Origin of the sequence: Methylobacterium aquaticum, from assembly GCF_016804325.1 — a bacterium.
Classification (GTDB): Bacteria; Pseudomonadota; Alphaproteobacteria; order Rhizobiales; family Beijerinckiaceae; genus Methylobacterium; species Methylobacterium aquaticum_C.
Genome location: NZ_CP043627.1, coordinates 5,518,817 through 5,628,635, shown reverse-complemented (window position 1 = coordinate 5,628,635; position 109,819 = coordinate 5,518,817). Strand labels below are relative to the sequence as shown.

117 protein-coding genes, 1 tRNA gene and 1 pseudogene (2 of these 119 cut by a window edge) are annotated in these 109,819 nt (G+C 69.4%); 60 read left to right on the top strand and 59 right to left on the bottom strand.

The annotated features are described in order from the left end of the window. The 14 genes from F1D61_RS25775 to F1D61_RS25710 form a co-directional block, all read right to left on the bottom strand. Positions 1-639, bottom strand: the start of a protein-coding gene (locus tag F1D61_RS25775) for a DNA cytosine methyltransferase (protein WP_203154997.1). The gene continues 2,379 nt to the left of window position 1, outside the view; 639 of the gene's 3,018 nt are visible here — the first part of the coding sequence; the start codon lies at positions 637-639; its stop codon lies off the left edge, out of view. Beyond that, entirely contained in the window at positions 639-1,175 is a 537-nt protein-coding gene (locus F1D61_RS25770; RefSeq protein ID WP_203154996.1) for a helix-turn-helix domain-containing protein, read from the bottom strand. Before F1D61_RS25770 ends, F1D61_RS25775 begins: the two co-directional genes overlap by 1 nt. Further along, on the bottom strand, positions 1,175-1,405 hold the full coding sequence (locus F1D61_RS25765) for a hypothetical protein (protein WP_203154995.1): 231 nt from the start codon (positions 1,403-1,405) through the stop codon (positions 1,175-1,177). The genes F1D61_RS25770 and F1D61_RS25765 overlap by 1 nt, the downstream gene beginning before the upstream one ends. Next, positions 1,405-1,890 (bottom strand): zinc-finger-containing protein, encoded by a 486-nt coding sequence (locus F1D61_RS25760; RefSeq protein WP_203154994.1) that lies wholly within the window; start codon positions 1,888-1,890, stop codon positions 1,405-1,407. The genes F1D61_RS25765 and F1D61_RS25760 overlap by 1 nt, the downstream gene beginning before the upstream one ends. Then, entirely contained in the window at positions 1,890-3,119 is a 1,230-nt protein-coding gene (locus F1D61_RS25755; protein ID WP_203154993.1) for a hypothetical protein, read from the bottom strand. Before F1D61_RS25755 ends, F1D61_RS25760 begins: the two co-directional genes overlap by 1 nt. A gap of 10 nt (positions 3,120-3,129) precedes the next feature. Next, on the bottom strand, positions 3,130-4,065 hold the full coding sequence (locus tag F1D61_RS25750; protein WP_203154992.1) for a hypothetical protein: 936 nt from the start codon (positions 4,063-4,065) through the stop codon (positions 3,130-3,132). A gap of 173 nt (positions 4,066-4,238) precedes the next feature. Next, positions 4,239-4,430, bottom strand: coding sequence for a hypothetical protein (locus F1D61_RS25745; RefSeq protein ID WP_203154991.1), 192 nt, complete (start codon positions 4,428-4,430; stop codon positions 4,239-4,241). Beyond that, on the bottom strand, positions 4,427-4,816 hold the full coding sequence (locus F1D61_RS25740) for a hypothetical protein (protein WP_203154990.1): 390 nt from the start codon (positions 4,814-4,816) through the stop codon (positions 4,427-4,429). Before F1D61_RS25740 ends, F1D61_RS25745 begins: the two co-directional genes overlap by 4 nt. A 61-nt stretch (positions 4,817-4,877) precedes the next feature. Beyond that, the gene (locus F1D61_RS25735) at positions 4,878-5,288 is read right to left on the bottom strand and encodes a hypothetical protein (protein ID WP_203154989.1); all 411 of its coding nucleotides are present in this window, start codon (positions 5,286-5,288) and stop codon (positions 4,878-4,880) included. Between the two features lie 71 nt (positions 5,289-5,359). After that, positions 5,360-6,238, bottom strand: a complete 879-nt coding sequence (locus tag F1D61_RS25730; protein WP_203154988.1) for a TAXI family TRAP transporter solute-binding subunit — start codon at positions 6,236-6,238, stop codon at positions 5,360-5,362. Positions 6,239-6,293: 55 nt separating this feature from the next. Beyond that, entirely contained in the window at positions 6,294-6,440 is a 147-nt protein-coding gene (locus tag F1D61_RS25725; protein ID WP_203154987.1) for a lipopolysaccharide assembly protein LapA domain-containing protein, read from the bottom strand. Beyond that, complete coding sequence (locus tag F1D61_RS25720; RefSeq protein ID WP_203154986.1) at positions 6,440-6,826, bottom strand: hypothetical protein; 387 nt, start codon at positions 6,824-6,826, stop codon at positions 6,440-6,442. The genes F1D61_RS25725 and F1D61_RS25720 overlap by 1 nt, the downstream gene beginning before the upstream one ends. A 7-nt stretch (positions 6,827-6,833) precedes the next feature. Beyond that, complete coding sequence (locus F1D61_RS25715) at positions 6,834-7,277, bottom strand: hypothetical protein (protein WP_203154985.1); 444 nt, start codon at positions 7,275-7,277, stop codon at positions 6,834-6,836. A 426-nt stretch (positions 7,278-7,703) separates the two neighbouring features. Beyond that, on the bottom strand, positions 7,704-8,285 hold the full coding sequence (locus F1D61_RS25710; RefSeq protein ID WP_203154984.1) for an XRE family transcriptional regulator: 582 nt from the start codon (positions 8,283-8,285) through the stop codon (positions 7,704-7,706). 89 nt (positions 8,286-8,374) lie between these two features. Between F1D61_RS25710 and F1D61_RS25705 the strand changes: the two genes are divergently transcribed. The 11 genes from F1D61_RS25705 (at position 8,375) to F1D61_RS25655 (ending at position 19,715) form a co-directional block, all read left to right on the top strand. Continuing rightward, the gene (locus F1D61_RS25705) at positions 8,375-8,587 is read left to right on the top strand and encodes a helix-turn-helix domain-containing protein (protein WP_203154983.1); all 213 of its coding nucleotides are present in this window, start codon (positions 8,375-8,377) and stop codon (positions 8,585-8,587) included. Positions 8,588-8,608: 21 nt separating this feature from the next. Beyond that, on the top strand, positions 8,609-8,767 hold the full coding sequence (locus F1D61_RS25700; protein ID WP_203154982.1) for a hypothetical protein: 159 nt from the start codon (positions 8,609-8,611) through the stop codon (positions 8,765-8,767). 283 nt (positions 8,768-9,050) lie between these two features. Then, entirely contained in the window at positions 9,051-9,527 is a 477-nt protein-coding gene (locus tag F1D61_RS25695; RefSeq protein ID WP_203154981.1) for a hypothetical protein, read from the top strand. Between the two features lie 26 nt (positions 9,528-9,553). Then, the gene (locus tag F1D61_RS25690) at positions 9,554-10,261 is read left to right on the top strand and encodes a hypothetical protein (RefSeq protein WP_203154980.1); all 708 of its coding nucleotides are present in this window, start codon (positions 9,554-9,556) and stop codon (positions 10,259-10,261) included. Between the two features lie 13 nt (positions 10,262-10,274). Then, complete coding sequence (locus F1D61_RS25685) at positions 10,275-10,940, top strand: phage adaptor protein (RefSeq protein WP_203154979.1); 666 nt, start codon at positions 10,275-10,277, stop codon at positions 10,938-10,940. Positions 10,941-10,943: 3 nt separating this feature from the next. Then, positions 10,944-12,446 carry a hypothetical protein gene (locus tag F1D61_RS25680; protein WP_203154978.1) on the top strand — a complete coding sequence of 501 codons (1,503 nt, stop codon included), beginning with the start codon at positions 10,944-10,946 and terminating at the stop codon, positions 12,444-12,446. Then, a complete protein-coding gene (locus tag F1D61_RS25675; protein ID WP_203154977.1) occupies positions 12,443-12,745 on the top strand; it encodes a hypothetical protein in 303 nt (100 codons plus the stop codon). Before F1D61_RS25680 ends, F1D61_RS25675 begins: the two co-directional genes overlap by 4 nt. Then, the gene (locus F1D61_RS25670; RefSeq protein ID WP_203154976.1) at positions 12,745-13,164 is read left to right on the top strand and encodes a hypothetical protein; all 420 of its coding nucleotides are present in this window, start codon (positions 12,745-12,747) and stop codon (positions 13,162-13,164) included. The genes F1D61_RS25675 and F1D61_RS25670 overlap by 1 nt, the downstream gene beginning before the upstream one ends. Next, the gene (locus F1D61_RS25665) at positions 13,164-14,717 is read left to right on the top strand and encodes a tail fiber domain-containing protein (protein WP_203154975.1); all 1,554 of its coding nucleotides are present in this window, start codon (positions 13,164-13,166) and stop codon (positions 14,715-14,717) included. Before F1D61_RS25670 ends, F1D61_RS25665 begins: the two co-directional genes overlap by 1 nt. A gap of 1 nt (position 14,718) precedes the next feature. Continuing rightward, positions 14,719-17,646, top strand: a complete 2,928-nt coding sequence (locus F1D61_RS25660) for a hypothetical protein (protein WP_203154974.1) — start codon at positions 14,719-14,721, stop codon at positions 17,644-17,646. Beyond that, complete coding sequence (locus F1D61_RS25655; protein ID WP_203154973.1) at positions 17,643-19,715, top strand: hypothetical protein; 2,073 nt, start codon at positions 17,643-17,645, stop codon at positions 19,713-19,715. Before F1D61_RS25660 ends, F1D61_RS25655 begins: the two co-directional genes overlap by 4 nt. A gap of 127 nt (positions 19,716-19,842) precedes the next feature. On the opposite strand, the gene F1D61_RS25650 is transcribed toward F1D61_RS25655, so the two are convergent. From F1D61_RS25650 to F1D61_RS25640, 3 genes are all read right to left on the bottom strand, one after another. Further along, a complete protein-coding gene (locus F1D61_RS25650) occupies positions 19,843-20,196 on the bottom strand; it encodes a Rap1a/Tai family immunity protein (protein WP_203154972.1) in 354 nt (117 codons plus the stop codon). A gap of 265 nt (positions 20,197-20,461) precedes the next feature. Further along, positions 20,462-20,713, bottom strand: a complete 252-nt coding sequence (locus F1D61_RS25645; RefSeq protein ID WP_203154971.1) for a hypothetical protein — start codon at positions 20,711-20,713, stop codon at positions 20,462-20,464. 33 nt (positions 20,714-20,746) lie between these two features. Continuing rightward, a complete protein-coding gene (locus tag F1D61_RS25640) occupies positions 20,747-21,166 on the bottom strand; it encodes an Arc family DNA-binding protein (protein ID WP_203154970.1) in 420 nt (139 codons plus the stop codon). Between the two features lie 118 nt (positions 21,167-21,284). Between F1D61_RS25640 and F1D61_RS25635 the strand changes: the two genes are divergently transcribed. The 12 genes from F1D61_RS25635 to F1D61_RS25580 all read left to right on the top strand — a co-directional run bounded on the left by F1D61_RS25635 (position 21,285) and on the right by F1D61_RS25580 (position 29,601). Next, positions 21,285-21,491 carry a hypothetical protein gene (locus F1D61_RS25635; protein ID WP_203154969.1) on the top strand — a complete coding sequence of 69 codons (207 nt, stop codon included), beginning with the start codon at positions 21,285-21,287 and terminating at the stop codon, positions 21,489-21,491. Next, a complete protein-coding gene (locus F1D61_RS25630) occupies positions 21,478-22,356 on the top strand; it encodes a P63C domain-containing protein (protein WP_203154968.1) in 879 nt (292 codons plus the stop codon). Before F1D61_RS25635 ends, F1D61_RS25630 begins: the two co-directional genes overlap by 14 nt. Continuing rightward, on the top strand, positions 22,356-22,562 hold the full coding sequence (locus F1D61_RS25625) for a hypothetical protein (protein WP_203154967.1): 207 nt from the start codon (positions 22,356-22,358) through the stop codon (positions 22,560-22,562). Before F1D61_RS25630 ends, F1D61_RS25625 begins: the two co-directional genes overlap by 1 nt. Then, positions 22,559-22,708, top strand: a complete 150-nt coding sequence (locus tag F1D61_RS25620; RefSeq protein WP_203154966.1) for a hypothetical protein — start codon at positions 22,559-22,561, stop codon at positions 22,706-22,708. Before F1D61_RS25625 ends, F1D61_RS25620 begins: the two co-directional genes overlap by 4 nt. A 67-nt stretch (positions 22,709-22,775) precedes the next feature. Then, positions 22,776-23,435: a hypothetical protein gene (locus F1D61_RS25615; RefSeq protein WP_203154965.1), complete on the top strand. Its 660-nt coding sequence runs from the start codon at positions 22,776-22,778 to the stop codon at positions 23,433-23,435. A gap of 113 nt (positions 23,436-23,548) precedes the next feature. Then, positions 23,549-24,277 carry a hypothetical protein gene (locus F1D61_RS25610; RefSeq protein ID WP_203154964.1) on the top strand — a complete coding sequence of 243 codons (729 nt, stop codon included), beginning with the start codon at positions 23,549-23,551 and terminating at the stop codon, positions 24,275-24,277. Positions 24,278-24,352: 75 nt separating this feature from the next. Next, entirely contained in the window at positions 24,353-25,609 is a 1,257-nt protein-coding gene (locus tag F1D61_RS25605) for a phage tail protein (protein WP_203154963.1), read from the top strand. A 22-nt stretch (positions 25,610-25,631) separates the two neighbouring features. After that, on the top strand, positions 25,632-26,324 hold the full coding sequence (locus tag F1D61_RS25600; RefSeq protein ID WP_203154962.1) for a hypothetical protein: 693 nt from the start codon (positions 25,632-25,634) through the stop codon (positions 26,322-26,324). Positions 26,325-26,337: 13 nt separating this feature from the next. Then, complete coding sequence (locus F1D61_RS25595; protein ID WP_203154961.1) at positions 26,338-27,840, top strand: hypothetical protein; 1,503 nt, start codon at positions 26,338-26,340, stop codon at positions 27,838-27,840. Between the two features lie 146 nt (positions 27,841-27,986). After that, positions 27,987-28,706, top strand: coding sequence for a hypothetical protein (locus F1D61_RS25590; RefSeq protein ID WP_246775534.1), 720 nt, complete (start codon positions 27,987-27,989; stop codon positions 28,704-28,706). 2 nt (positions 28,707-28,708) lie between these two features. Then, complete coding sequence (locus F1D61_RS25585) at positions 28,709-29,191, top strand: 3TM-type holin (RefSeq protein ID WP_203154960.1); 483 nt, start codon at positions 28,709-28,711, stop codon at positions 29,189-29,191. Positions 29,192-29,247: 56 nt separating this feature from the next. Next, entirely contained in the window at positions 29,248-29,601 is a 354-nt protein-coding gene (locus F1D61_RS25580) for a hypothetical protein (RefSeq protein ID WP_203154959.1), read from the top strand. 22 nt (positions 29,602-29,623) lie between these two features. Here the strand turns inward: F1D61_RS25580 and F1D61_RS34450 are convergent, their stop codons facing one another. The 7 genes from F1D61_RS34450 to F1D61_RS25545 all read right to left on the bottom strand — a co-directional run bounded on the left by F1D61_RS34450 (position 29,624) and on the right by F1D61_RS25545 (position 32,905). Beyond that, entirely contained in the window at positions 29,624-29,986 is a 363-nt protein-coding gene (locus F1D61_RS34450; protein WP_348649389.1) for a hypothetical protein, read from the bottom strand. Beyond that, positions 29,983-30,180 (bottom strand): hypothetical protein, encoded by a 198-nt coding sequence (locus tag F1D61_RS25570; RefSeq protein WP_203154958.1) that lies wholly within the window; start codon positions 30,178-30,180, stop codon positions 29,983-29,985. Before F1D61_RS25570 ends, F1D61_RS34450 begins: the two co-directional genes overlap by 4 nt. Continuing rightward, a complete protein-coding gene (locus tag F1D61_RS25565; RefSeq protein ID WP_203154957.1) occupies positions 30,177-30,542 on the bottom strand; it encodes a hypothetical protein in 366 nt (121 codons plus the stop codon). Before F1D61_RS25565 ends, F1D61_RS25570 begins: the two co-directional genes overlap by 4 nt. A gap of 183 nt (positions 30,543-30,725) precedes the next feature. Then, positions 30,726-30,800: transfer RNA gene (locus F1D61_RS25560), tRNA-Thr, on the bottom strand. A 110-nt stretch (positions 30,801-30,910) separates the two neighbouring features. Then, positions 30,911-31,201, bottom strand: a complete 291-nt coding sequence (locus F1D61_RS25555) for a hypothetical protein (protein ID WP_203154956.1) — start codon at positions 31,199-31,201, stop codon at positions 30,911-30,913. Between the two features lie 143 nt (positions 31,202-31,344). Continuing rightward, complete coding sequence (locus tag F1D61_RS25550; RefSeq protein ID WP_432443323.1) at positions 31,345-31,989, bottom strand: acyl-homoserine-lactone synthase; 645 nt, start codon at positions 31,987-31,989, stop codon at positions 31,345-31,347. Between the two features lie 172 nt (positions 31,990-32,161). Then, positions 32,162-32,905 (bottom strand): LuxR family transcriptional regulator, encoded by a 744-nt coding sequence (locus F1D61_RS25545; protein ID WP_203154952.1) that lies wholly within the window; start codon positions 32,903-32,905, stop codon positions 32,162-32,164. A 111-nt stretch (positions 32,906-33,016) separates the two neighbouring features. On the opposite strand from F1D61_RS25545, the gene F1D61_RS25540 reads away from it, so the two are divergent. Next, positions 33,017-33,412 carry a helix-turn-helix transcriptional regulator gene (locus F1D61_RS25540; RefSeq protein WP_203154950.1) on the top strand — a complete coding sequence of 132 codons (396 nt, stop codon included), beginning with the start codon at positions 33,017-33,019 and terminating at the stop codon, positions 33,410-33,412. 160 nt (positions 33,413-33,572) lie between these two features. On the opposite strand, the gene F1D61_RS25535 is transcribed toward F1D61_RS25540, so the two are convergent. Further along, a complete protein-coding gene (locus F1D61_RS25535) occupies positions 33,573-34,205 on the bottom strand; it encodes an acyl-homoserine-lactone synthase (RefSeq protein WP_203154948.1) in 633 nt (210 codons plus the stop codon). A 179-nt stretch (positions 34,206-34,384) separates the two neighbouring features. Continuing rightward, complete coding sequence (locus F1D61_RS25530) at positions 34,385-35,113, bottom strand: autoinducer binding domain-containing protein (RefSeq protein WP_203154947.1); 729 nt, start codon at positions 35,111-35,113, stop codon at positions 34,385-34,387. Between the two features lie 318 nt (positions 35,114-35,431). Between F1D61_RS25530 and F1D61_RS25525 the strand changes: the two genes are divergently transcribed. The 4 genes from F1D61_RS25525 to trpS all read left to right on the top strand — a co-directional run bounded on the left by F1D61_RS25525 (position 35,432) and on the right by trpS (position 38,546). Next, positions 35,432-35,671, top strand: a complete 240-nt coding sequence (locus tag F1D61_RS25525) for a hypothetical protein (protein WP_203154945.1) — start codon at positions 35,432-35,434, stop codon at positions 35,669-35,671. 200 nt (positions 35,672-35,871) lie between these two features. Then, positions 35,872-36,495 carry a septation protein A gene (locus F1D61_RS25520; RefSeq protein WP_203154943.1) on the top strand — a complete coding sequence of 208 codons (624 nt, stop codon included), beginning with the start codon at positions 35,872-35,874 and terminating at the stop codon, positions 36,493-36,495. Between the two features lie 158 nt (positions 36,496-36,653). Further along, complete coding sequence (locus F1D61_RS25515; protein ID WP_203154942.1) at positions 36,654-37,403, top strand: endonuclease III domain-containing protein; 750 nt, start codon at positions 36,654-36,656, stop codon at positions 37,401-37,403. 102 nt (positions 37,404-37,505) lie between these two features. Then, complete coding sequence (trpS, locus tag F1D61_RS25510) at positions 37,506-38,546, top strand: tryptophan--tRNA ligase (protein ID WP_203154941.1); 1,041 nt, start codon at positions 37,506-37,508, stop codon at positions 38,544-38,546. Positions 38,547-38,800: 254 nt separating this feature from the next. Here the strand turns inward: trpS and F1D61_RS25505 are convergent, their stop codons facing one another. Next, positions 38,801-39,019: a hypothetical protein gene (locus tag F1D61_RS25505; protein WP_203154940.1), complete on the bottom strand. Its 219-nt coding sequence runs from the start codon at positions 39,017-39,019 to the stop codon at positions 38,801-38,803. Between the two features lie 152 nt (positions 39,020-39,171). Between F1D61_RS25505 and F1D61_RS25500 the strand changes: the two genes are divergently transcribed. Continuing rightward, entirely contained in the window at positions 39,172-39,876 is a 705-nt protein-coding gene (locus tag F1D61_RS25500) for a haloacid dehalogenase type II (RefSeq protein WP_203154939.1), read from the top strand. 311 nt (positions 39,877-40,187) lie between these two features. Here the strand turns inward: F1D61_RS25500 and clpB are convergent, their stop codons facing one another. Continuing rightward, positions 40,188-42,827 (bottom strand): ATP-dependent chaperone ClpB, encoded by a 2,640-nt coding sequence (gene clpB, locus F1D61_RS25495; protein ID WP_203154938.1) that lies wholly within the window; start codon positions 42,825-42,827, stop codon positions 40,188-40,190. A 288-nt stretch (positions 42,828-43,115) separates the two neighbouring features. On the opposite strand from clpB, the gene F1D61_RS25490 reads away from it, so the two are divergent. Continuing rightward, positions 43,116-43,892 (top strand): MOSC domain-containing protein, encoded by a 777-nt coding sequence (locus F1D61_RS25490; RefSeq protein ID WP_246775533.1) that lies wholly within the window; start codon positions 43,116-43,118, stop codon positions 43,890-43,892. A gap of 10 nt (positions 43,893-43,902) precedes the next feature. Here the strand turns inward: F1D61_RS25490 and F1D61_RS25485 are convergent, their stop codons facing one another. The 3 genes from F1D61_RS25485 to F1D61_RS25475 all read right to left on the bottom strand — a co-directional run bounded on the left by F1D61_RS25485 (position 43,903) and on the right by F1D61_RS25475 (position 45,985). Further along, a complete protein-coding gene (locus F1D61_RS25485) occupies positions 43,903-44,391 on the bottom strand; it encodes a hypothetical protein (RefSeq protein WP_203154936.1) in 489 nt (162 codons plus the stop codon). 77 nt (positions 44,392-44,468) lie between these two features. Next, a complete protein-coding gene (locus F1D61_RS25480) occupies positions 44,469-45,677 on the bottom strand; it encodes an AAA family ATPase (RefSeq protein WP_203154935.1) in 1,209 nt (402 codons plus the stop codon). Positions 45,678-45,775: 98 nt separating this feature from the next. Continuing rightward, positions 45,776-45,985, bottom strand: coding sequence for a hypothetical protein (locus tag F1D61_RS25475; RefSeq protein WP_203154933.1), 210 nt, complete (start codon positions 45,983-45,985; stop codon positions 45,776-45,778). A gap of 305 nt (positions 45,986-46,290) precedes the next feature. Here F1D61_RS25475 and argB point away from each other — a divergent pair, with 305 nt between their 5' ends. The 5 genes from argB to F1D61_RS25450 all read left to right on the top strand — a co-directional run bounded on the left by argB (position 46,291) and on the right by F1D61_RS25450 (position 49,440). Continuing rightward, positions 46,291-47,229 carry an acetylglutamate kinase gene (gene argB, locus F1D61_RS25470; RefSeq protein WP_203154931.1) on the top strand — a complete coding sequence of 313 codons (939 nt, stop codon included), beginning with the start codon at positions 46,291-46,293 and terminating at the stop codon, positions 47,227-47,229. A 131-nt stretch (positions 47,230-47,360) separates the two neighbouring features. After that, positions 47,361-48,092 carry a pyrimidine 5'-nucleotidase gene (locus F1D61_RS25465; protein WP_203154929.1) on the top strand — a complete coding sequence of 244 codons (732 nt, stop codon included), beginning with the start codon at positions 47,361-47,363 and terminating at the stop codon, positions 48,090-48,092. Continuing rightward, the gene (locus tag F1D61_RS25460) at positions 48,089-48,241 is read left to right on the top strand and encodes a hypothetical protein (protein WP_203154927.1); all 153 of its coding nucleotides are present in this window, start codon (positions 48,089-48,091) and stop codon (positions 48,239-48,241) included. The genes F1D61_RS25465 and F1D61_RS25460 overlap by 4 nt, the downstream gene beginning before the upstream one ends. A gap of 5 nt (positions 48,242-48,246) precedes the next feature. Beyond that, entirely contained in the window at positions 48,247-48,678 is a 432-nt protein-coding gene (locus tag F1D61_RS25455) for a metallopeptidase family protein (RefSeq protein WP_203154925.1), read from the top strand. Between the two features lie 396 nt (positions 48,679-49,074). After that, the gene (locus F1D61_RS25450; protein ID WP_203154923.1) at positions 49,075-49,440 is read left to right on the top strand and encodes a hypothetical protein; all 366 of its coding nucleotides are present in this window, start codon (positions 49,075-49,077) and stop codon (positions 49,438-49,440) included. Here the strand turns inward: F1D61_RS25450 and F1D61_RS25445 are convergent. From F1D61_RS25445 to F1D61_RS25435, 3 genes are all read right to left on the bottom strand, one after another. Continuing rightward, positions 49,364-50,593 (bottom strand): peptide ABC transporter permease, encoded by a 1,230-nt coding sequence (locus F1D61_RS25445; protein ID WP_203154921.1) that lies wholly within the window; start codon positions 50,591-50,593, stop codon positions 49,364-49,366. The two genes, F1D61_RS25450 and F1D61_RS25445, sit on opposite strands and share 77 nt — an antisense overlap. Before the next feature lie 135 nt (positions 50,594-50,728). Next, positions 50,729-50,995 (bottom strand): hypothetical protein, encoded by a 267-nt coding sequence (locus tag F1D61_RS25440; protein WP_203154920.1) that lies wholly within the window; start codon positions 50,993-50,995, stop codon positions 50,729-50,731. 5 nt (positions 50,996-51,000) lie between these two features. Then, on the bottom strand, positions 51,001-52,014 hold the full coding sequence (locus F1D61_RS25435; RefSeq protein WP_203154918.1) for a WD40 repeat domain-containing protein: 1,014 nt from the start codon (positions 52,012-52,014) through the stop codon (positions 51,001-51,003). 287 nt (positions 52,015-52,301) lie between these two features. Between F1D61_RS25435 and F1D61_RS25430 the strand changes: the two genes are divergently transcribed. The 9 genes from F1D61_RS25430 to F1D61_RS25390 all read left to right on the top strand — a co-directional run bounded on the left by F1D61_RS25430 (position 52,302) and on the right by F1D61_RS25390 (position 57,910). After that, a complete protein-coding gene (locus F1D61_RS25430) occupies positions 52,302-52,706 on the top strand; it encodes a response regulator (protein ID WP_203154916.1) in 405 nt (134 codons plus the stop codon). 27 nt (positions 52,707-52,733) lie between these two features. Then, positions 52,734-53,213: a photosystem reaction center subunit H gene (locus tag F1D61_RS25425; protein ID WP_246775532.1), complete on the top strand. Its 480-nt coding sequence runs from the start codon at positions 52,734-52,736 to the stop codon at positions 53,211-53,213. A gap of 335 nt (positions 53,214-53,548) precedes the next feature. Next, the gene (locus F1D61_RS25420) at positions 53,549-54,103 is read left to right on the top strand and encodes a Tat pathway signal protein (protein ID WP_203154915.1); all 555 of its coding nucleotides are present in this window, start codon (positions 53,549-53,551) and stop codon (positions 54,101-54,103) included. 41 nt (positions 54,104-54,144) lie between these two features. Then, positions 54,145-54,837 (top strand): MotA/TolQ/ExbB proton channel family protein, encoded by a 693-nt coding sequence (locus F1D61_RS25415; RefSeq protein ID WP_203154914.1) that lies wholly within the window; start codon positions 54,145-54,147, stop codon positions 54,835-54,837. 192 nt (positions 54,838-55,029) lie between these two features. Continuing rightward, positions 55,030-55,500, top strand: a complete 471-nt coding sequence (gene tolR / locus F1D61_RS25410; protein WP_203154913.1) for a protein TolR — start codon at positions 55,030-55,032, stop codon at positions 55,498-55,500. Positions 55,501-55,531: 31 nt separating this feature from the next. Further along, positions 55,532-56,524, top strand: a complete 993-nt coding sequence (locus tag F1D61_RS25405; RefSeq protein WP_203154912.1) for an energy transducer TonB family protein — start codon at positions 55,532-55,534, stop codon at positions 56,522-56,524. 82 nt (positions 56,525-56,606) lie between these two features. Then, the gene (locus tag F1D61_RS25400) at positions 56,607-57,119 is read left to right on the top strand and encodes a metallophosphoesterase family protein (protein ID WP_203154911.1); all 513 of its coding nucleotides are present in this window, start codon (positions 56,607-56,609) and stop codon (positions 57,117-57,119) included. Positions 57,120-57,315: 196 nt separating this feature from the next. Beyond that, positions 57,316-57,627, top strand: a complete 312-nt coding sequence (locus F1D61_RS25395) for a hypothetical protein (RefSeq protein WP_246775531.1) — start codon at positions 57,316-57,318, stop codon at positions 57,625-57,627. 139 nt (positions 57,628-57,766) lie between these two features. Continuing rightward, positions 57,767-57,910, top strand: coding sequence for a hypothetical protein (locus F1D61_RS25390; RefSeq protein WP_203154909.1), 144 nt, complete (start codon positions 57,767-57,769; stop codon positions 57,908-57,910). 121 nt (positions 57,911-58,031) lie between these two features. On the opposite strand, the gene F1D61_RS25385 is transcribed toward F1D61_RS25390, so the two are convergent. After that, positions 58,032-58,286: a hypothetical protein gene (locus F1D61_RS25385; protein ID WP_203154907.1), complete on the bottom strand. Its 255-nt coding sequence runs from the start codon at positions 58,284-58,286 to the stop codon at positions 58,032-58,034. A 166-nt stretch (positions 58,287-58,452) separates the two neighbouring features. On the opposite strand from F1D61_RS25385, the gene flaF reads away from it, so the two are divergent. Next, positions 58,453-58,818: a flagellar biosynthesis regulator FlaF gene (gene flaF / locus F1D61_RS25380; RefSeq protein ID WP_203154905.1), complete on the top strand. Its 366-nt coding sequence runs from the start codon at positions 58,453-58,455 to the stop codon at positions 58,816-58,818. A gap of 379 nt (positions 58,819-59,197) precedes the next feature. On the opposite strand, the gene F1D61_RS25375 is transcribed toward flaF, so the two are convergent. The 3 genes from F1D61_RS25375 to F1D61_RS25365 form a co-directional block, all read right to left on the bottom strand. Beyond that, the gene (locus F1D61_RS25375) at positions 59,198-59,518 is read right to left on the bottom strand and encodes a hypothetical protein (RefSeq protein ID WP_203154904.1); all 321 of its coding nucleotides are present in this window, start codon (positions 59,516-59,518) and stop codon (positions 59,198-59,200) included. A 232-nt stretch (positions 59,519-59,750) separates the two neighbouring features. Continuing rightward, a complete protein-coding gene (locus F1D61_RS25370) occupies positions 59,751-60,239 on the bottom strand; it encodes a Rap1a/Tai family immunity protein (RefSeq protein WP_246775530.1) in 489 nt (162 codons plus the stop codon). Between the two features lie 140 nt (positions 60,240-60,379). Beyond that, positions 60,380-61,051 (bottom strand): hypothetical protein, encoded by a 672-nt coding sequence (locus F1D61_RS25365; protein WP_203154903.1) that lies wholly within the window; start codon positions 61,049-61,051, stop codon positions 60,380-60,382. A gap of 412 nt (positions 61,052-61,463) precedes the next feature. Between F1D61_RS25365 and F1D61_RS25360 the strand changes: the two genes are divergently transcribed. Beyond that, positions 61,464-62,171, top strand: a complete 708-nt coding sequence (locus tag F1D61_RS25360) for a trypsin-like serine peptidase (RefSeq protein ID WP_246776006.1) — start codon at positions 61,464-61,466, stop codon at positions 62,169-62,171. On the opposite strand, the gene rsmD is transcribed toward F1D61_RS25360, so the two are convergent. After that, on the bottom strand, positions 62,161-62,718 hold the full coding sequence (gene rsmD / locus F1D61_RS25355) for a 16S rRNA (guanine(966)-N(2))-methyltransferase RsmD (RefSeq protein ID WP_203154901.1): 558 nt from the start codon (positions 62,716-62,718) through the stop codon (positions 62,161-62,163). The genes F1D61_RS25360 and rsmD overlap by 11 nt on opposite strands. A 10-nt stretch (positions 62,719-62,728) precedes the next feature. Next, positions 62,729-64,819: a pseudouridine synthase gene (locus F1D61_RS25350; RefSeq protein ID WP_203154900.1), complete on the bottom strand. Its 2,091-nt coding sequence runs from the start codon at positions 64,817-64,819 to the stop codon at positions 62,729-62,731. Positions 64,820-64,863: 44 nt separating this feature from the next. Between F1D61_RS25350 and F1D61_RS25345 the strand changes: the two genes are divergently transcribed. The 3 genes from F1D61_RS25345 to F1D61_RS25335 all read left to right on the top strand — a co-directional run bounded on the left by F1D61_RS25345 (position 64,864) and on the right by F1D61_RS25335 (position 67,788). After that, positions 64,864-65,352, top strand: a complete 489-nt coding sequence (locus tag F1D61_RS25345) for a nucleoside deaminase (protein WP_203154898.1) — start codon at positions 64,864-64,866, stop codon at positions 65,350-65,352. A gap of 101 nt (positions 65,353-65,453) precedes the next feature. Further along, entirely contained in the window at positions 65,454-66,788 is a 1,335-nt protein-coding gene (locus tag F1D61_RS25340; protein WP_203154896.1) for an Nramp family divalent metal transporter, read from the top strand. 151 nt (positions 66,789-66,939) lie between these two features. Further along, on the top strand, positions 66,940-67,788 hold the full coding sequence (locus F1D61_RS25335) for a transglutaminase-like domain-containing protein (RefSeq protein WP_203154894.1): 849 nt from the start codon (positions 66,940-66,942) through the stop codon (positions 67,786-67,788). 138 nt (positions 67,789-67,926) lie between these two features. Here the strand turns inward: F1D61_RS25335 and tgt are convergent, their stop codons facing one another. Then, positions 67,927-69,060: a tRNA guanosine(34) transglycosylase Tgt gene (tgt, locus tag F1D61_RS25330; protein ID WP_203154892.1), complete on the bottom strand. Its 1,134-nt coding sequence runs from the start codon at positions 69,058-69,060 to the stop codon at positions 67,927-67,929. Then, entirely contained in the window at positions 69,057-70,142 is a 1,086-nt protein-coding gene (gene queA / locus F1D61_RS25325) for a tRNA preQ1(34) S-adenosylmethionine ribosyltransferase-isomerase QueA (RefSeq protein ID WP_203154890.1), read from the bottom strand. The genes tgt and queA overlap by 4 nt, the downstream gene beginning before the upstream one ends. A 140-nt stretch (positions 70,143-70,282) precedes the next feature. On the opposite strand from queA, the gene F1D61_RS25320 reads away from it, so the two are divergent. The 3 genes from F1D61_RS25320 (at position 70,283) to F1D61_RS25310 (ending at position 71,882) form a co-directional block, all read left to right on the top strand. After that, on the top strand, positions 70,283-70,489 hold the full coding sequence (locus F1D61_RS25320; RefSeq protein ID WP_203154888.1) for a hypothetical protein: 207 nt from the start codon (positions 70,283-70,285) through the stop codon (positions 70,487-70,489). A gap of 134 nt (positions 70,490-70,623) precedes the next feature. After that, on the top strand, positions 70,624-71,511 hold the full coding sequence (locus tag F1D61_RS25315; protein WP_203154886.1) for a cation diffusion facilitator family transporter: 888 nt from the start codon (positions 70,624-70,626) through the stop codon (positions 71,509-71,511). 74 nt (positions 71,512-71,585) lie between these two features. After that, positions 71,586-71,882, top strand: a complete 297-nt coding sequence (locus F1D61_RS25310; protein WP_203154885.1) for an alkylphosphonate utilization protein — start codon at positions 71,586-71,588, stop codon at positions 71,880-71,882. 213 nt (positions 71,883-72,095) lie between these two features. Here F1D61_RS25310 and F1D61_RS25305 read toward each other — a convergent pair whose 3' ends face one another. From F1D61_RS25305 to F1D61_RS25270, 8 genes are all read right to left on the bottom strand, one after another. Next, complete coding sequence (locus F1D61_RS25305; RefSeq protein WP_203154883.1) at positions 72,096-73,304, bottom strand: pyridoxal phosphate-dependent aminotransferase; 1,209 nt, start codon at positions 73,302-73,304, stop codon at positions 72,096-72,098. A gap of 77 nt (positions 73,305-73,381) precedes the next feature. Next, positions 73,382-74,152 (bottom strand): FkbM family methyltransferase, encoded by a 771-nt coding sequence (locus F1D61_RS25300; RefSeq protein ID WP_203154881.1) that lies wholly within the window; start codon positions 74,150-74,152, stop codon positions 73,382-73,384. A gap of 480 nt (positions 74,153-74,632) precedes the next feature. Then, positions 74,633-76,897: a 1,4-alpha-glucan branching protein GlgB gene (glgB, locus tag F1D61_RS25295; RefSeq protein WP_203159275.1), complete on the bottom strand. Its 2,265-nt coding sequence runs from the start codon at positions 76,895-76,897 to the stop codon at positions 74,633-74,635. A 255-nt stretch (positions 76,898-77,152) separates the two neighbouring features. Continuing rightward, entirely contained in the window at positions 77,153-80,416 is a 3,264-nt protein-coding gene (gene treS, locus F1D61_RS25290) for a maltose alpha-D-glucosyltransferase (protein WP_203154879.1), read from the bottom strand. 140 nt (positions 80,417-80,556) lie between these two features. Then, positions 80,557-83,964 (bottom strand): maltotransferase domain-containing protein, encoded by a 3,408-nt coding sequence (locus tag F1D61_RS25285; protein ID WP_203154877.1) that lies wholly within the window; start codon positions 83,962-83,964, stop codon positions 80,557-80,559. A 78-nt stretch (positions 83,965-84,042) separates the two neighbouring features. After that, complete coding sequence (locus tag F1D61_RS25280) at positions 84,043-88,965, bottom strand: malto-oligosyltrehalose synthase (protein WP_203154875.1); 4,923 nt, start codon at positions 88,963-88,965, stop codon at positions 84,043-84,045. A 1-nt stretch (position 88,966) separates the two neighbouring features. Further along, positions 88,967-90,787 carry a malto-oligosyltrehalose trehalohydrolase gene (treZ, locus tag F1D61_RS25275; protein WP_203154873.1) on the bottom strand — a complete coding sequence of 607 codons (1,821 nt, stop codon included), beginning with the start codon at positions 90,785-90,787 and terminating at the stop codon, positions 88,967-88,969. A 212-nt stretch (positions 90,788-90,999) separates the two neighbouring features. Next, positions 91,000-91,188: a hypothetical protein gene (locus F1D61_RS25270; protein ID WP_203154872.1), complete on the bottom strand. Its 189-nt coding sequence runs from the start codon at positions 91,186-91,188 to the stop codon at positions 91,000-91,002. Between the two features lie 304 nt (positions 91,189-91,492). On the opposite strand from F1D61_RS25270, the pseudogene parE reads away from it, so the two are divergent. Next, positions 91,493-93,591 (top strand): annotated as a pseudogene (gene parE / locus F1D61_RS25265) (DNA topoisomerase IV subunit B). Between the two features lie 186 nt (positions 93,592-93,777). Here parE and F1D61_RS25260 read toward each other — a convergent pair. Further along, complete coding sequence (locus F1D61_RS25260; RefSeq protein ID WP_203154870.1) at positions 93,778-94,641, bottom strand: outer membrane protein; 864 nt, start codon at positions 94,639-94,641, stop codon at positions 93,778-93,780. A 222-nt stretch (positions 94,642-94,863) separates the two neighbouring features. Here F1D61_RS25260 and F1D61_RS25255 point away from each other — a divergent pair, with 222 nt between their 5' ends. The 3 genes from F1D61_RS25255 (at position 94,864) to F1D61_RS25245 (ending at position 98,312) form a co-directional block, all read left to right on the top strand. Continuing rightward, a complete protein-coding gene (locus F1D61_RS25255) occupies positions 94,864-95,115 on the top strand; it encodes a hypothetical protein (RefSeq protein WP_203154869.1) in 252 nt (83 codons plus the stop codon). A gap of 374 nt (positions 95,116-95,489) precedes the next feature. Continuing rightward, a complete protein-coding gene (locus F1D61_RS25250) occupies positions 95,490-97,124 on the top strand; it encodes a DEAD/DEAH box helicase (RefSeq protein ID WP_203154868.1) in 1,635 nt (544 codons plus the stop codon). 123 nt (positions 97,125-97,247) lie between these two features. Beyond that, positions 97,248-98,312 (top strand): GGDEF domain-containing protein, encoded by a 1,065-nt coding sequence (locus F1D61_RS25245; protein WP_203154867.1) that lies wholly within the window; start codon positions 97,248-97,250, stop codon positions 98,310-98,312. Positions 98,313-98,357: 45 nt separating this feature from the next. Here the strand turns inward: F1D61_RS25245 and sufA are convergent, their stop codons facing one another. Continuing rightward, positions 98,358-98,738 (bottom strand): Fe-S cluster assembly scaffold SufA, encoded by a 381-nt coding sequence (gene sufA / locus F1D61_RS25240; RefSeq protein WP_203154866.1) that lies wholly within the window; start codon positions 98,736-98,738, stop codon positions 98,358-98,360. A 135-nt stretch (positions 98,739-98,873) separates the two neighbouring features. Between sufA and F1D61_RS25235 the strand changes: the two genes are divergently transcribed. Next, a complete protein-coding gene (locus F1D61_RS25235; RefSeq protein WP_203154865.1) occupies positions 98,874-99,467 on the top strand; it encodes a Uma2 family endonuclease in 594 nt (197 codons plus the stop codon). Between the two features lie 6 nt (positions 99,468-99,473). Here F1D61_RS25235 and F1D61_RS25230 read toward each other — a convergent pair whose 3' ends face one another. The 6 genes from F1D61_RS25230 to F1D61_RS25205 all read right to left on the bottom strand — a co-directional run bounded on the left by F1D61_RS25230 (position 99,474) and on the right by F1D61_RS25205 (position 106,073). Further along, positions 99,474-99,863 (bottom strand): SUF system Fe-S cluster assembly protein, encoded by a 390-nt coding sequence (locus tag F1D61_RS25230; protein WP_203154864.1) that lies wholly within the window; start codon positions 99,861-99,863, stop codon positions 99,474-99,476. Positions 99,864-99,870: 7 nt separating this feature from the next. Further along, a complete protein-coding gene (locus tag F1D61_RS25225; RefSeq protein WP_203154862.1) occupies positions 99,871-101,115 on the bottom strand; it encodes a cysteine desulfurase in 1,245 nt (414 codons plus the stop codon). Positions 101,116-101,174: 59 nt separating this feature from the next. Then, positions 101,175-102,494 (bottom strand): SufB/SufD family protein, encoded by a 1,320-nt coding sequence (locus F1D61_RS25220; RefSeq protein ID WP_203154860.1) that lies wholly within the window; start codon positions 102,492-102,494, stop codon positions 101,175-101,177. Positions 102,495-102,496: 2 nt separating this feature from the next. Continuing rightward, positions 102,497-103,249, bottom strand: coding sequence for a Fe-S cluster assembly ATPase SufC (gene sufC / locus F1D61_RS25215; protein WP_203154858.1), 753 nt, complete (start codon positions 103,247-103,249; stop codon positions 102,497-102,499). A gap of 109 nt (positions 103,250-103,358) precedes the next feature. After that, the gene (gene sufB / locus F1D61_RS25210) at positions 103,359-104,828 is read right to left on the bottom strand and encodes a Fe-S cluster assembly protein SufB (protein ID WP_203154856.1); all 1,470 of its coding nucleotides are present in this window, start codon (positions 104,826-104,828) and stop codon (positions 103,359-103,361) included. Positions 104,829-104,897: 69 nt separating this feature from the next. Beyond that, positions 104,898-106,073: a cysteine desulfurase family protein gene (locus F1D61_RS25205; RefSeq protein ID WP_203154854.1), complete on the bottom strand. Its 1,176-nt coding sequence runs from the start codon at positions 106,071-106,073 to the stop codon at positions 104,898-104,900. A gap of 245 nt (positions 106,074-106,318) precedes the next feature. Between F1D61_RS25205 and F1D61_RS25200 the strand changes: the two genes are divergently transcribed. Beyond that, the gene (locus F1D61_RS25200; RefSeq protein ID WP_109972196.1) at positions 106,319-106,975 is read left to right on the top strand and encodes an alpha/beta hydrolase; all 657 of its coding nucleotides are present in this window, start codon (positions 106,319-106,321) and stop codon (positions 106,973-106,975) included. Between the two features lie 212 nt (positions 106,976-107,187). Here F1D61_RS25200 and F1D61_RS25195 read toward each other — a convergent pair whose 3' ends face one another. Then, entirely contained in the window at positions 107,188-108,141 is a 954-nt protein-coding gene (locus tag F1D61_RS25195) for a polyphosphate kinase 2 family protein (protein WP_203154852.1), read from the bottom strand. A gap of 94 nt (positions 108,142-108,235) precedes the next feature. Here F1D61_RS25195 and F1D61_RS25190 point away from each other — a divergent pair, with 94 nt between their 5' ends. Then, positions 108,236-108,829, top strand: coding sequence for a histidine phosphatase family protein (locus F1D61_RS25190; RefSeq protein ID WP_203154850.1), 594 nt, complete (start codon positions 108,236-108,238; stop codon positions 108,827-108,829). Positions 108,830-108,980: 151 nt separating this feature from the next. Next, positions 108,981-109,819: the 5' portion of a Pls/PosA family non-ribosomal peptide synthetase gene (locus F1D61_RS25185; RefSeq protein ID WP_203154848.1), read on the top strand. Its footprint extends 3,241 nt past the window's final position; 839 of the gene's 4,080 nt are visible here — the first part of the coding sequence; it begins with the start codon at positions 108,981-108,983; its stop codon lies beyond the right edge, outside the window.

Sequence of the window (109,819 nt, the reverse complement as noted above, 5' to 3'; positions counted from 1 at the left end):
GACGTAGCGACCGGCGAGCCACATCAGCCGCTGGTCAAACGGCATGCCGCGCCGACCGACGACTGGGACGTCTTGCTCGAGCGGGAATGTTGTCGGCGTCGCCCAGTACCAGCCGCGATCCAGGGCGGACGCCGGCAGCCAGTCGGCTGGGTCCAGGGTTCTCTCATAGCCGCGCGGCTCGGTCCGCCACATGTCCTTGCGCTGGCGGGCGTAGATCGGGTGCTCCGGGCTCATGGTGAGGCCCGGGTGCCCGTGCCCCCGAAGGGTGATGAGCGGCCGGAACGCCCGGCTCGTCTCGGTCACCCGGCGCCAGCGTTGCTGGTGGGTGAGAACGCGGTCGCCCACCTCGATCTCCTCGATGGGGCGGTATCCCTGCTCGGTCAGCACCAGCGTGCCGGCCGGGAAGCAGTCCGGCGACATCCAGAACAGGCCGATGCGACGGTCGCCGCAGGTCTTGCGCGGATCGACGTGCCAGACATCCTCGACCAGGTGGTGTGTGTCCGGGTGGTTGATCCGGTGCATCGCGAGCGCGAGCCGGTCGTGGTTGATCGCCACGTCCGGATCCCGGCCGATCGCCGCCCGGATGCCCTCGGACGCGCCGCCGCCGCCCGCGAAGCTGTCGATCACGAGATCACGCATCACGGCTGCTCCGGCAGGCTGTCGATGTTGGCGGGGGTGACGCAGGAGGCCTCCTGCTGGGGCTTGGGCCGCAGCCCCAGGCGGCGCAGCGCGTTCAGGATCGTGGTGTGATCGCGCTGGAAGACGTGGCCGAGTCGGGGGAGCGAGAGATGCGGGAAGGCCTCGTGCACCGCGGCGATCGCGGCCCAGCGGGCGGCGAGCACGGGGGCCGTGCGGTCCGGCCCCATAAGGGTGACGACCGAGACGCAGTGGCGCCGGGCGGTCTCAACGATGAGGTCGACGATTGCCTCGCCGTCGGGATGGTTGACGATGTGTTTGAACTCGGCGGCCTCGCGCAGGCGTGCCAGCCGTTGCATCCGGCGGAACAGTCCATAGTCCGACCGCATGAGGCTCGCCCATGCGACCCTGGAACGGCGGGCGATCTCGCGGGCCTTGGCAAGGCGGCGCGCGTGGGCGGCGCGCTCGGCTCGCGCACGCGCCAGGCTGACCCGGCTGCGCATCTCCTCGAGGGTGCGGGGCTCGGAGGTGGCGGGCATCAGTGCAGACCTTCGGTGCGGATGCCGAGGTCGCTCCTGATCCGGTCACGGTGCGAGCGCATCGCAGCGATAAAGACCTCGACGGATCGGTCCGAGACGTCGGCCAAGAAGCCGCCCGTGAGCGCCGCCAGATTGGTCGCGATCTCGCTTGCCTCCTCCGGGCCGACCCCGTCCGGGAAGCGCTCGTTGATGACCTTGCCGAGAGTGCAGTGCAGGCAGTTGCAAGCCATCACGCGGCCTTCCTTTTCGGCGCGGCGCGGCGCCTCTGCGCCCACTCGCGGATTTCGGGGTAGGCGACGCCGGAGAGCGCCCGCCAAGCGGCGCGGCACTGCTCCAGGTCGAACAGGCCGGTGTGGGTCTCGTCGCGGGTGAGGCCCAAACGGTCGGCGAGGAAGCCGTAGACGCGACCCCGGGCGGCCTGGCGCACGGTGCGCCGGCCCTCCTCGTCGAGCGGGCCATAGGCTCCGCTCCGGTCGGCCGTCTGCCACAGCGGGTCGATCATCCGTTCGTGGAGCAGGCGCCGAGCCTTGCGCAGGTCCGGGCCGGCCGGGGTACCGAGCGGATCGGTGGTGCCAGGGTGGCACCCGACATAGGCGTCGGGGCACACGTCGCAGCGCCAGATCGGCTTGTCGTGCAGGTCGGGCCGGTGCGGGTAGACCTCGGCGCCGGTGGTGAGGCGGGCCGGCTGCCCGCAGCAGATCGGGGCGGCCGACATCAGGCGTCACCGTTCGCAGCAGCCATCCAGCCCGCTTGCCATGCCTCGTGCCGGGCTGGGTCGTTGCGGATCGCCGAGATGACGCAGCGCTTCACGCCATCACGGTGATCGCGCATGCCGCGCTGATAGTCGGGGTTCTCCGGGTCGATGGCGGGACCGCCGTCCTCCGCGCCCTCGCCCGTCGAGTCCTCCACCGGGGCCGTATCGGGCTGCGGAGCCGGACTCGCTGCGGCTGCCTTGCGGGGAGGTCCGGCGGGCTGGCTCGCGGCTTGCGCCGACTGCGACTCCCTCCAAATCCGGGCCTTGGCCGCCTCGCTCGCATCCTCGACGCGGCGCTGCTGCGGGCGGGAAAGCTGCAGGTCGTCGAGAAGCTCGCGCGACTTGTCGACCTGTCCGAGGATCGTGGCGGCGGCGGCATCCCGCTCGAACTGCACGAGGGCGGCCTCGATCTCGTCTTCGTCCGGCCCGGCGGCGCTCGCCGTAGGCGCAGGGCTGGTCGCCGGCGCAGGCGCAGCCTCCACGATGGCGGGCGCGGGAGCCGCAATGCGCCGCGGCGGCCCCTCGGGCGCGGCGATGCGCGCCGGTGCCGCGCGGGTCGCGCGCGCCGTCTCCTGCATGTCGTCCATTTCGTCGGGCGTGTAGACGCCGAGCAGGATGGCGGGCTCATAGAGGCGGACCCACTCGCGCGTGCCGCGATAGGCCAGCATCCGACGATGGCCGGAGGCCGAGCCCCAGGGCGACCCCTTGCGCTCGGTCTTCCAGTCGCCGACGGTGCCAGAAATGGTGCGCGCGTTGCCGAGTTCGTCGTCCGGGCCGCGAACCATGACGCCGAAGGCATCGCCGGTCTTGTCGTTCCAGGCGTAGGAGAGCTGCACGCCGAGCTTCGCGGCGAGCACCGCTGCGACGAGCTTGCCTTCGAACATCAGCCGGCCGCGCACGATGGAACAGCACTGAGCGACGGCAAAGGGGTCCAGGCCCCAGCGCACCGCCTGGTTCGTCACCAGGAAGCAGTTCGCCGTCGCTGTCTCGATCGGTAGGGGCTCCGCCTTGACCACGTCGCCGTAGTCGTTGGTGCCGTACCGCAGGCAATCCGGCACGAGCGGTGAGCGGGCCATGACGCTCGCGATGCGCTGCATCTGCTCGAACCGGCTGGTGTCGAGCACCGGCACGGCATCGATGACGACCGGGCGCTCCCGGCGAGCGTTGTCCATGGGGACGACGGCGTTCATGCTGGACTCCTCAGGCTGCGGTCTGGGTGGCGACGAGGCGGCAGCCGGGGAGAGCGGTGCCGTTACGGGCGACCTTGTCGGCGAGGCGCTGGACGAGGTCGCGGAGGTCCGGGTTGTCCTTCAGCGCTGCGAGCGCGGCGTCGAAGTCGGTGATCTCGGCGCGGTAGGATGTCCGCAGGCTCACCTTCCGGCCGACCGTGCCGGCGCCGGCGGGCTTCGCCGGCCGCAGCGCCTCGCCGGCCTGTGCCGCGGCGGCCCGGGCCTCGGCCTCAAGGCGGCGCTGCTCCTGCTGGAACGGGAGCGTCGCGTCCTTCAGCCGCCGCTTGAGACCCGCAGCCAGATCCTCGAGCGGCTTCCACTTTGCCTGCACCGCCTTGGCGGCATCATCGTGCGGGCGCTTTTCTTCGACGCGCAGGCCACCAGCCCGCTTCTCCAGGTCGGCGAGGCGGGACGCCCAGTTCGCGGCCCGGTCGCACGCGGTCTGATCCTTGATCGGGTCGGCGGCGAGCCAGCGCTCGATCTCCTCGCGCTCACCTTCGACTTCGGCGCGCAGGGCCTCGAACGGGTCGGCCGGGAGGTTCGAGTAGGTGACGGCGCGCTCGGGCGGCAGGTCGGGCCAGGGTGCACCCTCGCGGACCTGCCAATACAGGTCCTCGGCGATCGGCGAGCGCCAGCAGAACGCGATGACGCGCTCGCAGAAGGCCTCCTCCGCCCCGGCATCGACGCCGGGCCCGCGCAGACAGACCGGATCCTTTGTGCCGACCTGGGCCCAGAGCACATCACCGGCCGCCGGCCAGAGCGCAACCGGCAGGAACGAGCCGTCGCGCTGCTGGAGGCGGAACCAGCCGCATGGGGCCTGCCCGCGCTCCAGATCCGGCGCGGTGCCAGCGAGCGCTGCGGCGTGCCAGGCGTAGGGGTCGGCGGCAACTTCGAGGGTGGCGGCCATGTCAGGCGTCCTGCTGCTCGGCGCCCTTGAGGCGGGCGGTGGTGGCAAGGAGTCGGTCGATGGTCGCGGCGAGAGCCGCCTTCTCGTCGGCCGCCTCGGCAAGCACGCGTTCCATTCGGTCGGCGGCTTCGCGGAAGGCCCGCTCGACGGCGGTCTCGGGGTTGCGGCCTCGGTCACGACCGCCCCCGCAGGAAGGCGAAGCCGGCGAGGACCAGCGCACCGGCGGACCCGGCCATCCACATCAGGTGCCCGATAACGACCCACGCCATCGTGGACTCCGCCGACCCGGTCCGGGCGATGCTGCCCATCTCGAGGTGGGCGAGCGCGACGGCGGAGGCGCCGAGGAGGAGCGAGAGGGCGATCACGCGCACCTCCCGGCCCGGCGGGCTCGCTCGGCGGCGAGGCTGGTGACGCCCGACTGGGTGCCGGGAGTCACTTCGGGCCGGGCCGGCGCCGGCTGCCCGATCCTCTCCAGAGCGTCCAGGGCGATCCGGTGGGCAACCGCAAGCTCGACAACATCGGCGTCGGCGATCTCGTGGGCCTCGGCGAGCGTGCGTGCCCGGATCACCATCAGCGTAGCGCTGTGCGCCCGGGCGAGGTCGGCTGCGGCGATCTCCAGGGCGCGGCGCAGCTGGCTCGCTTCGGCCTTGTTGGCGACCGCCTCGCGGATGGCGGCGATAGCGGCCTGGTTGGTCTTGGCCAGGGAGGAGAGGCTGACCATCGGTTCGGGGGTGGTGTCGTGCGCGGCCATGGCGGGCGCTCGCTGGCTGACGATAGGGAGGGGTGGCCCGCCCGGAGGCGGGCTAAGGCGATCAGTCGAGCGTCGCGCGCGGACCGGTGTAGGCCTCCAGCGCCCAACTCTCCTGCCAGAAGGCGATGATCTTCCCGAGCAGTTCGGTCGCCACCCGCACATCGAAGCGAGCGCCGAACGTCGGCATCGCCTGATCTCGCATGTCCTCGACGATGTCGAAATTCTGGATAGGGCTGTTGCGAACTTCGAGAACGACGTGCGGCACGCCGACGTTGTTGTAGTAGTAGCCATTCCGGGGCGTGACGATGTCGCCAACCTTGAAGGGGCACGGCGAGACGTACCGAGCCGCCACCTCCTGCAACGTGAGGCAAAGCACGTCCGGAGGGGTCTTGGTGGGCTCGTCGCGGTCCTCGCGGCGGCTGCCGTTACGCGAGGCAGCAGCCAGGAGGTCGGACAGGTCGAGAGCGGGCATAGGTCACCTTGGTTCGCAGATGGAGAGAGGCGCGGCCGCGTCCCGGACCGCGGGGCGGGGTCGGGTGGCCGCTACTGCGGCTGAACGAGGGTCGCGATCGCCGGCTTGGCCGCCGCGAAGGCTCGCAGGAGGGCGTCGTAGGAGCGCTCGTTCGCGTTCACCCAGGCGAGCCCGGTCACGAACAGGGCGTCGACGCTGATGGTGCCGATGGCCTTCGTGCCGTAGAGCGTGCCGCCGGGCTGGATCCGCGGATACGTGCCGGCTGGGATCTCGCCGTAGGCGTAGACGAGTTGCCCGCGGGCATCCCGGGTGTGCGCCATGTCGCGATCGTCGGTGCCCGCGAGCACGATCCGGTCGCCCTGGGCCTGCGCGTCGGTCTTCACGAAGGAAGCGTTCAGCGCGCCGACCCAGAGCATGCACTGGACCTGGCTGCCGTCGGCGACCGCCGAGAGAGCGCGGACGCCGGCGCGGGTATCGATCTGGACCGGTGCGTACCGCTTCTTGTCGGCGAGCACGAACCCGTCCCAGGTCGTGCGGGCGCCGCTCCCGTCCGGTCCGACCGCGATGGTGTTCGCCTTCGTCAGGTCGACGATGCGACCGATCTTGGCGCTCCGGTTGCAGAGGAGGTGCGCCTGCTCCTGGTAGAGGATGCCGGCCCGCTCGATCGACGACAGCGCCGCCGCGTTGCGGGCCGAGTAGACGAGGAGCGCGTCGCTTTGGACGAAGGCGCCGTCGCACTGGCCGGCGACGACCTTGTCGAGATTGTCGAGAGAGCCCTGCGTCTGGACGACCTCGACCTTGAGGCTCGACGCCTTGCTCTTCAGGACGTGGCCGGCGCGGAAATAGTTGCCGGCCTCGTTGCCGGTGCAGAGCCGGAAGGTGGGCGCGTCGGCCGCCTGCGCCGAGGCGGCGGACATGGCGAGGACGGACGCGACGAGAAGCGCTTTCACGGTCAGGTTCTCCAAGTGGGGAGGTCGAGCCGGCCGGACCCGGGCCGGCAGCGGGTCAGGGCTTCGCGTCGCGCTTGGCGCGGCGGCGGGCGCGTCTCTGGCGCAGGCGGTGCCCGACCCAGAGAGACAGGAGCCAGATCAGGACGACGCCGATCAGCAGCGCCTCGAAGATCGTCGTGGGGGTGATGACGAGGACGGGCATCACGCAGGCTCCCCGGTGGCGCGGATCACAACGCCGCCACCGATCAGGCGCTTGAGAGGGGAGTTGCGGCCGCCCTGCATCGGGCGCTTCGGCCGATCAAACCCGAAGGCGGCGCGCTTCTGCGCCTTGGCTTTCACGATCTTGGCGTGATCGCCGTCGGGGCCGCGGGTCTTCTTCTCGGCGCAGGCGACGTGGACCATCGCCCGGTTGTCGAGGTCGTTCGAGCCGGAGAGGCCGAGGGAGCGCATGTGCTCGTCCACCAGGGCATCACCCGGGCGCATCTCGGTCTCGCAGAGCGGGCAGATGTGGCCCTGGCGCTCCAGGAGCAGCAGCTTCTTCGAGGGCGAGAGCGGCCGGCGGGGCGTGGTGGCGGAGGCGCGGATCATGGCGGCCTTACCAGGCCGCGCCGGTGCGAACGCCGACGCACGCAGGCGTCAGGCGATCGAAAGGGATTTCGCAGCGAGGCGCCTTCTCGGCCGGGCCCGGCATGTGGTGGCGCCGGCATGCGTCCTCCAGCGAGTCCGGCAGCCCGTCAATCTCGTCGTCGCGGTCGATCCGGTCAGAGATCATGCCGATGACAAGGGCGGTCACGTTGGTGACCTGCGGCGCCAGTCGATCAGCGAGGTTGAGTTCGTAGACCTCGACCAGTTCGGCGTAGGGCCGCTCGACGCCGATCAGGAACCGGATCACCTGGGCGAGCGTGGCGGTGTCGCTGGTCTCTTCGATCCAGGACTTCGCCGGATCGGCCGTCTCCCGCATCTCGATCAGGAACGGGCCGCGCGGGGCGGGGCTGGTGCGGCGGTCGTAGGCTGCGGGGATGCGGGAGAAGGTCTGCACGGGGCGGCTCCATCGCGGGAGGCGATGGATTGACTTTGCCAATTGGCAAACAGCCTGTCAAACGATTTTTGCCATATGGCAATAGCCTGCAACGCGGGGTATCAAGGCGGCGCCGAGCGCAACCCGCGTCCAAATAAAAAGCCCCGCGCGAGGCGGGGCGAGGGCGCGCTAGATGTGCAGGCCGGAGGCTACTTCAGTGAACGATAAATCTCCCTTGTCCACGACAGCGTCTCAAGAAGACCGGTCGCAGGCCTCTCCCAGTTTCTGGCCTCCACGTAGATCTGTTCCAAGTTACGTAGGATGTCTTCCCCCATACCTTCGTGTCGGGACTCAAGAGATTTGGCGAAGGCTGCTGCTAGGGCAGCAAGCGCCATCCTGGTCTGAGCTTGAGGATCTAGCTCGTCCGTATCGGCCATAAACCAGCCCCTATGGTAGATCGGTTATTACGCGCCTCACGCGCCCGACTGTAAGCATCTCACTGTCAATGTAGTGAGTTTCATGGTCTGGATTAGTTGAAAAGGGCTGCAACCGGTCGGGATCGACGCGATACCTTTTAAAGGTCGCTTCACCCTGTGCATTGCCAAAGACGTAATACTTGCCGTCGATCAGGTTCTGATCCTGACGGTTGACGACAATCGTAGAACCGGGCGGGGCGACGCGGTTCATGCTGTCGCCGTCGACCTCCAGCGCGAGCCAATCACCGGGCGGCAAGTCGGTCAGGTAGACGTAGCGTAGGATATCTGTCTCGTAGACTGGGTGGCTGGCGCGGAGGCGGCCGGCACTGACCCACGAGACAAGAGGAACAGCCTTCGGCGCACGCTCGCCGATCAGCTCGGCGACGGTGACCCCGAAGCGGCCAGCGATCTTCTGAAGCTCGGACAGGCGCGGCTCCCGATCGCCCTTCTCGAACCGCTGGATCTGCGATGTGGACAGGTCAATGTCAGCGGCGACACTCTCGAGCGTCAGGCCGGCTTGAGTGCGGAGTTTCGTGAGCATCGTCAGGGCCATACGGCAATCTTGACGGGGCTGCAGAACGCTCTCCAGAGCCATTTGGCAAACCTGTTGCTTTCTTTTTTGCCATATGGCAAAAAGCTGGCATGACGCTGGCCGACTATCTCGCCGAGCAGAAGCTCAAGCCGACGCAGTTCGCGCGCGATGCGTCGCTGCCGGCCTCGACCATCACGCGCATCCTCCGGGGTGAGCGCGAGCCAAGCAGCCGGACCATTCGCCGGATCGTCCAGGCGACGGGTGGAAGGGTCACGGCGGCCGAACTGATCGTCGCCTCCCTCCCCGAGGAGAGCGCGGCGTGATCGCCCCGCGGGCTGCCTGACATGCGCGACCTCGCGAACCCCTTCACGGTGCTCGTCGCAGCGACGCTGCTGGGGCTGATGATCGCCGGCGCCGCCTCGAAGCGCGCCAGCGTGCCGAGCATCGTCGAGCCGAACACCCTCAACGGGCCTGTCCGCATGCTCCCGGAGATCGTCCGGTGAGCGCGGCCGCCCTCCCCCATGCCGCCGGCCTGTTCGGCGCATCCAGGTCCCTCCCGGGACACACGCCCACTGGGCGTTTCCTCCTCGGACTTGCCGGCTCCGCTTCGTGCAGAGCCGGTCTTTCCTTCCGACGCGATCGTCACAGCCTGCCAGCCCTCGATCGCGCCCGTGTTGCCGTGCGTCTGTCCGTCCACCTCCTGCATTTCTCTCTTTCCCCTGCGTCACAGGCACTGTGTCACGGAGGATTGATCAAGTGTGGTCAAAGACGAGGCCTCGCGCATCAATGATCACGTATGAGCAAGCCGTCTCGCAAAAACGCGAGACCGTTCTTGAAATCGTCGAGAAGCTGACCGGCGCCGGGGCCGGGAAGATGGATGCCTATGCGCTGATCGCCAGCGAGACCGGCAAGTCATCGACCTGGGTGCGCCGGATCATCGGCCGCAGCCCGAACGTGCGGATCGACATTCACGACGCCCTCAACATCCACGCGCTGCACGACCGCCTGTGCGCGCGCCTCGTGGCCGGCAACGACGCCCTGGCCGCCAGCAACGCCGACCTTCGGAGGCAGATCGATGCCCTGGCCTGTGCTCACGGAGATCATTCGGAAGATCCGGCTTCTCGCCGAGCGCCGTCGCCTGAAGCGGGAGCTTCGACGGGTGCAGGAAGGCCGGCCCTACCGCCAGCACTCGGCCCGGATGCTCCGGCGCCTGATGCGCCCGGACCGTCGGTTCTGGGCCTGACCCCCACCGCGCCGCGCTGACGGCCGAGCAGCAGAGGAGAGAGCACATGGTCGACGGAGCCGAGCAGAAAGAGGCGTTCGGAGCGCGCGACGCCACCGAGGTCGCCCTGGAACAGCGGATCCAGGACAAGGGCTTGAACGCCCCGCGCCTCACGCCCGCGCTGATCGACGCGACGATCACCGCCGACCTGACCCGGCAGGTACGGCTCGCCGTTGAGCGCGCCGTCCGGCACTACCAATCGCAGCGGTTCACGTTCAACGAGCGGGTGCTGACCTTCGTCACCGCCGCCGGCATCGACACGTATGCCGGCGGCGACCTCGGCGAGATCGCGGACCTCTACGCGGTCGACACGCTGGTGATGGTCCAGAACGACCAGCCGTATCCGCTCCACCGGGCGCCCGAGGCCGACATCGAGCGGTGGCAAGTCGCGAACGCGCAGGGCCAGCCCTGCCGCTACTCGTTCTTCGACCGCTCCATCCGCATCGATCCGGTGCCCGACGCCGCCTACACGCTGCGCCTCTCCGGCCACGTCAGGATCGCAGCCCCGGCACAGGACGACGACACGTCGCCATGGGTGGATGAGGCCGGCACGCTGATCTCGGCCTGGGCCAAGCGCCACCTCGCCATGAACGTCCTGCGAGATGCAGCCCTAACCAAGATCCAGGATGCCGCGGTGGCGCAAGCCTTCGCCGAACTCCGCGGGCGGGCCAACCGCGCCGCCTCCTCGGGCGTGATCCGCGCCTATCACCTCTGACCGTGAGGCTCCCGTGGCCAACCTGTCCCGCATCACCGATTACCCGACCCTGCTGGGCGCGCTCGAGGCCTACCTCGCCCGCGACGACCTGCAGGCGTTCGCGCCGCTGTTCGTCCAGCAGGCGGAAGGCCGGTTCAACACCGACCTGCGCCTTCCCGAGATGCAGATGTCGAACGGCGGCGTCGACATGAATGCCGATGGCGTGCCGCTGCCCGCCGACTTCTTGGACTGGATCTCGGTGCGATGGACGCCGCCGCAGCCCTCGACGCAGCGTCAGCTCTACTTGGCCTATCGCGAGCCCGACTCGCCCGAGTTCCGGCACCGTCATCGCCCGAACGGCGTGCCGCAGTTCTATACCGTACTGGCAGGAACCGTGCGCGTCATCCCGGTCATCGCCGGCAGTCTCGAACTGTTCTACTACCAGCGCATCCCGGCGCTGACGGCCGACGCTCCAACCAACTGGCTCATCACCCGCGCGCCGGAGATCTACCTGTACGCCGCCCTCTGGGAGGCGATGCTGTTCCAGAAGGACGAGGAGCGCTCGACGCAGTGGGCGAACCTGGTCAACGACCGGCTCAAGGCCGTGTTCGGCCAGGGCGATACCCTCAAGGTCGGCTTGCGCGCCCAGCGTGCGGCGAACGACGCGGCCGAGATGACGGCCGCCAAGGGCATCGTCTAACCGGTGGCGGCGATCGCTCTCCCGCCCTACGCACCCGACGTCGCATCGAACGATGCGACCGTCTCGGGGGTGGCGCAGAACGTGTTTCCGCGCGCCGACGGCTACGGCCCTGTGCTGGCGCCGGTGCCGACCTCCCTGCCGCTGCCCGAGGATTGCCGCGGCGCGGTGGCGGTGGTCTCGCCCGCCTACGGCACCTGGAGCTACTTCGCCGGCACGCGCACCTCACTCCTGCGCTACAACAACTCGACGAAGGGCTGGGACGCGGTCTCGAACCCCGGCCGGTCCTACTCGGTGCCGGACGGCGACTCCTGGCAGTGGGCGCTCTACGGCTTCCGTCTGATCGCCGTGCATCTCGGCGCGCCGCCGCAATCCCTCGACGTCGATCCGCAGTCCGGCCGGGCCGATCAAAGCCGCCGCTTCTCGGATCTCGGTGGCAACCCGCCCCGGGCCAGGGCTGTCGGCATCGTCGGCGAGTTCCTGGTGCTGGCCGGTCTGTCGATCCAGCCGAACGCCATCTGGTGGTCGGACCTGGGCAATCCCGAGTTCTGGACGCGCGGACTGCGCACCGACGGCCACCAGGCCGATTGGCAGGTCATGCCGGATGGCGGCGCGGTGACCGGGTTCGCCGGCGGCGAGTTCGGCGTGGTGTTCCAGGAGCGGTCGATCCGCCGCCTGACCTTCAACCCGGGCTCGCCCCAGGTCTTCGACGTGAGCCTCGTCGAGGACAACCGTGGCGCCGTCGCGCCCTGGGCCATCTGCAAGGTCGGGCCGCGCACCTTCTTTCTCGACCGCGACGGGTTCTACACCTTCACCGGGGCGGCCTCGCAGCCGATCGGCGCCGAGCGGGTCAACCGCACCTTCCTGTCGGCGGTCGACCCGCTGCGCCTGCCCCAGACCATCGCCGTGCGCGACGTCTACGGCCCGCGGGTGATCTTCGCCTACCGCACGAAGGCGGCCGACCCGGGCCGCCGGGCGCTCCTCGACGCAGCCCTGGTCTACGACTGGCAACTCGACCGATGGTCGGCGCTGTCGCTCGCGGTGACCGCCGGCATGGCGACGGCGACGCCGCCCATCTCCCTCGACACGTTGCCCGGCACCCTGGAGAGCCAGAGCCTGTCGTTCGACGATCCGTCCTACCGCGGCGGCATCCCGGCGCTCGGCTTCGTGACCGCCGACAACTGCCTGTCGCTCCTCACCGGGCCGCCTCTTGAGGCGACCATCGAGACCGCCGATGCGATGCTTGCGCGGCCGATGAGGGCGTTTGCGCGCTCCGCGCGCCTCGATACCGACGCCGACGACTGGCGGGCCGCCGTTGGCTCCCGGGAGAGTCTGGCGCGCTCCGTGCCGGTGTCCTGGCGGCCCGAGACCGCGCCGACGGTGGAGCGCCGGGCGCCGTGTCGCTCCTCCGGCCGCTATCACCGGATCCGGGCTCGCATCCCGGCCGGCACGCCCTGGACCTACGCGTCGGGGTTCGAGGTCGACGCGACAGCGGAGGGGATGCGGTGAACGTGCCGAGCCTCGGCGAGACGAACCTGCGCCTCGTCATCCAGGCAGTCCGCGACCTCGCCACGGGCGGGTCGAATGCGATCGGCGCCGGCTCTATCACCCTAACTCCAGGCGCGACCGAGACCGAGGTGATGGACCGCGCCTGCGCGCCCGGCTCGCTGCCGGTGCCGGTTCCGACCTCTGCCGCCGCAGCTGCGGCCCAGCCCTTCGTGCGCGAGGTCCGCACTGGCTCCTTCGTGCTCGGCCACCTTTCCGCTGCCCCCGGCGCTACCCTCCGCTACGAACTCCGGCGCCCCTGATGCACCTTTCCTCGGTGGCAACGGCCGACCTGCCGCAGGTCTGGCCGATCGTCGAGTCGTGGCTGGAGCAGGCCTGCGCCCGGCCGGGCTCGGACATCACCGTGGTCGATCTGCACGCGCTCTGCGACGCCGGCTCAGCCACCCTGGTCCTGATCGGGCCCGGCCCGGTCGCCGCCGGCGTCGTCCAGGTCGCCGAGCACCACGACGGCCGGCGGTTCGCCGCGATCCTCGCCGTCGGGGGCGCTCAGGCCCGCGCCTGGCGCCACACCCTGGCGGAGATCGAGGACGGTGCCCGGCGGCTCGGCTGCGCCACCGTCGAGTGGATCGGCCGCCGCGGCTGGGCCCGCCTCCTGCCCGATTACGCCGCCACGCCGACCCCGGCGGGCATCCTCTACACCAAGACGCTCGGAGCGGCCTGATGGGCGGCAAGACGGTCAACACCAAGACCGAGTCCTCGACCCAGAACCGGGACCCGTGGGCGCCGGCGATCCCGCAGCTCGCGCAGATCCTGACCGACTCGCAGGCCCACTACATGAACGGCGTGGGCGCCCAGGTTTACCAGGGCGACCGCGTGGCCGGACTCGGCGACACGACGCAGGCCGGCCTCGGCTTCCTCAAGGACAACGCCAGCGCCGGCATCGGCGCCGCGCAGAACGCGAACACCTTCGTGACGGGCTTGGCGGGCGCGGGCGGGCAGACCGCCGGCACCAAGGCCGCGGCCGACGCCTATTCCGGCATCTCCGGGATCGATACCGGCCTGACCGCCGGCCTCGCCTCCCGGATGGCGAGCCCGAACGGTGCCGCGCAGCAGGTCGGCAACCGGCTCGCCGGCGGCAACACCGTCACCACCGGGGCCAGCTTCCAGGGCCTCGTCGACGGGATGGCCGGGCCGAGCCAGACCCAGCGCTCGCTCCAGGATGTCGCCAACGGGAAATACCTCGGCGGCGCGAACCCCTACCTCGACGCAGTGGCGCAGCGCTCGAGCAACGCCGCCGCCTCCAAGGTCGCCGCGCAGATGGCGGCGAGCGGCCGCTACGGCTCCGGCATGATGCAGAACGCGGTGTCGGACGCCGTCTCGGCGAACGAGAACGCGCTGCGCTACCAGGACTACGACCAGGAGCGCGCCCGCCAGGCGCAGGCCGCCAGCGCGATCGACAGCGCGGCCAACGCCCGGACCGGGCTCGCATCGAGCCTCCTCGGCAGCCTCGGCGGGGTTCAGGCGCAGAATGCCGGCCTCGCGGTCCAGGGCGCGCATCTCGGCATGGCGGGTGACGCCGCGGGGCTTGCGGGCGCGACGGCGCTCGCCGGGCAGCAGGCCACGAACGCGAACATCGGCGCGACCCGCGCCTCGGGCCTCGCCGGTCTCGCCTCGGGCGACCGGGCGGCCGCGCTCGCCGGCATCTCGGCGATCCCGGGCATCCAGGAAAGCCTCCTCGCCCCCGGCCGGACGCTGGCGCAGACCGGCGCGGTGCAGGACGCCGCCCGGCAGGACCAGCTCAACGCCGACATGGCGAAGTTCGACGAGACGGCCGGCGCGCCGCTCAAGAACCTCGCCGCCTACGCGAACACGATCCTGCCGATCGCGGGCCTGGGCGGCAGCGTAGTCGGCAACAGCGTCTCGCGGACCGAGACGCCGAACCCGGGCGTGTTCCAGAGCATCTTGGGTGCGGCGACGACCGCCGCGGGCTTGATGGGGCGTACCAGCAGCGGAGCGAGCGGCTTCGCGGCGCTGCCGAGCATCGTGGCCTCCATGACCTCCGACGAGCGCGCCAAGGAGGACATCTCGCCCGTCGGCGAGACCTATGACGGCCAGCAGCTCTACGCCTACCGCTACAAGGGCGACCCGAAGATGCAGATCGGCCTCATGGCGCAGGACGTGGCCCAGGTCACGCCCGAGGCGGTCGTCGAGGGGCCGCACGGCCTCCTGATGGTCGATTACGACAAGGCCACCCGCCGCGCCCGGAGGGCCTGACATGGCCCGCGCTCCGTTCGGCTTCGCGCCCTGGCCGGTGATCCCGGCTTCTCCCGACGACGAAGCCACCCCTGTCGGGCTCGCCCCCGGGCAGATGCCGGTGGACCCCCGACGCGATGGCTCGGTGCAGCCGACGGTCGAGGGCAAAAACCTGTCGCGGGCTGTCGGTGTCGTGGCCGGCAACGCCGCCCAGGGCCTCCTTGATGCTGCGACGGCGCCGAAGAGAGCCCTCGACGGGGACCTGCCCATCTTCGACCCGGCAACCGGGCACGTCAGCGACGAGGCGATGGGCGCTGGCGCGGGCATCGCTGGGCTTGCGATGACAGGGTCTCTGCCGTTCAAGGTGCCGTCAGGCGCCATCCGATCCTTCGGCGGAGCCTCTGCCAAGGAAGCCGATCCCCTCGCGGCCCTGGAAAGCGCACTCGGCGGCTTCTCGCCTTCGGCCTCTGCCAAGCCCGCCGTTCGTCAGGTCGATCCCGGCGCCGCCCGCTGGAACCTCTACCACGGCAGCGAGGCCGGACCAGACTTCGCCCGGTTCGACCCGAATGCGCTCAAGGGCGCGGAGCGCAACAGCGAGGCGGGCGCGCTCTTCCTGACCCCGGACGCGCCCACAGCCAACTTCTATGCCGGGGGTGGCGATGGGGCCGGCGCAGCGGCCGGGCCGCGGGTCTATCGCACCACCGTCGAGCCGGGGAAAACGGCCGTCTACGACATTCCTGACCTAATCGAGCGCGACCCGCGGTTCGGCGACGAGGCGCGAGCGGCCGTGCTCGGCGAGCGTCCCGGGCCGCCGACAGCCCGTGACATCGCCTCGGCCGACGCGCTCCGCAACGGCTGGCGCGACGATTTCCTCGCCAGCCGGGAGCAGTCCCGGGCCATCAATCAGCAGCTCGCCGACATGGGCCTGCCCGCAGAGCCGCTACCTGGCGCCACCTTCGGCCACGGCTACCTCGGCGCCGCCATCGCGCGAGCCAGGGCCGAGGGGTTGGACACCGCTGTTATTCGCGGGCTGGCGGAGCATGGCGGCCACGACCAGGTCGTTGCCCTCACCCCCGGTCGGGTGCGCAGCTACTACGCCCCCGACCAGCTTCTCTATGCCGGCGCACCGGCAGCCGCCGGGCTGGCTGGCGCCGCCGCCCTCTCCCCGGGCGACGCCCAGGCCGCACCCTCATCCTCTGGAGCTTCCCCCATGGCAGCCGGCGCGCGCGCCTTCAGCTTCATGCCCGATTTCGATGCGGCTTTCGGGCGACCGCGCAGCGAGGATGCCGGGTCGATGTCGCTCGCCGATCAGCTCTCGCTCGCCCGCGGCATGCAGGCCCTCGCCGGCCGGACGCCCGCGCAGGCGACGCCCGCCCCTGCCGAGGCGCCGCAGTCCGAGCCCGCGCCGGTCGCCCCCTTCAGCTTTGCTGGCCTGGCGCCCCGGGCATCGGCCCCGGCCGCCACGCAATCCGGGTTCGGCCCGGGCTCGGTCGGCGCTGGCCTGCCGCTCCCACCGCAGGAGCCCGCTTCGACCGCGAGCGTTCCGCGTCCGGTCGCGCCCGCCCGCGCTGCTCCGACGCCCTCCCCGTCCGCCGCCATGACGAACGCGCCCCTCCCGCCCCCGCGGCCGCCCGAGTTCGGCAGCAGCGCGGACCCGGGCCAGCCGCTCGACATCCGGCCGCCGGCGCAGGCCGCGGCGCCCTCTGCCGCCGAACCCTCGACCTGGGACAAGGTCTCAGGCTGGATCGGCAACAACTCGGACATGCTGATCGGCATCGGCACAGGGCTGATGTCGACGCCCGGGATCACCCGCGGGTTTGCGACCGGCGTGCAGAACGGCGTCGCGATGCAGAACGCCTCCGCCGCCCAGGGTCTCGCCCGGGCGAAGCAGGCCGTCGAGATGCAGAAGCTCCAGCAGGGGCAGCGCAGCCTCACGGCGAACGCGCAGTTCGCCAAGAACCACTTCGCCAAGCTCGGCACGCCGATCAGCGACGACTTCGCCATGTCGGTCGGATCGACCCCGGAGGTGTTCAACAAGATCCTGACGGGCCAGTTCGTGGCCCCCGAGGGCTACAACCGGGGCGCCGACGGGGCGCTGGTCCCGGTCCAGGGTGGCGACAAGGACCCGGCGACCATCCAGGCCCGCGCGCAGGCGCAGGCCGCAGGCACCGCCGCCGGCAAGCCGGAGAACGACGACGCTGTGAAGCGGGAGCAGCGCCGCCAGGGCGTCCTCGGTGCCGGCCAGGACCCGAACGACCCTCGCTATCGCGACTATATCCTGTCGGGCTCGCTTCCGAAGGAGAACCAGCAGGCGCTCACCGCTGCCGACAAGCAGGCGATCCGCGAAGGCGAGGACAGCATCCTGTCCCACCAGACCGCGCTCAACTCCCTCAACCGGGCGCTGGGTCTGAGCCCGAAGGCCTACGAGGGCTACACCGCCGGGTCGCGCGCCTGGCTCGGATCGTCCCTGCCGGACGGCATGGTCCCGGACGCCATCGCCGATCGCGAGGGCTCGCTGGCGACTCGCGAGTTCGACAACCTGATGTCGACGCAGATGCTCGATAGCCTCAAGGCGATCTTCGGCGGCAACCCGACCGAGGGCGAGCGGGCCGCCCTGAAGGACATCCAGGGTATCTCCGGGATGCCTCGCGAACTGCGCGAGCAGGTCATCAACAACACCATCGCCAAGGTGCAGAGCCGCCTCGGGTTCGAGCAGGCCCGCGTGAACGACCTTCGCGGCGGGACCTATTACAAGCCCGGGCGAGAGACGCCGCAGGGGATGCAGACCGGCGCGCCGGCGCCCGCCCCGCAGGACGCTCCCCCGTCGGGCGGTTCGCCGCCGGCCGGCGCGGGCCGCATCTACCAGCCCAAGACGCCTGAGGACTACGCCGGCATGCCCTCGGGCTCCCGGTTCATCGATCCCCAGGGCAAGATGAGGGTGAAGCCGTGACGCAGAATTGGTGGGAGGCCGCCCCCCTGGCATCGACGGTCCCGCCTGCGAAGGGCTGGTGGGAGGATGCGCCGCTGGCGACCGCGGACCAGCGGGCGGGCAGGATGGCGCCGACCTCGGCGCCGGACCCGATCCGCACCCAGGTGCGAGGTGAGATCGATGCGCAGCGGGCCGCCGGCCTGGAGCGCCGCGCCGGCACAGCCCGGCAATGGCTCCAGGGCGCATCTCTCGGCACCGCAGACGAGGTTCTGGCCGGGCTCATGACGCCCGTGGAGATGGTGAAGCGCGGCACGCTCGACCCGCGTGAGGGTTACGCCTACGCCAAGGCGCGCGAGGATCTGGAACTCGAGGACGGGCGCCGCGACAATGGCGGCCTCGGCACGGCCATGGAGCTTGCCGGCAACGTGGGTGCGGGCGCGGGTCTCGCGAAGGCCGGGGTCACCGCCATCCCGGCGGCGCAGGCGCGACTCGGCAGTCTCGGCGGCGCGGCGGCGGGCGGGGCAATCGATGGCCTCGCCCTCGGCGCCGTGTCGGGCGCAGCCGAGGGCGACGGCGTCGGTCGGCTGGCTGAGGCTGGCAAGGGGGCGGCCGTCGGCGCGGCCCTCGGTGGCGCCTTGCCGCTCGCGGGCGCTGCGCTGGGCACCGTGGCGGGCCCGATCCTCTCGAACATCACGGCCCGCGTCGATCCAGCCGGATACGCCGAGCGCCAGGTCGGCCGTGCGGCGGCGCGCTCCGGCCAGACCCCGGAACAGATCGCCGACCGGATCGGCCAAGCGGCGGCCGATGGTCAGGGCGAATACCGGCTTCTTGATGCCCTCGGCTACGACGGGGCCCGGCTTGGTGCCGTTGTGTCCAAAAACCCGGGCCAAGGGCGCACCGACCTGCGCGAATTCCTGAACGACCGCCAGGGCGGGCAGGCCCGGCGCATCGGCGAGGCTGTCACGGAAGCATTCGAGGCGCCGCAGACCGCGCGCGGCCAGACCGGGGACCTCTATTCCTGGGCCCGCGACGCCTCGGAGCCGTTCTACGAGAAGGCGCTGTCGCAGGCGCCCGTCTGGTCGGATCGGCTGAATGAATTCCTGAAGGACCCGATCACCAAACAGGGCATCCGCCGGGGCATCGAGATCCAGCGCCTGGAGTCTCTCGCGGCCGGCAAGAAGTTCGACCCCTTCGACATCGTGGAGCGCTTCGACGAACTCGGGGAGCCAGTGCTGCTGCAGGTGCCGAACATGCGCACCGTCAACGTCATCAAGAAGGGCATCGACGACATCCTGGAGCAGTACCGCGACAAGGTGACGGGCCGGCTCGTTCTCGACGAGAAGGGGCGCGCGATCGATCAGGTGCGGCGCGCGTTCCTCAACGAGGTCGACAACCTGAACCCCGACTTCGCGAAAGCCCGCGCGATGTATGCCGGCCCGATGGAGATCAAGGACGCGGTCGCGATGGGGCGCCAGGCGGGTGCCGGGCGGGCGCGGGCGGCCGACAATATCGCGCAATTCGAGGGTATGAGCGAGCCCGCCAAGCAAGGGTTTCGCGTCGGCTACGCGGATCCGGTGCTTGGCCGGGTCGAGCGCGCCGCGGAAGGCGTGAACAAGGCGCGCCAGTTCGGCTCCGATGCGGCGCAGGCGGAACTTCAGGCCTTCACCCGCCCCGACAAGGTCGAGGCGCTGACGCGGCAGCTCGGGCGCGAGAACGAGATGTTCGCCAACCGAGCGGAGGCGCTGGGCAACTCGAAGACCGCCGAAAACTTGGCGGACAACGCCGATGTCGGGGTGGATGCCGGCCTTCTGGCGAAGCTCCTGGCCGGCAACTTCGGCGGCGCGATGCGGGACACCCTCGCCCGCGGCGCTGCCAGCCTCAACGGCAACACCGAGGCGGTACGGCAGAACCTTGCCCGCCTGCTGATGGAGGGGCGGCGCAACGAAGCGCTGACGTTGCTGCTGCGGCTCGGGCAGCAGGAAGCCGGCCGGACGCAGAGAGGCGCACAGATCGGCCGCGGCATCATCTCGGCGGCGGTGCCGGCGGTGGCGCGAGCCCAAGCAGACGATCGATCACGGGATCGACGATAGGGTGGAGGAGCTTTCCACCCTCGGCGTAATAGATGTGCGTGAGCACGAGCGATGCGATGAGGATGGCGAGCCTCATCACGCCACCGTCGGCGAAGAGGGATTCAGGGGTGGGGCCGTCTTCCATCCCTCACTTTTCCAGGCAAGGGAATGCATTTTTCAGCGCTCTGAGCATTGTGTATCCAGCAAAGGCATTACGTAGATCCGGCTGTCTTTCGACCTCTCGACGCAAGATTGAAACGTATTGTTCTTTTGTGATGGCTAAATTTAGCGGCGGGCAATATGGATACTGCCGCTTGTCTTTTACAACAGAGACTGTCCATTCAATCCCCTCGACTAGCCCAACGAAGTAGGCTGCCACAGCAGGATCATCTGGGTTGTCGAGGACGAACCCGGTCTTCTGGTCGGCCATGGCCTGCGAGGGCGCGATTGGCAGCAGGAGGGCCATGGCGATCCAAGGCCAGAGGTGGTCGGCGGAGCGCATCACTCACCGTATCCGCAAGGCGGCCCGCTGTCCAAACTGGACGCCCAGTGATAGGGTCGGCCTAACGAAGCCGCCCCACTCATAGATCCGGACATGACCGAGCCTACGCCGAGCACCCCCGACCTGCTGATGGCGATGCTGTCGGCGCTGCCGTCCGACCTGCTTTCGCGGGCGCGGCAGGCTGCGTGGGATCGCGAGTATGCCGAAGAGCGCCGCCGAGAAGCGCGAGAGATCGCAGATGCGGAACTCGGCGCTCGGCTGGATGTCATGATGCGTCAATCTTCGGAATATAGTGCCCGGAAAGATTAATCAGAATTTTTGCTCGTCTTTCAAGCTCTCCGGCGGCAACTTTGAGAGCGTCTTTCTTTGATTTGGCGCCATTGAATGGAATAATCATTTCGACGCCAGCCATATTAAAAGCGATCTCGCCATCCATCACGGCTGTACCGTCATCGTCGAAGCGAGCCGTCGTATTGATGAAGCGCGCGTTGTCGTCGGTGATCTTGATGGGTGGCATCGCTAGTCCTCAGCACTTGGGTTTGGCGCGACGCTAGGCGCGAAGTCGACCAGATCCACGTGTACCCATCACCACATCAAGACCGCGCTTGATGATGTAGCGGAGCGCATCGACCCGGCTTGGCTTAGGCTCCGGTAGCCTTGATATATAATCGTCTAGATTTGTTAGATATTCTCCAGGAATAATCTTGGCGATATCCTCTTGACCATGGAGAGATATAAGGTGAGATTTTATAAAGTATAAATCGTTTTTTATACCAGCAAGCATGTCCTCTTGAAACTCATCTGCTTCTTTAGGGCCCACATCCCGCAGGGCGGCGTCCAAGAGCGCAACCACTTCCGCGTTGACCGACCGCTTGTTCGCTGCCGCTGCCGCGGCCAGCCGATCGCGCATCCCGTCCGGCAGCCGGACGATGATCTTGTCGAGGGTTCGGCTGTAGGCCTTGTCGCTCATGCCACAGACCTACCGGAAAAGGTCGGCACGCGAAATTATGGCCATATGGCCAACATCATCGTTGCCCTGCCAAGTGACATATGGCTAGATGGCCATATCGCAGCACTAGGAGGTGCCAATGCACAACCCTTATGCCCGACGCAAGCAGACGTCGGGGCAGTCGCAGCGCGTCGTGATCCTTGTTCCGACCGAGGAGCTTAAGGCGATTGATGCCTGGGGCGTTCCCGCCGGAATGGACTCGCGCACCGCAGCCTTTCGCGCACTCCTCAAGAAGGGATTGGAAGCAGCAGCGAGAGAGCGGGAGTCTTCTCATGTCGCAGCCTGACCGAGCGCATTCAGATCGACCGAAGGTCGAGTATCACGGCGAAGCGCGACTCGGCATCGATGTATCTGTGGAGTGCGCGGTACTGGCTGGCGGCCGACGGGGCTACGTGATGCGCAGCCTGCGACAGGCCATTGGGATGCGGACCAACACGCCTGTTCCTGCTTTCGAGCGGTTTTGCGCCGAAATCGCTCCTAAATCACTGAGTATAATGACAAATACCAGTTCCTGCTTTGAGGTTCAGATGCCTCACGGCGCGACTGGCATCTGGGTAGAGGCTGGCATCCTGAAGGATCTGGCCGGCGGCGTGATCCGCGCCGCCCTGGCGAACAAGCTGCGCGCGAACCGGCGGCATCTCGTGGAGCCCTGCCTTGCGATCATGGAGGCTCTTGCCGTCACGGGCGAGATCGCCCTCATCGACGAGGCGACCGGGTACCAGCACCACCGCGAGCCTGCTGCCCTCCAAGATCTCTTCGCTCGGCTCATCAGCAAGACCGCAGCGGACTGGAAGCAGCGCTTCCACCCCGATTACTACCGGGCGCTATGTCGTTTGTTCGGGTTCCCGTATGGCGACAAGCATCGTCCCCTGCCTGGCATCATTGGACAAATCACGGAGCGCTACGTCTACCTAGCGGTCTTTCCGAAGGAGATCGTCGACGAAATCAAGGCGCGGCGCTCGTCCGGGAAACTGCATCAGTGGCTCACCGACGGCGAAGGCCTCAATCTGCTGATCGAACAAATTAAGAAGGTGACGACGATCGCGGACTCTTCGGTCGACTACCGCGACTTTGATGCGCGGTGCTCTCAGGCATGCCATCGGCCGGGGCAGCAACTGTCAATCATCTACCCCAAACAAGGCGCACGCTGATGATGAAGACTCTTGATGCTGGCGAGATAGGCGAAGTCGCCGGCGCAATAGCACTGGCGATCGTGGAAACGGTCGGCAGCGAGCGCGCTGAAGAGGTGATTGACCGCTGGAACGAGCTTCGTTCTCTCGCGGCCCTTGGCCTCACCGTCAATGCCGCCGCCCGCGAAGCCTTGCGCGCGGCGATCAATGAATCGGCTCGCTCATGACGACCGACGAAGCCCGCGCGCTGTCCGCCGAAGAGAAGCTTGCTCTGGTCGAAGAGGCCGAAGCGCTGTGGGGCACCGCTGCCGCCCAGAGCCTCGCCGACGAGATCGGCGCTGTCTGGCCCACCCAATCCGAAACGCGCCACTAGAACGAAGCGGCCTCGGCAGGTGCTGCAAACACCCCCGAGGCCATCACCCGAGCCCAAGGATGCGACCATGGAACAGGCTGTCACGGCATATAGCACGTCCGCTCTCTCTGCGGCAGACCTCAACACCACAATCAACTGCGAGCCGCGGATCATGGATATCCGGCTGGCGGAGGTGTTGGGCTTCGTGGATCGGCATAAAATCCGCACGCTGATCCGCCGCCACGTCGAGGTTCTCGCCACGTTCGGGGAGGTTTCCGCCGAGCGGCGGAAACCCTCCGCGGCAGGCGGGCGCCCTGGGCAAACCTACTGGCTCTCGAAGAAGCAAGCCCTCTTCATCACCGCAAAATCCGACACCGAGCGCGCCGCCTTGGTAACGGTGCAGATGGTCGAGGTGTTCGACGCGGTAACCTCGGGCGCTACCCCGCCCGTCACCGTGAAGGCCCACCGCCGCGCCCGGCCGAAGCCCGCGCTCCCCGCACCGACCGCGCGCCCCAAGCCCTTCGAGCCCGGCTCCGACCTCCTCCGCGATCTCGCCTGTGCGGTGATGACGGCGCGGGTCCGCATCCAGGACGGCGAGGCAGTCGATCCGCTCCGGGCCCTGGAGGACGTGCTGAAGGACCGGATCGCGAAGAACGAGGGCCGGACGACGAGCGGTAAGCAACTCGGCGACTGGGACAGCGGGCGGATCACCGGCTTCTGCAACATCGCCGGGCCGGCCTGCCACTGACGCGCCCTTGACCCGACGGGCAAAAACCCCGAAATCTCCATCGTCCCCAGGCGTGCGCGCCGGGACCTGCAAGGCCGTCCCTCGGGGCGGCCTTCGTTGTTTCAGGATCCGACATGGCCGAGATCTCCGACCGCGAAGCGCTGATCGCCAGCGCTGAGCGCATGGGGCTGCCCCCCGTCCACTGGGGCGGCCTGATGAGCTACGAGAGCGGCCTGAACCCGAACCGCTGGGGCGGAGCCGGGGGCCGCCATGTCGGCCTGATCCAGTTTGGTCCTGCCGAGCAGAAGGCGTTCGGCGTCACGGGCAACGAGACCTTCCAGGAGCAGCTTCCGAAGGCCGAGGCATTCATGCTCTCGCGCGGCTACCAACCGGGCATGGGCCTCATGCAGGCCTACTCGACCGTGAACGCTGGCTCGCCTGGACGCCTCAACGCCTCGGATGCCAAGAACGGCGGCATGCCGGGCACGGTCGCCGACAAGGTCAACAACCAGTTCGGCCCCCACTTCAAGCGCGCGGCAGCCTTCCTCGGCGGCGACTTCACGCCCACCATGCCCGCCGGCACCAACGACGCGGCGCCATCGGCCCCGTTCGGCTTCCACCCGCCCCCGGCCGGCGGCGACACCGCGGCTCCCCAGACACCTGCGGCCGCCCCCGACGACACCGCCGACATCGCGGCGATCCTGCGCACGCTGATGCCGCGCCAGCAGGAGCAACCCGCGGCCGCCCCGCAGGAGGCTCCCGCCGCGGCGCCCATGCCGATGCCCGAACCCATGGCAGCGCCGCAGTTCGACGCGGCCAAAGCCTTCGCGCTCCTGCCCGCCACGGCCCGCCGCCGGGCCTGACCCGCCCCACATCTCGCCCGCCCGACCTGGAGCCCTCCGGCTCTCGGAACGGCGGCGCTCGCCTCGAGCCCGCCCATGAACGTCTACAGCTGGTCCACGGACCCCGACAGCAACGACCTGATCGACCCGCCCATCCGTTGGCCGGAGGGGCAAGATCCTAAATCCGTGAACGACTCGGCACGCGCCATGATGGCGGCCATCGCGTGCCTGCTGCGCGACACGAACGGGTCGCTGTCGGCCTCCGGCACCAACACCTATGCGCTTGCCCTCAACCAGACCATCGGCGACCTGAGCCGACCGTTCGAGGTCGCGTTCTTCGTGGACGCCGAGAATACGACGGGATCGCCCACCCTCGCGGTGAACGGGACACAGCCCCGTCTCATCCTTCGGCGGTTCGGGGTCGGGCTCGGTCCGGGCGACCTGACCCCCGATACCCTCTATCGCGCAATCTACGTGCCGCGGATCGGCGCCTACGTCCTGATCTCGCCGGAGATCGCCAGCCCGGGCACGATCCGCCCGCAGGCCGGGCCGGCCGTCGAGCCGGGCTGGCTGCCCTGCGATGGCCGCACGCTGTCCCGAACGACCTATGACGCACTGTTTTTCCGGATTGGTGGGTTCTACGGCGCGGATGATGCTGCGGGCACCTTCAAAATCCCCGATTTGCGCGGACGGACGCTGTTCGGGGTCGACGGCGGGGCAAACGGCAGCGCCAACCGCCTGACCGGAGCCGGCGGCCTCGGCGGCGGCCTCGGCAACAGCGGCGGCTCCGAAACGGTAACGCTCGCTCCAGGCCAGATGCCGAGCCACAGCCACACCGGCACCGCGCAGGCGGGTGGTGGGACGGGGGCCAGCACAACCGGACCGGCCGGCGACCACGATCACGGTGGGCAGGTCGGGGCCGCAGGTGCGCACGGGCACGGCGTCACCATCGACTCGGGCGGCGCGCATGGTCACAGCGGCACGGCCAACACCGCCGGCGGCGAAGCCCGAAAGTTTTCGTTTGCCGCCGGCGGCCTCACCCCGGGCGGAGCGGCGCAGTACGTGGCCGACATCAACGCCGAGAACGTCTTCGAGAACAAACGCCAGACCTCCGGCGACCCTGGCCATCAGCATAGCGTATCGATCCCGTCGGGCGGCGAGCACGCACATACCGGCTCCGTCACCCAAGCCAACGATCACCAGCACGGCATTTCTGGGTCGGGCACACACACCCACCCGGTTCCGGCCGTTCCCGCCCATACCCACATCCTGTCGATCGACAGTGCTGGCAACGACCAGGCGCATTCGAACGTGCCGCCCGGCCTCGTCGTGCAGTTCGTCATCAAGACCTGACCCCACACTGGAGAACCCCTCGATGGGAGTCCTCGACTGGGTAACGGCACCCGCGCGCAACGCGGATGTCGACCCGGCCGTTCGCGCTGCGGACGGCACTTCCGCCCGCGACCTGCCCTCCGCCTTGCGTGGTGTCATGGCGGCCTCGGCGGCCCTCGCTGCCGACCAGGGCGGGGCCCTGCGCAGCGGCGGCGTCGGCAACAGCTACGTCGTGAACACGGCGTCGGGTATCCGCACGCCGCGGCGCGGTATCTCGATCCTTGTCGAGATCGACCGCGCCAATACCGACGCGGTCACCCTCAACGTGGACGGCACTGGTCCCCGCCCCTGGCTCGACCAGAGCGGCGCGCAGTTCCCCGTCGGCTCCCTTCAGCCATCGGCGCTCGTGCGCGCGACCTGGAGCGAGGCGCGCAACGGGTGGGTCTCCGACCTGATCGGCGGTCTGACCGTCGCCGCCTTCGATGTGGTGATGCGGTTGTGGTGGGCGAGCCTGCCGACCGACCCCCGCGGCCTCGGCCCGGCTGCTCCCTGGCGCAACGGCGATATCGTCGCCTGGACCACCACCACGAACCCGGGCTTCACGATCGACAGCCCTGCCGGCCGCCGCCTGGCGCTGCGACTGATCTCGGAGGCGCTGCCGACGTCACCCGACGGCCTCGACCCGGGCGATGCCTGGATGAACGGCGGCTCAATCGCCTTCGTGCCCAACGCCTGATCGGAGTTCTGGAATGCGCGCCCTCCGCGCGGCCCTCGCCGCGACCACCCTTATCGCAGCCCCTGCGGCTCATGCCCTCGACCCCGGCGACCGGCCGAGCACGAGCCGCGACCCGTCGACCAACTTCAACAAGCTCGGCGCCAGCACCTTCAAGGTGCCGACCGCCGATAGCATGATGATCGGACAGGCGCCGCTGTCGACGCTGGTGCCGCTCTCGATCACGCAGTACGGCGTGCGCTCCGGGCAGAATGCAACGTCCGCGCTCCAGCAGGCTCTCAACGACTGCGCGACGACCGGACGACCCGTATACTTTCCGGCGGGAACATGGACATTCACCGGGACGTCATTATTCCCGACCGGAAGCAACACCTGTCCTGGCGTGGTCGGCGAGGGTGCGCAGACACTACTCGTCCTCCTCAATTACAATGGCCCGATTATTCGGGCGACTGTCCAGCCGGGCGTGCCGCAAACCGGGAAGACCGTCCAGGGGCTCAACGTCCAGGCCCAGTGGCCCACCTCCACGCCGGCCTACGATCAGACCGCGCTCATTGAGATCGTCGGCGACTCCGTGGGGTGGAGCTACAGCAAATTTTCCGATCTCGGCGGCTACGCGATCAAGAATATCGTGCGGATCGGCACTGAGTCCGCCGTAACGTCCGGCGACGGCAAGGAGAGCCACTCCGGCTGGAATAGCTTCACCGGCCTCTACGGCGGTGTCGGGTCCCAGGGCATCCAGCCGACCGACCTCGTACTATTCACCAAAGGCTCTTCAACGGGCAATACGCTGGCGGATTTGCGCGGCGGCGGCACCCGGTCGATGTTTCGCTGCGAGGGCGCCGGCTACGTCTGCGGCGATATCGTGGTCTCCGGGACGCAGTCCGGCACCGGGCGCATCCTGTCGCTCGGCCCTGACACGACCTACAATCGCAACATCGCGATCGACGCCCAGGTTGATGCCGGCTCGATCGAGGCCATCCAGTGGGATGGCGGCGCGCTGCCGCCCTCACGCCTGAAGCTGAAGGGGTCATTCGGTGGGTCAGCCCCCTGGGCCAGCATCCCGCCCGTCAAGCACTCCGACATCCAGGACCTCGGCGGGTCTGGCTGGACGGCCGGGGGGCGTGTCGCGAATTACACCACCACTCCGGGCGCGCACACTGTCGAGCTGTGGAAGGTAACGCTCGCCCCCAACACGCTGACACGGCTTGAGGTGTCCCTGACCGGCCTCGTCGGTGGTGTGGACGGCGGTGGCACGGTGCAAACCTTCGATGCGGCCTGCTCCTATAACGCAGTCGGCCAGGTCGCCGCGCAGGCGCCGGTCAAGGTCACCCCGAACAACCCGAGCATCCCGGCGGGGTGGCTCGCCATGACGACGGCGGTCAGCGTCGTGTCGGGCCGCTGCCTCGTCGTCGTGTCGGGCACGTGGACGGATGCCAGCACCGACACCGCGCTCGACTCCAACATTGTCGCCCGGCACGGCGCGTTCAAGGTGAACCGCGGCGCCAACGTCGCCTTCTGACGCTCGCCTCGCCATGCATGCCCTGATGCTCGCCGCGCTCCTGTGCGGTGGGGCCGCCGACGGCTGCGGAGGCGCCCCCTTTTGACCCGCCGGGCGATGCCCGGGTCGGGCTGCTGATCCCCCTCTCGCTGAACCCCAGGATCGTCATGGACAAGACCGTGCCCGCCGGCGCGGCGCTGCTGCTCGACTTCATCGCCTCGAAAGAGGCGCCGATGGGCTACGGCACCGTCTACGGCAACAACCAGGCGAAGCTGCCCAAGCCGCTCACCAGCATGACGCTGGCCGAGGTGATCGCCGCCGGCCCGGGCTGGACCCGGGCATTCGGCTCCTCGGCGTGCGGCCGCTACCAGTTCATGAAGGCAACGCTCGAGGGCCTGCGTGACGAGCTCAAGCTGACCGGCCGGGAGGTGTTCGGCCCCGACCTGCAGGACCGGCTCGGCTATCACCTGCTGAAGCGCCGCGGCTACGAGGCGTTCATGGCCGGGTCGCTCTCGACGGCAAACTTCGGGCTGCGCATCGCCCAGGAGTGGGCCTCGTTCCCGGTGCTCGCCGCGACCAGGGGCCAGAAGCGGGCCGTCTTGCGCGGGCAGAGCTATTACGCCGGCGACGGGCTCAACAAGTCGCTGGTCTCGGCCGACGCCGTCGAGGTCGCCCTGAGCAAGGCGCGGCAAGCGGGCAACGCAGTTCCGGCGCCGGCCTTGCCGGCGGTCGCGGTCGCACCGCCGCCCTCGGTCCCGAACATCACTCCAGCCCCCAAGCCCGCCCCCACCGGCGGGCTTTCTTCTGCGCCCTCCCCGGCTCCCGCTGGCGGACTCCTCTCCCGCATCGCCGCGCGCCTGCGCGCCGCCTACCCCGTGAAGGGCTGACCATGGCCGCTGGCATCATCGGTGCGATCACCGCCGCGCCCGAGCTCCTGAAGGGCATCACCGATCTCGTCGAGCGGTTCGTGCCGGACCCGGCGCAGAAGGCGCAGGCCGCGCTCGACCTCCAGAAGCTCGTCACCGACCGCGAGGTGGCTGCGATCCAGGCGGCGGCCGACGTTGCCAAGGCGCAGATCGGCGTCAACACGGCGGAGGCTCAGGGTAACGACCGGTTCTCGGCGCGATGGCGACCGGCGTGCGGCTGGGTCTGCGTCGCGGGCCTCGCCTACCAGTTCGTCGTCGGGCCGATCCTCACCTGGGCGACCGGCATCCTCGGCGTGATGATCGGTGCCGCGATCCCGGCTGCCCCGACGCTCCCGGGCGAAGCGCTGATGACGCTCCTGTTCGGCATGCTCGGACTGGGCGCGCAGCGCACCATCGAGCGCACTCAGGGTGTCCCCGGCGCGATGCCGGGCGGCGTGAAGCAGTAATCCCTCGCACGCCGGCTCAACCCGGCGCGCCTCCGGCCGAAAGGGCCCACATCACCATGTCCACCGCCGAGCCCGCCGAGGGCGCCATCATCCTGCCCAAGCGGGCCCCGCTCTGGGCGGCGCTCGGCGTCATCGGGAGTCTGATCGTCGGCGGTGCGACGCAGCTCATTGGCGGCGCATCCTACGTCGCGAAGATCGACGGTCGGTTCGAGAGCCTGGCCGAGTCCGACTCCCGGATTACCAAGCGGTCGGACGAGCGCTACGCCGCGATCGTCGATCGCCTTGCATCGCTCGAGAAGGATCGCAACGACACCTCCGGTCGGCTGATCCGCCTCGAGGAGCAGTTGCGCATGTCGGTCGACCTGCTGCGAGAGATCCGGGAGAGCATGCGGACGCCGCCGCGGCGCTGATCGCCCCCCCCGTTAACATCCGTCAACGCGCCCCGGGCTCCGGCTCGGGGCGCTTTTCTGCGTCTGGATCCAGCATCGTGCGGAACGGCTTGGACTCCATCTTCCATCCGGTCTCGGCCTCGAGGCGGGCGTAATGGGCCTGCATATCCATCATCACGCCGACGCGCTTGCCGCCGCAGGACGAGCAGCGGAGGCGGAGCGCGATGTCCGGGAACGGCAGATCGTCCGGGAACCGATCGGTGCTGATGACGACGTGCCGCTGGCAGCCGTGGCAGGTGACGGCCGCGGTGAAATCGCCTTGGGCCCGCATGTCGCCCACGGTCGGCGGCGTGGTCTCTCGGCCGGTCTCGTCGTAGGCCCGGCGGGGGTTGCGGCCGCGCTTCACCCCGCGTCCCCGCCGTTCATCTCCACGAAGGCCCGGGCCCGATCATAGGCCGACCGGATCAACCCCGCCTCGAGCGGGTCCGTCATGTCGAGGTCTTCCCAGGTGGGCCACCATGTCACCCGCTCCCGTGCATGCTCGTGCAGCTCGCGCGCGATCACGTCGAGGGGTTGGGGGTCGGTGGGAGGGTGGGTCACGGCTTGGCCGCCTCCCAGATTGGAACCTGCCCCGGCATCTTCACGGGCTCGTGTCGGTAGGCGGTCCACCGCCCGAGCTTGATCCACTCGGCCGTGACCTCGTGGATTTCGACCGAGAGGGTCACGAGGATCCCGCTGTAGTCCCCGCGGATCGTGCCGAGCTCCGGGTGGACGCCGAACAGTCGCAGCGTGTCCCAGCCGGCCTCGTGCGCCTGCATCCCCCACCGCTCGACGAACTCGCCGCACAGCCGGTGCGTCTCGCGCCACTCGTCCGGGCGCAGCCCGCGGCACGGGACGACGCCCGGGGAGAGGCTGGCGAGGCCGCGGGACCAGGAGAGGACGGTGTCGGGGAGGGTCATCATGCTGTGCCGGATTTTGTGCGGACCCCGGATTTGAGCACCGGGGCCCGGCTGCCTCCCTTCGAAGGAAGAGAGGAACGTCTGCGGAACAGAATGTGCCGGATTTCGTGCCGACGGGATAGGGCCTTAGATGCGTATAATGACGCTTCTGACGGGCTTAATCTGTCGATTTTCCAGTGGTTTAGCTGGTGCCGGCGGAGGGGATCGAACCCCCGACCTTCGGTTTACAAAACCGCTGCACTACCGCTGTGCTACACCGGCTGGGTGGACGCAAATATCTGCCATGGCTGGCAAATCGCGCGCATCCGGGGCGACATAAACCGCGTTTGCGCGCATCTCGTCAAGGCACAAAACTCGGGTCGGCGACCGGCCTAGCCGCCGGGCGTCTCGCCCGTCTCCGCACCGGAGGCGGCCCTGAGGGCGAGGCGGCCCGGCCCGGACAGCCGGCGGTCGGCCGCCTCGCGCATCAGGAGGTGGGCCTGCTCCGTCAGGGCGTGGCCGATATCGGACATCCTGTCCGCCGTCTCCTCGGGCAGGTTGGTCGCGCGGCGGGAGAGCTCAACGAGGGGTTCCATCTGCTCGACGATGAGACCGAGGGCCCGGACGAGCCCGGGCAGCATCGCGGCGACGTCGTCGATCGACGGGAGGGGACGCTGGGTCATAAGCCGAACACCGAATTGCCGGGAACTCTTATACGGACGGTCGAAAGGAAACGACCTCTGGTATCGCTCTGGAACATAGTCCGATTTTCTTTATCGACGAATATTCGAGACGGCTCGATGCCTCGGCATCTTGGCCATCGGTGTTACGAGGCGTAGCGTGGGGTGCGGTCCCGACGCCTCGGCAGGGTGTGGGGCCGCACGTCGTAGGCCGTGCCGGCGAGCCCGAAGGCGCGGCGCGTCGCCTCGGCGGTGCGGGGCGTCCAGATCGCGTGGATCGGGACCAGCGGCTGCCCGTCATAACGGGTCGGGAGCGCCAGGGGCTCGACCTCCCAGCCCATGGTGACGAGCGTGGTGATCATCGCCGGATGGACCTGGGCGAGGTAGCCGGTCAGACCGAGGATCGGCGTCAGCTCGGTGACGGCGAGGAGCTGCCGGCCGGCATTCGGATCGACCGCCGCGCCGTCGGGCCGGCGCCAGGGCGCGGCGGCCCAGCGGGTCCATTCGTGGATATGCGGCCCTGTCGGCGCCGGCCGGCCCTGCAACAGTTCCGGGTAGACGTGGCTCTGGACGTGCGGCCGGGTCGTCGGAAGCAGGCGGGAATACGAGACGACGGCGTCGCCCTCGAGGACTGCGACGTGGATGCTGCCCGGTCCGTCGAACCGATCGATGTCGCGGCCGTCCGGCCTGCGGCACGCCTCCCATTTCTGGATGTCGACGAAGACGCGATGCCGAAACCGGTACATGGCATCCAGGAGACGGGCGCTGCGATGATGGTTTTCCGAGTCCACGACAGCGATCACGTCCGCCCCTCCTCACCGGAGCGGAGTACGGTATTGGCCGACGGTGGCGATACCCCGTGATTCTACGGTTGCGGGACCGATCGACGATCCACTCGCGCGAGGAGGTCCATCACTCGCCGATCACCTTCAGTCGATGATCCCCATCAATCGATGATCCCCATCAATCGATAATTCCTTGGCGCAGGGCCTGCGCCACGAGATGGGCGCGGTTGGTCGCCCCCAGCTTCTGCGCCGCCGTGTTCAGGTAGCTCTCGACGGTGCGGTGGGACAGCGACAGGATCTCGGAGGTTTCCCAGCCGGTCTTGCCGGCGGCGGCCCACTTGATGCACTCGATCTCCCGCGGCGAGCAATGCGGCGATCCCGGCGGGAGCGCACGCCGCCGCGACGGGGCCGGGGCCCGGAGGGCGAGGTCCTGCACGGCGAGGTCGGCGTAGATGCCCAGCATGTGCAGTCCGGACAGGGCCTGGTCGGGAAGGTCGAGACGCGCACCGCCAAAGGAGACGATCCGCGTGCAGGTCAGGTCCTGGATCGGGATGCAGTAGCCGTCGCGCAAACCGATCTCGGAGGCCTCGCCCATGATGGTCCGGGCCAGGCGCTCGTCGCGGCCGACGGGCGCGTCCGACCACCGGAACAGGCCGTTCACCCGCCGCGTATGGGCGACGACGGGATCGTGGTGGATGTAGCCGCACTCCTCGTAGCGCTCGGACCATTGCGCCGGCAGCCGCCCGAGCGTCAGCCGATCCTGAAGGTTGTCCTGGGATCGCAGCGGCGCGGCGGCGATGACGAACGTCTCGTATCCGAAGATCTCGGAAGCACCCGCGAGTATCGCGCAGACCTGATCGGCATCGGAACTTGTCTTGATCTCCGACAGCAGGTCGAAACTGACCTGGGTGAAATTGGTCATGGCCCCCGGTGCCTTGATTATGGCCTGCTGCGAAAATATGATATGCGCTTACGTTGCGCCATATTTTATCGACAGCGGGATGTTAGCATATTGCCGCGGGGAATGGAAAAATTGATCGACGATCATGTATTTTTTGACGATACCGCAGCGAAACGCGCCATCGGCAGGAAAATTCGGGCAGTCCGGCTGGAACGGGGATTGTCGCGGCTGAAGCTCGGCGATCTGGTCGGCGTGTCGGATCACCAGATCATGAAATACGAGCTCGGCCAGGACCATGTCAGCGCAGGGCTGCTGTGGAAGATCTGTTCGATCCTGCGCTGTCCGATCGATTCCGTCTTCGTTCTCACGGAGCCCGGACGGACCGCGCCGGAACCCGCGCAGGACGATGCGCCGCTGCCGGACGAGGAGGCGATCCTGGCCGCCTTCCGGCGGATCACCGCACCCGAGGTCCGGATGCGGGTGGCGCGGCTGATCCTGTCCCTCGCGCAGGCCGAGCGGGACGGATAGGAGGGGTGAGCGCGTCCCGGCAAGCGCCGCCGGAAGTGGGGTCGCCGGAAGGAGCATCGCCAGGGGGAGTGTCGCCGACGACGATCCTCCCGGCGACGTGCCCCCCGACGTCCTGCCCCCGACGACCTGCCCCCCGACGACCTGACCCGATCGGTCGGTCTCAGCCGGCGCGCCGCCGATCCGCGAGGAGGTCGTCCCGGATCACCGGGGCCTCGCTGCCGCGCACGGTGCGCAACCGCTCCAGGGTCCGCTCGTCGAAGGCCGCGACCACCGCGACGGTCTCCTGGCTGCCGACGATCTGCGGGATGCCGAGCGGCGTGACCCGGAAATGCAGCTGCACCAGCCGCAGAAGCCACAACGGGTTCATCTCGATGACGATCCGGTCGACCCCTCCGGCGAGCCCCCACTCGACGATTCCCGTCAGCAGCGCGCTGCCGATCGGGCTCAGCATCCGGCCGCGGTCGCGATGCCCCGGCTTGACGCAGTAGCGCGTCCATTCCCAGATCTGCGGGCCCTGCGGTGCCGGCCCGTCGCAGAGTTGCGGCAGCACCTCCGTCAGCAGGTAGGGCCGGGTCGTCGGCAGCATCCGCTGATAGCCCAGCACCTCGCCCCGGTCCGTCGCCAGCATGTGCACGGCGTGCCGATCGTCGAACTGATCGATCTCGCGCCCATCCTGTCTCTCGATGTCCTTCCACCCCATCTCGTTGACGAAGACTTGATGGCGCAGGCGATAGGCCTGCTCCATCTCGGACGCGAAGTTGCGGATGTTGTCCGTATTGACGATGGAGATCATGTCTGCATTCCTGAAATGGCCACACCATTTCAGCATTCGACGGCGAGATCCGGCAGTACGCGATCGCGTACCTTGTCGTACGATATCCGATCGATCGCTGCGCGATGCGGATGTCGGCTCCGCTCAGGCGCCGCGCCGGCGCGCCGATGCGCTGTCCGGACGGCTCGGCCGACATCGCATCAGACGATCAATCCGAGCCGGATGCCCTGAGCGACGGCGTGGACCCGGCTCGACACGCCGAGCTTCGCGCGGGCATTGCGCAGATGCTTGTCCGCCCCGTGCTCGGAGATGCCCATGATCATGCCGATCTCCCACTCGCTCTTGCCCTCGGAGGCCCATTGCAGCGCCTCCTTCTCCCGCGGGGCCAGGGACACGCCCGTGCCGGGCGTTTCGCGGATCAGGAGCAGGCGGCCGAACGCATAGGTCGCGACGAGGCGCAGCATGCCCAGGTCTTCCGGGGAGATCTCCAGCTTTTCTCCCGCAAAGGAAAATCCCGCCACATCGCCCTCGATCGTCAGCAACGGGATCGTGATGCCCTGGCGCAGGCGGAAATCCGCGGCCTCATCCATGATCCGTCGGGCCGCCATGTCGGATCGACACCGGTTTTGCAGTTCGTCCCAGCGAATATCGCTCGTCTGCGTCATCAGGTGCCGGATCGCCGGGTCGCTGGCGATGTAGTTTTTCGCGAAATAGCGCTCGGTCCATTCCCGCGGCCAGAAATCGATCAGCACGTTCGACACTTGCTGCCGCCGGTCGGCGCCGGGATGCGGGATCGTTCCAGCCATGAAATTCTGTATTCCCAAACGATCGAGCAAGGGAAGCAGCTTTCGGCACACATCGCGGGGGCTATTGGCTCCATCGATGGACTTCAAGAAATCGAGAGTTGTATCCAGCTGTTTGCGTGACATATCTGCCTCTGAGCAAAGATCACGGTGCAATTCTTATAGCTGGATGCGGCAGTACATGAGTCAAATCGCGGCCCGCCCGCCGTCGGGGCCGGTCGGCCTGTCCGCAAACACTGTGCGAGGAGGGCCCCCCCGGTGACCATGCGCATCCCCGCCGGGGGGCGGGCAGCAGGCCCATCCCGATGCTGCACTGCAACATAATGCCGCGGTGTTCGACCTTGGTCCGATCCTGGCACGCGAATCGCTCGACCGGTCCGGTGCGGCGCGAGCATCCGTCCGGCCCGGACCTGCGCCCGACCCGTAGCGGCCGACGGAGGTGACATGGCGGAGTTCCTCACCGTCGCCCTGGTCTGCGCCAGCGCTCTCGCGGCACCGGATTGCTCCCGCGAGACGGCGCTCGACGTCGCGGTGGCGCCGGCTCCCTCCCCCGTCGCCTGCCTGATGCAGGGCGAGACCCTGGCGGCGCAGACCGGCCTGGTGCGCGGGCGCGAGACCTACCTGAAGGTCGCCTGCGAGCGCCGCCGCACCGCCGCGCTCAGGCCGGCGACGGGGGAGCCATAGGCCGGGACGGCGTCGACGATTGCGGCTTCGAGGATCGCTTCCTCGATGATCGTTTCCTTTGGGATCGCGTCTTGGGGATGGATGGATCGGCTCCGCCGGTCTATGGCCTCGCCTCCCGTTGCGTGGGGGACCGCGGGGTCCCACCTGCGCGGGAGGAGGCGCCTCTTCACGGCGCGCAACAGGAGCGTCGCCCCCGCCCCATGCCCATCGAAGCCGTCCCGCCGAAGACCCACCTGCCGCCGCTCGCCAAGCTCGCCCTGGAACTCGGCCCCCTGGGGGTCTTCTTCTTCGGCAACGCCTATGCCGAAAAGTTCGGCTTCGCCGCCGACCAGCGCCTGTTCGTGGCGACCGGGCTGTTCATCGTCGCGACCCTGGTGGCGCTGGCGGTCCATTACGTCTGGGTGCGGCGCCTGCCGATCATGCCGCTGGTCTCGGGCGTCGTCGTGGTGGTGTTCGGCGGCCTGACGCTGCTCCTGCGCGACGAGCTGTTCATCAAGCTCAAGCCCACCATCGTGAACAGCCTGTTCGGGGCGGTGCTGCTCGGCGGCCTCGCCTTCGGCCGGCCCCTCCTGGCCCTGGTGCTCGACAGCGTGTTCGACCTCACCCAGGAGGGCTGGCGCAAGCTCACCTTCCGTTGGGGCCTGTTCTTCTTCTTCCTCGCGGCCGTGAACGAGGTGGTGTGGCGCACCCAGACCACGGATTTCTGGGTCAGCTTCAAGGTGTTCGGCATCATGCCGATCACCATCGCCTTCGCGCTGGCCCAGACGCCGCTGCTGCTGCGCTACGAACGCAAGAAGGACGAGAGCAAGTCGGACCGGGCCTAGAGCACTTCACGATCGCGTTGCAATCGCGAAGCTCTCTAGGTCGTTGATTTTGCCGCATTTTCTGCGACGAACCGGTATCCACTTCGTCGGAAAATGCTCTAGACGAGGCGCGGTGACGCAGCCGGAACGGGTGCAGGGTATCGGCGATTCATCCCGTCATGAGCCCCGCCCCGACCGACCTCTTCGAGACAACCCTGGCCGACAAGGCTCTCGCCATCCACCGCCGCCTGTGCGGGGTCTATGGCTGCCCGATCGCCTACTTCCACGATCTCGATCCGGTGAGCGAGCTGATCTCCTCGCTCCTGTCGCATCGCACCCGCAACGCCGAGTCCGGCCGCGCCTTCAAGGCGCTGCGGGCGCGCTTCGACGACTGGGGCTCGCTCGTCGCGGCACCGACCGACGAAGTCCAGGCGCTGATTGCCGGCGTGACCTGGCCGGAACTGAAGGCGCCGCGGATCCAGGCGGTGCTGCGGGCGGTGCAGGAGCGGGCCGGCAGCCTCGATCTCGGCTTCCTGCGCGCGATGCCGGTGGCCGAGGCGCGGGCCTGGCTCGAAGAGATCCCCGGCATCGGGCCGAAGACCAGCGCGGCGGTCCTGTCGTTCAGCGTGTTGCGGATGCCGGCGCTTCCCGTCGACAGCCATCATCACCGGGTAGCGCAGCGCACCGGATTGATCGGGCCCAAGGTCGATGTCGGCCCCTCCCACGCGATCCTGCGGGCGCAGCTGCCGGCGGATTGGGACGCGCAGAAGCTCTACGACAACCACGAGGTGCTGATGCTGCACGGGCAGCGCTGCTGCTTCCACCGCAACCCGGCCTGCGGCTCTTGCGCCGTGCTCGATCTCTGCCCCACCGGACAGGCCCGGACTTCGGCGCGGGCGCCGCGGGAAACCGCCGCCCTCCACCCCTGATTCCGCGCGCTTGACCCCCTTGCTTGACCCTCTTGCCGGAACGGTCCAGAACGCCGCGCCCGCGGGATTGTGACAGCCCTCGGCCAGGGGACGACGATCACGATGCCCGCCTTCAAGGAACTGGTCTTCTCCGGCGTCCAGCCGACCGGGAACCTGCACCTCGGCAACTATCTCGGCGCGATCAAGCGCTTCGTCGCCATGCAGGCGCAGTTCGACTGCCTGTACTGCGTCGTCGACCTGCACGCGATCACGGTCTGGCAGGACCCTGCCGAGCTGACGCGGCAGATCCGCGAGGTCACCGCGGCGTTCCTGGCCGCGGGCATCGATCCGGCCCGCTCGGTGGTGTTCAACCAGAGCCAGGTGCCGCAGCACGCGGAACTGGCCTGGATCTTCAACTGCGTCGCCCGCCTCGGCTGGCTCAACCGCATGACGCAGTTCAAGGAGAAGGCCGGCAAGGACCGCGAGAATGCCAGCGTCGGACTCTATGACTATCCCGTGCTGATGGCGGCCGACATCCTGGCCTACCGCGCCACCCACGTGCCGGTGGGCGAGGACCAGAAGCAGCATCTCGAACTGACCCGCGACATCGCCCAGAAGTTCAACAACGACTTCGCCGGTGCGATCGCCGCGCAGGGCCACGGCGAGGCCTTCTTCCCGATCACCGAGCCGCTGATCGGCGGGCCGGCCGCCCGGGTGATGAGCTTGCGCGACGGCACCAAGAAGATGTCGAAGTCGGATCCCTCCGACTATTCCCGCATCAACCTCACCGACGATTCCGACGGCATCGCCACGAAGGTCCGCAAGGCCAAGACCGACGCCGAACCCCTGCCCTCCGAGATCGCCGGCCTCGAGAAGCGGCCGGAAGCCGACAACCTCGTGGGCATCTTCGCGGCGCTCAACGACGTCAGCCGCGAGGACGTGCTGCGCGAGTATGGCGGCGCCCAGTTCTCGGCCTTCAAGGGCGCGCTGGTCGACCTGGCGGTGGCCAAGCTCGGGCCGATCGGCGCAGAGATGAAGCGCCTCGTCGCCGATCCCGGCCATATCGACGCGGTGCTCGCCGACGGCGCCGCCCGGGCCGAGGCGATCGCCGCCCCCAACATCGCGGCGGTCAAGGACATCGTCGGCTTCGTGCGCCGGCGCTGACGCGCCGAAGGAGCCGTTTCAGGGATCGGACATCCTCAGGGTCATTCCGGGGCCGCGCAAGCGGGGCCCGGAATGACGAAGTAACTTCGATATTTTCTGAGTATCAGCAGACAGCTTCCGATCCGATGTCAAGCATCGGACAGTTCATCTCCAGCTTGCGCGGGCACTGCGCGAGCAAGGTGTGGCCGTACGAACCTGTGCGGGAAATTCATTCTGCGCGCACCATGCCTGCGTGCAGCCATGCACAGTCTTTCTCACATCTTGCCGCTGGATTTCAGCCGCGTGAGCCGTGATACGGCCATCTCGGCCGAATCATCCCGCTGCATCTCCTGCTCCCATTCCTCGATCATCGTCGGTCGGGAGCGCATCTTCTGCCGCAGGTTTTCTATCTCGTCGCGCAGGATGGTGTTGCGCGGAGCCGCGTCGTGCTTCCGATTCGGGGGTGATTTGCGGGGGCTCGTCATGCCGGGCATGCTCTGACGGCGTCGTTAACAGATGGTGAATTTCCGCCGGATACAGGCCCCGTGCAGGCCCCGCTCACCCGATGGTGATGGACGGCCTTGAAGCGCGGGCACGAAGGCCGATAACCCGGGACAACACGAATCCACCCCGGGAGGCGGCCCGCATGGCGATCCAGGCCCTCATCTTCGACGTCTTCGGCACCCTGCTCGACTGGCACGGCGGCGTCGCCCGGGAGGCTGAGAGGATCCTGGGCCCGTACCGACCCGACCTCGACGGCGCCGCCTTCGCCCGGGCCTGGCGCGACCGCTACCAGCCCGGCATGGAGCCGATCCGCCAGGGCGCCCGGCCCTACACCGACCTCGACACTCTCCATGCCGAGAGCCTGGAGGGCGTGCTGGCCGGGCTCACCCTCGCCGAGGCGGTGCCGGCCGAGGCGCGCCACGAGCTGGTCCTTGCCTGGCACCGGCTCGATGCCTGGCCGGAAGTGCCGGACGCGCTCGCCCGGTTGCGCGAGAAGTACCTGCTAGCCCCCTGCTCGAACGCGCATGTGCGCCTCGCCATCGCGCATGCCCGCCGCAACCGTCTGCCCTGGGACACGGTGCTCGGGGCCGAGTTCGCCCAGGACTACAAGCCGAAGCCCGCCGTCTACCTGCGCGCCGTCGAAGCGCTGCGGCTACAGCCGAACGAGGTGATGATGGTGGCGGCCCATTCCTCCGACCTCGCGGCAGCAGCGTCTTGTGGGCTCGCCACCGCCCATGTCGCCCGGCCCGGCGAGAGCGGCCCGGGCACCGGCGAGCCGGCGCCCCTGGTGCCGGTGGATGTTGCGGCGTCGGACTTGGCGGATCTGGCGCGGCAGCTCGGCTGCTAAAACCGGAAATGCTCCCCGGCCTCCAACCCGCTCACCTCATCCTGAGGTGTCAGTCCATCGAGATGGACTGACCTCGAAGGAGGGCTCCAGAAGTCGCTGCGATGCCTGGAGCCCTCCTTCGAGGTCAGCCGATCATTGATCGGCCAACACCTCAGGATGAGGTGATGGGATGGGACGCGCCGCAGCACCGAAAACTTTCTTTGTAAAACCTACCAAGCAGGTTCCGAGATCGCGGGCTTGATCAGATCCGTGGATCGACGCCGCCATGAAGAAGGGCCCGCCTCCCTTCGAGAAGGCGGGCCCTATGCCCGTCAGTTCAGCAAGGCGCGCGCCGGCCGCCGCTCGTCCGGCGAGACCGACTGGTCGCCGATGAACAGCCCGGCGGGGCCGAGGCGCACCGGCACCGTCTCGCCGTCATGGACGCGGCCGGCCAGGATCTGCTCGGCGAGCGGGTCCTGCACCGCCTTCTGGATCACGCGCTTCAACGGACGCGCGCCGTAGGCCGAGTCGTAGCCCTTCTCGGCGAGCCAGGCGCGGGCGTCGGGCTCGATGTCGAGGGTGATCTTGCGATCCTCCAGGAGCTTCGCCAGGCGCCCGAGCTGGATGTCGACGATCGCCCCCATCTCCTGCCGCTGCAGGCGGTGGAACAGGATGATCTCGTCGACCCGGTTCAGGAATTCGGGCCGGAAGTGCGAGCGGACCACGTTCATCACGTCGTCGCGGACCACGTCGGTGTCCTGGCCCTCCGGCTGGTTGACCAGGTATTCAGAGCCGAGGTTCGACGTCATGACGATCAGCGTATTGCGGAAATCGACCGTCCGCCCCTGCCCGTCGGTGAGCCGCCCGTCGTCGAGAACCTGCAACAGGACGTTGAACACGTCCGGATGCGCCTTCTCGATCTCGTCGAACAGCACGACCTGGTAGGGCCGGCGCCGCACGGCTTCCGTCAGCGCGCCGCCCTCCTCGTAGCCGACATAGCCCGGAGGCGCGCCGATCAGGCGGGCCACCGCGTGCTTCTCCATGTACTCGGACATGTCGATGCGCACGAGGGCGGTGTCGTCGTCGAACAGGAAGCCGGCCAGCGCCTTGGTCAGCTCGGTCTTGCCGACGCCGGTGGGGCCGAGGAACATGAACGAGCCGATCGGCCGGTGCGGGTCCTGCAAACCGGCGCGGGCGCGCCGGACGGCGGTGGCCACCGCCACCACCGCCTCGGTCTGGCCGACGACGCGCTTGGCCAACGCCGCCTCCATCCCGAGCAGCTTCTCGCGCTCGCCCTCCAGCATCTTGTCGACCGGCACGCCGGTCCAGCGCGACACGACCCCGGCGACGTGGCTCGGCGTCACCGCCTCCTCCATCATCCCCGAACCGTTGCCGCGTGAACCATCCGCGCCGCGGGCCTCGATCTCGGCGAGCTCCCGCTCGAGCCCCGGGATGATGCCGTAGGCGAGCTCGCCCGCCTTCTGGTACTGGCCCTGTCGCTGCGCCGCCGCGAGGTCGTTGCGCGCCGCGTCGAGCTTCGTCTTCAGCTCGGCCGCGCGGCCGAGCTTGTCCTTCTCGGCCTTCCAGCGCGCGGTGATCGAGGCGGACTGCTCCTCAAGGTCGCCGAGTTCCTTCTCCAGCCGCTGCAGGCGGTCGCGGGAGGCGGAATCGGTCTCCTTCTTCAGGGCCTCGCCCTCGATCTTCAGCCGCACGATCTCGCGGTCGATGTTGTCGAGTTCCTCGGGCTTCGAATCGACCTGCATGCGCAGGCGCGAGGCCGCCTCGTCGACGAGGTCGATCGCCTTGTCGGGCAGGAAGCGGTCGGTGATGTAGCGGTTGGACAGGGTCGCGGCCGCCACCAGCGCCGAATCCTGGATCCGGACCTTGTGGTGCTGCTCGTACTTCTCCTTGATGCCGCGCAGGATCGACACCGTGTCCTCGACGGTCGGCTCCGAGACGAAGACCGGCTGGAAGCGGCGCGCCAACGCCGCGTCCTTCTCGACGTGCTTGCGGTACTCATCCAGCGTGGTCGCGCCGACGCAGTGCAATTCTCCGCGGGCGAGCGCGGGCTTCAGCAGGTTCGAGGCATCCATCGCCCCGTCCGCCTTGCCGGCGCCGACCAGCGTGTGCATCTCGTCGATGAAAAGGATGATCTGGCCTTCCGCGGCCGTCACCTCGGAGAGCACGCCCTTCAGCCGCTCCTCGAACTCGCCGCGATACTTCGCGCCGGCGATCAGCGCGCCCATGTCGAGGGCGAGCAGCTGCTTGTCGCGAAGCGATTCCGGCACGTCGCCGTTGACGATGCGCAGCGCCAGCCCCTCGACGATGGCGGTCTTGCCGACGCCGGGCTCGCCGATGAGGACCGGGTTGTTCTTGGTGCGCCGCGACAGAACCTGGATGGTGCGGCGGATCTCCTCGTCGCGGCCGATCACCGGATCGAGCTTGCCGTCGCGGGCCGCCTCGGTGAGGTCGCGGGCATATTTCTTCAGCGCGTCGTAGGCGTTCTCGGCCGTCGCGTTGTCGGCGGTGCGGCCCTTGCGGAGCGCGTTGATGGCGCCATTGAGCGAGGCCGCGGTGACGCCGGCGGATGCCAGGATCTTGCCCGCCTCGGACTCCTTCTCGACGGCGAGCGCCAGCAGCAGGCGTTCCACGGTGACGTAGGAATCGCCCGCCTTCTCGGCGGCCTTCTCGGCGGTATCGAACAGGCGCATCAGCTCGCGGGTCGCCTGCGGCTGCGAGGCGCCGCCCGACACCTTCGGCTGCTTGGCCAGCCACGCCTCGGTCTGCGCCAGCGCGACACGCGACTGGCCGCCGGCCCGGTCGATCAGGCCGGCGCACAGGCCCTCGGGATCGTCGAGCAGCACCTTCAGGATATGGCCGGGGCTGAATTGCGGATGGCCCTCGCGCAGGGCCAGCGACTGTGCCGATTGCACGAAGCCCCGCGCCCGCTCGGTGTATTTCTCGAAGTTCATGCGTTCGCTCCTCCTGAGCCGGCCCTCCCGCCCTCTCGATGAGGCGATGGGGACCGACGGGTTCGCCCTCGCGCGTCGGCCGCGCGCCGGGCGCCGGCCCTTTCATGAAGCGGCCGGCCCTCCCCATGTGGTGTGACATATCGGTAACACAAGGGGGAGGCGGCACGATTCCCGGGGGCGTGGCATGCGGCCGGGAGATGGCTCGGCCATGAGCGCCGCCGGGGGCATGAGCGCCGCCGGGAACCGGAGACGATGTCCCGCGCGCCGGATTTCCGCTATCGAGGGCTCATGACGAACGCTGCGCTCACCGTCACCGCCCTCCACCGCTATCCCGTGAAGGGTCTCTCCCCCGAGCCCCTGGACGTGGCGTCGCTGGCGGCCGGAGCCTACTTCCCCGGGGACCGGCTGTTCGCGGTCGAGAACGGCCCGAGCGGCTTCGATCCCGCCGCCCCGGCGCATCAGCCGAAGATCAAGTACCTGATGCTGATGCGCAACGAGGCCCTGGCCCGCCTCTCGACGGTCTACGACGACGCCACCGGCGTGCTCGCCATCCGCGAGGGCGACCGCGAGGTGGCGAGCGGCGACCTCGCCACGCCGGAGGGCCGGCTCGCCATCGAGGCGTTCTTCCGCCGGTTCGTGCCGAAGGAGCTGCGCGGCCCGCCGAAGGTGCTCGCCGCACCGGAGGGCTACCGCTTCACCGATTCGCGCGGCGGTTTCGTCTCGCTCATCAACCTGGCGAGCGTGGCGGCGGTCGACGACATGGTGGGGGCGGCGGTGAACCCTTTGCGCTTCCGCGGCAACCTCCACGTCACCGGTCTCCCCGCCTTCGCCGAACTCGACCTCGTCGGGACGGAACTCGCCACCGAGACGGGCCTGCGGCTGAAGGTGACGAAGCGCATCGTGCGCTGCGCTGCCACCAACGTCGATCCCGTCACGGGCGAGCGCGATCTGGCGATCCCCGAGGCCCTGCAGAGGAATCTCGGCCACGCCGATTGTGGGATCTATGCCGAGGTGGTCGCGGGTGGCGAGGTGCGGGCCGGCGACGTGTTGCGGGTGGCGGGCTGAAGGATCAGCGTCAATCGCGGCCGAATTCCAGAGCCGTAAGCAGGGAGGCCAACGCCGATTCAGTCGCGGCCGCCCGTAGAACCGCTTCTTCATCCAGCCGCGCGGCGAGTTCGACGGCTGGGAGAGCCTTCCTGTACCCCGGCCATCGCCGCTGCAATTCCTCCAGAGCCCTGGCGCTGCTCGTTGGGCGCAGGGCTGCGCAGCCGTCGAGATGGCGGAGGATCAGCGCCTCATGGCAGGGGATTTGCCAGATCAGAAGCAGGCCATTCCGCTCTGCGGTGCCGGCAACCTTCACATCGCGCTCAGGCGTCCGACCAGTTGTATCGCCATCGAGAAGCACGGCCTTGAACGCGTAATCCTCGCCGAGATCGGCCCGTCGTCGCGCCTGCCGGGCTGCGAGTTCGACGAGGGCGAGCGGGTCGCCGCCTCCCGGCTGCAGAACAACGGCGTCGACATGCACGCGGCGGTGGCGGGTCTCGACGAGCCGGCCGAGCAGCACGCCGTAGCTGCGTTCACTCTCGCCCTCGCAGCCGAGGAATATCCTCCGCCTTTGAGGGATTTTTCGCGGTGCGCGCCTCATCCGATTTGCGGGATCGCGCCGAACATGCCTCCGATGTATTTACGATAGATACTTTCGTCAGCAGAAACCCGTTCGATGTCGCTCAACCCATAAATTTCAGTTTTTCCGAAACTATCTTTTTCGCAGAACAGCACTTCGCTTGGAGTCAGATGCTCTAGCAACGATGCGTTATGACACGTCATCCAGAGTTGGGCGTCGTGCGGATTGCGCTCGGGGTCGTGAAACCAACGTAGGATTTCAGGTAAAACAATCGGGTGAATCGCAGCGTCGAGTTCATCGACGACGGCCACCCCGCCACGATCCAACACGAAAATCAGCGATGGATAGAGCTTGAAAAACTGGCGTGTTCCATGGCTCTCGTAATCGAATCGCATTGGCGCAAACAATCCGCGATGCGTAAATATTGCCTCCGGCTTGCCAGCAACGATCGCAATATCGACCTTTTCGATACCAATGTCCATGCGTGATATATCTTGATTCAACCTGTCGATATAGACGGGGTTTTCAAAATAATATCGAATCGCGCCATCATCGCTAGGATCCATGCGATTAAATAATATATTTCTCTCCGTCGCAGCAGCAAAGTTCCAAATATATTTCGAATAATCATGATTTATTTGAGAAAGCGTTGATATCGCGCTGGCATTGGGCCGCAGGATCGCGCCGATCGCCTCACGATGCTTCGTCAGATTGAAGGCCTTTGACGCCGAGACCGTGTTGTCAGACCGACGCTCGAAGAGCGTGACCTTGCGCCCATGAGGCCAATATAGAAGCGTCTCTGTGATGACCGGATGATCGAGGTTGCCGGAGATGGTCAATTCGTAGACATAGCGACACTCTCGGGCATGCGGATTGTTTATGTCAGAGATGTCAGCCAGCCCGCCAAGATGCACCACCAGTCTAGTTGGAGAATTCAAGGCCTCTTCGTCATTGAAACGCTCGAAGGGCAAGCGAGCTCCCGGGCTTGAGGAGAAACTATCTTTGATGAACCATACGAGAAAAGACAATGCCCGCAAGACATTCGACTTTCCCGATGCATTGGCGCCAAAGAGTGTCACAACCTTCGGAGCAAACTCATTCGCCCCGCGCCATACCGGCGCCGCACGGCTGAGTTCGTCCGGATGCCTCCCCATCACCCGCAGGTCGATCACCTGCCGGTCACGGATGGACGCGAAATTCTCGATTTCGAGGCGGTGGATGACCATGGGAGCCCTGACCGCGGTTCACCAAGAGGCCCGCGTCGCTCCGCGAAACATAGCGTGCGCCCGCGCCCGCTCCCAGCCCGGAGCAGCGCTGCGATGCCTCACCGCTTCGACGGCAGCCAGTCCGGCTCCGGCTCCTGGCGCGGCAGCACCGCCGCCACCTCGTCGAGATCGACGGTGTAGCTGTCGGTGAGCAGGCGCCAGAGATCCTGGCGGCTGGCGGCGCGGCCGCTCAGCGACGTGACCGTCGCGGCGAGCAGCGACGGGCTGGTGAGGGCGGGGCGCGGCAGGAGCGAATCGGCGAGGCGCATCGTTGAGGGATCCGGTGGACCGTCCACAGGATGCTCGGATCGTGGTTAAGCATGGGTAAAGCACGGCTGGGTTCCGGCCCTGTCATCGCACCGTCGCGGACCGCCGCCAGAAGCCGCCAGCACCGCGCGGGCGTGCCCGTCGCGACCGAACTCCTCGGCCCGTGAGTTTTCGGTGTGACACGCCGCGCGATGATGCGTAGAACCCCGCGCCGTCCCCTGCCGCATCCGGCGGCCCGACCTTGTCCTCGCCGCGGCTCGACCCTGCCCCTGCCGCGGCCCGACCCTGCGAGAGGAAACCCGCCACGATGAGCGATTCCGGAGCGGACAAAGCGCCCGACGTCCAGCAGCCCACCGTGCAACTCCCGAACGTTCACGTGCGGGCCGAGGTGCTGGTCCAGGCGCTGCCGCACATGCAGCGCTACGACGAGGAGGTCGTGGTCATCAAGTATGGCGGCCACGCCATGGGCGACCGCGCCGCGGCGGAGGATTTCGCCGAGGACATCGTGCTCCTCGAGCAGTCGGGCCTCAAGCCCGTGGTGGTCCATGGCGGCGGGCCGCAGATCGGCCGCATGCTCGACCGGCTCGGCATCAAGTCCGAGTTCCGCGAGGGCCTGCGCGTCACCGACGAGGCCACCGTCGAGGTGGTCGAGATGGTTCTGGCCGGCTCGATCAACAAGCAGATCGTCGGCTGGATCTCGGCCGAGGGCGGCAAGGCGATCGGCCTGTGCGGCAAGGACGGCAACATGGTGCGGGCGCGTCGCGCCGCCCGCACGGTGGTCGATCCCGATTCGCACATCGAGCGCCAGCTCGATCTCGGCCTCGTCGGCGAGCCCGAGCATGTCGACCGCACGGTGCTCGACGCGGTGCTGAAGGCCGAGCTGATCCCGGTTCTCGCTCCGGTGGCGGTCGGCGCCGACAACCAGACCTACAACGTCAACGCCGACACCTTCGCGGGGGCGATCGCCGGGGCGATGCGGGCCAAGCGCCTCTTGCTCCTCACCGACGTGCCGGGCGTGCTCGACAAGAACAAGACGCTGATCCCGGAACTGTCGATCGAGGATTGCCGCCGGCTGATCGCCGACGGGACCATCACGGCCGGCATGATCCCGAAGATCGAGACCTGCATCTACGCCCTGGAGCAGGGCGTCGAGGCGGTGGTCATCCTCGACGGCAAGGTGCCGCACGCGGTGCTGCTCGAGCTGTTCACCGATTACGGCGCCGGCACCCTGATCCGCCGGTCCTGACGACCGAGACGCCGGGCGGCCGACCCTACGGCCGCCCGGCCCGTGAGACCCTTCTTTCATCTTCCCTTCCGCCCCGCCTCGCTTAATCTAGGCGCCCGGGGCCGTGGGGCCCCCGTCGCCGGATCGTCCCCTTGCTCCTGCCAGGCGAGAGCCACCTCACCGCGCCTCAGGCCCGCGGCTTCTCGGGGATCGACACCTGGGTGTTCGACCTCGACAACACGCTCTATCCCCACGACGCCCGCGTCTGGCCGCAGGTCGACGAGCGCATCACGCTCTACGTGATGAACCTGTTCGGGCTCGACGGGATCTCGGCCCGGGCCCTGCAGAAGTATTTCTACCACCGCTACGGCACGACGCTCCGCGCGCTGATGGCCGAGTGGAAGATCGACCCCTACGACTTCCTCGACTTCGCCCACGACATCGACCATTCGAGCATCGCCCTCGATCCGGGTCTCGGGCTGGCGATCGAGGGTCTGCCCGGGCGCAAGCTGATCCTCACCAACGGCTCGCGCCGGCACGCCGAGAACGTGGCGAAGAAGCTCGGCATTCTCGACCATTTCGAGGACGTGTTCGACATCGCGGCGGCCGATTTCGTGCCCAAGCCCGAGCGTAGCGCCTACGAGAAGTTCCTGAACCGCCACGGGGTCGACCCGACCCGCTCGGCCCTGTTCGAGGACATCGCCAAGAACCTCGTCGTCCCGCACGATCTCGGCATGGCGACGGTGCTGGTGGTGCCGCGCACCATCGATCCGTTCCGCGAGACCTTCGAGCAGGAGGCGGTGCGCGCGCCCCATATCGACCACATCACCAACGACCTCGCGGGCTTCCTGACCGACCGGGTCAGCCCGGCCCTGGCGGCATGAGCCCACCGGATCGGCAAGGTCCCCACCCCACCGATCCCCGGGAGCACGATCCGGCCGAGATCTGGGGCCGGCGCATCGGCCGCTCCCTCGGGGTCGTGGCCCTCGGGGTGATGGCCTACTGGCTCGGCCGGCAATTGCAGATCTGGTGACAGCGATGACAGAGACGCCCGAGAGCGACTGGAGCCCCCGCCGCGCCCCCGACCTCGCCGCCATCGAGGCCCTGGCGGAGGCCGCCTTCGCGCGCCTGCCGGAGGCGTTCCGCGCCCTGTGCGAGGGGGTGGTGATCCGGGTCGACGAGTTTCCCGACGACGAGACCCTGGAGGAGATGGGCTGCGAGAGCGAGTTCGATCTCCTCGGCCTGTTCCGCGGCACCGGCCTGGCGCAGGGCGGCGGCGCGCTGAACCTCGCCTCCGGGCAATTCCCCAACATGGTCTGGCTCTACCGCCGTCCCCTGCTCGATTACTGGGCCGAGCACGACGAGACCCTGGGCCACCTCGTCGCGCATGTGCTGGTCCACGAGATCGGCCATCATTTCGGTCTCTCCGACGACGACATGTCGGCGATCGAGGCGGCCGCAGAGGAATGACGGGAATTCCCGAGGATCGCCTCCCGAATTGCCGTCATCGGAACGCGCGCTGAAGCCTTGGGCTTCGCACGACTGCGACGCCGATTTCCCGACATCGCGACGTGACCAGCCGGAACACGCATGAGTCCGAAGCCCGGACGCCTGGACCGCCATCAGGCCGACCGCGTCGACGAGCGGTCTACGGCATAGTCCTGACGAGCTAGGGCGGCACCGGCCCGCACCAGCGTCAGCTGCGGGACTAAACTGTTGATTTTGCCACTGAAGTCCCGACCGGGCCGGGCCCGGACGATGGCTGTATGCTCTCGGGCAGTATAACAGTGAAGTGATTGTCGCGCTTCCGGCACAACCCTACCGAGAGGACCGGATCGTCCACCCTCCCGTCACCGCGAACCGGCCATGTCCGCAACCATCACCCTCGCCCCCATCCTCGTCGAGACCGGCAGCACCGACAGCGAGGGCCGCCTGGCCTATCGCGACGGCCGCCTCGTCGGGGTCCTGATCCAGCTCGACCCGGACCTCCACGGCGAGCTGGGCGTCGGCCTGCACTGGTTCCTGGAAGCGGGGTTCGGACGCGCCGCCGACGAGCCGCGCCCGCCGACCTTCCCCACCCTCGACGCGGCGCGCCGCTGGCTCGACGTCCGGACCGCGCCGGTCGCGCCGCATCGTGCTGCGAAGACCCGGGAGCTCACGCCGCATTGCGCGGCGGCAGGGCACTCGCCTTCGGCCGGCTGGTGCGGAACTGGCCTCGCTCCACGGCGATGAAGATCAGCACCACCACGGTGACGCTGGTGAACCACCAGCTCGCCGTGGTGCCGATGCCGAGGCAGGCGGAGCCGAAGGCGGTGGCGGCAGTGGCCATCGCCCCCGGGGTCAGCACCGGATGCTCGCGGCCGGAATGGCGTATGCCGCTCCACAGCACGAAAGCCGCCGCGAAGGCGCCGACGATCCCGAGCTCGTACCAGATCTCGAACAGCAGCGAGGCCGGCGCGTTGGCCGGCAGCATGCCGATCATCTTGCCGCGGAGCGCCGTCTCGAGGCCGTGACCGGTGATGAGCCGCAGGGGCTCGGTCGTCACCACCCGCTGCCAGGCCTTCAGCGTCAGGATCGTCGGGTGGAGCGGCCCGAGCACGGGCGTCAGCACCGGCCGCAGGAGGAACGGCAGCAGCGGCGCGAGCGCCACCAGCCCCGCGGCAACGCCTGCCGTGACCCTTACGCCGAGGCCCTGGCGCCAGGCCGAGAGCGCGAAGGCCGCCGCCCCGCAGGCGAGCGCCAGCAGCGGCACCGGCCCGGGGGCGAGCACCAGCGCGAGCGCCACCACCACGGCGAGGCCGAGCGCCTCCATGTCGCGCCGGCGCGAGCGCAGCCAGGCGGCGGCGGGCCAGACCAGGAGGGCGAGCAGCATCGCGCCGCGTTCGAGCGAACTGTCGTCCTCGAAGCCGCCGCGCAACGCGGCGCCGCTGAACAGCCCGAGCAGCACCGCCCCGATCGCCGCCGCCCCGACGCCGAGCGGCAGGAGGTAGAGGTTGGCCGAGCGCATCCGGTCCGGCAGCGCGAGGTAGCCCGCCACGGTCAGCCCCAGGGTGGCGGCGAGGTTGAGCAGGCGCTCGGTCGCCGGGCCGGGAAACGGCGTCCAGACCAGCGACAGGGCGCACCAGCCGAGCAGCAGCGCGCCGGCCAGGATCGCCCGCGCCCCGCCGAGGCGCGCCAGCCCGGCCCCGAGGGGGCGCTGCGCCCCGTCGAGCAGGGCGGCGATGATGAGCAGCGCGATACCGATCGGCGCCAGGATCACCACGCTGCGCCGCGACGCCAGGGCGGTGACGGGGATCACCACCGTCAGGCCGAAGAAGGCGAGGCGGCGCAGGAGCGCCGCCGCATCGACGGCGGGATCGGGGGTGTGCGTCGTCGCGCGCGGCATGGCGGCCAATCCGGATGACGACGCGAAAGGGCGCCGTTCCCTTCCCTCCTAGTCGAGAGGCCGGTCCCTGCGCTGTAGATGGGGCGCAACACTGAGGCAGGGCGCGGCCCCCGAGAGGCGATCCGCTGCGCCGGATCAGCTGTCCAACGCCGCCGACACATCCTCCTCCGTCACCGCCTCCAGGGGCTTTGCCACCTTGCAGGCGCGCGCGCGGGCGCCGGGGCTCATCACCAGGATCACCGTCTCGGTGCCCGGGCAGGCCGGATCGGCGCAGACGATCTCGTTGACGGCGAGCGTCACCTCGGGGCCGAAGCCCCCGAGGCGGCGGGCGATCTCGGCCACCCGGGTCCGCGCGGCGGCATCCGGCGAGGGACGCTTCCGGAAGGCGCCGAGGAGGCTCACCGAGGTCAGCGCGGCAGGCTGAGGAGGCCGGCCTGACCGTCGGCGCAGCCGAAGGCGAGGTGCTCGCCGCCGGAATGCCAGCTCATCGCCGTCACCGCGCTGCCCTTCACCGCCGGGCGCACCAGGAGCTCGGAGGCGTCGGTGAAGCGGATCAGCAGCACGCAGCCATCCTCGTAGCCCGCCGCCAGCACCGGGGCCTTGGGGTGGAACGCCACCCGCGAGACCCGGGCCGGGCGCACGCCGCATTCCCGCGGCGCCTTGCCGGTCGGGCCTTCCTTGGTATCGAACGGCCAGACGATCACCGCCTCCGCGCCGCTCGTCGCGAGCCAGTCGCCGTCCGAGGACCAGGCGGTGGAGCGCACCTTGGCCGGGTAGCCGGTCATCCGCATGTGGCCGCGGTCGGGCTGGAGGCGCCAGCCGTGCAGGGCGTTCTCCTGCATCGTGGTGATGACGAAGCGCCCGTCCGTCGACCAGGTCACGTCGATGTGGGAGCCCTTCCAGGTCAGGGGCTCGGGCGCGGTCTCGAGATTCGGGTACCACAGGGAGGCGCCGCCGTAATGCGCCACCGCGAGGCGGTAGCCCTTCGGCGCGAAGGCGAGGCCGCGGGCGGTGGAGGGCGCCTCGAACAGCTTCTCGCGGCCCTTGGCGTCGCGGGCGACGACGCGCTTGCCGGCCGCGTACGCGACGCCGCCATCGGGGTGCAGGGCCAGCGCGTCGATCCAGGCGCCGCCCTTGGCCGTCGCGACCGCCTCGACGCTTCCGTCGGCCTTGACCGCGACCACCCGCCCGTCGTCGCCGCCGGTGACGAGGCGCTTGCCGTCGCCCGCGGCGACGAGGAGGCCGGCCTCCGGATGGGCCTCGATCCGGGTGGTCCCGCCCCCTTCCGCGACGAGGAGCACCGTCCCGTCGCCGAGCGCCAGGGCGAGCTGCCGGCCGAGCCACTGCGCCGCGATGACGTGGGCGCCGGCCGCGATCTCGGTGACCTGCTGGGTGAGGGAGGGGGCGGCGGTGGCGCTCATCGCTCTTCCTGTGAACCTCGGATCCTCGGAACCCAGGACCTTTCCCGGGAACCTGGGAACCTCGGGGCCGGGCCTCTCACACGGGGCCGTCCCGCGCAAGGGCGGCGCCGGTTCCCGCCCGGATTAACCGCCCGTCCCGCAGGGTTAAGGCTTCGCTCACCAAACCGCAGCAATTCGAGGGATCGGGCCTGAACACGGCCGAGGTTCCGGTGGTTCTTCCCTCGAACCGCCGCCGCACCGCCCCGAGGCGGACAGGCGGCCCCCATCGTCCTGGAGCGAGTTGCGTCATGATCCAGTCTGCCTTTGCGGCGATGGTGCCGCCCGCGATCCTCCCCTGCGAGACCGTGCTGGTGGTCGAGGACGAGGCGATGGTCTGCGAGATCGCCGCCGAGGCCCTGGCGGATGAAGGCTACCGCGTACTCACCGCCGCCGACGCGGTCGAGGCCGGCCGCATCCTGCAGGCCGAGCGGGTCGACATGCTGTTCACCGACATCGACCTGGCCCGCAACACCAACGGGGTGGCGCTGGCCCGGGACGCGCGGCGCCACTGCCCGCGCCTGCCGGTGGTCTACACCTCGGGCGGCCGCCACACGCTGAGCGACGGCGAGGCGGTGATCGGCTCGGTCTTCGTGCCCAAGCCCTACCGCCCGAGCCAGATCGTGGCGCTCGCCAACCGCATCCTCGGACACTGAACCGCGGACCTACGAACCCTGCCCCAGATGGAGCTCCGTCAACCGATGCGCCCGCCCTTCGTCCTCTCCGGTCTCCTGGCCCTCGTGCTCGCCGGCCACGCCCTCACCGCCGGAGCCAAGGACGCGCCGCCCAAGGACGCGCCGCCGATGCCGGCACAAGCGGCACCGGCGGCGGCCCCCGCCCCGAGCGCGGCCTGCGACGTGGTCGGCCTGCGCCTCGAGGACGTGATCGCGAAGTCGCCCGAATTGCAGCGCTCGGCCAACGAGCAGACCGTGCGCGACCTGCGCACCCTGCGCGACGCCGCCGTGGTGCTGGATGCCTACAAGCACCCGCAGGTCTGCGCCCAGGTTCTGGCGGTCCTGCGCGGACTGGCCGCCAACCCCGAGCGGGCGATCGACCAGAGCGGCGACACCGACGAGGAGAAGGCCGAGGCCGTCGAGAAGGCCAGGGCTCCCAAGGTGCCGGAGAAGTCTCCCGAGAAGACCCCGGAGACGAAGGCGAAGTAACCCTCGATCGAACGGGCGGGATAATGTGGCAACAGGATCCCGCCATCTCCGTTGGGGCTCCGGCAACGGTTCGTGTAACAGATTGGAATTCCTCTGAGTTTCGCCGGCGGCCTTGATCCCGCCCGGCCACCTCGCTAGTTCGTTCCTGCTGGCGGCCCGGGATCGTCTTCCGGGGATGCCGGCCTTGTCCGACGAACAGGAGCGAGAGCCGAGGAGGCGTCGCGCCGACGCCCCCATGGGCGGCCGGCCCGCGCGCCGATGGCCGTTGGCTTGTCGCCGTCCCAGAGGAGTCGCACGACGTGCTCACGCAAGGGTTGCCCCGGTCTTGGGCCAGCATGTCTCGGGCCCGCATCGGCTGCGCTTTGGCCCTCGGCCTCGCCCTGTCGCCGATGGCGACCGCCCAGGCGGCACCGGCCGACGCGCCAGGAAGCCAGGCCCAGGGAACTCAGGCACAGGGAACCCAGGCACAAGGGTCCGACGCGCAGGCGGCCGTCACCCCCGCCGCCGTGAGCCAGCCCGCCGGCCCGCCTCTGCGCGTGGAGCTGAACAAGCTCGAGACCGTGGCTGAGGCCTGCAAGGCGGTGCTGGTCGTCGAGAACGGCAAGGGCGGCCCGATCAAGTCGCTGCGCCTCGATCTCTACGCCTTCGACCCCGACGGCATCGTGCAGAAGCGCAGCATGGTCGAGCTCGGGCCCCTGCCGGCGCGCAAGACGACGCTGCGACAGTTCGAGATCTCCCCCACCCCCTGCGCCCAGGTCGGCCGGGTGCTGCTCAACGACGTGGCGGCCTGCGACGGCAAGGACGCGGCGGGGCACGACCTGACCCGCGAATCCTGCCTGGAGCGCATCGAGCCCTCCTCCACCAAGGGCGCCGCGCCGTTCGTGCGCTGAGCCGTCCCTCCCTCCATCCCTTCCTTCCGGAGACCGCCGAGATGGATCCGACCACCGTGCCCGCCGCGACTGCCGGCCACGATTTCTCCTTCCTCGGGCTCTTCCTGCAGGCCGACCCGATCGTGAAGGGGGTGATGATCCTCCTGGTCCTGGCCTCGCTGGTCTCCTGGACGATCATCCTCGAGAAGATCGTGCGCCTCGCCAGCGCCCGGCGCCAGGCCAAGGCCTTTAACCGCCTCGTCGCCACCGGCGGCATGCCGGAGGCGCGCTCGGGCGTCTCCGCCCGGGTGGTCGCCGCCGCCCAGGAGGCCTGGCGCGACCAGGATTCGAGCGAGACCCGGGCCGAGCGGCGCGAGCGCATCGAGCGCGCGATGCGGGCGGCGCTGACCCTCGACATCAAGCGGATGCAGATCGGCCTGCCCTTCCTGGCCAGTGCCGGCTCGGCGGCCCCGTTCATCGGCCTGTTCGGCACGGTCTGGGGCATCATGAACTCGTTCTCGTCGATCGCGAAGAGCCAGGACACCAGCCTCGCCGTGGTGGCGCCGGGCATCGCCGAGGCGTTGTTCGCCACCGCCATCGGCCTCGTGGTCGCGATCCCGGCGGTGCTGGCCTACAACAAGTTCTCGACCGATCTCGGCCGGATCCAGGCGTCCTTCGTCTCCGGCATCGGCACCCTGGGCAACCGGCTGGCGCGCGACCGCAGCCACCACGCCCGCAGCGCCGCGGCCGAGTAAGACCAACGGTCGTTGGAAACGACCTTTGGTTCCGTTCTCGAATTTTCGTCAAGCCTCTGGCTTGGCATAGACAATTCGAGATGGCTCAATGGCCCGATGCGTCAGCATCTCGGGCCATTGGTATAAGTTCGTTCTTCCCGTTCACCGCGTAGAGCCCCTGCCCCATCGGGCAGGCGGCCGGAGGCCCGTCAGATGGGTATGGGACCGGTGCAGGCCGGCGCCGGCGACGACGATGATTTCGACGCCGCGCCGATGTCCGAGATCAACGTCACCCCGATGGTCGACGTGATGCTGGTGCTGCTGATCATCTTCATGGTCGCGGCCCCTCTCATGACCGTCGGCGTGCCGGTGCAGCTGCCGAAGACCGCCGCCGCCAAGAGCGCGGAATCGAAGAAGCCCGTGGTGGTCTCGATCGACAAGGACGGCCAGGCCTTCCTCGCCAAGGAATTGCTGCCGGCCGACACCGCGCTCGCCCGCCTGAAGACGCTCGCCGCCGAGGATCCGGGCCAGACCGTGCTGGTGCGCGGCGACAAGGACGTGCCCTACGGCAAGGTGATGGAGGTGATGGGCCTCGTCGGCCAGGCCGGCTTCGCCAAGGTCTCGCTGATCGCCAACGCTCCCCCGGGCGGGGCGGCGACGCCCGCGCCTGCGGCCCCGCGATAAGCCCAGAAATCAGCCCGCCAGAAATCAGCCCATGAGCCACACCGTGACGACCGACGCGCCGGAGCCGCGGGAGCCGGGGACGGGCCTCGGCCTCGCCTTCCTGGTGGCGCTCGCCCTGCATGCCGGCGGCCTCTTCGCCCTGACCTACTGGCGCGGCCCGCCGGCCCCGCCCGGCGAGAACGAGATCGCCATCGATCTCGCGCCGGACATGGCGGCGATCGACGTGCCGAACCAGGCGCAGGACGTCGAGAACGCCCCGACCCCCACCGACACGACCGAGCCCAAGACCGTCCCGATGGCCGAGCCGCCGTCCGACACGGTGCCGGTCGACACGCCGCCGCCCGAGACGAAGGCGGAGGAGGTGCCGCAGGAGACCCCGGTCGAGCAGGTCCCGGCCGAGGCGGTGCCGATGGAGAAGCCGCCCGAGGCGGTGGAGGCGGTGCAGGAGCCCGAGGAGCAGGTCGTCACCTCGACCAACACCGAGGCACCGGCGGCCGTCGTGGCCAAGCCCGTGGAGTTGCCGAAGCCGGTCCCGAAGCCCGTTCCCAAGCCCACGCCCAAGCCCAAGCCGGTGGAGAAGCCCAAGCCCGTCGAGAAGCCGAAGCCGGTCGAGAAGCCGCAGCGCGACCTCCGGCGCGAGGCGGAGATCAGGCGCGAGGCCGAGAGGGCGGCCGAGCGCCGGCTCGAGGCCGCCCGCCAGCGCCGCAGCGCGGCCGCCGCCTCGCAGATGAACCAGGGCGGCGCCTCGGCCGCTGCCAGCGCCAACGCCGCCCGGGCCTGGGGCGCGATGGTGCGCGGGGCGATCCAGGGGCGGGTCCGCAGCGTCGGGGCGAGCGGCACCGCGACGGTCCGCTTCACCGTCTCGCGCTCCGGCCGGGTGATCGGCGCCTCGCTCGCCGGCAGCAGCGGCAATCCCAGCATCGACGCCGCGGCCGTGGCGGCGGCCTCGGGCAGCGTGCCGCCGGCCCCGTCGGAGTTCACCGGCGCCCAGCAGAGCTTCACCCTGCCGGTGCGGTTCAACTGAGGACGAGCCGGCGGAACTCCGCCGGCCGACAGGATTTCCGATCGGCTGCCTGGGAACGCCCAAGCGACCGATCGGACGCCGCATGACCACCTACTTCACCAGCGACACCCATTTCGGCGACCCGCGGGTGCTGCGCATCGACCGCCGGCCCTTTCCCGACCTCGCCACCCACGACGCGGCCCTGATCGAGAACTGGAACGCCATGGTGGAGCCGGACGACACCGTCTGGCATCTCGGCGACTTCGCCCTGGGGCCGCCGCCGGAGCGGGTCCAGGCCCTGCTCTCGGCGCTCAACGGACAAAAGCACCTGATCGTCGGCAACAACGACGGGCCGGCGACGCTCGCGGCGCACGGGTGGCTCAGCATCGCGCATTACGCCGAGATCGACGTCGACGGGCAGCACCTCGTTCTGTGCCACTACGCCTTCCGGACCTGGAACCGGATGGGACGCGGCGTCCTCGACCTGCACGGCCATTCCCACGGCAAGCTCAAGCCGGCGACCCGGCAATACGATGTCGGCGTCGATGCCTGGGATTTCCGGCCTGTGACCCTGGAGACGATCCGCGCGACCAGCCGCCGGCGCACCGTGACTTGAAACCGTCCGTGCCCGCCGCGCAACGCTTGTCCGGCCCGGGATCCCTGCCGTCCATCTGAGCAGTTTTGCGCGGAACCCCGCGGGCGCCCTCGACGTTCTTCGGTCACAATCAGCAAGCTTGGCATCACACCTCATCGAAGAGGCAGACCTCCAAAGCTTCGATCCCAAATCTTTCGTGAGTTCAACGATGACCGTCATGCGTCGTCTCCCGCTCGGCTGGCCGCTCGCCGCCGCCCTTCTGCTCGCCGCAGGCCCGGCCCTGGCCCAGCCGGCCTGCATCGGCGCCCAGCGCAAGATCGACGAGGCCGGTGCCCTGCGGTTCCAGGCCCGGCAGGATGCCCGCATCGGCGATCGCGACCGCGTCTGCGACAATCTCGGCGATGCTGAGGACCGCTACGAGGATGCCCGCGACAATCTCGAGGATTGCGGGCTCGGCGTCGCCTCGGTCGACCTCAAGAGCGCCCTTCGCTCGGTGCGCCAGGAGAAGCGGTTCTTCCGCTGCGATTGACCGGTTTCCGGATCGCGAAGCGATCCGTCGGAAACTGCATGGGCGCGTGCCGTAGCGCACACCCTTTCACGTACGATTAACCCATCACTCTCACCAGGCGCTGCCGTGACTTGAGGCGCGCCGGATCGGATCACCCGCCTTGACCAGCGCCAGCCAGACCTCCACCGAGTCCCGCCTCTCCGCTCCGACCGCCGGGGCCCATTCGTTCACCGCGGCGCTCTGCGGCTTCCTCGGCTCGACCGCGGCGACGACCGTGGTGATGCTGCTGCTCAGCAGCGTCTGAAGCCAGGCGGACTTGCGTCGGCACGCCGGCGCGTCGTCCACTCGGATTTTTGTTCTTCAAAGTTTCTGAGGCACGACCAGTCGCGACTTGTGCGACATCCGCTTCGCGCGGCGCCGGGATCCTACGGCGCCACCGACCAGAACCGGCGCCGGGCGAACAGCATCTCCGGTTGACCGACCTGCGGGCTTCCCGCCTGGACCTGGGTTTGCACCGGCGGCGGCGGACAGACCGGCTCCGGGCGCCGGGTCTGGATCACCGCCGGGGCGGGCTGCACGATCCCCATCTTCACCTGGGTTTCCGGATTGCGCAGGGCCGCGACCGTCGCGACGGCGGCCATCAATGCGCCCGCGACGGCGCCGAGGAGGAAATTCAGCATAGTGGTCGGTCCTTGCGCCGACATCGTAGCGGTTTGAAGGCGAATCACCGACACGGAGTGCAGGCGGGCTGCCGCAACGTCGCGCCTGTTTCACAACCCTAGCTTAACAAATCGATGGCAGACCTGCCTCCGAGGCCGCTTCAGCGGCCAGGCGGAGAGGCAGACGATGAGCTACGCGGCGAACGCCTACGCGAGAACGGCCCAGGTGGCGCTGACCCCCCGCGAGGCCGAGGCCGCGGTTCTGATCAAGGCTGCAGCCCGCCTGCAAGCGATCCAGGACAATTGGGACGTCCAGCAGGCGACCCTCAACGACGCCCTCGGCTTCAACCGCAAGGTCTGGACGCTGCTGTCCTCCGCCGCGACGGAACCGGACGCGCCGCTGCCCGAGGAGCTGAAGACCTCGATGGCCCGCCTCGGCGCCTTCGTGTTCACCCGCACCCTCGATGCGATGATCGATCCCACCGCCGACAAGCTGACCGCCCTGATCCGGATCAACCGCGAACTGGCGAACGGGCTGCGCGGGAATCCTTGAACGCTGTCGGGTGAGAGCGGTCGATTGTTTTCCTGAAGCGGAACTCAGACCCTTCGCATCATTCAATTCTATGCCGTCACGTTTCGCGACGCAGCAGGATATATGCTGTGGAAGCAACGGCCGCCGCGCAACAACCCTCCCCCCTCTACGGGGGAGGGTGGCGAACGCAGTGAGCCGGGAGAGGGGCAGCGCGACGCTGATCTAGGTGGCGCGTCTCATCAAGGAGGCCGCGACCTTTCCGGAAGCGTCGCCCCCTCTCCCGCCCCACTCCGTGGGGCACCCTCCCCCGCAGAGGGGGAGGGTTCGCGCGCGTCTCACGCACCGGCGCACCTTCGGGATCGGTCATCCGAACGGATCGAGGCCCCCCGCCAGTCTGCACCTATTTCTGCTGCCGATGCGCCAGCGCGCTGTCGTCACCCGACACCGTGGTCATCGCCGCTTCCAGGCCGCCGGTGTTCTGGTCGGCCCGCTCGGACATCGTCTGATCGAAGTTGCGCCGGTTGGCGGCGTGGTCGTGATACTGCTCGGTCTGCACGAACTTCCCGTCGAGACCGCGCTCCGCCCCGTGCTGGGCCTTGTCGCGGTTGCTCAGCACCATGTTCTCCTCGAGGATGCCCTCGGGCAATTCGGTCATGGCGCCGGTGCCGGAGCCCTTGCCCTGCGCCCCGGGACCCATGTTGTGCCTGTCGGCCTTGGCCATGTTCATCCTCCGATCGAGCGGGTCGCGGGAGAGGATCGTCGCCTCGTCCCGTCTACTCTCTGAGAGTATGGTGCGCATCGGCGGGCGCAAGCGGGGCCGCCGCAAATATTGCCGGGAACCTTTTGGCGGAAGCGGCGATCAAGCCGGACAGGCTGCGTCCGGCTGATCGTTTCAGCGGCAGGGTCTCATCCTGCGACTGTGGACGAGACCTTTGCCGGGACGGGGTTCGTCCCTAATCCTTGCGGCACGGGAATGCATCGCGCAGGGCCAGGAGCGCCAGGACGCCGGCCGGCTCGCGCAGGGCCGGCGGATGGGCGGCGCCGTACTTCACCACGGCCTGCACGAGCTGCAGGCGGTTGCCGTCGGGTGGCAGGCAGGCACCGAGGATCGGCGGCTGGTTGGCGGTATCGGCGACGCCGGCGAGATCCTGCACCGCGGCCATGAAGGCCCAGCAGCCGACGGTCTCCGGATCCTGACGGAACTCGACGTCGTTGCCCCGTACCTTGGCACCGCGCAGCAGGCTCTTGCACTGCGCCACCAGTACCGCGCCCTCGGCGGCCCGCACCGGCAACGGCGCCATCGCCGCCCCGGCGGAGATCAGGACCGCCAGAAGGATGCCGGAAGGAAACCGGGAAGCGGGGCGTCGCAGGGTCTCGCCGGATGACGGCAGGCGGTTCGAGAACCCGCGGGGACGGTTCGGGAACCTGCTCGGGATCGACATGCGGACACAACTCGACGCGGACGACCGCCGGTTGCGGTCTGTCCCATCCTAGCAAGCGCAGCCGGACGCCGCGCCGCGCCGCTCAACACGAGTCACACCCTCGTTGCCGCAGGCTTGAAACAGCGAGGTCCGGGGATGACTCAGCGCGCCGGATAGACCACCCGGGCAAGCGCCGCCTCGACGCGCGGGGTCGGAACCGTGGTCGCGGAGACCTTCTGGTACTGCGCCATCATCCGGCGGGCGGCATCGGCCGGCAGCGCGCCGATCGGCGCCGTCATGGCCAGCAACTCCTTGCGGGTCTTGGCCGCCACCACGCCGGGACGGTTCACGTCCTGGAAGTCGCGCATCGAGTGCTTGTCGGTGTCGGCCTCGCCCTGGAACACCCGCGGCCCCTCGGGCATGATGACGATGTCGCCGGGGCGCAGGGTCGGGTCGCGCAGGAGCGCGGTGCGGGCATCGAGGGACTTGAGCGGCGACACCGCGATCGCCAGGGGCTTCGGCTCCTTTTCCTTGGTCTTCACCTCGGCCTTCGGCAGGGCGACGTAGCGGGTGCGCCCGCGCAGGGCCTTGACCGAGATGCGGTGGCGCCGGGTCGCCCGCTGCCGGATCGGCGCGTCGTAGGGCTGCACGGCGTAGGGCTGCGCCACCGGCGCCGGGGCGGCGGCAGGACCGGAGAAGATCTGGCGGAGGAAATCGAGGCCGTCATTCTCGGCGCGGGCGCCCGCGCTCGAGGCGACGAGCAGGCACCCCGACGTCATGGCCAGGAGCAGGGCGCGAAGCCGGGCAGCCGGCATGGTCTGGTGCAGCGGCATCGAGCCCCTCCAGTGCGTGTGTGGTGGCGATTGTGAGAAATCTGTACTGGTACTCGGCGGTTTAACCTCGACGGCAGCCTGCCAGTTCCGGGCTTTCCGCCAACGATGAACAATTTATGATCGTGCCGCTCGGCCCCTCTCCGATCGGATAGGGCACGAGCCCGGCAAGGGTGCGTCGGCGCCGGAATCCGGACCGAAACCCGCCATCCCCGGCCCTGGTCCTGGATGGCGACGAGAGGCGACGACGCGACGGGAGCCGGGGACGATGCCGCCAGGAATACGCGCGAGAACACGCGCGAGAACACGCGCAAGAACGCATGCAACAACACGCGTCCTGGTTCGCGCGATCCTCGCCCTGGCCCTCTCGCCGGCCGGCCCGGTCCACGCCCAGGCGCCGGACCGGCGCGTGCCGATGGAGCCGACGGCCTGGCCGTTCACCGCGATCGGGCGCGTGAACGTGGCGAAGGGGCCGGCGCATCGCAGCCATTGCACCGGCACCCTGGTCGGGCCGCGCCACGTGCTCACCGCCGCGCATTGCCTGTTCGACGACCGCCTCGATACCTGGGTCAAGCCGCATCAGGTCTTCTTCGTCGCCGGCCAGGCCCGCGACCGGAATGCCGGCACCGCCGAGGTCGAGGCCTTCCGGCTCGCCCCGGGCATCGACCTGCGGCTGGCGATGCGGCCGCATCCCGGCGGCATCGCCGCCGAGATGATCGGGCGCGACTGGGTGATCCTCACCCTGCGCACGACGCTGCCGCTCAAGCCGGTGCCGTGGCTCGTGCTGGCGAGAGCCGACCTGCCGAAGAGCCGGCCGGGCACGGTGGTGGCGCTCGCCGGCTACGCCGCCGACCGGCCGTACCTGCCGGTGATCGACCGCGGCTGCGCGGTGCGGATCGACGCACCGGTCCCGGGCCAGCTGACCGATACGTGCGAGTCGATGTCGGGGGAATCCGGGGCGCCGGTCCTGGTGCTCGATGCCGACGGTGCGGCGGCGCTCGTCGGCATCCACACGGCGGTGACGGGCGGCGAGCGGGTCGGACGGGCCTATCGCGCGGGCCGGGGTGCCGGCGTCGCCGCCGGCAGCTTCGCGGCGGCGCTCGACGAGATGGTCAGGAAATGAGGCGCCAGAACGCCACCTGCGTGTCGCCGTAGGTCCGGCGCTCCAGCTCCGAGAAGCCGTCCGGCGCCGTGAGGGTTGCGGAGGCCGCCTCCTCCACCACCGCCAGGGCGTCGTCCGCGAGCCAGCCGCCGTCGCGCGCCGCGCTCAACGCCTTGGGGGCGAGGTCGCGGCCATAGGGCGGATCGCAGAAGACGAGGCCGAAGCGCTCGCCGGGCGGCGCGGCACCGAGACGCGTGGCGTCGCGGCGAAACAGCCGCGTCACCCCGCCGAGCCCGAGGGTGTCGAGGTTCTGGCGGATCACGCCGCGGGCCTCCGCCCCCTCGTCGACGAGGAGCGCGAAGGCCGCGCCGCGGGAGATCGCCTCGCAGGCGAGCGCCCCGGTGCCGGCGAACAGGTCGAGGACGCGGGCCCCCGCGACCGGATCGTCATAGGCATGCGTGAGGACGTTGAACATCGCCTCGCGCAGCCGGTCCGAGGTCGGCCGGATCGCGTCGCTGCGCGGCCCGGCGAGGCCGCGGCCGCGCAATTCCCCTCCGACGATCCGCATCGCTCAGCGCTCAGCCGCGCGGCGGCCGGCCGCCGCCACCGCCCGGACGGCCACCGCGCCCGCCGGGCTTCGACCCACCGCCGCCACCGGCGCGGAAGCCGCCGCCGGGCTTGCCGAACGGCTTGCCCCCCGGCCGGCCACCGCCGCCGGGACGGCCCTCGCCCTTGGCGCCGAAGGGCTTGCCGCCGAAGGACTTGCCGCCGAAGGACTTGCCGCCGCCGCCGGGCTTCGCGCCGAAGGACTTGTCACCAAAGGACTTGCCGCCGGGCTTGCCCCCGAACGAGCGGCCCTCGCCGCCGCCGGAGCGACCCTCGAACGAGCGCCCGCCGCCGCCACGGCCCTCGCCCCCGAAGGAGCGACCTTCGCCGCCACCGGAGCGGCCCTCGAACGAACGACCACCGCCCGGACGGCCCTCGCCCTTGGCCCCGAAGCCGCGGTTCCCACCGCCGAAGGACCGGCCTTCGCCACCGGACCGACCCTCGAACGAGCGACCGCCGCCGCCGGGACCGCGGCCCTCGCCGCCGAAGGAGCGACCCTCGCCGCCGGAACGACCCTCGAACGAGCGACCGCCGCCACCGGGACCACGGCCTTCACCCCCGAAGGAACGGCCTTCGCCGCGGCCGCCGAAGCTCTTGTTGCCGCCGAAGCCGCGGCCCTCGCCGCCCTCGGGGCGCCCGCCGGGCCGGCCGAAGCCGCGGCCACGGCCGCCATCGTCGCCGAGGCCGGCCTTGGCGCCGCCCCTCGGCGCGACGTCGTCGCGGGAGCGGCGCATCGGGCGGTCGTCGCCGCCGGGACCCCGGTTGGCACTCGGGCCCCGGTTCGACGCGCCGTCCCGGTCGTCGCCGCGGAACTTGGTGCGGCGATGCGGCGCCGCCTCGTCCTGCGGCGCGGGCACCAGGCGCTCGACCAGCACCCGGCGGTCGCCCGACGCGATGGCGCCGACGCGCTTGCGCGGGGCATCCGCCATCGCGGCGCGGATCTCCTGCGGGCTGTCGCCGCGCCGATGCACCCGGCCGCGATTCGGCAGGTCGCCGGCGGCCTCGGCCTCGGAATCGCGCCAGACCGTCCGAACCGGAGCCCGGCGGCCGACCTGGGCCGCGGGCGGCTTGCCGAATTGCGGGCGGGCCGGGTCGCGCCCACGGGGCGACCCCTCCTGCTGCGCCGCCCGGGCGGCGGCCTTCGGCGAGCCGAACGGGGCGATCGGCTCGCGCACCGGGCTGGTGAAGTCGACGCCCGCCTGCTCGGCGAGCGAGTGGCCGAGCTGGTCCTTCAGCACCCGGGTGCGGATCTCCTCGACCAGCCCGACCTCGAGCTCGCCGAGCTGGAACGGGCCGAAGGAGAGCCGGATCAGCCGGTTCACCGACAGGCCGAGATGTTCGAGGATCCGCTTGACCTCGCGGTTCTTGCCCTCGCGCAGGCCGAGCGTCAGCCAGACGTTGTCGCCCTGCGCCCGGTCGATCGTCGCCTCGACCGGACCGTATTCCATCCCGTCGATGGTCACGCCCTTGCGCAGACCGTCCAGCATCCCCTGGTCGACGTCGCCGAAGGCGCGCACGCGGTAGCGGCGCAGCCAGCCGGTCTCCGGGTGGGCGATGACCTTGGCGAGCCCGCCATCGTTGGTGAGGAGCAGGAGCCCCTCGGTGTTGATGTCGAGCCGGCCGATCGCCACCACCCGGGGCATGTCCTCGGGCAGGGCGTCGAACACCGTCTGGCGCCCTTCCGGGTCGCGGGCGGTGGTGACGACGCCGCGGGGCTTGTGGAACAGCCACAGGCGGGTGCGCTCGCGGGTCGGCAGCGGCTCGCCGTCGATCGTGATGCGGTCGCTCGGCGTCACGTTGACCGCCGGCGAATCGAGGCGCTGGCCGTTCAGGGTCACGCGGCCTTCCGCGATCATCGCCTCGGCGTCGCGGCGCGAGGCCACGCCCGCCCGGGCGATCGCCTTGGCGATGCGCTCCGGCTCCGGCTCGGCCGCCACGGCCGGCTTGGCGGGTGCCGCCCCGCGCGTGCTGGAAGCCTGGCGCTCCGGGGAGCCCGCGGATGCCTCGTCCCGTCCGCGACGCCGCTGCGGCGCCCCGGTCTCGTCGTCGTTGATGTCGTTCATGCGCGCCTGATACCAGACGGGGTCTGTCGATGCGAGTGGAACCGATGCGCGATTTTGCAAGGGGGGACCTGTCGCCAAGCGGGGCGTCACGAACCGATCCCCTCGGCCTCGCCTTCGACGCCGCGCGCAAGGCGGCCTCCCGCGGCGAGGTACCGGTGGGCGCCGTCGTGGTGCGCGACGGGATCGTGCTGTCGGTCGCCGGCAACCGCCCCAGGGCCGCGCGCGACCCGACGGCGCATGCCGAGATCCTGGCGATCCGCGCCGCCTGCGCCGCCCTCGACGACGAGCGCCTGACCGGCTGCGACCTCTACGTCACCCTGGAGCCCTGCGCGATGTGCGCCGGGGCGATCAGCTTCGCGCGCATCCGCCGGCTCTACTTCGCCGCCGCCGACCCGAAGGGCGGCGCCGTCGAGCACGGGCCGCGCTTCTTCAACCAGCCGACCTGCCACCACGCCCCGGAGGTCTATGGCGGCTTTCGCGAGAGCGAGGCGGCGGCCCTGCTGCGCGACTTCTTTCGCGACCGGCGGCCCTGAACCGGATACCGCGACCGCCGCCGACGCCCTGGAATTCAGCCTTCTCAAATCAATATAGCAGTGGCTATATGAGTGGCGCTGGAGCGAGGGAGCACGGGCGGATGCGGGACGGATGGGCGTGGCGCGCCGGCACCGGGGCGGCGGAGCCGAGCCTCGGGGCGATGAATGCGAGCGTGCCGGTACTGGCCACCGGCTCGTGGCCCCGGCGGCTCCTCGCCTTCCTGGGCCCCGGCTACATGGTGTCGGTCGGCTACATGGACCCGGGCAACTGGGCCACCGACATCGCCGGAGGCGCGCAGTTCGGCTACACCCTGCTCGCCGTCATCCTGCTGTCGAACCTGATGGCGGTGGTGCTCCAGTCGCTGGCCGCACGGCTCGGCATCGCCACCGGCCGCGACCTGGCCCAGGCCTGCCGCGACGCCTATTCCCGGCCGGTCGGGATCGCGCTCTGGCTCGCCTGCGAGGCGGCGATCATCGCCTGCGACCTCGCCGAGGTGATCGGCACCGCCATCGCCCTGAAGCTCCTGTTCGGCCTGCCGCTGCTCGCCGGCGCGATCCTGACCGGGCTCGACGTGCTGCTGATCCTGCTCCTGATGCGCCGGGGCTTTCGCGCCCTCGAAGCCTTCGTGATCGCGCTTCTGTCGATCATCTTCGTCTGCTTCGCGGTCCAGATCGCCATGGCCGCGCCGCCGATCCGCGACGTGCTCGGCGGCTTCGTGCCGTCCCCTGAAATCGTCACCAACCCGGCGGTGCTCTACCTCGCCATCGGCATCATCGGCGCCACGGTGATGCCGCACAATCTCTACCTGCATTCCTCGATCGTGCAGACCCGCGCCTATCCCCGCGACGAGGCGGGCAAGCGCAGCGCGATCCGGTTCGCCACCGCCGATTCGACCATCGCGCTGACGCTCGCGCTCTTCGTCAACGCGGCGATCCTCATCATGGCGGCCAAGGTCTTCCACGGCACCGGCCATACCGGGGTGCAGGAGATCGAGGAGGCGCATGCCCTGCTCTCGCCGCTGCTCGGCGTCGGTCTCGCCTCGACCCTGTTCGCGCTCGCGCTCCTGGCCTCGGGCCTCAATTCCACGGTCACCGCGACGCTCGCCGGCCAGATCGTGATGGAGGGCTTCCTGCGCCTGCGCCTGCCCGACTGGGCGCGCCGCCTCGTCACCCGCAGCATCGCCATCGTGCCGGTGGTGGTCGTCACCGCCCTCTACGGCGACGCGGGCACCGCCCGGCTCCTGGTGCTGAGCCAGGTCGTCCTGTCGATGCAGCTGCCCTTCGCGGTGATCCCGCTGGTGCGCTTCGTGTCCGACCGGGGCAAGATGGGCGTCTTCGTCGTCCCGGCCTGGCTGTCGATCCTGTCCTGGACCATCGCCGCCGTGATCGTGGTCCTGAACCTGAAGCTTCTCGTCGACACCTTCATGGGCGGCTGACGCGGATGTCGGGAAACAGACGCAAGCGCAGAGGTGTGGCGCTTGCACAACATTTGGGCGGAGTCGGAGAGTCTAACGGGCCGAGAACTCGGAACAAGCGCGGTCGTTGACGCTTTAAGCACCACGTTTTTCGACTTGCGTGGACCCCACGATGAAGATCCGCACCGGCTACTCGATCGCCTTCGATACGCCCGGCCCGACCCCGATGGTCCTGATGCTCAACGTGCATCCGGACCGGGCCGGCGACCTGCTCAGCCCCGACGCCATGACCATCGACCCGCCGGTCCCCGCACACCAGTTCGTCGATTCCTTCGGCAACCTCTGCACCCGCGTCACCGCCCCGGGCGGCCGCATCACCTTCTCCGCCGATCTCCTGGTTCAGGACAGCGGAGAGGTCGACGATTACGCGCCCGACGCGGTGCAGCACCCGGTGCAGGACCTGCCCGACGAGGTGCTGCCCTTCCTGCTGGCCAGCCGCTACTGCGACACCGACAAGCTGTCGAACACCGCCTGGCAGCTCTTCGGCAACACGCCGGAAGGCTGGGCCCGGGTCCAGGCCATCGTCGACTACGTCCACAACCACATCCGCTTCGACTACCAGCGCGCCGACGCCACCCGCTCGGCCCTCGACGGCTTCAACCAGCGCGAGGGCGTCTGCCGCGACTTCGCGCATCTCGCCGTCACGTTCTGCCGCTGCATGAACATCCCGGCGCGCTACTGCACCGGCTATCTCGGCGATATCGGCGTACCGGCGGTGCCCGATCCGATGGATTTCTCGGCCTGGTTCGAGGTCTATCTCGGTGGGCGCTGGTACACGTTCGACGCCCGCCACAACAAGCCGCGCATCGGCCGGATCGTGATGGCGCGGGGCCGCGACGCCACCGACGTGGCGATCTCGACGAGCTTCGGCCCGGCTTGGCTCGCCAAGTTCGAGGTCCATACCGACGAGGTGGTGGACGAGGTGCCGCAGCAGGTGGAGTGGCTGCAGGCGGCGGAGTAGGGCCCAAGGCGCGGGTCCTCTCGCCTCCCCGAGATCCCGGGCCTGCCCGGGATCTTCCATGCGGAAAGCTCGGCGCCCGGAGGGGAGAGGTCCTCGCCGGTGATCCAGCCGGTGGAGCGGACCCGCCCGGGGAGCGCCCTACGCCGCCCGGTCGCGCTCCGCCTTCTGCCAGCCCTCGCGGGTCTCGCCGATGAAGTCGTGGAGCCGCCCTTCGGCGATCGCCTTGCGCAGGCCGGCCATCAGGTCCTGGTAGTAGGACAGGTTGTTCCAGGTCAGCAGCATCATGCCCAGAATCTCGCCCGCGCGGACGAGATGGTGCAGGTAGGCCTTGCTGTAAAGGTTGGCCGCCGGGCAGGTCGATTCGGGATCGAGGGGGGTGTTGTCCTCGGCAAAGCGCGCGTTGCGCAGGTTGAGGCGGCCGTGGCGGGTATAGACCATGCCGTGGCGGCCGGCCCGGGTCGGCATCACGCAATCGAACATGTCGATGCCGCGGCTCACCGCCTGGACGATGTCGTCCGGCGTGCCGACGCCCATCAGGTAGCGCGGCTTGTGGGTCGGCAGGTGCGGCTCGACGGTCTCGATCATCGCGAGCATCGTCGCCTGCGGCTCGCCGACCGCCAGCCCGCCGACGGCGTAGCCCTTGAGGTCGAGATCGACCAGGGCCTTCGCGCTCTCGACCCGCAAGCGCGGAATGTCGCCGCCCTGGACGATGCCGAACATCGCCTTGCCGGGCTGGTCGCCGAAGGCGATGCGGCAGCGCTCGGCCCAGCGGAGCGAGAGGCGCATCGCGCTCTCGATCGCCGATTCCGGTGCCGGCAGGCGCACGCATTCGTCGAGCTGCATCTGGATGTCGGAGCCGAGCAGGCCCTGGATCTCGATCGAGCGCTCGGGGCTCAGGAGATGCGTCGAGCCGTCGAGATGCGACTGGAACCGCACCCCGGTCTCGTCGAGCTTGCGCAACCCCGACAGCGACATGACCTGGAAGCCGCCGGAATCGGTCAGGATCGGGTAGGGCCACTGCATCATCGCGTGGAGGCCGCCGAGGCGTGCCACCCGCTCGGCGCCGGGGCGCAGCATCAGGTGGTAGGTGTTGCCGAGCACCACGTCGGCGCCGAGCGCCTTCACCTGCTCGGGATACATCGCCTTGACGGTGCCGGCGGTGCCGACCGGCATGAAGGCCGGGGTGCGGATGACGCCCCGCGGCATCCGGATCTCGCCGGTGCGGGCCGGGCCGTCGGTCGCCGCGACGGTGAAGGTGAAATGGTCGGTCATCGCGTCTCCGCCCGGAAGAGCAGGCTGCTATCGCCGTAGGAATAGAACCGGTAGCCGCGCGCGATCGCGGCCGCATAGGCCGCCCGCATCGGCTCGAGCCCGGCAAAGGCCGAGACGAGCATGAACAGGGTCGAGCGCGGCAGGTGGAAGTTGGTCATCAGCCCATCCACCGCGCGGAAGCGGTAGCCGGGTGTGATGAAGATGTCGGTGGCGCCGGTCCAGGGCCGGATCGTGCCGTCCGGCTCGGCGGCGCTCTCCAGGAGCCGGAGCGCCGTGGTGCCCACCGCCACGATGCGCCCGCCCGATGCGCGTGCCCGGTTGAGGGCCTCGGCCGCCTCGGGCGTGATCTCGCCGATCTCGGCATGCATCCGGTGCGCGTCGGTGTCGTCGGCCTTGACCGGCAGGAAGGTGCCGGCGCCGACATGCAGCGTCACCCGCACTTGCGCTAGGCCGGCCGCGTCGCAGGCCGCCAGAAGTTCGGGCGTGAAGTGCAGGCCGGCGGTCGGCGCCGCGACGGCGCCCGGCTCGCGGGCATAGACGGTCTGGTAGTCGGCGGCGTCCTGCGCGTCGGTCGGGCGCTTGGCGGCGATGTAGGGGGGCAGCGGCAATTCCCCGAGGGCGGCCACCGCCTCGTCGAGGGCAGGCCCCGAGAGATCGAAGGCGAAGGTGGTCTCGCCCCCCTCCCCGCGCGCGACGATCGTGGCGTCGAGGCGGGTCATGGCGCAGGTCTCGCCCTCCCCGGCCCCGCCGAAGCTGACCCGGTCGCCGACCTTCAGGCGCTTGGCCGGCCGCGCGAAGGCGCACCAGCGATCCGGCGCCTCCCGCAAGTGGAGCATCGCCTCGAGGCGCACCGTGCTCCCGTCCCGGTGGCGCAGGCCATGCAGGCGGGCCGGGATCACCCGGGTGTCGTTGAACACCAGCACGTCGCCGGGCCGCAGCAGACCGGGGAGATCGCGCACGATGCGGTCCTCCGGCGTCGAGCCGGGATGCATCAGCATCAGCCGGGCGCCGTCCCGCGGCACCGCGGGCCGGAGGGCGATGCTGGCCTCCGGCAGGTCGAAATCGAACAGGTCCACGCGCATCCGGCCCTTCAGCCAGGATTCCGCCGCCGGATCAATGGGGCAGAGGCGAGTTCGCTGCAGGGGCGCGTCCTGCCGGAGGGCATGGCGCGGCGGCTTCCGGCGCCCCATCTGGAACCGCATCGTCGTCAGGAGTTCCCGTCATGGCCAGCCATCCGACCCTCGATGCCGAGCTCGTCGTCTGGTGGGAGGCGGAAGCCGCGCGGCTGGACAGCCTCGCGGCCTCCGCCCGCTTCGGCTTCATGCGCCAGCACTACGCCCGCAAGGCGGCGACCGCCCGGGCGCGGGCCCAGGTGAGCCGCCTGCGCGAGCAGGCCCGCTCGGTAGCGGAACGGCCGGCCACCGCCTGATGCCCCAGGGTCATAGCCTGAGCTATGACCTGTGCCGTGGCCTTCCCGGGGGTGCCGCCCTATGGGAGCGGCGCCGCGCCGCAGCGGGTGTCGTCACGCCTCGCGGCATCGCCCTCGCCTCTCGGAACATCGTCATGGAACGTGCGCAAGCCGCCGCCCTCGCCAGCGCCGGGGTCGGGCTCCTGGTGCTCGCCCTCAAGTTCTTCGCCTGGTGGATCACCGGCAGCCTCGCGCTCTATTCGGATGCGCTCGAGAGCATCATCAACGTGGTGGCGGCGATGACGGCCTTCGTGGCCCTGCGCGTCGCCGCCCAGCCCGCCGACCAGAACCACCCCTACGGCCACCACAAGGCCGAGTATTTCTCGGCGGTGATCGAGGGTGCGCTCATCATCGTCGCCGCGGTGGTGATCCTGCGCGATGCCTACGACGCGATCCTGGCGCCCAAGACCCTCGATGCGCCCCTGGTCGGCGTCGCGGTCAACGGCGTCGCCACGATCATCAACCTGGTCTGGGGCATGATGCTGGTCCGGCGCGGGCGCGACTGGCGCTCGCCCGCCCTGGTGGCCGACGGCAAGCACGTGCTGGCCGACGTGTTCACCTCCGGCGGCGTGCTGATCGGCTTAGGCGCCGCCACGGCGACCGGCTGGGCGATCCTCGATCCGATCATCGCCGCGGTGGTGGCGGTCAACATCCTGTGGTCGGGCGGCACGATGGTGCGCGACTCGGTCAACGGCCTGATGGACGAGGCGGCGCCCGCCGAGATGGTGGGGCAGATCCGCCGGCTGATCTCCGAGCACGGCGAGGGCGCGCTCGAAGCCCACGACGTGCGCACGCGGCATGCCGGCCAGGTCACCTTCATCGATTTCCACCTCGTGGTGCCGGGCGAGATGACGGTGGCGGAATCGCACGCGATCTGCGACCGGCTGGAAGCCGCGATCGAAGGCGCGGTGGAAGGCGCCGTGGTGACGATCCACGTCGAGCCCGCGGAAGAGGCCAAGCAGCGCGGGCTGCCGGTGATCTGACACCTTACCCCAGCCCCCTTGCGGCGGACCGTCCCGCCCGGCGACAAGGCCGACGCAACGGAGGACGGACGGGCGTGACGGGTGCCGACGACGATTACGTGTACGACGAGGCGACGGGCGAATGGCGCCCAGGCAGCGAGATGAAAGCCGCCGCGACCCGGGAGGTCCGCGACGCCTCCGGCAACGTGCTGAACGACGGCGATTCCGTCACCCTGATCAAGGACCTGAAGGTCAAGGGCGCCAACCAGACCCTCAAGCAGGGCACGGTGATCCGCTCGATCCGGCTGACCGACGATCCCGACGAGATCGATTGCCGGCACGATACCATCAAGGGTCTGGTGTTGCGCACGGAGTTCGTGCGCAAGCGGTGAAGCCACGCTTGGCGGTCGTCACCCCGCGCGCTTTTTCCATCCTACCCGGGACCTCATCCTGAGGTGCGAACGACGTGAGCCTCGAAGGAGGGCTCCAGGGATCGCTATGGTCTCTGGAGCCCTCCTTCGAGGTCAGTCGATCTTCGATCGACTGACACCTCAGGATGAGGTCGAGGGTGGGACGACATCGTCTTTGAACCTACCCACTGGCTCTCACCGCTCCCCCAGCACCGGCACCATCCGGCGCATCGCCTCCGTGAGATCGGCGGCCGAGCGGGCAAAGCACAACCGCAAGAAGCCCTCCCCGCCGGGCCCGAAGGCCGAGCCGGGAGCGAGGCCGACATTCGCCCGATCGACGATGCGCTTGGCGAGGCGGACGTCGTCCGGCTCGGACGGTACCCGCGGGAAGGCGTAGAAGGCCCCGGGGGGCGACGGCAGCTCGACGCCCGGCACCGTGCCGAGCGCGTCGCAGACGATGGCGCGCCCGGCCCGGGCCTGGGCGATCTGGTCGGCGACGAGCGATTCGCCCTCCCGGATCGCCGTGATCGCGGCGTGCTGGAGGAAGGTGGCGACGCCCGACGTGCCGTAGAGCACGAGCCCGTCGACGATCCGGCCGATCGAGGCCGGTCCCTCCAGCCAGCCGACGCGCCAGCCGGTCATCGCCCAGTTCTTGGAAAACGTCTGGACGAACAGCACCCGGTCGCGGTCCTCCGGCTGCCAGACGTCGCGGATCGAGGGCGCCCGACCCTCGGCCTCGTGCGCGGGATCGAAGCAGAACCGGCCGTAGATCTCGTCGGCGACGATCCAGAGATCGTGGCGGCGCGCGATGTCCAGGACCGCCGCGAGGTCGGCCCAGGTCGCGACCCAGCCGGTCGGGTTCGCCGGAGTGTTGAGGACGATGGCGCGGGTGCGCGGGGTGATCGCGGCGGCGATCCGGGCGATGTCGAGGCTCCAGCCGCTGCCCGCATCGAACTGCATCGGCACCGGGACGGGCCTGGCGCCCTGCATCGCGACCGCGCCGAAGAAGTTCGACCAGGTCGGGGTCGGCAGCACCACCTCGTCGCCGGGCTCGGCGGCGATGCGAATCGCGGTGTGGAAGGCGTGCATGCCGCCCACCGTCACGAAGAACCGCTCGGGGCCGACGGGATCACGGTAGAGCCGCGAGACGTACTCGGCCAGGGCCTCGCGCAGCGGCGGGATGCCGAGCATCCGGGTGTAGAAGGTGGCGCCGTCGCGAAGGGCCCGCTGCGCCGCCTCGGCGATGAAGACCGGCGTCGGCCGGTCGCCCTCCCCGACCCAGAGCGGGATCAGGCCGGGCCGCTCGACGCCATAGGCCACGAGCTCGCCGATGCCGCTCGGCCACACCCCGGCCGCCTCGCGGCTCACCGGCGGCATCGTGTCGGGCAGGGGCGGGACGGTCATGCTGGGACTCACCGTTGCGACGGGAGACCCAGGCATCGCAAGGAGGACGCTCCGGCGCAAGCCGGAGCGGGCGACGATCAGACCCGCGTGGCGATGAAGAACCAGCGGGTGCCTTCGAGCGAGCCGGTCTCGCTCAAGGGAACGAACGGCCCCTCGTCCGAGCGGCAGAAATGGCGCTTGAACCGGTCGGCCGGGAAGGAGCCGAGCAGCCTGTCGACAGACCCGCCGAACTTTTCCAGGCCGGCCCCGCCATGGACCTCGATGAACCAGTTCGGAATCCGGTCGAGCGACGCGCCGGCGCCGTCCAGCACCGCGCATTCGAAGCCCTCAACATCGACGTAGACGATGTCCGGCGTGCCGAACTCGGCGACCAGGCTGTCGATCGAGCGGCTCTTGACCTGGACCTTGCCGTGGGTGCCGGCGCCGCCGTCGACCTGGCCGTTCAGGCTCTCGTTGAACTCCAGCACCCCGTCCTCGCTCGCCGCCGCGGCGTGCAGGATCGTCAGGTTGCGGACGCCGTTCAGCGCGACGTTCTCGTTGGCGACCCGGGCGTTGTGCGGGTTGGCCTCGAGCGCCACGACCCGGCCGGTCTGACCGACATGGGTGGCGAGCTGGAGCGCCACCACGGCCTGGTGCGCGCCGAGATCGAACACGACCGCGCCGTCCTTGAGCGCCCCGCTCTCCTTGAAGAAGGTGATCTCCGCGAGGTTGCCGGAATCGTGATCGTACCATTCGGCCCCGACCGGATCGCACAGGCTAACCTTCAGATCGATCCCGCCGAAGCGATGCGACACGACTCGCCGCTCGAAGGTCTTCAGCGAGCGCTCCAACTTGGCTCGCCGGGCCATGGATTGCATCCATGGCGGCATCAACTGCTTGGACAACGCCGTCAACATGGGATGACTGACCCTCTCGCCGATCGCTGGAAGTTCATAGCAGATCGGGGGCGGGGAGCCGAAGCGGGTTCGGGTTTCTCGGTTAAGCGGGTGTGGCGCGGCGCAGTAAAGACCGTGGGTCTACGATCAAGAATTTTGTGAGAGGTCGTTACCTCTGACCAGTATATCAATCAACGCACCAGAAAGGCGCGGGCCCTCCCCTCTCCCCGCGGGCGGGGAGAGGGCCGTGTCACCGTTCAGGTGACGCGGCGAGCCCGCAGGGCGAGGGTGAGGGGGTGTTTCCGGAGAAGTCTCACTCGTTGACACCCCCTCACCCTCGCTTCGGCTACGCCTGCGCTAGCTCCGTCGACGACGAGGTCGCCGGAGCCCTCTCCCCGCCCGCGGGGAGAGGAGGAAGAACCGCGCCACATCTTGTGACCGACCCCTACGTCATTACGCCTGCCGCACCAGGATCAGCGTCGCCAGCGGCGGCAGCGACAGGGTCAGCGAGTGGTCCTGCCCGTGGGAGGCTTCCGCCACCGCATCGACCCCGCCGTAATTGCCGACGTTGCTGCCGCCATACCCCTCGGCATCCGAGTTGAACGCCTCGCGGTAATGGCCGGCCATCGGCACGCCGATGCGGTAGCCGTGGCGCACGACGGGCGTGAAGTTCGAGACCACGATCGCGATCTCGCCCGGCTCCCGGCCCTTGCGGGCCCAGGCGATGACGTTGTTCTCGGCATCGTCAGAGACCAGCCACTGGAAGCCGGCGGCCTCGGTGTCGCGCTCGTGCAGCGCCGGGGTCGCGATGTAGAGGTGGTTGAGATCGCGCACCAGGGTCTTGAGACCGGCATGGAACGGATCGTCCAGCAGGTGCCAGTCAAGGCTCTGGTTGTGGTTCCACTCCTTCTCCTGGCCGAACTCGCCGCCCATGAACAGGAGCTTCTTGCCGGGATGGCCCCACATGAAGCCGAAATAGGCGCGCAGGTTCGCGAATTTCTGCCAGCGGTCGCCCGGCATCTTGCCGAGCAGCGAGCCCTTCCCGTGCACCACCTCGTCGTGGGAGAGCGGGAGAATGAAGTTCTCCGAGAAGGCGTAGAGCAGGCCGAAGGTCAGGTCGTGGTGGTGGTAGCGGCGATGCACCGTCTCTTTCGAGATGAAGCGCAGGGTGTCGTGCATCCACCCCATGTTCCACTTGAAGCCGAAACCGAGGCCCCCGGTATAGGTCGGATGCGAGACGCCGGGCCAGGAGGTCGATTCCTCCGCAACCGTCATCGTGCCGGGGGCGTGGCTGTAGGTCGCCTCGTTGGTCTTGCGCAGGAAGTCGATCGCTTCCAGGTTCTCGTTGCCGCCATACTGGTTCGGGATCCACTCGCCCGCCCGGCGCGAATAGTCGAGATAGAGCATCGACGCCACCGCATCGACCCGCAACCCGTCGAGATGGTAGTGTTCGAGCCAGAACCGGGCGTTCGAGGCCAGGAAGGCCGAGACCTCCGTGCGCCCGAAATTGTAGATGTAGGTGCCCCAATCCTGGTGGAAGCCCTGGCGCGGGTCGGCATGCTCGTAGAGATGGGTGCCGTCGAACTGGCCGAGGCCGTGTGCGTCGAGGGGGAAATGGCCCGGCACCCAGTCGAGCAGGATGCCGATGCCGGCCTCGTGCGCCGCGTTGACGAACTCCGAAAAATCCTCCGGCGAGCCGAAGCGGCTGGTCGGCGCGTAGAGCGAGACCGGCTGGTAGCCCCAGGACCCGTCGAACGGGTGCTCGGTGATCGGCAGGAGCTCGATATGGGTGAAGCCCATCTCCTTGGCGTAAGGAATCAGGCGCTCGCCCAGCTCGCGGTAGGTGAGGTAGCGGTTGCCCTCGTCGGGCACCCGCGCCCACGAGCCGAGATGAACCTCGTAGATCGAGATCGGGCCGTGGCGATGATCCAGCGCGTTGCGGCTCGTCATCCAGGCCTGGTCGCGCCAGACCGGTGACGGCAGGCCCTCGAGGCGCGAGGCGGTCTCGGGCGGCTGCTGCGCCGCGAAGGCGACCGGATCGGCCTTGAGCGGCAGAAGCGCGCCGTCGGGCCCGCGGATCTCGAACTTGTAGTGGCCGCCCTTCTTCAGTTCGGGGATGAACAGTTCCCAGACGCCGCCATCCGGCCACAGCCGCATCGGATGGCGACGGCCATCCCAGTCGTTGAAGTCGCCGACCACCGAGACGCGGCGGGCGTTGGGCGCCCAGACCGCGAAGCGGAAGCCCGGCGTGCCGCCGACCTCGACGGCTTGCGCGCCCAGAACCCGATGCACGGCGTCGTTGCCGACGTCGCGCAAGAGGCCGATCTCCTGCTGGGTGAGGGTCGCGCCGTACTCGTAGGGGTCGCGCCGCGTGCGCTCGGTGTTGTCCCAGCCCTCGACCGCGATGCGGTAATCCGGCCGCTGCGGATGGGGAAAGCTCGCGACGAAGAAGCCGGCCGGGTGGCGCCGCTCCATCGGCACGCGGGCGTCGCCGATCACCACCGTGGCGGCGCGGGCCTCGGGCAGGATCGCGCGGACCTCCCACTGGCCCTCGGCCGTTTCGTGCGGTCCCAGCACCGCGAAGGGATCGCCGTGCTCGGCCCGCATCATCGCCTCGACGGCGTCGGGATGGACCGCGTAGGTCCGGCCCGGCACCGGCGGCCGGGCGGGACGGGTCGGGGCCGGCCCGGACACCTTCGGGGAGGCCGCCGCCTGCATGGCGGCGACCCGCAGGGAGACGTGCTTCTTCGACGATCCCTTCGCAGATCCCTTGCTCTTGCCTTTCTTGTCCGCACCTCCCTTGGCGCCCGCCGTGACCGGCGTCACCAGGACGGCCTTGACATGAGCCTTGTCCGTCTTGGCTTTGGCTTTGTCTTTGGTCTTGGAAGTGTCAGTCACGGGCATCCCAAGGTTGCGGTCGGTCTGGTGCCGGCGAGCGGCCGGCTTCGGAGCGCGGGTCTCGTCGTCCATGGGTCACGAACCTTTCTGGTCTTCCAGGATGGCCAGCACGCCGCGGGCCGGGATCTCGATCCAGTCCGGACGGTTGTTGGCCTCGTAATCGATCTCGTAGAGCGCCTTCTGCAGTAGGCAGAGGCGCAGCAGGCGCTCCCGCGTCGCCTCGTCGGTGACGGCGGCGCGGCTGCCCTCGACGGTAGCGGCATAGGCCTCTAGGAAGGCCCCGCTCACCATCCCGCGCCAGGCGGCGACGGCATTCTTCGCCCGCTCGCCGGCCTCGGCGAAGCGCGAGGCGACCTCCCGGGTCACGGTCTCGCCGCCATAGGCGAAGGAGCGCAGGATGCCGGCGACGTCGCGCAACGGCGTCGACTTCGCCCGGCGCTCGTCCACCGGCCGCGACGGCTCGCCCTCGAAATCGACGATGATGAGGTCGTCCTGCGAGGCGAGCACCTGGCCGAGATGGTAGTCGCCATGGATCCGGGTGCGATGGGCCCCTTTCGGCGCCTCGCGGCTGAGCGACGCGACCAGCGCCTCGATCTCAGCGCGGGCGGCGAGGATCGCGCCCGCCGCCTCGCGGGCCCCCTCGGACGCCGTGACGCCGAGACCCGAGCACGCCCGCAACGCCTTCTCGGCCTGGCGGCGCGTATCGGCGGCGAGGGCCGCGAGGTCGTCGCCCGTGAACGGCTCGGCGGCGAAGGCCGCGTTGCCGGTCTCGATGGCGAGCGCCCGGTGCATCTCGGCGGTGCGCTGGCCGAGAAGACCGGCCCAGCGCAGGTGGGTGGCGAAGGTCTCCTCCGGCGCGGGTGCCTCGCTCTCGGGCACCAGCACGATCGTGTCGAGGTCACGGCGCAGGTATTCGAGCATCAGGGTCCAGGCGTCGCCCTGGTTGCGGACGAAGGCCTGGAGCAGGCCGAGCGCCGTCGCGGTACCGTCCGGACCGACATGCTCGACGATGCCCAGCAGCGCCGGGGTGTTCTTGAACCCGGCCTCCTCGGTGAGGAAGCGGCCGACCTCGACCTCCGGGTGGCTGCCGGGCTGGAGGCGGCGCAGGAGCTTCAGCATCGCCCGCGAGCCGAAGGCGATCGAGGTGTTGCTCTGCTCCGCCGAGAGCCGCCGGATATCGGCCGGGTCGAGCTCCAGCTCGGGGTCGAAGGCCGAGGTCGCGGTGAAGCGGATGCTGCCCTTCTCCGACGCGATCTCGCGGTTGTTGCGGATCGCGTCGACCATCGCGAGGGCGAAATCGGTCGAGGAGGCGGCGCCGTAGAGGAGGCCCATCCGCGGGCCGCGCCGCACCCGGGCGACCGCATGGTCCATCAGCGACTCGTCTTCGCGGCCCTCGTCGACGGCGAGCGGCACGAAGTATTCATGGGTCTCGCCGTTGGCGAGCGACACGGCGATGCGCGGCAGGAGGAAGCCGTTCGAGCCTTCGAGGCGCGGCAGGATCGCGCTGTCGACCACCTCGACGCCGCGGATGCGCGAGCCCTTGGCGCCGAACCAGCGCCGCGAGCCGATGAAGCGCGGCGCCACGGTGCGCTCGAAGGCCTGGCGCTCGCGGCCCTTCATCAGGGTCTCGACGCCGCCGGTGAGCACCAGGGTGAACAGCTCCGGCGTCTCCGGGCTCGGGCCCATCGTGCCGGCATTCGCGGTCGAGAGCGAGAACCAGTAGAAGCCGTAGGCCGGCATGGTGAGGAGGTACGGCAGGTCGCCGATCGGCGGGAACGAGGTGCCGCCGGTCAGCTCCACCGGCACGGCCGTGCGGAGATCCGACAGGTCGAGCTGCACCGCCTGCGGCGCCCGCGACAGGTTGGCGACGCAGAGCACCCGCTCGTTGTCGTGCTCGCGAATCCAGGCCAGCACCTTGCGGTTGTCCGGATAGAGGAAGCGCAACGCGCCGCGCCCGAGCGAGACGTGGTTGTTGCGGATCGCGATCATCCGCCTTGTCCAGTTGAGCAGGCTGGTCTGGGCGCGGGCCTGCGCCTCGACGTTGACCGCGTCGAAGCCGTAGATCGGGTCCTGGATCGTCGGCAGGAACAGCCGGGCCGGGTCGGAGCGCGAGAAGCCGCCGTTGCGGTCGGGCGACCATTGCATCGGCGTGCGCACGCCGTCGCGGTCGCCGAGATAGATGTTGTCGCCCATGCCGATCTCGTCGCCATAGTACAGCACGGGCGTGCCGGGCATCGAGAGGACCAGGAACTTCATCAGCTCGATCTTGCGCCGGTCGTTCTCGAGCAGCGGCGCGAGGCGGCGGCGGATGCCGAGATTGATGCGGGCGCGCCGGTCGGCGGCATAGAAGCTCCAGAGGTAGTCACGCTCCTTGTCGGTCACCATCTCGAGCGTCAGCTCGTCATGGTTGCGCAGGAAGATCGCCCATTGGCAGCCGTCCGGGATCTCCGGCGTCTGCCGCATGATGTCGGTGATCGGGTGCCGGTCCTCCTGCGCGATCGCCATGTACATCCGCGGCATCAGCGGGAAGTGGAACGCCATGTGGCATTCGTCGCCGTCGCCAAAGTACTGCGCGGTCTCCTCCGGCCACTGGTTGGCCTCGGCCAGCAGCATCCGGTCGGGATAGGATTCGTCGAGGGCGGCGCGGATTTTCTTGATGACCGTGTGGGTCTCAGGCAGATTCTCGCAGTTGGTGCCGTCGCGCTCGATCAGGTAGGGGATCGCGTCGAGGCGCAACCCGTCCACCCCCATGTCGAGCCAGTAGCGCATCACCTCGATCACCGCGTCCAGGACCTTCGGGTTGTCGAAGTTCAGGTCGGGCTGGTGCGAGTAGAAGCGGTGCCAGTAATACGCCTTGGCGACCGGGTCCCAGGTCCAGTTCGAGGCCTCGGTGTCGAGGAAGATGATGCGGGTGTCGGTGTACTTCTCGTCGGTGTCCGACCACACGTAGAAGTCGCGCCACTCCGACCCCTTGGGGGCGTTGCGGGCCTGCTGGAACCAGGGATGCTGGTCCGAGGTGTGGTTGATGACGAGCTCGGTGATGACCCGCAGACCCCTGGCATGGGCCTCGTCCACGAAGGTGCGGAACTGGTCCATCGTGCCGTAGGACTGGTTGATGTCGCGGTAATCCGCGATGTCGTAGCCGTCGTCGCGCAGCGGCGACGGATAGAACGGCATCACCCAGATCGCCGTCACGCCGAGGTCGCGGATATAGTCCAGCTTCGCGGTCAGGCCGTCGAAATCGCCGATGCCGTCGTTGTTCGCGTCGAAGAAGGACTTGACGTGCACCTGGTAGATGATGGCGTCACGGTACCATTGCGGATCGGTACGATCGATCATCGCGTCAAAGCCTCATTCGATCGGGTCGTGGCGCCGGGCTGTCGGCTGTCGCGGTGCTTCGAGCTCAACGCGGGGCGCCGGGGAGAGTTCGGATGCCTGACGGCGCGGAGGGTCGCCCTTCCGCGCCGGAACGCTACCGGTCAGGCAGTGCCGTGCTGCCATGCGCCGCCGGGCGCCGCAAGCCGCTCGGGGCGGCGAAGGCGCCAGATCACCACCGATCGCTCGGCGGGATCGAGGGCGATGCGGTGGGTCTTGCCGCGCAGCTCGAACTTGTAGCCTTGGAGCAGGTCCTCGACCTCGACCGCGCCGTCATCGGGCAGGCCGAGCTGCCAGAGCGGCACCTCGTAGGTGCATTCCTGGCGGTTCCTCGGATCGAGGTTGACCATGCAGAACACCGCGTTGTCGCCGGACGGCGTCATCCGCAGGTAGGCCAGGATCTGGTCGTTCCAGGCCGGGGTGAAGACCACGTTGCGGAAGTCCCACAAAGCCGGGTTCTCGCGCCGGATGCGGTTCAGCGCGATGATGTGATCGCGGATGTTGCCGGGCCGGTAATAGTCCCAGGCCTTCAGCTCGTACTTCTCGGAGTCGAGATATTCTTCCTTCCCCGGCACCGGCGCGGCGTCGCACAGTTCGAAGCCGTTATAGATGCCGTAGACGCTCGACAATGTCGCGGCCAGCGTTCCCCGGATGATGAACCCCGGCCGGCCGCTGGTCTGGAGAAAGACCGGATTGATGTCCGGCGTGTTGGCGAAGAAATTCGGGCGGTAATACTCGCCCATCTCGCCGGCGAGTTCGGTCGAGTAGGCCGCCAGCTCGTCCTTGGTGTTGCGCCAGGTGAAGTATGTGTAGCTCTGCTGGAAGCCGGCCTTGGCGAGCTTCTTCATCATCTTCGGCCGGGTGAAGGCCTCGGCGAGGAAGAGTACGTCCGGGTAGCGGTCGTTGATGTCGCGGATCATCCATTCCCAGAACGGGATCGGCTTGGTGTGCGGGTTGTCGACCCGGAAGATCTTCACACCCAATTCGACCCAGCCGGCGATGATGTCGCGCAGCTCGACCCACAGCGACGGGAACGCGCCCTCGCGGTAGAAATCGACGTTGACGATGTCCTCGTACTTCTTCGGCGGGTTCTCGGCGAACTTGATCGTGCCGTCGGGCCGCCAGTCGAACCATTCCGGGTGCTGCCTGATCCAGGGATGGTCCGGCGAGCACTGGATGGCGAAGTCGAGGGCCACTTCCATGCCGTGGGCGTGGCTCGCCGCCACGAGGCGGCGGAAATCGTCGAGGGTGCCGAGATCGGGATGCACCGCCTCGTGGCCGCCCTCCTCGGCGCCGACGGCGTAGACCGAGCCGACATCGCCCTCCTGCGCTTTCAGCGAGTTGTTCTTGCCCTTGCGGTTGGTGCGGCCGATCGGGTGGATCGGCGTGAAGTAGAGCACGTCGAAGCCGAGTTCGCGGATCTCGGGAAGCCGCGCGATCACGTCGTCGAAGGTGCCGTGGCGGTTCGGATCACCCGATTGCGAGCGCGGAAAGATCTCGTACCAGGCCGAGAACCGGGCCGCCAACCGGTCGGCGAAGACCTCCAGCACCACCGGATAGCGCGAGAGGTTCACCCGCTCGGAATTGCGGTGGATGAGGGCCGTCTGCTCGAGGAGACGGTGCAACTGGGCCGCCGAGCCAGGCTCGTCGGCCTCGAGCGCCGCGACGAGGCCGTTGAGTGCGGCGGCATCGCTGCCCTCGGCGAGCGAGGCGGCACGCTTGACGAGTGAGACGCCCTCCTGGGTCTCGAGATGCACGGCGATGCCGGCCTTGCGCTTCTTCTCCAGGCCCCGCAACCAGGAGGAGAAGTCGTCGCGCCACGCCTCGACGGTGTATTCGTAGCGGGCGTTGCGGGTGAGGGGGAAATGGCCGTGCCAGCGGTCGTTCTCGACGAACAGCATCGGGTCGCGGCGCCACTCGGTCTCGCCGGCCAGCCGCGAGAGCACCGCGGCGTTGATGACGTCGTGCCCGTCGGTGAAGATGTCGGCCTCGACATGGAGCTGGTCGCCGACGACGCGCTTGATCGCCGAGCGGCCGCCATCGATCTCCGGGCTCACCGCCTCGATGACCACCCGCCCCTCCCCGTCCGGGGTGGTGCGGCGGGGACGGCGCATGGCGCCGATGCGGCGGGCGGCGAGGATGCGCACGACCCGCGGCTCCAGGCCGATCGACTGATCCGCCCGGAAGACCAGGGGTGCCACTTCGGGCGTCAGGTCCTGGAACGGGCCGAACTCGCCGCCGGTGCCGGCGATGAGCGGCGCCGGATCGACCGCGACCGGCTTGTCGGTCGGGTTGTGCAGCACGATCACGGCGTTTTCCGCCGAGCCGGGATGGCCGGTATCGATCCGGATCAGCGCCACGTAAGGCGCATCCGGGGAAGAGAGGCGCCACTGCGCGCCCTCGACATTCGCCGCCGGCAGGTCGGCCCGCAGACGGTTGATCGCGGCCACGAAGCCCGAGATGTCGATCCCGGTCTGGTGCTCGCGGCTCTCCGGCGTCGTCTCGACGACGTGGAGGGGCTTCACGTAGCCCCATTCATAGCCGATCGGCATCAGCACGCCGGCCGAGAAGAAGGCGGCGAGCGCGTAGCGGCTCTTGAGTTCCGCCGCCACCGCCTGCTTCCCGCCGTCCAGCGAGGCGGCCAGCCGCTGCATGTCGTGGTTCTCCGGGAAGGCGATCGAGGGCGCGAGGATGCGCAGGCGCTCGTACTGCTCGAGCGCCCAGGGCGCCTTCAGGTCCCACCAGGCGAAGGAGTTGAACAGGTAGTCGAACCCGGCCTCCGCCGTGGCGCGGGCCTCCTCGAAGGTGCAGCCGAGCGTCTCGGCGGCGAAGAGGGCGGCGTGGTCGCGGTCCTTGGCGGCGCCGATCAGGCTGCGCCAGACATCCGGCGGCACCTTGTAGGCGGCATCGCATCGGAACCCGGCGACGCCGAGAGCCTGGAGCTTCGCAATGTAGCCGTTCCACAGCTCGGTCAGGGCGGTGCGGGCGTTCGCGCCGACATAGTCGAATTCGGCGAGGTCGCCCCAGACGGTGATCTTCGACGGATCGTCGGGATCGACCGCGTGCGGGCTCACCGGCGCGCCGGATTCGTCGCGCACGAACAGGTCGGGGCGCTCGTGGGCGAGCTTCCCGTCATTGGCGGCGTGGTTCACCACCAGGTCGGTCATGATCTTCAGGCCGTGCCCGGCGGCGGCCTCGCAGAAGCGGCGGATCTGCTCGTCGTCGGGCGTGCCGCCGAGGTCGCGCAGGCGCTCGTCGAGGCTTTCCACGTCGGCCACCGCGTAGAGCGAGCGCGAGCCGCCGGCCTGGTGGAACGGGTTGAGGTAGACCCAGTCGAAGCCGAGCTCGGCGATCCGCGGGAGTTCCGCGGTCCAGGCCGAGACCCGGCCGACCAGGAGGGGAAACAGGTTGTAGATCCGCGGTCCGGCCGCCAGCGGCGCCAGGGTGGCCGGCAGCGGCGTCACCTCGCGGGTGCGCTTCGCCGGCTTGGTGCTGGTGCGGGGTACGTTCATCGGCCCGATCCTGCCTGCTCTTTCTCGTTCATCTCAGGCGGGCCGGCCCCACCCGAGGGGTGTGGCCGGCCCGAGGTCTCAACTGGCGGAGTGGCGCAGAACCGCCAGGGGGAGGCGCGAGAAGAGTCGACCAATCGACAGTCGCCCGCCCTCGGACCGGATCTCCTCGCCCGTCACCAGATCGCGCCAGACGCTGCCCTCGGGCACCGGCAGGCTCGTGCCGGCAAAGGCACCCGCGAGGCGCAGGCCCTCCTCGGCGGCGACGCGGCGGGGCACCGCCACCAGCAGGTCGCCGGCCTCCGAGCCGGCGGTCGCGTCCTGGCGCAGGAAGGCGACGAGGCGGTCGGCCCCCGGCCCTTCGGCCGCCACCGGCGCGTAATCGGCCTCGGCGTAGAAGCCGGGATGGGCCGCGCGGTCGGCGAGCAGCCGGGCCAGCACCCGCTGCTTGATCCTCCCGTCGGGCCAGGAGGCCAGCAGGTCTTCGAGGGCCGCGTCCTGGCCGAGCGCCGCCTCGCGCTCGGCGTAATCGACCGGGCGGCGGTTGTCGGGATCGACGAAGGAGAAGTCCCAGAACTCCGTGCCCTGGTAGATGTCGGGCAGGCCCGGCAGAGTGCATTTCAGTGCCGAGCGGGCGAGGCCCGTCACCATGCCGACCCGGGCCAGACGCTCGGCGAAGGGTCTGAATTCCCGCAGGAATTCCGAGTCCGGCGCCACCAGGGCATCGAAGAGCTTGGCGACCGCGCCCTCGTAGGCCTCGTCGACATTGACCCAGCTCGACCGGCGCTTGCCCTCGCGCATCGCCTTCTCGGCATAGGCGCCGAGCCGCTTGCGGAACTCCTCGACATCCTTCGGGTCGGGAGAGTCCGTCAGCAGTTCCAGCGGCCAGGCGCCGAGGATCGCCTGCAGGAACATCCACTGGTCGTTGGCATCGGGCGCGGCCTCGCCCTCGACCTGCGAGAGGTGGGGCTTTGCCAGTTCGCCCCACAGGGCCCAGGCGTCGGCCCATTCCTCCGGGACCTCCGACAAGGCCAGCAGCCGGGTCCGGGCATCCTCGCCGCGCTTGGTGTCGTGGGTGGCGGTGGTGATCATCGCGTTCGGCCAGTCGCGGGCGCGAGCGGCCTGGAGCGCGTGGAAATGCTCCGCCGTGACGCCGTACTCGCCCGGATCGCCCCCGACCTCGTTGAGCGCCAGAAGCTCGACGAAGCGGTAGAACAGGGTGTCCTCCAGGCTCTTCGCCATCACCGGGCCGGTGAGCTGCTGGAAGCGGCGGCGGAAGCGGCGCACCACCTCCGGGTCGGGCCGGCCCGGCCCCTCGGTGTCGATCCGGCCGAGCAGGACCCGTTCGGCGAAATCATGCACCGAGCGGTCGGGCAGGCTGGAGCGGCGCTTGGCCTTGCGCACCGTGTCGCCGATGAGCTTCAGGTCCTCCGGCTCGATCTCGTTCTCGTCGAGGTCCGAGCCGAGGTAGCTGCGATAGACCGGGAAGCGGGCGATGATCTCGGAGAGCGCCTGGCGCAGGGCGTTGACCGAGAAGTCGCGGGTGCGCCGGTCGGCATCGGCCACCTGCTTGAGGTCCGAGGTCAGGACTTCCAGCTCGCTGGCGAAGCTGGTTTCCAGGATCTCGCCCTTCACATTGCGCAAGAGGTACGCGTAGGGCTCGTCCATGCCGCTCGCCCCGGCATAGAGCCTGGCCACCGCCTCGCGCTTGTCCTGGTCGACGAACAGCCCGTCGATCTGGTTGAGCACGTCGTAGCCGGTGGTGCCGGCGATCGGCCAGGGGCGCAACTTCTCGCCGGGCTCCAGGATCTTCTCCACCACGATGTAGAAGCCGGGCCCCAAAGCCGCCTGGAGCGCGCGGGCATAGCCCGCCGGATCGGCGAGCCCGTCGATGTGGTCGATGCGCAGGCCGTCGATCCGTCCCTCGCGGATCTGGCGGAACAGCATCGCGTGGGCGCCCTCGAACACCCGCCTGTCCTCGACCTTGAGCCCGGCGAGCGAGTTCACGTCGAAGAAGCGGCGATAGTTGATGTCGCTCGCCGCGACCCGCCAATGGGCGAGGCGGTAGGCCTGGGCCTCCAGGATGCGATGGAGCGCCCCGAAGCTGTCGGGATGGCCCTTGAAGCCGTTGACCAGCGTTACCGCCCGGTCGATCGCCGCCTTGAGGGTGGACGAGACGGCGACCGCATGGGCGAGGCGCCGCTTCAGCCCCTCCGCCTCCTCCGGGAAGGCGGCCATGCGCTCGGAATTGGTCTCGTCGCCCATCCGGCGCAGGCGCTCGGAGATCGACAGGACGTCCGCCGAGCCCTCGTCGCCGACCTCCGGCAGGGCCGCGAGCGCCCGGTCGAGGATGATCGGGTAGTTCAGCGGGTTGACCGGGAAACGATGCTCGAAGTGCCAGACGCTGAAGCCGCCCTCCTCCGGGTCGAAGGCGAGCTTGAGGTCGCCCTTCTCCAGCGCCTCGCCGTAGCGGTCGCCGAGGAAGGGCACGACGAGCTTGTTGCGGGCGCCGAGCCGGCCCCAATCGATGTCGAAGGCGTCGGCCGCCGGCGACAGGGCACCCCATTCGAGCACCGAGAGCCACCACGGGTTGTCGGCACCGCCGACGCCCATGTGGTTGGGCACGATGTCGAGCAGGAACTTCAGCCCGTGGCTCTTCAGCGTGTCGCTGAAGCACACGAAGGCCTCCTCGCCGCCGAGTTCCGGGTTGATCTCGCGGTGATCGACGATGTCGTAGCCGTGCATCGAGCCCGGCCGCGCCTTGTGGATCGGCGAGGCGTAGACGTGGCTGATGCCGAGCTTCGCCAGGTACGGAACGATCTTCGCCGCGTGGTCGAAGGTGAAGTCCTTGTGGAATTGCAGCCGGTAGGTCGCCCGCGGCGGCGGCGAGGCCAGCCGCGCGGCGCCCGAGCGCGGCCCACGCTCCTCGGACGAGAGCGAGGCGGCCAGCTTGGCGAGGGGCCCGCCGGGCGCGGCGATCGCGTCGAGGTCGCGGTCGAGCTTGCGGCGCCAGTTCGGGTAGCCCTCGGTGACGCCCGGCATGTTGGCCTGGCTCACCTCGCCCAGGATGTCCTCGTACTGCACCGCGGTCAGCACCGAGGGGGCGCGGGCGAGGAAGCGCACCGCGGCCTCGAAGGGCGGCTCGCCCGGCACGTCCGCCGACGGGATCAGCCCTTCCTGGTTCAGCGCCTCGGCGAGGCGCCGGCGCTCATGCACCCGCTCGTCGCGCTCGGAGCCGGCGCGGTCGGCATCGTAGAGGCCGAGGGACTGGCGGAGTTCCGTATCGACGCCCCGCCACCAGCCGACGAAGGTCGGCAGGTCGTGGGTGGTGATGGCGCAGAGCGCGTCGCGCGGATACTCGGCCGGGCGCTTGAACGTGCCGCCCTCTCCCCGCTCGAAGGACAGGATGCGGTAGCTCAGGATGCCGGCCTGCATCAGCGCGTCGGAGAAGCCGGCCGGCGCGGTGCCGAGATCCTCGGCGATGACGAGGCACTTCGCCCGGTGGCTCTCCAGGCGCAGCACCGCCAGCATCGCCTCGAACGGCATCGCCACGTAGGCCCCGCCCTTCGCCCCGCCCCCGACCGGGATCAGGAACAGCCGGGCGAGCTGGAAGGCGTGGTCGATGCGGATCGCGCCGGCATGGCGCATGTTGGCCTGGACCAGGGCCCGGAAGGCCGCGAGTCCGTCGCGCTCCAGTTCCAGCGGATCGAAGGGCGGCAGGCCCCAATCCTGGCCGTTCGGGGCCAGGATGTCCGGCGGCGCGCCGATCGACAGGCCGGCGGCGAAGCGCTCCGGATGCGACCAGATCTCCGAGCCGCCGCGATCGGCGCCGACCGCGAGGTCGCGGTAGAGGCCGAGCCGCATGCCTGAGGCCAGCGCCTGGGCAGAAGCCGCAGCGAGCTGCCGGTCGGCGAGGAATTGCAGCCAGGCGTGATACGATACCCGCTCCTGGTGCTCGGCGGCGAAGGCCGACACCTCCGGCGTGCCGTTGCGGCGATAGGCCTCCGGCCAGTCGCCGAGCCAGTTCGCACCTTTCTTCGAAAAGTGCTCGGCCAGGGCCTCGAAGGTCGCGTGGGCCTCCAGGTTCTCACCGCCCGCGGCGCGGAACGCCAGGAACTCCGTGTCCCGCCCGGCCCGGGCCGGCGAGTCCAGCCACAGGGCCTCGAGCACGGGGCTCAAGACCTGCCAGATGCCGGCATGATCGACCAGGGAGGCGTCGCGCAGGCGCGCGATCTCGGGAGCGGCGTCGGTGAGCAGGCGCTCGGCCCGGCTGCCGGCGAGGCCCGGCAGCGTGCTGGAATCGATGAACAGCGTCTCGAGGAAGAGCCGCGAGGACGGCGAGTAGGGCGAGACCTTCTGGCGGTCGGTCGAGAACAGGGCGTGGACCGGGCTCAACCCTAAGAAAGCCGCGCCCCTTGCGCCGGCATCCGCCGCGGCCCGGCCGGCATCGGCATAGGTGCCGATGCCGAGATTGGTCGCGGAGCGCAGGCCGTAGAGCTGCGCCGCGAGGCCCCAATCGCGGGCGCCCTCGTCGCCCAGCGCCCGCGGGCGCCAGCAGCGCTGGGGGGCGGCGATCACCGTCGCCTCGGCGCGCCGGTCTCCCAGCGTCACCGTGAGGCGGTGATAGCCGGGGGTGAGGGGCGGCAGCTCGATCGCGGCGGTGTCGGGACCCAGCGCGACACGCCCGTCACGGGCGCTGCCGCGCTCGTCGACGATGCGCCAGCTCAGCGTGCCGGAGCGCGCCTCCGCCCGCACCGGCACCCGGGCGGCACGGCGTGCCTCAACCGGCACCAGCGGCGCCACCAGGCCGTGGCGAAGCGCCTGGATGCGGGCGAGGCTCGCCCGCGCCTCCTCCTCGGTGCCGGCCGGCAGGCCGAGGGCGGCGAGCAGCCCCTGGCGCACGGAGAGCGGGGTCTCGACGCGCTGGCCGAAGGCGTCGGTGTAGTCGGCAGCGATGCCCGCCTCATCGGCGAGCCGCGCGACGACATCCTCGGTCACGGCCATCTCAAAACACCTCTTTCACGAACACACCCGACCAGGCGGGCAGGACCAGGGCGCCGTCCTCGTTCTGCGAGACCGACGGCGAGCGCCAGACGACGCGGCCGGGCAGCGGCCCCGGCTCGTACGCGTCGCCGCCGAAGACCCCGACGAAGCGCAGCGAGCCGCCGGCGAAGGACCACGTCACGTCGATCACGTCCGGCCGCGGCAGCACGTAGGAACCGCCCTTCCACGCCGTCTTCAACAGCGGCACAACCTCGCGCTGGCGCAGGGCGAGCAGCGCCGTCGTGTCGGCCAGGACCTCGCGATGCGGCGAGTTCGTCCGCTCGGCCCAGTCGAGCGTCGAGCGCCGGAACGTCTCGGCGGCGGTGGGGTCGGGAATTGTTTTCGCCTTCTCCTCGTCGGCGAAGGCGGCGAAGCTCTTGAACTCGCGCCGACGACCGTCGCGCACCGCCTTGTTCAGCTCCTCGTCGGGGGCGAAATCGACGAAGAACAGGAACGGCGTCGAGGCCGACCATTCCTCGCCCATCCACAGCATCGGGATCTGCGGGCTGAGCAGCAGGCCGGCCCGGGCCAGCGCCAGCTTGCCCGGATCGGCGAGGTGGCTCAGCCGCTCGCCCAGAGCCCGGTTGCCGACCTGATCGTGGTTCTGCAGGAAGGTGACGAAGGCCGAGGGCGGCAGGTGGCCGGACGGCTCGCCGCGGGGGTGGTCGTCAAGGGTCTTGAACGGCTCGCCCTGGTAGGCGAAGCCCTCCGCCAGGCTGCGGGCGAGATGCGCCGCCGGCTTGTCGGAGAAGCTCTCGTAGTAGCCGGAATCCTCGCCCGTCAGCAGGATGTGCCAGCCGTGATGGGTGTCGTCGGCCCATTGGGCGCTGTGCAGGATCGGCTGGCCGGCGCCGTCCCGCTCCAGCCAGCGGGCCTGGTTGGCCTCGTTCTCCAGCATCAGGTGGATCGGGCGATCGGGGTTTGCCGCGCGGATCCGCTCGGCCAGCTCGGCCAGGAAGTGCTTGTTGGAATCGTCCTGGATGGCGTGGACGGCGTCGAAGCGCAGGCCGTCGATGTGGAACTCGTCGAGCCAGTACAGCGAGTTGTGGACGAAGTAGTCCCGCACCACCCGGCCGGAGGTCTTGCCGTCGAAGTTGATGCCGGCGCCCCACGGCGTCGGGTGGCGCTCGGTGAAGAACGTCTCGGCATAGGCGTGGAGATAGTTCCCGGCCGGGCCGAAATGGTTGTAGACCACGTCGAGGAAGACCATCAGGCCGAGCGCATGCGCCCGGTCGACGAGACGGCGCAGGTCGTCCGGAGTGCCGTAGGCCGCATCCGGCGCGTAGGGCAGCACGCCGTCATAGCCCCAGTTGCGGGTGCCCTTGAAGTCGGCGAGCGGCAGCAACTCGATCGCCGTGACGCCGAGGTCGCGCAGGGATTCGAGCTTTTCGGAGAGGGCCGCGTAGGTGCCTTCCGGCGTCGCGGTGCCGACATGGCACTCGTAGATCACCGTCTCCTCGAACGGGCGCCCGGCCCAGGCCCCGTCGGTCCACGGGAAGCCGGCGGGGTCGATCACCTCGGACAGGCCCGACACGTCCTCCGGCTGGAAGCGCGAGGCGGGATCGGGCACCACGAGGTCGCCGTCGATCCGGTAGCCGTAGCGGGCGCCGGCGCGCAGGCCCGGCACCGTCAGGCGCCGCCAGCCCTCGCCTTGATCCTCCAGTGGGTGATCCGTCCCATCGACCACAAGGGCGACGCTCTTCGCGGTCGGCGCCCAGAGGGCGAAGCGTACCCCCTCCGGTCCGATCTCCGCACCGAATGGCATGCTGTGGGTGCGCCGCATCGGGCCACCATCCTTCGAAAGCGAGAGTGTGCGAACGGCGTGGGGCGCCGCTCAGGAAATTCGGTGGCTGTGGGCAGGTTCCGCGGGGTCGTCCCGCATTGCGACGACCGCGCTGCGATACGGGAGCTAAGGCGGCCCGCGCCGTCGGCAATGGCCGGAGCGACGCCCGGCGACGATGGCCGCGCGGGACAGCGTCGGAGCGCGAGGAAGCCTCAGAACGCCCAGGCGAGGGTCGCCGCGAAGGCCGCCGCAACCGCGGCGCCGGTCGCCGTCATCGCCACGCGTCCCAGCCCGACCGCCGCCGCGCCGACGCCATCCTCGGCAAAGCCGAAAGCCTGGCCGGCGGCCTGCTCGGCACGGGCGAGGGCGAGATGACGGGCGTGGCGGTTGACGGTTTTCATCGTCGGAACGCTCCTGCGGCGCGCGATCCCGTCCGGCGTCAGGGGCGGCCGTCCGGTCAACGGGCGGTGACGGCCGAGGTTCCGGGGGGCATCGCGCGCGTCACCGGGCTTTAAGGGAATTTGTTTACGTCTCGGTGACTCTGGTACGGGTTCTGCTGCCGGGTGATTCCGCGCCGCCCGACCATGCCCGTTCGCCACACCCCAACGCCGCGCAAAGGCCCTTTTTGTTCCGCGTTTGTTCCGGTATAGGGAAAGGATGACCTCGAATGCTGCCAGAGCCCTTCCCCCACCGCGAGGCCGTCGCGTGAGCGAGGCCGCACGAGACCTGTTCGGCGCCGGCGGCAAGCCGCCCGGAACGCCGCCCGACCCCAAGCGACCGGAGGCGAAGCCCCCGGCGGATCCGCTGAAGGCGGAGGCGGTGAAGCGCCCGAAGCCCGTCGCCGTGCCCCCGCCGGCGGAGGCCGCGGAGGCCGGCTACGACGCCTCGGCGATCGAGGTGCTGGAGGGGCTGGAGCCGGTGCGGCGCCGGCCCGGCATGTATATCGGCGGCACCGACGAGAAGGCCCTGCACCACCTCTTCGCCGAGGTGATCGACAACTCGATGGACGAGGCCGTGGCGGGCCATGCCAGCTTCATCGAGGTGGAGCTGCAGGAGGATGGCTGCCTCGTCGTGACCGATAACGGCCGCGGCATTCCGGTCGACCCGCACCCGAAATTTCCGGGCAAGTCGGCGCTCGAGGTCATCATGACCACGCTGCATGCCGGCGGAAAGTTCGATTCGAAGGTCTACGAGACCTCAGGCGGCCTGCACGGCGTCGGCATCTCGGTGGTGAACGCCCTTTCGGACGTGCTCGAGGTCGAGGTCGCCCGCAACCAGACCCTCTACCGCCAGACCTTCTCCCGCGGCCACGCGCAAGGCGGCATCGAGACGATCGGCCGGGTGCAGAACCGTCGCGGCACGCGGGTGCGGTTCCATCCCGATGCCGAGATCTTCGGCGAGCACAAATTCGATCCGCGCCGCCTGTTCAAGATGGCGCGCTCGAAGGCCTATCTGTTCGGCGGCGTCGAGATCCGCTGGCGCTGCGCCCCGTGCTGCTGGAAGGGGTCGAGAACGTGCCGGCGGAAGCCGTGCATCGCTTCCCCGCCGGCCTGAAGGACTATCTCGCCCGCGAGATCGACGGCAAGGAACTCGTCGCCGACGGGGTCTTTTCCGGCAAGATCACCCGTCCCGGCAGCCACGGCTCGCTCGAATGGGCGATGGTCTGGCTGTCGAACGACGACGGCTTCTCGTCCTCCTACTGCAACACCATCCCGACGCCGGAGGGCGGCACCCACGAGAGCGGGATGCGGGTGGCCCTGCTGCGGGGCTTGCGCGACCACGCCGAGCGGGTCGGCCAGGTCAAGCGGATGGCCTCGGTCACCGCCGACGACGTGATGGCGACCTGCGCGGCGATGCTGTCGGTCTTCATCCGCGAGCCGGAGTTCCAGGGCCAGACCAAGGACAAGCTCGCGACGCTGGAGGCCTCCCGCATCGTCGAGGCGGCGATCCGCGACGCCTTCGACCATTGGCTCGCCGCCTCCCCGGCCCAGGCCAACAAGCTCCTCGACTGGGTGATCGACCGGGCCGAGGAGCGCCTGCGCCGCCGCCAGGAGAAGGAGGTCGCCCGCAAGACCGCGACCCGTAAGCTGCGCCTGCCGGGCAAGCTCGCCGATTGCTCGAAGGCCGGGGCCGCGGGCTCCGAGATCTTCATCGTCGAGGGCGATTCGGCCGGCGGCTCGGCCAAGCAGGCGCGCGACCGCGCCACTCAGGCGATCCTGCCCCTGCGCGGCAAGATCCTCAACGTCGCCTCGGCGAGCCGGGACAAGCTCGGCGCCAACCAGCTCCTCTCCGACCTGATCCTGGCGCTCGGCTGCGGCATCGGCAAGCAGTACCGGCACGACGACCTGCGCTACGAGAAGGTCATCATCATGACCGATGCCGACGTCGACGGCGCCCATATCGCCTCGCTGCTGATCACCTTCTTCTACCGGCAGATGCCGGAGCTGATCGAGCAGGGGCACCTCTACCTCGCCGTCCCTCCCCTCTACCGGCTGACGCAGGGCGCCAAGAGCGCTTATGCCCGGGACGACCGGCACAAGGAGCAGCTGCTCAAGACCACCTTCAAGTCGGGCAAGGTCGAGATCGGGCGCTTCAAGGGCCTCGGCGAGATGATGCCGGGCCAGCTCAAGGAGACCACGATGGACCCCAAGAAGCGCACGCTCCTGCGGGTCGAGGTGGTGGAGGAGGCGCGTGACGCCACCGGCGACACGGTCGAGCGGCTGATGGGCAACAAGCCCGAGGCCCGCTTCGCCTTCATCTCCGAGCGGGCGGTCTTCGCCGACGAGATCGAGCTCGACATCTGAACCCGGCCTCCGGGGGGACGGCACCGCCCTCCCCCGGACTACGCTACGACAAAGGGCCCGGCCGCGTGAGCGGCCGGGCCCTTTGTCGTTGGATCTCGCGCCGGTACGCCGATGCGGCGCCTCGGAACGCGAAAAGCCCGGCCGTGAGGCCGGGCTCCGCTCCGTCGCGGTGACGGATGTCGACGACTAGAAGCCGTTGAACTTGTAGTTCAGGCCGGCGCGGACGACGGCGAACTCGGTCTCGCGACGGACCGGGCCGGCGTTCACGACGACCACGCCCGGGGAGCCGAGGCCGACCACGGTGCCGGCGTTGTTGACGGCGAAGGCGCCGTTGTTGCGGTTGCCCTGATCCAGGTTCACGTACAGGCCTTCGACCTTGAGGGTCACGGCCGACGAACGGAAGAAGTTCAGGAACGAGTCGGTGGGCATGGCGTACTCGACGCCGCCGCCGACGACCCAGCCGGTCTGGAACTCGTCACGCGAGCTGTTCGGCAGACCGAAGTCGCGGCCGCCGCCCGAACCGTAGGCGAAACCGCCGGTGGCGTACACGAGGGTACGGTCGAAGGCGTAGCCGAGGCGGCCGCGCACGGTGCCGAAGTAGTCGAGGCCGGCGACGCCGTTCGGGTTGAACACCTGCTGGGCGGCGATCGGGCCGGTGGCGGCGAAGCGGTTCCGGTCACGGCCGAAATCGACGTACTGGGCGTCGGCCTCGACGCCGACCACGATGCCCGAGCCCGGGGTGAACTGGTAGTTGTAGCCGACCTGGCCGCCGCCGACGAAGCCGTCGGTCGAGCGCTGGCCCGGGAAGGCGATCACGGTCGGGGTGACGACGAGGCCGGTGGCCGGGCCGACGCCGACGACGGTGGCGCCACGGTTGTCATTGGTGCCGAAGCCGTAACCGGCGTTGAAACCGGCGTAGAAGCCCGTCCAGGTGAACACCGGCACCGGGGTGAAGACCGGCGGCGGGGCCGCGCGGCGCGGCAGGTCGGCGGCCGAGGCAGCAGCGGACAGGCCGACGAGGGCCACGGAGGCGAGGAGGATCTTCTTCATTGTCTTACTGGTCCTGATTGGCGAGAGCCGGCGCGCTTCTATCCCCGGTCGGTCACCCGGTCTGTCGCATTCCTGCAACGAGGACAGGGTTTACCCCCCCACCCGTCAACGAACCGTGAATCGGGAGCGAGCGCGGACCCAAAAAATCGAGCGAGCGCGGTGATTTAGCATTAACCATGATCCCCCAGTGTCCCTGGTGCACACTTCCGCCGAGGAATCGCCATGGACGCTTTCGGGCGCGAGACCGCGCCGCCTTCCCTGCTCCGCCGCACCTGGCGGATCGCCCTGTTCGCGGTCGCGGGCTCCCTGGCGGCGACCCACTACCTCGCCTCGCGCGGCGGCCCGCCAGCGGCGCCCGGCGGGCAGGCGGTCGCGTCGTTGCGCGGTATCGTCGAGCCCGAGACCACCGGATCGATAGCGACCCAGGCGGACCGCACGCGCCTCGATCCCTGCAGCGCGCCGGTGCGGCCTTGAGGCCATCGCCTCCCTGAGCATCTTGCCTCCACGAGGCTCTCGCACCCGCAAGGCTCCCGCGACCCTCGCAATCGGCATGCCCGGGAAGTCCTGCTCGGGAAGTCCTGCCTGGGCGGGGCGGCGCGCCCGGCGCGGCGGCATCCGAGGCGGTCCGGTCCACCGAACGAATCACGGTCAGGCCTTGACAAACGGGTCCGCATCGGGCGTGTCCTGCGGGCGGTCGCGTGCAGGCGCGACAGAGCAATGGCGTGAACGTCCCGCCTCGGCGTCTCCGGCGCGGGACAGGCTGCGAAACGACTTTGCATCCCGGCCGTTGCCGCGACGGTGTCTTCCGCGCCGGCCCGATCCGCCCGCGCGCAACGGTTCTCTTCAGGATGTCATTCGCCGAACTGGGTTTAAGCGAGAAGGTCCAGCAGGCCGTCGAGGCCGCGGGCTACACCACGCCGACCCCGATCCAAGCCCAAGCCATTCCGCACGTTCTGGCCCGGCGCGACGTCCTGGGCGTCGCCCAGACCGGCACCGGCAAGACGGCGGCGTTCACGCTGCCGATGCTCACCATGCTCGAACAGGGCCGGGCCCGGGCGCGGATGCCGCGCACGCTGGTGCTCGAGCCGACGCGCGAACTCGCCGCGCAGGTGGTCGAGAACTTCGAGCGCTACGGCACCAACCACAAGCTCAACGTGGCGCTCCTGATCGGCGGCGTCTCGTTCGCCGATCAGGACCTCAAGATCACCCGCGGCGTCGACGTGCTGATCGCGACTCCCGGGCGGCTCCTCGACCATTTCGAGCGCGGCAAGCTGCTGCTCAACGGCGTCGAGCTCCTCGTCATCGACGAGGCCGACCGGATGCTCGACATGGGGTTCATCCCCGACATCGAGCGCATCGTGAAGATGGTGCCGTTCACGCGCCAGACGCTGTTCTTCTCCGCGACGATGCCGCCGGAGATCCAGCGCCTCGCCGACGACTTCCTGCACAATCCCGTCCGCGTCGAGGTGGCGCGCCCCGCCTCGACCGCCAGCACCATCACCCAGCGGCTGGTCGCGACGGGGGCGGAAGGGCACCAGAAGCGCAAGACCCTGCGCAAGCTGATCCGCGCCGCCGACGAGCTGAACAACGGCATCATCTTCTGCAACCGCAAGCGCGACGTCGCGCAGCTGCAGAAGTCGCTGTCGAACCACGGCTTCAACGTCGCGGCCCTTCATGGCGACATGGACCAGCGGGCCCGCATGGCGGCGCTCGACGCGTTCCGCTCCGGCGAGGTGCCGCTGCTCGTGGCCAGCGACGTGGCCGCCCGCGGCCTCGACATCCCGGCGGTGAGCCACGTCTTCAACTTCGACGTGCCGCACCACGCCGAGGATTACGTCCACCGGATCGGCCGCACCGGCCGGGCCGGCCGGGCCGGCGCCGCCTTCACGCTGATCGGCCGCGGCGACGAGAAGTCGCTCGCGGCGATCGAGACGCTGATCGGCCAGCCGATTCCCTGGGCGGAGGGCGACCTCGCCAGCCTGCCCGACGAGGAGGCGGCCGAGCCTGAGCGCCGCAGCCGGGGCGGACGCGGCGGGGGCCGCCGCGACGAATCCGGGCGATCGGATTCCCGCCGCGACGAGGGCGGACGCCGGGACGAGACCCGCCGTCGCCGCGCCCGCGGCAATCGCCAGGATGGCGGTCGCGAAGAGAGCACCCGCCAAGAGAGCACCCGTCAGGAGAGTTCTCGCCAGGAAGGCGGCCGCCAGGAGGCTCCCCGCCAGGAAGGCGGCCGGCAGGAGCGGGCCGAGCCGACCCAGTCCCACGCCCCGCGCCGCAACGGCGAGGCGCCGCGACCGGGCGCGGAGCGGCGGGTGCCGGACGAGCGCCGTCACGCGGACGAGCGTCCCGCCGGCCGCCGCAACGACCGTGGCCGCCACCGCGACGACGACGCGATGCCGGAGGCCGAGATCGGCATGGGGGCTCACGTCCCAGCCTTCCTGCTACGGCCGGTTGTGCTGAAGAAGCGGAGCGACGGCGAGTAGACACCGGATTTCTCGCTCGTCAGGCCATAATTTCTTCGGGCCTTAACTGCTTCTCCACGGACAGACCCTACAGGTCGGAGAGAGGCGCCGGCACGAAGCCGGCGCCCAGCGCGGAGACGTTCGATGTCTGACCTGAGCAGCACCGACCTCGATCGGAGCTTCTTGTTCGGTCAGCGGGCCATGGAACTGATGAAGGCGTACCGCTCGTCGGCCACGCCGCGCAGCTATGCCGTCTGGTACACCTACGTCGCCGGCCTGAACGCCCAGCTCATCGAGGCCGTGAAGCGGCTCACCGCCGAGCACGGCACCCTGGCCGACGGCCATGTCGACCAGCTCTTCGAGACCTACCTCGACGGTCGCAAGCTCTCGCTCGAGACCGAGCGGGCGAGCAGCGGCGTGCTGACCGAGATCGAGCAGATCATGGAGATGCTCGACGCGGCGCTGGGCTCGACCGCGCGCTACGGTGCCTCGCTGCAGGCCTTCACCCAGGACCTGGCCGCCCCGGCGGTGAACCGCGCCCGGGTGCGGGAGATCGTCTCCTCGCTCGTCGTCACCACCCGGGACGTGGCGGCCAACAACCGCACCCTCGAGGCGCGGATGCGCGAGAGCCGCAACGAGATCGAGAGCCTGCGCGAGACGCTGGAGGCGGTGCGCGTCGAATCGCTGACCGATCCGCTCACCGGCATCGGCAACCGCAAGCATTTCGAGGAGATGCTGCACAAGGCGGTCGACCACGCCGCGGTGCAGGGACAGCCGGTCTGCCTCGTCGTCCTCGACATCGACCACTTCAAGCGCTTCAACGACCTCTACGGCCACCTCACCGGCGACCAGGTGCTGCGGCTCGTGGCGATGACGATGCGCGAGAGCGTCGAGCCGCGCACCACCATCGCGCGGTTCGGCGGCGAGGAATTCGGCATCATCCTGCCGGGGAGCACCCGGGACGAGGCCCGCGTGGTGGCGGAGAAGGTGCGCACCAGCGTGATGGGCCGCGAGCTCGTGAAGCGCTCCACCGGCGAGAGCCTGGGGCGGATCACCATCTCGGTCGGGCTGGCCGCCTACCGGCGCGGCGATACGGCGGTGTCGCTGCTGGAGCGCGCCGACCATTGCATGTTCACCGCCAAGCGGGCGGGCCGCAACCAGGTGGTCGACGACAGCGTGCCGGTCGAGCCGATGCACGACGTCGCCTGATCCCCTCCCCCCGCGCGCGGATGCGAGCGGGGGAAGGCTGCGCCCTCAGGCGTGGGTGGCCGTGAGCGCGTTCGGATCGGCGGGCGTGATCGCGACCGATTCGCCGCAGCCGCAGGCCGAGGTCTGGTTGGGATTGTTGAACACGAACTGCGACGACAGCTTCGTGGTCTGGAAATCCATCTGCGTCCCGAGCAGGAACAGGACCGCCTTCGGATCGATGAAGACGCGGACGCCCTTGTCCTCGATCATGTCCTCGCCGGCTTTTCGCTCCTCGGCATATTCCATCGTGTAGCTCATGCCGGCGCAGCCGCCGTTCTTGACCCCGACGCGCAGGCCCGCGATCGGGCGCTCGGCGTCGGCCATGATGCCCTTGATCCGCTCGGCGGCGGCCTCGGTCAGCGACATCACCTTGAAGCTCGGTGCCATGTTCAAAACTCTCTCCGGCGGCCGGGTTCAAGGCCCGGGCGGTTGAGGCGTGAGGGTACGTCTCGAAAGATAAGCATCCCGTTGCCGATGGTCCACCGGAGGGATGTGCTAGGATGGGCCATCACGGAGGCGGCGATGGCGGATGCGGCGCGGCGGCGGATGACGCCGGAAGAGTTCTTTCGCTGGCAGGAGGGTCAGGACGAACCGTTCGAGCTTGTCGACGGGATTCCGATCCCGAAGCACCGGATGATGACCGGAGCCAGTCAGCAGCATGATCAAGTGACGGTCAACGTAATCATCAGCCTCGGCAATCAGCTTCGCGGATCGGGCTGCCGACCGACCACTGACGATATCGCCATTCGTACCAGCATCACGTCGATTCGACGGCCTGACGTCATGATCGAGTGCAGGCCTGTGGCTTACGACACCCACGAAGCCCGCGAGCCGCGCCTCGTCGTCGAGGTTGCTTCGCCTTCGACATTCGGAGTCGATCAGACACTGAAGCTGGAGGAGTACAAGCGACACCCTACGCTGCGCTGCATCCTGTTGATCGAGACCGTGGCACCGGTCGCCCTTCTCTACCGCCGCGAAGGCGATGAGTGGCGACCGGAGCGGATCGAGGGGCTGGAGGCCGTCATCGATCTGCCGGAGATCGGCGCGCGGCTGGCGCTCGCCGATATCTACTACGACCTGACCTTCCCGCCCCGCATCACCGATGCGATGCGCTGAGCCGCCTCACCACATGTCGAGGGCGATGCGGGCCTCGTCGGACATCCGGCTCTGGTCCCACGGCGGGTCGAACACCATGGTGACGTTGCACCCGGCGACGCCGGGCACCGTCGAGACGGCGTTCTCGACCCAGCCCGGCATCTCGCCGGCCACCGGGCAGCCCGGCGCCGTGAGGGTCATGTCGATGGCGACGTTGCGGTCGTCGGCGATGTCGACCCGGTAGATCAGGCCGAGCTCGTAGATGTCGGCCGGAATCTCCGGGTCGTAGACGGATTTGAGCGCCGCGACGATGCCGTCGGTCAGCCGGTCCAGCTCCTCCGGCGGGATCGCGGAGGCGCTCACCTGGGCGTTCAGCGACGGGGTATTCGCGCCGCTCGCGGCGGGGGTATCGGTCATGGGGTCCTCACGCGAACATCCGTTCGGCCCGGGTCAGGGCCGAGACGAGGGCGTCGATCTCCGCCGTCGTATTATACAGGCCGAACGAGGCGCGACAGGTCGAAGTGGTGCCGAAGCGCTTGAGCAGCGGCATGGCGCAGTGGGTGCCGGCGCGCACCGCGACGCCCTGGCGGTCGATCACCGTGGCGATGTCGTGGGCGTGCGCCCCCTTCATCTCGAAGGAGATCACCGCTCCCTTGTTCTTCGCCGTACCGATGATCCGCAGGCTGTTCATCGCCCGCAGGCGCTCCTGGGCGTAGGCCAGCAGGTGCGCCTCGTGGGCGGCGATCCGCTCGCGGCCGAGCGACATCATGAATTCGAGCGCGGCGCCGAGCCCGATCGCCTCGATGATCGCCGGCGTGCCGGCCTCGAAGCGGTGCGGGGGTGCGTTGTAGGTGATGCGCTCTTCCTCGACGATCTCGATCATCTCGCCGCCGCCCTGGTAGGGCGGCAGGCGCTCCAGCCACTCCTTCTTGCCGTAGAGCACGCCGATGCCGGTCGGCCCGTAGACCTTGTGGCCGGTGAAGACGAAGAAGTCGCAATCGAGGGCCTGGACGTCGATCGCCTGGTGGACCGCGCTCTGGGCGCCGTCGAGCAGCACCGGCACGCCGTGGGCATGCGCGATGCGGACGATCTCTTCCGCCGGGGTGATCGTGCCGAGCACGTTCGACATGTGGCTGATCGCCACCATCTTGGTCTTCGGGGTGAAGAGTTTTTCGAACTCCTCGACCAGGAAGTTGCCCTCGTCGTCGACGGGGGCGAATTTCAGCACGGCGCCGCGGCGCTCGCGCAGGAAGTGCCAGGGCACGATGTTGGAATGGTGCTCCATGATCGACAGGATGATCTCGTCACCCTCGCCGATCAGCCCGGCCCAGCCCATGCAGGTCGCCACGAGGTTGTAGGCCTCGGTGGCGTTGCGGGTGAAGATGATCTCGTCGGTGGAGCGGGCGTTGAGGAAAAGCCGCGTCGTCTCGCGCGCGCCCTCGAAGCCCTCCGTCGCCGCATTCGCCATGAAGTGCAGGCCGCGATGCACGTTGGCATAGGCCGTCTCCATCGCGCCCGACATGGCGTCGATCACCGCCCTCGGTTTCTGCGACGAGGCGGCGTTGTCGAGATAGACCAGCGGCTTGCCGTAGACCTGCTGCGACAGGATCGGGAATTGCGCCCGGATCGCCTCGACGTCGTAGGGGGTCTGGAGGACGGGTGCGTTCATCTCGGTCTCTCGTGCATGGGCGTGAGAGGGGCCGGCCCGTAGGCCGGCCCGGTCGTTTCTTAGCCGCGGCGGGCGAGCCAGGCCTCGATCTCGGCGATCATCGCGTCGCGGGCCCCCTCGTGGGTCACCGCCTCGATCGCCTCGCCGAGGAAGGCCTGGACCAGCAGGCTCTCGGCCTGGGGCCGCGGCAGGCCGCGGGCCATCAGGTAGAACAGAAGGTCCTCGTCCGGCGCGCCGCAGGTGGCACCGTGACCGCAGGCCACGTCGTCGGCGAAGATCTCCAGCTCCGGCTTGTTCATCATCTGCCCCTCGTCGGTGAGGAGGAGGCAGTCCGACTTCATCTTGCCGTCGGTCTTCTGGGCGATCTGCCGGACGATGATCTTGCCCTGGAACACGCCGGTGGCGTCGCCGTCGATCACCGTCTTGAACTGCTCGCGGCTGATGCCGCCGACCGCCGCGTGGTCGGCCAGCAGCGTCGAGTCGGCGAGCTGGCCGTTGCGGATCATCGCGGCGCCATTGACGGTGGCGGTCGCGTCGTCGCCTGCGAAGTGCAGGTAGAGCTGGTGGCGCGACAGCACCGCGCCGGTCACCACGTTGACGGTCTCGATATGCGAGCCGGCGCCGAGGCGGGCGGAGACGGTCGAGAGCGCGATGGCGGCATCGCCCTCGATGTTGAGCCGGCTGTGCAGCACGCGGGCGCGGTCGCCGACCACGACGTCGAGGACGTCGTTGGGCTGGTAGGCGATCCCGTCCGGACCCTCGTGGCTCTCGAGCAGCGTCACCTCGGCATCGTCGTCTGCCACGACCAGCACGCGGGTCGCGGTCGAGAACGCGGCCTCGCCGGTGCCGATGAAGCGCAGGTGCAGGGCCCGCTCGATCTTGGCGCCGGCCTCGACCCGGATCACCGCCCCGTCCGCCATGAAGGCGGCGTTGAGCTGGTAGATCGGGTTCTCGCGGGTCTGCTCGACCGGAGCGAGATGGTCGAGGAGCGGGTGGCCCTCGGCCATGGCCTTGGCGAGGGTGACCACCTCCAGGCCCTCGGGCAGGCCCGAGAGGTCGGAGAGCGCGGCGACCAGGTGGCCGTTGACGAAGGTCAGGCGCGCGGCCTCGATCCCGGCAAAGCCCCGGGCGGTCTTGACCGCGTTGCGGGCGGTCTCAGGCTCGGGCGCCTCGGCCGGCGGCGCGGCCTCGCGGACGGCGGCGCGCAGGTCGGTGTACTTGAACGCCTCGACGCGGCGATGCGGCAGGCCCGCCGCCTCGAAATAGCGGAAGGCTTCCTCGCGGGCGATGGCCGCCCCCGGGAGCTTGAGCCGCTGGACCTCGAAGAGCTTGGACAGCCCGGTCTCGGCGGCGGTGCGGAGGGTCGTGACGTCGGCCATGGTTACGCGGCCTCGCTCGCCCGGTACTCGGCATAGCCCGAGGCCTCGAGCTCGAGGGCGAGCTCCTTGCCGCCGGACTTCACCACGCGGCCCTGCGCCATCACGTGCACGGTGTCGGGCACGATGTGGTTGAGCAGGCGCTGGTAGTGGGTGATGACGAGGAAGCTGCGGTTCTGGGCGCGCAGCGCGTTCACGCCCTCGGAGACGATGCGCAGCGCGTCGATGTCGAGGCCGGAATCGGTCTCGTCGAGGACGCAGAAGCGCGGCGACAGGAGCGCCATCTGGAGGATCTCCATGCGCTTCTTCTCGCCGCCGGAGAACCCGACATTGAGGGCGCGCTTGAGCATCTCGCGGTTGATCTCGAGCTTGTCGGCAGCCGCGAAGACCTGGCGCATGAAGTCGGGCGTGGTCAGCTCGTCCTCGCCGCGGGTCTTGCGCTGGGCGTTCATCGCCGCCTTGAGGAAGGTCATCGTGCCGACGCCCGGGATCTCCAGCGGGTACTGGAAGGCCAGGAAGATGCCGGCCGCCGCGCGGGCGTCGGCTTCCATCTCCAGGATGTTCTCGCCGTCGAGCAGGATCTCGCCGTCGAGGACCTCGTAGTCCTCCTTGCCGGCGATGACGTAGGACAGGGTCGACTTGCCGGAGCCGTTCGGCCCCATGATGGCGGCGACCTCGCCGTCGTTGACGGTCAGGCTGAGGCCGTTGAGGATGCGCTTGTCCTCGATGTTGACGACCAGATTCTTGATTTCCAGCATGGTAGAGCAGTCCTGACGGGAGCGGCCGACCGCGCGGCACAGCATCCGTTAAAGCAAAATTCAGGGCGTGGACGGCTTCCGGCGATGAGCCGGAAGCCTTGGAGGGTGATCAGCCCACCGAGCCTTCCAGGCTGATCGAGATCAGCTTCTGGGCCTCGACGGCAAACTCCATCGGCAGCTGCTGCAGCACGTCGCGGACGAAGCCGTTGACGATGAGCGCGGTCGCCTCCTCCTCGGAGAGGCCGCGCTGCAGGCAGTAGAACTTCTGGTCTTCGGAGATCTTCGAGGTGGTGGCCTCGTGCTCGAACACCGCGGACGCGTTCTTCGACTCGATGTAGGGCACGGTGTGTGCGCCGCACTGGTCGCCGATCAGCAGCGAATCACAGTTGGTGAAGTTGCGCGCGCCCTTGGCCTTCTTGTGCGCCGAGACGAGGCCGCGATAGGTGTTCTGCGACCGGCCGGCCGAGATGCCCTTCGAGATGATCCGGCTCGTCGTGTTCTTGCCGAGATGGATCATCTTGGTACCGGAATCGACCTGCTGCATGCCGTTCGACACCGCGATCGAGTAGAACTCGCCGCGGGAATTGTCGCCGCGCAGGATGCAGGACGGGTACTTCCAGGTGATCGCCGAGCCGGTCTCGACCTGCGTCCACGAGATCTTCGAGTTCACGCCACGGCAATCGCCGCGCTTGGTCACGAAGTTGTAGATGCCGCCGCGGCCTTCCGCGTCGCCCGGATACCAGTTCTGGACCGTCGAGTACTTGATCTCGGCGTCGTCGAGCGCCACGAGCTCGACCACCGCGGCATGGAGCTGGTTGTCGTCGCGCTTCGGGGCGGTGCAGCCCTCGAGATACGAGACGTAGGAGCCCTTGTCGGCGATGATCAGCGTACGCTCGAACTGGCCGGTGTCACGCTCGTTGATGCGGAAGTAGGTCGACAGCTCCATCGGGCAGCGCACGCCCGGCGGGATGTAGACGAACGAGCCGTCGGAGAAGACCGCCGAGTTCAGGGTCGCGAAGTAGTTGTCGGTGACCGGCACGACCGAGCCGAGGTACTTCTTCACCAGCTCGGGGTGCTCGCGCACGGCCTCCGAGATCGGCATGAAGATGACGCCGGCCTTGGCGAGCTCCGCCTTGAAGGTGGTGGCGACCGAGACCGAGTCGAACACCGCATCGACCGCGACACGGCGCTCGGGGGCGATGCCCTCCAGCACCTCGACCTCGCGCAGCGGGATGCCGAGCTTCTCGTAGGTCTTCAGGATCTCGGGATCGATCTCGTCGAGCGACTGCGCCGCCTTGCGCTTCGGCGCGGCGTAGTAATACAGCTCGTCGTAGTTGATCTTGTCGTACTCGACCCGCGCCCAGTTCGGCTCCTTCATGGTGAGCCAGCGGCGATAGGCGTCGAGGCGCCATTCGAGCATCCACTCCGGCTCGTCCTTCTTGGCCGAGATGAAGCGGATCACGTCCTCGGAGAGGCCCTTCTCGGACTTCTCCATCTCGATCGTGGTCTCGAACCCGTACTTGTACTGATCGACATCGATGGCGCGGACGCGATCGACCGTCTCCTGCACTGCAGGCATACCCGTCTCCTACCGCTTACGGCTTCAAGGGCCGCGAGGTGATGACACGGCCGGTGGCGGGGGGCGCGATCACGCGGCCCGCTCCCGGCGCTTATATAGGGATGAAACCAGCCGATCGAAGGCCGCGAGGAACCTTTCCCCGTCCTCCTGCCGGCTGTTCCACCCCAAACTCACGCGCAACGCGCCTACGGACAGGGCGGAATCGACCCCCATCGCCGCGAGCACGCCGGAGCGAGACACCTTGCCCGAGGCGCAGGCCGCCCCGGACGAGACCGCTACACCATCGAGGTCGAGGGCGATCAGGGCCGTTTCGGCCTTGAGCCCCGGCACCGCGAAGCACAGCGTGTTGGGCAAGCGCTCGGCCCCCGCCCCGAACACCACCGCATCGGGTGCGCGCGCCCGCACGCCCGCCTCGATCGCGTCGCGCAGGGCCGCGAGGCGGAGGGCCTCCGCCGGCATCGCCGCCAGCGCCAGGTCCGCCGCGACTCCGAACCCGACGATGCCCGGCACGTTCTCGGTCCCCGCCCGCAGGCGCCCCTCCTGCCCGCCGCCGCGGAGGAAGGGGGCGTCCAGGGTCACGCCCTCCCCGAGCACGATCGCGCCGACGCCCTTCGGCGCCCCGAGCTTGTGCCCCGACAGGGTCAGGGCGTCGGCGGCAAATATATTGCGCGCGATCGATATCCGTCCAGCGGCCTGGACCGCGTCGCTGTGGAGCAGGGCGCCGTACTGGCATGCGAGCGCCGCAACCCTCGCCAGGGGCTGGACCACGCCGGTCTCGTTGTTCGCCGCCTGGACCGAAACGAGGGCGGTGACACCCTCGGCGGCACAGGCCGCGAGCCGCGCCTCCAGATGATCGAGGCGGAGGACCCCGTCGGCATCGACCGGCAGGGTCTCGGTCTCGTGCGCCGGGAAGCGGTGGCCTTGCAGGCAGCACGGATGCTCGGTCGCGCCGATGAGCAGCCGGGTCGGCGCCGGCAGGCCGCGCCGGCGCAACGCGCCCGACAGGACCGCGTTCGCCGCCTCGGTGCCGCCGCCGGTGAACACCACCTGCGACGGCTTCACCCCGGCGAGCGTCGCGACCATGGCCCGCGCCGCCTCGATGGCCGAGCGCGCCGCCCTCCCCTCGCGATGGACCGAGGACGGGTTGCCGGGCAGATCATGGAGCGCGCGCACGACCGCCTCCGCCACCTCGGGCCGCAGGGGCGAGGTCGCGTTGTGGTCGAGATAGGCCCGCGCGCGCTCCATGCGCTGAATTCCTTTGCCTTTCCCCCGGGGGCCGTGCTAAGGCCCGCCCCGGACACACGTAATCGAATGGTGCGTGCTGGCCGGCGCGAGGCCGGGAACAACGGCACCCAGTTCTTTAGAATGATTCTAGTCCACTGGAATCGTTCTAAGGGTGCTTTTATGGGAGACCGACCCCGAGTCAAGCATCGGCGGCTCCCAGCCGTTCCCGCGCCGCGCTCACGCACCGTTGAAGAAAGAGGTCGTTCATGCCCGAGGTCATCTTCGCCGGTCCCGCCGGTCGGCTGGAGGGGCGCTACCAGGCGCCGAAGCAGAAGGGCGCCCCGATCGCCATCGTGCTGCACCCGCATCCGCAATTCGGCGGCACGATGAACAACCAGATCGTCTACAACCTGTTCTATACGTTCGCGAATCGCGGCTTCGCGGCGCTGCGCTTCAACTTCCGCGGCGTCGGCCGCAGCCAGGGCGCGTTCGACCACGGCGTCGGCGAACTGTCGGATGCGGCGGCCGCCCTCGACTGGGTGCAGGCGGTCAACCCCGAGGCCCGGGCCTGCTGGATCGCCGGCGTCTCGTTCGGCTCCTGGATCGGCATGCAGTTGCTGATGCGCCGCCCGGAGATCGAGGGCTTCATCTCGATCGCCGCGATGGCCAACCGCTACGATTTCAGCTTCCTCGCCCCCTGCCCGTCCTCGGGCCTGTTCGTGCACGGCTCCGAGGACCGGGTCGCGCCGGCCCGCGAGGTGATGCCGGTGATCGAGAAGGTGAAGACCCAGAAGGGCGTCATCATCGAGCACCAGATCGTCGACGGCGCCAACCACTTCTTCGACGGCAAGGTCGACGAGCTGACCCAGACGGTGGACACCTACCTCGACAAGCGGCTCGGCAAGCGGGACGAGGCGGCGTAACGGCCGACGCTCTCGGATTCAGCATTCATTCCCACTCGCGACCTCATCCTGAGGTGTCAGTCGATTGAAAATCGACTGACCTCGAAGGAGGGCTCCAGGGATCGCACAGGACTCTGGAGCCCTCCTTCGAGGTTAGTCCATCCCCGATGGACTAACACCTCAGGATGAGGTTGTGGGTCGAATGAAGTTTTGGATTCGACCGGAATTTTCCATCAATCCGGCACCGTGATCCCGCTCAGATCCGCCTTCGGCTCCGGGTAGCGCGGATCCATCGCTTCCAGCGTCCCGGCGATCAGCCGCGCCACGGCGAGGTTGCGGAACCACTTGCGGTTGGCCGGCACCACGTGCCAGGGCGCGAGCCGCGTCCCGCACAGGGTCAGCGCGTCCTGGAACGCCGCCTGGTACGAATCCCAGGCCTGGCGCTCGACGAGGTCGGCGGGGTCGAACTTCCAGTTCTTGGTCGGGTCGGCAAGCCGGCTCTCCAGGCGCTCCTTCTGCTCGTCCTTCGAGATGTGCAGGAAGATCTTGAGCACCGTGGTGCCCGAGAGGGTGAGCAGGCGCTCGAAGTCGTTGATGAGGTCGTAGCGCGGCCGCCACAGCGATTCGGGCACCAGCTGCTTGACCCGGACGATCAGCACGTCCTCGTAATGGCTGCGGTTGAACACCCCGATCATCCCGCGGGCCGGCGCCTCGCGGTGGTAGCGCCACAGGAAATCGTGGTCGAGTTCCTCGGCGCTCGGGGTCTTGAACGACGAGACCCGGCAGCCCTGCGGGTTCACGCCCTCGAAGACGTGGCGGATCGTCCCGTCCTTGCCGCCGGTGTCGATCGCCTGGAGCACCACCAGCAGGCTGCGCTTGCGCTCGGCATAGAGCCGCTCCTGCAGATCCTGGATCCGGGTGCGCACCTGCGCCAGCTCGGCTTCCGCCGCCGCCTTGCCGTCGGAGGAGCCCGGCGCGTCCGGGTCGATCTCGGCGAGGCGGCAGGGCGCCTCGGGCCGGCACTGGACGACGCCCGGCGGCGGGACAGGGATCGTCGCGCCGTGCTCGGCGAGGAAGCCCGGGCTCGCCTCCGCCAGCGATCCGGCCTCGTTCGCCCAGGCGGCGGAGGAGGGACGCGGGTGGCCCGGGAGCGAAACCGGCTTGTCTTTCGGGTTCTTCTTCGACATCGGGAAGCGGGGACTCCGGCGGGGACGGCTTCGTGCGACGGATCACAGCAAGATCAACGGCGGCCAAGCGGGGCCGTTCCAAGAGGACCGACCGATGACCCGCGCGCCGCTCTACTTCGTCCGCCACGGCGAGACCGACTGGAACGCCGAAGGCCGCCTGCAAGGCCAGCGCGACACGCCGCTCAACCGCAAGGGCCACGCGCAAGCCGCCGAGGCCGGCGAACGGCTGCGCGCCCTGCTGGGCGGGCAGGTCGGCACCCTGCCCTATCTGGCGAGCCCGATGGAGCGCACCCGGCACACGATGGAGGGCCTGCGCACCGCGCTCGGCCTCGATCCCGCCGGCTACACGATCGAGCCGCGCCTGCGCGAGATCGGCTTCGGTGCCTGGGAGGGCCTGACCTGGAAGGAGGTCCGGCGCGCGGACCCCGCCCGCTCCCAGGCGCGCGACCGCGACCGCTGGGCGTTCTGCCCGCCGGGCGAGGGCGCGGAGAGCTACGCGATGGTGGCCGAGCGGGTGCGCCCGGTCCTCGACGCCCTCGACCGTCCGGCGGTCGTGGTGGCCCATGGCGGCGTCGCCCGGGCCGTGATGGTGGCCTTGGGCACCGCCTCCACCGAGGAGGCGCCCCACCTGGAGATCCTGCAGGGCCGGATCCTGGTCTTCGAGGCCGGCGCGCGGCGCTGGGCCTGACGACCCGATTTCTGCCCGCGCATGCCTTGAACCGGCCCCGGTTCTCGTCCACCTCCCGCCTGCCCGAGATCGGGGCGCATGCGGCACGAGAGCCCGGTTCCGGACCTGTGCCTTGATGTCAACGGCCCGCCCGGGCCAGCGGAGTCACTTGATGAACCACACCGCCGGGACCGTCCGCACGCCCACCGGGACGAGCCAGCCGGCCGTCCCGCCCGCAGGCGCGGCGGTGCTCCGCGGTCCCGTGCGGCCGGACCTCCTCCGGGACGAGGTGCTGGCCGAGATCTTTCGCGACACCGCCCGGGCCCGGCCCGGCCACACCGCCCTCGTCGACGCGGCGAGCGGCTCAGACCAGGCGTCGCGCACCCGCCTGTCCTATGCCGAGGTGAACGAGCGCTCCGACGCGATCGCCGCCGGCCTCGCGGCGCGCGGGATCGGGCCCGGCGACGTGGTCGGCCTGTGGATGGCGCGCTCGCCCGACCTGCTGGTGGCGCAGATCGGCATCACCAAGGCCGGTGCCGCCTGGCTGCCCTTCGACGCCGAGGCGCCCGCCGACCGGGTCGCGGTCTGCCTGAAGGATGCCGAGGCCAAGGCCCTGGTGACCTCCGCCGCCCTCAAGGACAAGGCGCCGACCGAGGCCTGCCCGGCCCTGACGCCCGACGAGGTCGCCGCCCAAGCGAGCGGCCCGGCGCCGGACCTGCGCGCGGCCGGCCTCACCCCCGAGCACCCGGCCTACCTGATCTACACCTCGGGCTCGACCGGCGTGCCGAAGGGCATCGTCATCAGCCACCGCAACATCTGCCACTTCCTGCGCTCGGCCAACGACCTCTACGGGGTCACCGGCGACGACGTGGTGTTCCAGGGCGCCTCCGTCGCCTTCGATCTCTCGATGGAGGAGATCTGGGTTCCGTACCTCGCCGGCGCGACCCTGTTCGTGGCGAGCCCGGCCCAGATGGGCGATGCCGAGGCCCTGCCCGACATCCTGATCGAGGC

Coding starts and splice junctions, on each gene's coding strand:
- F1D61_RS25770 (WP_203154996.1), bottom strand. CDS start 1,175: ATGCCCGCCACCTCCGAGCCCCGCACCCTCGAGGAGATGCGCAGCCGG.
- F1D61_RS25765 (WP_203154995.1), bottom strand. CDS start 1,405: ATGGCTTGCAACTGCCTGCACTGCACTCTCGGCAAGGTCATCAACGAG.
- F1D61_RS25760 (WP_203154994.1), bottom strand. CDS start 1,890: ATGTCGGCCGCCCCGATCTGCTGCGGGCAGCCGGCCCGCCTCACCACC.
- F1D61_RS25755 (WP_203154993.1), bottom strand. CDS start 3,119: ATGAACGCCGTCGTCCCCATGGACAACGCTCGCCGGGAGCGCCCGGTC.
- F1D61_RS25750 (WP_203154992.1), bottom strand. CDS start 4,065: ATGGCCGCCACCCTCGAAGTTGCCGCCGACCCCTACGCCTGGCACGCC.
- F1D61_RS25740 (WP_203154990.1), bottom strand. CDS start 4,816: ATGGCCGCGCACGACACCACCCCCGAACCGATGGTCAGCCTCTCCTCC.
- F1D61_RS25735 (WP_203154989.1), bottom strand. CDS start 5,288: ATGCCCGCTCTCGACCTGTCCGACCTCCTGGCTGCTGCCTCGCGTAAC.
- F1D61_RS25725 (WP_203154987.1), bottom strand. CDS start 6,440: ATGCCCGTCCTCGTCATCACCCCCACGACGATCTTCGAGGCGCTGCTG.
- F1D61_RS25720 (WP_203154986.1), bottom strand. CDS start 6,826: ATGATCCGCGCCTCCGCCACCACGCCCCGCCGGCCGCTCTCGCCCTCG.
- F1D61_RS25710 (WP_203154984.1), bottom strand. CDS start 8,285: ATGGCCCTGACGATGCTCACGAAACTCCGCACTCAAGCCGGCCTGACG.
- F1D61_RS25705 (WP_203154983.1), top strand. CDS start 8,375: ATGACGCTGGCCGACTATCTCGCCGAGCAGAAGCTCAAGCCGACGCAG.
- F1D61_RS25700 (WP_203154982.1), top strand. CDS start 8,609: ATGCGCGACCTCGCGAACCCCTTCACGGTGCTCGTCGCAGCGACGCTG.
- F1D61_RS25695 (WP_203154981.1), top strand. CDS start 9,051: ATGATCACGTATGAGCAAGCCGTCTCGCAAAAACGCGAGACCGTTCTT.
- F1D61_RS25690 (WP_203154980.1), top strand. CDS start 9,554: ATGGTCGACGGAGCCGAGCAGAAAGAGGCGTTCGGAGCGCGCGACGCC.
- F1D61_RS25670 (WP_203154976.1), top strand. CDS start 12,745: ATGCACCTTTCCTCGGTGGCAACGGCCGACCTGCCGCAGGTCTGGCCG.
- F1D61_RS25665 (WP_203154975.1), top strand. CDS start 13,164: ATGGGCGGCAAGACGGTCAACACCAAGACCGAGTCCTCGACCCAGAAC.
- F1D61_RS25660 (WP_203154974.1), top strand. CDS start 14,719: ATGGCCCGCGCTCCGTTCGGCTTCGCGCCCTGGCCGGTGATCCCGGCT.
- F1D61_RS25650 (WP_203154972.1), bottom strand. CDS start 20,196: ATGCGCTCCGCCGACCACCTCTGGCCTTGGATCGCCATGGCCCTCCTG.
- F1D61_RS25645 (WP_203154971.1), bottom strand. CDS start 20,713: ATGCCACCCATCAAGATCACCGACGACAACGCGCGCTTCATCAATACG.
- F1D61_RS25640 (WP_203154970.1), bottom strand. CDS start 21,166: ATGAGCGACAAGGCCTACAGCCGAACCCTCGACAAGATCATCGTCCGG.
- F1D61_RS25635 (WP_203154969.1), top strand. CDS start 21,285: ATGCACAACCCTTATGCCCGACGCAAGCAGACGTCGGGGCAGTCGCAG.
- F1D61_RS25630 (WP_203154968.1), top strand. CDS start 21,478: ATGTCGCAGCCTGACCGAGCGCATTCAGATCGACCGAAGGTCGAGTAT.
- F1D61_RS25625 (WP_203154967.1), top strand. CDS start 22,356: ATGATGAAGACTCTTGATGCTGGCGAGATAGGCGAAGTCGCCGGCGCA.
- F1D61_RS25620 (WP_203154966.1), top strand. CDS start 22,559: ATGACGACCGACGAAGCCCGCGCGCTGTCCGCCGAAGAGAAGCTTGCT.
- F1D61_RS25615 (WP_203154965.1), top strand. CDS start 22,776: ATGGAACAGGCTGTCACGGCATATAGCACGTCCGCTCTCTCTGCGGCA.
- F1D61_RS25610 (WP_203154964.1), top strand. CDS start 23,549: ATGGCCGAGATCTCCGACCGCGAAGCGCTGATCGCCAGCGCTGAGCGC.
- F1D61_RS25605 (WP_203154963.1), top strand. CDS start 24,353: ATGAACGTCTACAGCTGGTCCACGGACCCCGACAGCAACGACCTGATC.
- F1D61_RS25600 (WP_203154962.1), top strand. CDS start 25,632: ATGGGAGTCCTCGACTGGGTAACGGCACCCGCGCGCAACGCGGATGTC.
- F1D61_RS25595 (WP_203154961.1), top strand. CDS start 26,338: ATGCGCGCCCTCCGCGCGGCCCTCGCCGCGACCACCCTTATCGCAGCC.
- F1D61_RS25590 (WP_246775534.1), top strand. CDS start 27,987: ATGGACAAGACCGTGCCCGCCGGCGCGGCGCTGCTGCTCGACTTCATC.
- F1D61_RS25585 (WP_203154960.1), top strand. CDS start 28,709: ATGGCCGCTGGCATCATCGGTGCGATCACCGCCGCGCCCGAGCTCCTG.
- F1D61_RS25580 (WP_203154959.1), top strand. CDS start 29,248: ATGTCCACCGCCGAGCCCGCCGAGGGCGCCATCATCCTGCCCAAGCGG.
- F1D61_RS25565 (WP_203154957.1), bottom strand. CDS start 30,542: ATGATGACCCTCCCCGACACCGTCCTCTCCTGGTCCCGCGGCCTCGCC.
- F1D61_RS25555 (WP_203154956.1), bottom strand. CDS start 31,201: ATGACCCAGCGTCCCCTCCCGTCGATCGACGACGTCGCCGCGATGCTG.
- F1D61_RS25545 (WP_203154952.1), bottom strand. CDS start 32,905: ATGACCAATTTCACCCAGGTCAGTTTCGACCTGCTGTCGGAGATCAAG.
- F1D61_RS25535 (WP_203154948.1), bottom strand. CDS start 34,205: ATGATCTCCATCGTCAATACGGACAACATCCGCAACTTCGCGTCCGAG.
- F1D61_RS25530 (WP_203154947.1), bottom strand. CDS start 35,113: ATGTCACGCAAACAGCTGGATACAACTCTCGATTTCTTGAAGTCCATC.
- F1D61_RS25525 (WP_203154945.1), top strand. CDS start 35,432: ATGGCGGAGTTCCTCACCGTCGCCCTGGTCTGCGCCAGCGCTCTCGCG.
- F1D61_RS25520 (WP_203154943.1), top strand. CDS start 35,872: ATGCCCATCGAAGCCGTCCCGCCGAAGACCCACCTGCCGCCGCTCGCC.
- F1D61_RS25515 (WP_203154942.1), top strand. CDS start 36,654: ATGAGCCCCGCCCCGACCGACCTCTTCGAGACAACCCTGGCCGACAAG.
- trpS (WP_203154941.1), top strand. CDS start 37,506: ATGCCCGCCTTCAAGGAACTGGTCTTCTCCGGCGTCCAGCCGACCGGG.
- F1D61_RS25505 (WP_203154940.1), bottom strand. CDS start 39,019: ATGCCCGGCATGACGAGCCCCCGCAAATCACCCCCGAATCGGAAGCAC.
- F1D61_RS25500 (WP_203154939.1), top strand. CDS start 39,172: ATGGCGATCCAGGCCCTCATCTTCGACGTCTTCGGCACCCTGCTCGAC.
- clpB (WP_203154938.1), bottom strand. CDS start 42,827: ATGAACTTCGAGAAATACACCGAGCGGGCGCGGGGCTTCGTGCAATCG.
- F1D61_RS25490 (WP_246775533.1), top strand. CDS start 43,116: ATGACGAACGCTGCGCTCACCGTCACCGCCCTCCACCGCTATCCCGTG.
- F1D61_RS25480 (WP_203154935.1), bottom strand. CDS start 45,677: ATGGTCATCCACCGCCTCGAAATCGAGAATTTCGCGTCCATCCGTGAC.
- F1D61_RS25475 (WP_203154933.1), bottom strand. CDS start 45,985: ATGCGCCTCGCCGATTCGCTCCTGCCGCGCCCCGCCCTCACCAGCCCG.
- argB (WP_203154931.1), top strand. CDS start 46,291: ATGAGCGATTCCGGAGCGGACAAAGCGCCCGACGTCCAGCAGCCCACC.
- F1D61_RS25460 (WP_203154927.1), top strand. CDS start 48,089: ATGAGCCCACCGGATCGGCAAGGTCCCCACCCCACCGATCCCCGGGAG.
- F1D61_RS25455 (WP_203154925.1), top strand. CDS start 48,247: ATGACAGAGACGCCCGAGAGCGACTGGAGCCCCCGCCGCGCCCCCGAC.
- F1D61_RS25450 (WP_203154923.1), top strand. CDS start 49,075: ATGTCCGCAACCATCACCCTCGCCCCCATCCTCGTCGAGACCGGCAGC.
- F1D61_RS25445 (WP_203154921.1), bottom strand. CDS start 50,593: ATGCCGCGCGCGACGACGCACACCCCCGATCCCGCCGTCGATGCGGCG.
- F1D61_RS25435 (WP_203154918.1), bottom strand. CDS start 52,014: ATGAGCGCCACCGCCGCCCCCTCCCTCACCCAGCAGGTCACCGAGATC.
- F1D61_RS25430 (WP_203154916.1), top strand. CDS start 52,302: ATGATCCAGTCTGCCTTTGCGGCGATGGTGCCGCCCGCGATCCTCCCC.
- F1D61_RS25425 (WP_246775532.1), top strand. CDS start 52,734: ATGGAGCTCCGTCAACCGATGCGCCCGCCCTTCGTCCTCTCCGGTCTC.
- F1D61_RS25420 (WP_203154915.1), top strand. CDS start 53,549: ATGTCTCGGGCCCGCATCGGCTGCGCTTTGGCCCTCGGCCTCGCCCTG.
- F1D61_RS25415 (WP_203154914.1), top strand. CDS start 54,145: ATGGATCCGACCACCGTGCCCGCCGCGACTGCCGGCCACGATTTCTCC.
- tolR (WP_203154913.1), top strand. CDS start 55,030: ATGGGTATGGGACCGGTGCAGGCCGGCGCCGGCGACGACGATGATTTC.
- F1D61_RS25405 (WP_203154912.1), top strand. CDS start 55,532: ATGAGCCACACCGTGACGACCGACGCGCCGGAGCCGCGGGAGCCGGGG.
- F1D61_RS25400 (WP_203154911.1), top strand. CDS start 56,607: ATGACCACCTACTTCACCAGCGACACCCATTTCGGCGACCCGCGGGTG.
- F1D61_RS25395 (WP_246775531.1), top strand. CDS start 57,316: ATGCGTCGTCTCCCGCTCGGCTGGCCGCTCGCCGCCGCCCTTCTGCTC.
- F1D61_RS25385 (WP_203154907.1), bottom strand. CDS start 58,286: ATGCTGAATTTCCTCCTCGGCGCCGTCGCGGGCGCATTGATGGCCGCC.
- flaF (WP_203154905.1), top strand. CDS start 58,453: ATGAGCTACGCGGCGAACGCCTACGCGAGAACGGCCCAGGTGGCGCTG.
- F1D61_RS25375 (WP_203154904.1), bottom strand. CDS start 59,518: ATGGCCAAGGCCGACAGGCACAACATGGGTCCCGGGGCGCAGGGCAAG.
- F1D61_RS25370 (WP_246775530.1), bottom strand. CDS start 60,239: ATGTCGATCCCGAGCAGGTTCCCGAACCGTCCCCGCGGGTTCTCGAAC.
- F1D61_RS25365 (WP_203154903.1), bottom strand. CDS start 61,051: ATGCCGCTGCACCAGACCATGCCGGCTGCCCGGCTTCGCGCCCTGCTC.
- F1D61_RS25360 (WP_246776006.1), top strand. CDS start 61,464: ATGGAGCCGACGGCCTGGCCGTTCACCGCGATCGGGCGCGTGAACGTG.
- rsmD (WP_203154901.1), bottom strand. CDS start 62,718: ATGCGGATCGTCGGAGGGGAATTGCGCGGCCGCGGCCTCGCCGGGCCG.
- F1D61_RS25350 (WP_203154900.1), bottom strand. CDS start 64,819: ATGAACGACATCAACGACGACGAGACCGGGGCGCCGCAGCGGCGTCGC.
- F1D61_RS25345 (WP_203154898.1), top strand. CDS start 64,864: ATGCGCGATTTTGCAAGGGGGGACCTGTCGCCAAGCGGGGCGTCACGA.
- F1D61_RS25340 (WP_203154896.1), top strand. CDS start 65,454: ATGCGGGACGGATGGGCGTGGCGCGCCGGCACCGGGGCGGCGGAGCCG.
- F1D61_RS25335 (WP_203154894.1), top strand. CDS start 66,940: ATGAAGATCCGCACCGGCTACTCGATCGCCTTCGATACGCCCGGCCCG.
- tgt (WP_203154892.1), bottom strand. CDS start 69,060: ATGACCGACCATTTCACCTTCACCGTCGCGGCGACCGACGGCCCGGCC.
- queA (WP_203154890.1), bottom strand. CDS start 70,142: ATGCGCGTGGACCTGTTCGATTTCGACCTGCCGGAGGCCAGCATCGCC.
- F1D61_RS25320 (WP_203154888.1), top strand. CDS start 70,283: ATGGCCAGCCATCCGACCCTCGATGCCGAGCTCGTCGTCTGGTGGGAG.
- F1D61_RS25315 (WP_203154886.1), top strand. CDS start 70,624: ATGGAACGTGCGCAAGCCGCCGCCCTCGCCAGCGCCGGGGTCGGGCTC.
- F1D61_RS25305 (WP_203154883.1), bottom strand. CDS start 73,304: ATGACCGTCCCGCCCCTGCCCGACACGATGCCGCCGGTGAGCCGCGAG.
- F1D61_RS25300 (WP_203154881.1), bottom strand. CDS start 74,152: ATGGCCCGGCGAGCCAAGTTGGAGCGCTCGCTGAAGACCTTCGAGCGG.
- glgB (WP_203159275.1), bottom strand. CDS start 76,897: ATGCAGGCGGCGGCCTCCCCGAAGGTGTCCGGGCCGGCCCCGACCCGT.
- treS (WP_203154879.1), bottom strand. CDS start 80,416: ATGATCGATCGTACCGATCCGCAATGGTACCGTGACGCCATCATCTAC.
- F1D61_RS25285 (WP_203154877.1), bottom strand. CDS start 83,964: ATGAACGTACCCCGCACCAGCACCAAGCCGGCGAAGCGCACCCGCGAG.
- F1D61_RS25280 (WP_203154875.1), bottom strand. CDS start 88,965: ATGGCCGTGACCGAGGATGTCGTCGCGCGGCTCGCCGATGAGGCGGGC.
- treZ (WP_203154873.1), bottom strand. CDS start 90,787: ATGCGGCGCACCCACAGCATGCCATTCGGTGCGGAGATCGGACCGGAG.
- F1D61_RS25270 (WP_203154872.1), bottom strand. CDS start 91,188: ATGAAAACCGTCAACCGCCACGCCCGTCATCTCGCCCTCGCCCGTGCC.
- F1D61_RS25260 (WP_203154870.1), bottom strand. CDS start 94,641: ATGAAGAAGATCCTCCTCGCCTCCGTGGCCCTCGTCGGCCTGTCCGCT.
- F1D61_RS25255 (WP_203154869.1), top strand. CDS start 94,864: ATGGACGCTTTCGGGCGCGAGACCGCGCCGCCTTCCCTGCTCCGCCGC.
- F1D61_RS25250 (WP_203154868.1), top strand. CDS start 95,490: ATGTCATTCGCCGAACTGGGTTTAAGCGAGAAGGTCCAGCAGGCCGTC.
- F1D61_RS25245 (WP_203154867.1), top strand. CDS start 97,248: ATGTCTGACCTGAGCAGCACCGACCTCGATCGGAGCTTCTTGTTCGGT.
- sufA (WP_203154866.1), bottom strand. CDS start 98,738: ATGGCACCGAGCTTCAAGGTGATGTCGCTGACCGAGGCCGCCGCCGAG.
- F1D61_RS25235 (WP_203154865.1), top strand. CDS start 98,874: ATGGCGGATGCGGCGCGGCGGCGGATGACGCCGGAAGAGTTCTTTCGC.
- F1D61_RS25230 (WP_203154864.1), bottom strand. CDS start 99,863: ATGACCGATACCCCCGCCGCGAGCGGCGCGAATACCCCGTCGCTGAAC.
- F1D61_RS25225 (WP_203154862.1), bottom strand. CDS start 101,115: ATGAACGCACCCGTCCTCCAGACCCCCTACGACGTCGAGGCGATCCGG.
- F1D61_RS25220 (WP_203154860.1), bottom strand. CDS start 102,494: ATGGCCGACGTCACGACCCTCCGCACCGCCGCCGAGACCGGGCTGTCC.
- sufC (WP_203154858.1), bottom strand. CDS start 103,249: ATGCTGGAAATCAAGAATCTGGTCGTCAACATCGAGGACAAGCGCATC.
- sufB (WP_203154856.1), bottom strand. CDS start 104,828: ATGCCTGCAGTGCAGGAGACGGTCGATCGCGTCCGCGCCATCGATGTC.
- F1D61_RS25205 (WP_203154854.1), bottom strand. CDS start 106,073: ATGGAGCGCGCGCGGGCCTATCTCGACCACAACGCGACCTCGCCCCTG.
- F1D61_RS25200 (WP_109972196.1), top strand. CDS start 106,319: ATGCCCGAGGTCATCTTCGCCGGTCCCGCCGGTCGGCTGGAGGGGCGC.
- F1D61_RS25195 (WP_203154852.1), bottom strand. CDS start 108,141: ATGTCGAAGAAGAACCCGAAAGACAAGCCGGTTTCGCTCCCGGGCCAC.
- F1D61_RS25190 (WP_203154850.1), top strand. CDS start 108,236: ATGACCCGCGCGCCGCTCTACTTCGTCCGCCACGGCGAGACCGACTGG.